This is a genomic window from Streptomyces sp. Root1304 (genome assembly GCF_001426405.1).
Taxonomy (GTDB): domain Bacteria; phylum Actinomycetota; class Actinomycetes; order Streptomycetales; family Streptomycetaceae; genus Streptomyces.
In genome coordinates, this window is sequence record NZ_LMEP01000003.1 from 110,305 (window position 1) to 222,125 (window position 111,821).

The 111,821-nt window shown below is 73.0% G+C and carries 108 protein-coding genes, 1 pseudogene and 1 riboswitch (2 of these 110 only partly in view); of the genes and pseudogenes, 51 read left to right on the plus strand and 58 right to left on the minus strand.

Annotated features, from left to right (window positions below):
- On the plus strand, positions 1–1,669 hold the 3' portion of the coding sequence (locus ASD33_RS07325) for a DUF6493 family protein (protein ID WP_242426856.1). 1,031 nt of this gene lie to the left of the window's left edge; the window shows 1,669 of its 2,700 coding nt (coding positions 1,032–2,700); its start codon lies beyond the left edge, outside the window; the stop codon is at positions 1,667–1,669.
- Positions 1,670–1,757: 88 nt separating this feature from the next.
- On the plus strand, positions 1,758–3,257 hold the full coding sequence (locus tag ASD33_RS07330; RefSeq protein WP_056555285.1) for a GNAT family N-acetyltransferase: 1,500 nt from the start codon (positions 1,758–1,760) through the stop codon (positions 3,255–3,257).
- Here the strand turns inward: ASD33_RS07330 and ASD33_RS07335 are convergent.
- Positions 3,190–4,440 (minus strand): aminotransferase class I/II-fold pyridoxal phosphate-dependent enzyme, encoded by a 1,251-nt coding sequence (locus ASD33_RS07335; RefSeq protein WP_056555288.1) that lies wholly within the window; start codon positions 4,438–4,440, stop codon positions 3,190–3,192. The two genes, ASD33_RS07330 and ASD33_RS07335, sit on opposite strands and share 68 nt — an antisense overlap.
- 59 nt (positions 4,441–4,499) lie before the next feature.
- On the opposite strand from ASD33_RS07335, the gene ASD33_RS07340 reads away from it, so the two are divergent.
- From ASD33_RS07340 to ASD33_RS07350, 3 genes are all read left to right on the plus strand, one after another.
- Positions 4,500–4,997 (plus strand): Lrp/AsnC family transcriptional regulator, encoded by a 498-nt coding sequence (locus ASD33_RS07340; RefSeq protein WP_056555291.1) that lies wholly within the window; start codon positions 4,500–4,502, stop codon positions 4,995–4,997.
- A 49-nt stretch (positions 4,998–5,046) separates the two neighbouring features.
- Positions 5,047–6,750 carry a DUF885 domain-containing protein gene (locus ASD33_RS07345; RefSeq protein WP_199863469.1) on the plus strand — a complete coding sequence of 568 codons (1,704 nt, stop codon included), beginning with the start codon at positions 5,047–5,049 and terminating at the stop codon, positions 6,748–6,750.
- A gap of 70 nt (positions 6,751–6,820) precedes the next feature.
- Entirely contained in the window at positions 6,821–7,270 is a 450-nt protein-coding gene (locus ASD33_RS07350; protein ID WP_056555298.1) for an Lrp/AsnC family transcriptional regulator, read from the plus strand.
- A 32-nt stretch (positions 7,271–7,302) separates the two neighbouring features.
- Here ASD33_RS07350 and ASD33_RS07355 read toward each other — a convergent pair whose 3' ends face one another.
- From ASD33_RS07355 to ASD33_RS07370, 4 genes are all read right to left on the minus strand, one after another.
- Positions 7,303–10,350 (minus strand): SMC family ATPase, encoded by a 3,048-nt coding sequence (locus ASD33_RS07355; RefSeq protein ID WP_056555301.1) that lies wholly within the window; start codon positions 10,348–10,350, stop codon positions 7,303–7,305.
- Positions 10,347–11,567, minus strand: a complete 1,221-nt coding sequence (locus ASD33_RS07360; RefSeq protein ID WP_056555304.1) for an exonuclease SbcCD subunit D — start codon at positions 11,565–11,567, stop codon at positions 10,347–10,349. Before ASD33_RS07360 ends, ASD33_RS07355 begins: the two co-directional genes overlap by 4 nt.
- 201 nt (positions 11,568–11,768) lie before the next feature.
- Positions 11,769–12,395, minus strand: a complete 627-nt coding sequence (locus ASD33_RS07365; RefSeq protein ID WP_056555307.1) for a YigZ family protein — start codon at positions 12,393–12,395, stop codon at positions 11,769–11,771.
- A 113-nt stretch (positions 12,396–12,508) separates the two neighbouring features.
- Positions 12,509–14,044, minus strand: a complete 1,536-nt coding sequence (locus tag ASD33_RS07370) for a PucR family transcriptional regulator (RefSeq protein ID WP_242426857.1) — start codon at positions 14,042–14,044, stop codon at positions 12,509–12,511.
- A 198-nt stretch (positions 14,045–14,242) separates the two neighbouring features.
- Between ASD33_RS07370 and ASD33_RS07375 the strand changes: the two genes are divergently transcribed.
- The 3 genes from ASD33_RS07375 (at position 14,243) to ASD33_RS07385 (ending at position 17,942) form a co-directional block, all read left to right on the plus strand.
- On the plus strand, positions 14,243–15,730 hold the full coding sequence (locus tag ASD33_RS07375; protein ID WP_056555310.1) for a long-chain fatty acid--CoA ligase: 1,488 nt from the start codon (positions 14,243–14,245) through the stop codon (positions 15,728–15,730).
- A 103-nt stretch (positions 15,731–15,833) separates the two neighbouring features.
- Positions 15,834–17,396 carry a carboxylesterase family protein gene (locus ASD33_RS07380; protein ID WP_056555313.1) on the plus strand — a complete coding sequence of 521 codons (1,563 nt, stop codon included), beginning with the start codon at positions 15,834–15,836 and terminating at the stop codon, positions 17,394–17,396.
- 78 nt (positions 17,397–17,474) lie between these two features.
- Positions 17,475–17,942 (plus strand): CoA-binding protein, encoded by a 468-nt coding sequence (locus ASD33_RS07385; protein WP_056555316.1) that lies wholly within the window; start codon positions 17,475–17,477, stop codon positions 17,940–17,942.
- Between the two features lie 48 nt (positions 17,943–17,990).
- Here the strand turns inward: ASD33_RS07385 and ASD33_RS07390 are convergent, their stop codons facing one another.
- Together ASD33_RS07390 and ASD33_RS07395 are read right to left on the minus strand one after the other, a co-directional pair.
- Positions 17,991–18,554: a YbaK/EbsC family protein gene (locus ASD33_RS07390; protein WP_056555319.1), complete on the minus strand. Its 564-nt coding sequence runs from the start codon at positions 18,552–18,554 to the stop codon at positions 17,991–17,993.
- Between the two features lie 49 nt (positions 18,555–18,603).
- Positions 18,604–19,176, minus strand: a complete 573-nt coding sequence (locus ASD33_RS07395; RefSeq protein WP_056555322.1) for an XRE family transcriptional regulator — start codon at positions 19,174–19,176, stop codon at positions 18,604–18,606.
- A gap of 104 nt (positions 19,177–19,280) precedes the next feature.
- On the opposite strand from ASD33_RS07395, the gene ASD33_RS07400 reads away from it, so the two are divergent.
- Entirely contained in the window at positions 19,281–20,144 is an 864-nt protein-coding gene (locus ASD33_RS07400; RefSeq protein ID WP_056555325.1) for a DMT family transporter, read from the plus strand.
- Between the two features lie 121 nt (positions 20,145–20,265).
- Here the strand turns inward: ASD33_RS07400 and ASD33_RS36740 are convergent, their stop codons facing one another.
- On the minus strand, positions 20,266–21,021 hold the full coding sequence (locus ASD33_RS36740; protein WP_056555328.1) for an acyltransferase: 756 nt from the start codon (positions 21,019–21,021) through the stop codon (positions 20,266–20,268).
- 131 nt (positions 21,022–21,152) lie between these two features.
- On the opposite strand from ASD33_RS36740, the gene ASD33_RS07410 reads away from it, so the two are divergent.
- Positions 21,153–21,680, plus strand: coding sequence for a gamma carbonic anhydrase family protein (locus ASD33_RS07410; protein ID WP_056555331.1), 528 nt, complete (start codon positions 21,153–21,155; stop codon positions 21,678–21,680).
- Positions 21,681–21,773: 93 nt separating this feature from the next.
- On the opposite strand, the gene ASD33_RS07415 is transcribed toward ASD33_RS07410, so the two are convergent.
- Both ASD33_RS07415 and ASD33_RS07420 read right to left on the minus strand, forming a co-directional pair.
- A complete protein-coding gene (locus ASD33_RS07415) occupies positions 21,774–22,421 on the minus strand; it encodes a DedA family protein (RefSeq protein WP_056555334.1) in 648 nt (215 codons plus the stop codon).
- A 181-nt stretch (positions 22,422–22,602) separates the two neighbouring features.
- On the minus strand, positions 22,603–23,040 hold the full coding sequence (locus tag ASD33_RS07420; protein WP_056555337.1) for a DUF4442 domain-containing protein: 438 nt from the start codon (positions 23,038–23,040) through the stop codon (positions 22,603–22,605).
- A 133-nt stretch (positions 23,041–23,173) separates the two neighbouring features.
- Here ASD33_RS07420 and ASD33_RS07425 point away from each other — a divergent pair, with 133 nt between their 5' ends.
- Together ASD33_RS07425 and ASD33_RS07430 are read left to right on the plus strand one after the other, a co-directional pair.
- Positions 23,174–24,295, plus strand: coding sequence for a hypothetical protein (locus ASD33_RS07425; protein ID WP_056555340.1), 1,122 nt, complete (start codon positions 23,174–23,176; stop codon positions 24,293–24,295).
- 182 nt (positions 24,296–24,477) lie between these two features.
- Positions 24,478–25,806, plus strand: a complete 1,329-nt coding sequence (locus ASD33_RS07430) for an MFS transporter (protein WP_056555343.1) — start codon at positions 24,478–24,480, stop codon at positions 25,804–25,806.
- Here the strand turns inward: ASD33_RS07430 and ASD33_RS07435 are convergent.
- Both ASD33_RS07435 and ASD33_RS07440 read right to left on the minus strand, forming a co-directional pair.
- Complete coding sequence (locus ASD33_RS07435; RefSeq protein ID WP_056555346.1) at positions 25,768–26,613, minus strand: fused MFS/spermidine synthase; 846 nt, start codon at positions 26,611–26,613, stop codon at positions 25,768–25,770. The two genes, ASD33_RS07430 and ASD33_RS07435, sit on opposite strands and share 39 nt — an antisense overlap.
- A gap of 87 nt (positions 26,614–26,700) precedes the next feature.
- A complete protein-coding gene (locus tag ASD33_RS07440) occupies positions 26,701–27,357 on the minus strand; it encodes a DNA alkylation repair protein (protein ID WP_056555605.1) in 657 nt (218 codons plus the stop codon).
- Positions 27,358–27,647: 290 nt separating this feature from the next.
- On the opposite strand from ASD33_RS07440, the gene ASD33_RS07445 reads away from it, so the two are divergent.
- Complete coding sequence (locus ASD33_RS07445; protein ID WP_079044626.1) at positions 27,648–28,469, plus strand: TVP38/TMEM64 family protein; 822 nt, start codon at positions 27,648–27,650, stop codon at positions 28,467–28,469.
- Between the two features lie 36 nt (positions 28,470–28,505).
- On the opposite strand, the gene ASD33_RS07450 is transcribed toward ASD33_RS07445, so the two are convergent.
- Positions 28,506–29,675, minus strand: a complete 1,170-nt coding sequence (locus ASD33_RS07450) for a thiolase family protein (RefSeq protein ID WP_056555350.1) — start codon at positions 29,673–29,675, stop codon at positions 28,506–28,508.
- A gap of 157 nt (positions 29,676–29,832) precedes the next feature.
- On the opposite strand from ASD33_RS07450, the gene ASD33_RS07455 reads away from it, so the two are divergent.
- The 3 genes from ASD33_RS07455 (at position 29,833) to ASD33_RS35415 (ending at position 31,472) form a co-directional block, all read left to right on the plus strand.
- Complete coding sequence (locus tag ASD33_RS07455) at positions 29,833–30,303, plus strand: helix-turn-helix domain-containing protein (protein ID WP_056555353.1); 471 nt, start codon at positions 29,833–29,835, stop codon at positions 30,301–30,303.
- An 81-nt stretch (positions 30,304–30,384) separates the two neighbouring features.
- Positions 30,385–31,257, plus strand: coding sequence for an undecaprenyl-diphosphate phosphatase (locus tag ASD33_RS07460; RefSeq protein WP_056555357.1), 873 nt, complete (start codon positions 30,385–30,387; stop codon positions 31,255–31,257).
- Between the two features lie 50 nt (positions 31,258–31,307).
- Complete coding sequence (locus ASD33_RS35415) at positions 31,308–31,472, plus strand: hypothetical protein (protein WP_157870004.1); 165 nt, start codon at positions 31,308–31,310, stop codon at positions 31,470–31,472.
- A gap of 22 nt (positions 31,473–31,494) precedes the next feature.
- On the opposite strand, the gene ASD33_RS07465 is transcribed toward ASD33_RS35415, so the two are convergent.
- Complete coding sequence (locus ASD33_RS07465; RefSeq protein ID WP_056555608.1) at positions 31,495–31,791, minus strand: hypothetical protein; 297 nt, start codon at positions 31,789–31,791, stop codon at positions 31,495–31,497.
- A gap of 10 nt (positions 31,792–31,801) precedes the next feature.
- On the minus strand, positions 31,802–33,508 hold the full coding sequence (locus ASD33_RS07470; protein ID WP_056555360.1) for an ATP-binding cassette domain-containing protein: 1,707 nt from the start codon (positions 33,506–33,508) through the stop codon (positions 31,802–31,804).
- Between the two features lie 209 nt (positions 33,509–33,717).
- Between ASD33_RS07470 and ASD33_RS35710 the strand changes: the two genes are divergently transcribed.
- The 10 genes from ASD33_RS35710 to ASD33_RS07520 all read left to right on the plus strand — a co-directional run bounded on the left by ASD33_RS35710 (position 33,718) and on the right by ASD33_RS07520 (position 45,152).
- The gene (locus ASD33_RS35710; RefSeq protein WP_199863470.1) at positions 33,718–33,867 is read left to right on the plus strand and encodes a hypothetical protein; all 150 of its coding nucleotides are present in this window, start codon (positions 33,718–33,720) and stop codon (positions 33,865–33,867) included.
- A 43-nt stretch (positions 33,868–33,910) separates the two neighbouring features.
- Positions 33,911–35,410 (plus strand): ABC transporter substrate-binding protein, encoded by a 1,500-nt coding sequence (locus tag ASD33_RS07475; protein WP_199863471.1) that lies wholly within the window; start codon positions 33,911–33,913, stop codon positions 35,408–35,410.
- A 13-nt stretch (positions 35,411–35,423) separates the two neighbouring features.
- A complete protein-coding gene (locus ASD33_RS07480; protein ID WP_056555366.1) occupies positions 35,424–36,317 on the plus strand; it encodes a 2OG-Fe(II) oxygenase family protein in 894 nt (297 codons plus the stop codon).
- Between the two features lies 1 nt (position 36,318).
- Entirely contained in the window at positions 36,319–38,403 is a 2,085-nt protein-coding gene (locus tag ASD33_RS07485) for a radical SAM protein (protein ID WP_056555369.1), read from the plus strand.
- A gap of 53 nt (positions 38,404–38,456) precedes the next feature.
- Positions 38,457–39,215 carry a 2OG-Fe(II) oxygenase gene (locus tag ASD33_RS07490; protein WP_056555372.1) on the plus strand — a complete coding sequence of 253 codons (759 nt, stop codon included), beginning with the start codon at positions 38,457–38,459 and terminating at the stop codon, positions 39,213–39,215.
- A gap of 293 nt (positions 39,216–39,508) precedes the next feature.
- Complete coding sequence (locus ASD33_RS35420) at positions 39,509–40,243, plus strand: ThiF family adenylyltransferase (RefSeq protein ID WP_277922080.1); 735 nt, start codon at positions 39,509–39,511, stop codon at positions 40,241–40,243.
- Positions 40,225–41,745: an MFS transporter gene (locus ASD33_RS07505; protein WP_157870005.1), complete on the plus strand. Its 1,521-nt coding sequence runs from the start codon at positions 40,225–40,227 to the stop codon at positions 41,743–41,745. Before ASD33_RS35420 ends, ASD33_RS07505 begins: the two co-directional genes overlap by 19 nt.
- Positions 41,746–41,752: 7 nt before the next feature.
- Positions 41,753–43,051 (plus strand): pitrilysin family protein, encoded by a 1,299-nt coding sequence (locus ASD33_RS07510; protein ID WP_056555383.1) that lies wholly within the window; start codon positions 41,753–41,755, stop codon positions 43,049–43,051.
- Between the two features lie 139 nt (positions 43,052–43,190).
- Complete coding sequence (locus tag ASD33_RS07515; RefSeq protein ID WP_056555386.1) at positions 43,191–44,585, plus strand: pitrilysin family protein; 1,395 nt, start codon at positions 43,191–43,193, stop codon at positions 44,583–44,585.
- Positions 44,586–44,708: 123 nt separating this feature from the next.
- Positions 44,709–45,152: a nuclear transport factor 2 family protein gene (locus tag ASD33_RS07520; protein WP_056555389.1), complete on the plus strand. Its 444-nt coding sequence runs from the start codon at positions 44,709–44,711 to the stop codon at positions 45,150–45,152.
- Between the two features lie 21 nt (positions 45,153–45,173).
- Here ASD33_RS07520 and ASD33_RS07525 read toward each other — a convergent pair whose 3' ends face one another.
- Both ASD33_RS07525 and ASD33_RS07530 read right to left on the minus strand, forming a co-directional pair.
- Positions 45,174–46,079, minus strand: coding sequence for a Gfo/Idh/MocA family oxidoreductase (locus ASD33_RS07525; RefSeq protein ID WP_056555392.1), 906 nt, complete (start codon positions 46,077–46,079; stop codon positions 45,174–45,176).
- Positions 46,080–46,138: 59 nt separating this feature from the next.
- Entirely contained in the window at positions 46,139–47,326 is a 1,188-nt protein-coding gene (locus ASD33_RS07530) for an FAD-dependent monooxygenase (protein WP_056555395.1), read from the minus strand.
- Between the two features lie 92 nt (positions 47,327–47,418).
- Here ASD33_RS07530 and ASD33_RS07535 point away from each other — a divergent pair, with 92 nt between their 5' ends.
- From ASD33_RS07535 to ASD33_RS07545, 3 genes are all read left to right on the plus strand, one after another.
- Positions 47,419–48,168, plus strand: coding sequence for a TetR/AcrR family transcriptional regulator (locus tag ASD33_RS07535; protein ID WP_056555398.1), 750 nt, complete (start codon positions 47,419–47,421; stop codon positions 48,166–48,168).
- A 42-nt stretch (positions 48,169–48,210) separates the two neighbouring features.
- On the plus strand, positions 48,211–48,738 hold the full coding sequence (locus tag ASD33_RS07540) for a DinB family protein (RefSeq protein WP_056555401.1): 528 nt from the start codon (positions 48,211–48,213) through the stop codon (positions 48,736–48,738).
- Between the two features lie 95 nt (positions 48,739–48,833).
- Positions 48,834–49,316, plus strand: coding sequence for a hypothetical protein (locus tag ASD33_RS07545; RefSeq protein ID WP_242426858.1), 483 nt, complete (start codon positions 48,834–48,836; stop codon positions 49,314–49,316).
- Positions 49,317–49,397: 81 nt separating this feature from the next.
- Here ASD33_RS07545 and ASD33_RS07550 read toward each other — a convergent pair whose 3' ends face one another.
- The 7 genes from ASD33_RS07550 to ASD33_RS07580 form a co-directional block, all read right to left on the minus strand.
- Positions 49,398–49,871: a hypothetical protein gene (locus ASD33_RS07550; RefSeq protein ID WP_056555611.1), complete on the minus strand. Its 474-nt coding sequence runs from the start codon at positions 49,869–49,871 to the stop codon at positions 49,398–49,400.
- A 70-nt stretch (positions 49,872–49,941) separates the two neighbouring features.
- Positions 49,942–50,625 (minus strand): uracil-DNA glycosylase, encoded by a 684-nt coding sequence (gene ung / locus ASD33_RS07555; protein WP_056555613.1) that lies wholly within the window; start codon positions 50,623–50,625, stop codon positions 49,942–49,944.
- Between the two features lie 80 nt (positions 50,626–50,705).
- Positions 50,706–52,283, minus strand: a complete 1,578-nt coding sequence (locus ASD33_RS07560) for an ABC transporter substrate-binding protein (protein WP_056555407.1) — start codon at positions 52,281–52,283, stop codon at positions 50,706–50,708.
- A gap of 148 nt (positions 52,284–52,431) precedes the next feature.
- Positions 52,432–53,199 carry an SDR family oxidoreductase gene (locus tag ASD33_RS07565; protein WP_056555410.1) on the minus strand — a complete coding sequence of 256 codons (768 nt, stop codon included), beginning with the start codon at positions 53,197–53,199 and terminating at the stop codon, positions 52,432–52,434.
- 29 nt (positions 53,200–53,228) lie between these two features.
- The gene (gene fabG, locus ASD33_RS07570) at positions 53,229–53,990 is read right to left on the minus strand and encodes a 3-oxoacyl-ACP reductase FabG (protein WP_056555413.1); all 762 of its coding nucleotides are present in this window, start codon (positions 53,988–53,990) and stop codon (positions 53,229–53,231) included.
- Positions 53,991–54,203: 213 nt separating this feature from the next.
- Positions 54,204–54,587, minus strand: coding sequence for a DUF3037 domain-containing protein (locus ASD33_RS07575; protein ID WP_056555416.1), 384 nt, complete (start codon positions 54,585–54,587; stop codon positions 54,204–54,206).
- Positions 54,584–55,429: a HipA family kinase gene (locus tag ASD33_RS07580; protein ID WP_056555419.1), complete on the minus strand. Its 846-nt coding sequence runs from the start codon at positions 55,427–55,429 to the stop codon at positions 54,584–54,586. Before ASD33_RS07580 ends, ASD33_RS07575 begins: the two co-directional genes overlap by 4 nt.
- A gap of 555 nt (positions 55,430–55,984) precedes the next feature.
- Between ASD33_RS07580 and ASD33_RS36120 the strand changes: the two are divergent.
- Both ASD33_RS36120 and ASD33_RS35715 read left to right on the plus strand, forming a co-directional pair.
- Positions 55,985–56,320 (plus strand): annotated as a pseudogene (locus ASD33_RS36120) (GNAT family N-acetyltransferase); the annotation flags it as partial.
- Positions 56,307–56,720 (plus strand): hypothetical protein, encoded by a 414-nt coding sequence (locus ASD33_RS35715; protein ID WP_056555422.1) that lies wholly within the window; start codon positions 56,307–56,309, stop codon positions 56,718–56,720. The pseudogene ASD33_RS36120 and the gene ASD33_RS35715, both read left to right, overlap by 14 nt.
- A gap of 415 nt (positions 56,721–57,135) precedes the next feature.
- Here ASD33_RS35715 and ASD33_RS07590 read toward each other — a convergent pair whose 3' ends face one another.
- From ASD33_RS07590 to kdpF (ASD33_RS07625), 8 genes are all read right to left on the minus strand, one after another.
- On the minus strand, positions 57,136–59,679 hold the full coding sequence (locus ASD33_RS07590; RefSeq protein WP_056555424.1) for a sensor histidine kinase KdpD: 2,544 nt from the start codon (positions 59,677–59,679) through the stop codon (positions 57,136–57,138).
- A gap of 44 nt (positions 59,680–59,723) precedes the next feature.
- A complete protein-coding gene (locus tag ASD33_RS07595) occupies positions 59,724–60,410 on the minus strand; it encodes a response regulator (RefSeq protein ID WP_056555427.1) in 687 nt (228 codons plus the stop codon).
- Positions 60,411–60,510: 100 nt separating this feature from the next.
- Positions 60,511–61,182, minus strand: a complete 672-nt coding sequence (locus tag ASD33_RS07600) for a potassium-transporting ATPase subunit C (protein WP_056555430.1) — start codon at positions 61,180–61,182, stop codon at positions 60,511–60,513.
- Between the two features lie 6 nt (positions 61,183–61,188).
- Complete coding sequence (gene kdpB, locus ASD33_RS07605) at positions 61,189–63,300, minus strand: potassium-transporting ATPase subunit KdpB (protein WP_199863474.1); 2,112 nt, start codon at positions 63,298–63,300, stop codon at positions 61,189–61,191.
- 29 nt (positions 63,301–63,329) lie between these two features.
- Entirely contained in the window at positions 63,330–64,994 is a 1,665-nt protein-coding gene (gene kdpA, locus ASD33_RS07610) for a potassium-transporting ATPase subunit KdpA (protein ID WP_056555436.1), read from the minus strand.
- Positions 64,995–65,002: 8 nt separating this feature from the next.
- Positions 65,003–65,092, minus strand: a complete 90-nt coding sequence (kdpF, locus tag ASD33_RS07615; protein WP_033204243.1) for a K(+)-transporting ATPase subunit F — start codon at positions 65,090–65,092, stop codon at positions 65,003–65,005.
- A 272-nt stretch (positions 65,093–65,364) separates the two neighbouring features.
- Positions 65,365–67,929 (minus strand): ATP-binding protein, encoded by a 2,565-nt coding sequence (locus ASD33_RS07620; protein WP_079044638.1) that lies wholly within the window; start codon positions 67,927–67,929, stop codon positions 65,365–65,367.
- Positions 67,926–68,015: a K(+)-transporting ATPase subunit F gene (gene kdpF / locus ASD33_RS07625; protein ID WP_037878462.1), complete on the minus strand. Its 90-nt coding sequence runs from the start codon at positions 68,013–68,015 to the stop codon at positions 67,926–67,928. The genes ASD33_RS07620 and kdpF (ASD33_RS07625) overlap by 4 nt, the downstream gene beginning before the upstream one ends.
- Positions 68,016–69,089: 1,074 nt before the next feature.
- On the opposite strand from kdpF (ASD33_RS07625), the gene kdpB (ASD33_RS07630) reads away from it, so the two are divergent.
- From kdpB (ASD33_RS07630) to ASD33_RS07645, 4 genes are all read left to right on the plus strand, one after another.
- Positions 69,090–71,129 (plus strand): potassium-transporting ATPase subunit KdpB, encoded by a 2,040-nt coding sequence (gene kdpB, locus ASD33_RS07630; protein ID WP_242426859.1) that lies wholly within the window; start codon positions 69,090–69,092, stop codon positions 71,127–71,129.
- Positions 71,130–71,392: 263 nt separating this feature from the next.
- Complete coding sequence (locus ASD33_RS07635) at positions 71,393–72,202, plus strand: SDR family NAD(P)-dependent oxidoreductase (protein WP_056555443.1); 810 nt, start codon at positions 71,393–71,395, stop codon at positions 72,200–72,202.
- 159 nt (positions 72,203–72,361) lie between these two features.
- Complete coding sequence (locus tag ASD33_RS07640) at positions 72,362–73,150, plus strand: GNAT family N-acetyltransferase (protein WP_347232260.1); 789 nt, start codon at positions 72,362–72,364, stop codon at positions 73,148–73,150.
- A gap of 54 nt (positions 73,151–73,204) precedes the next feature.
- Complete coding sequence (locus ASD33_RS07645; RefSeq protein WP_056555446.1) at positions 73,205–73,735, plus strand: hypothetical protein; 531 nt, start codon at positions 73,205–73,207, stop codon at positions 73,733–73,735.
- Here ASD33_RS07645 and ASD33_RS07650 read toward each other — a convergent pair.
- Positions 73,682–74,482, minus strand: a complete 801-nt coding sequence (locus tag ASD33_RS07650) for a DUF4118 domain-containing protein (protein ID WP_079044631.1) — start codon at positions 74,480–74,482, stop codon at positions 73,682–73,684. The two genes, ASD33_RS07645 and ASD33_RS07650, sit on opposite strands and share 54 nt — an antisense overlap.
- A 205-nt stretch (positions 74,483–74,687) precedes the next feature.
- Here ASD33_RS07650 and ASD33_RS07655 point away from each other — a divergent pair, with 205 nt between their 5' ends.
- Entirely contained in the window at positions 74,688–76,643 is a 1,956-nt protein-coding gene (locus ASD33_RS07655) for an APC family permease (protein WP_056555449.1), read from the plus strand.
- A gap of 115 nt (positions 76,644–76,758) precedes the next feature.
- On the opposite strand, the gene ASD33_RS07660 is transcribed toward ASD33_RS07655, so the two are convergent.
- Entirely contained in the window at positions 76,759–78,597 is a 1,839-nt protein-coding gene (locus ASD33_RS07660) for an APC family permease (RefSeq protein WP_056555452.1), read from the minus strand.
- 208 nt (positions 78,598–78,805) lie between these two features.
- Here ASD33_RS07660 and ASD33_RS34890 point away from each other — a divergent pair, with 208 nt between their 5' ends.
- Positions 78,806–78,988, plus strand: a complete 183-nt coding sequence (locus tag ASD33_RS34890; RefSeq protein ID WP_107049206.1) for a hypothetical protein — start codon at positions 78,806–78,808, stop codon at positions 78,986–78,988.
- Positions 78,989–79,332: 344 nt separating this feature from the next.
- Here ASD33_RS34890 and ASD33_RS36745 read toward each other — a convergent pair whose 3' ends face one another.
- The 4 genes from ASD33_RS36745 to ASD33_RS07675 form a co-directional block, all read right to left on the minus strand.
- On the minus strand, positions 79,333–79,458 hold the full coding sequence (locus ASD33_RS36745; protein ID WP_277922081.1) for a hypothetical protein: 126 nt from the start codon (positions 79,456–79,458) through the stop codon (positions 79,333–79,335).
- A gap of 227 nt (positions 79,459–79,685) precedes the next feature.
- Positions 79,686–80,597 carry a hypothetical protein gene (locus ASD33_RS07665; protein WP_056555455.1) on the minus strand — a complete coding sequence of 304 codons (912 nt, stop codon included), beginning with the start codon at positions 80,595–80,597 and terminating at the stop codon, positions 79,686–79,688.
- 4 nt (positions 80,598–80,601) lie between these two features.
- Positions 80,602–81,183, minus strand: coding sequence for an RNA polymerase sigma factor (locus ASD33_RS07670; protein WP_056555457.1), 582 nt, complete (start codon positions 81,181–81,183; stop codon positions 80,602–80,604).
- Between the two features lie 80 nt (positions 81,184–81,263).
- Positions 81,264–81,740 (minus strand): hypothetical protein, encoded by a 477-nt coding sequence (locus ASD33_RS07675; RefSeq protein ID WP_056555460.1) that lies wholly within the window; start codon positions 81,738–81,740, stop codon positions 81,264–81,266.
- 144 nt (positions 81,741–81,884) lie between these two features.
- Here ASD33_RS07675 and ASD33_RS07680 point away from each other — a divergent pair, with 144 nt between their 5' ends.
- Positions 81,885–82,568 (plus strand): adenosylcobinamide amidohydrolase, encoded by a 684-nt coding sequence (locus tag ASD33_RS07680; RefSeq protein WP_056555463.1) that lies wholly within the window; start codon positions 81,885–81,887, stop codon positions 82,566–82,568.
- A 100-nt stretch (positions 82,569–82,668) separates the two neighbouring features.
- On the opposite strand, the gene ASD33_RS07685 is transcribed toward ASD33_RS07680, so the two are convergent.
- The 7 genes from ASD33_RS07685 to ASD33_RS07715 form a co-directional block, all read right to left on the minus strand.
- Positions 82,669–83,376: an alpha/beta fold hydrolase gene (locus tag ASD33_RS07685; protein ID WP_347232261.1), complete on the minus strand. Its 708-nt coding sequence runs from the start codon at positions 83,374–83,376 to the stop codon at positions 82,669–82,671.
- 226 nt (positions 83,377–83,602) lie between these two features.
- Positions 83,603–84,304, minus strand: a complete 702-nt coding sequence (locus ASD33_RS07690) for a DUF6230 family protein (protein ID WP_056555469.1) — start codon at positions 84,302–84,304, stop codon at positions 83,603–83,605.
- Positions 84,301–85,032 (minus strand): hypothetical protein, encoded by a 732-nt coding sequence (locus ASD33_RS07695; RefSeq protein ID WP_242426860.1) that lies wholly within the window; start codon positions 85,030–85,032, stop codon positions 84,301–84,303. The genes ASD33_RS07690 and ASD33_RS07695 overlap by 4 nt, the downstream gene beginning before the upstream one ends.
- The gene (locus ASD33_RS07700; RefSeq protein ID WP_056555473.1) at positions 85,029–85,427 is read right to left on the minus strand and encodes a DUF6114 domain-containing protein; all 399 of its coding nucleotides are present in this window, start codon (positions 85,425–85,427) and stop codon (positions 85,029–85,031) included. Before ASD33_RS07700 ends, ASD33_RS07695 begins: the two co-directional genes overlap by 4 nt.
- Complete coding sequence (locus tag ASD33_RS07705; RefSeq protein WP_056555476.1) at positions 85,421–86,206, minus strand: DUF6230 family protein; 786 nt, start codon at positions 86,204–86,206, stop codon at positions 85,421–85,423. Before ASD33_RS07705 ends, ASD33_RS07700 begins: the two co-directional genes overlap by 7 nt.
- The gene (locus ASD33_RS35720; RefSeq protein WP_056555479.1) at positions 86,203–86,757 is read right to left on the minus strand and encodes a DUF6114 domain-containing protein; all 555 of its coding nucleotides are present in this window, start codon (positions 86,755–86,757) and stop codon (positions 86,203–86,205) included. The genes ASD33_RS07705 and ASD33_RS35720 overlap by 4 nt, the downstream gene beginning before the upstream one ends.
- Positions 86,758–86,921: 164 nt before the next feature.
- Positions 86,922–87,602: a DUF6230 family protein gene (locus ASD33_RS07715; RefSeq protein ID WP_056555482.1), complete on the minus strand. Its 681-nt coding sequence runs from the start codon at positions 87,600–87,602 to the stop codon at positions 86,922–86,924.
- Between the two features lie 190 nt (positions 87,603–87,792).
- Between ASD33_RS07715 and ASD33_RS07720 the strand changes: the two genes are divergently transcribed.
- Positions 87,793–88,392 (plus strand): TetR family transcriptional regulator, encoded by a 600-nt coding sequence (locus tag ASD33_RS07720; protein WP_056555485.1) that lies wholly within the window; start codon positions 87,793–87,795, stop codon positions 88,390–88,392.
- A gap of 34 nt (positions 88,393–88,426) precedes the next feature.
- Here the strand turns inward: ASD33_RS07720 and lepB are convergent, their stop codons facing one another.
- Both lepB and ASD33_RS07730 read right to left on the minus strand, forming a co-directional pair.
- Entirely contained in the window at positions 88,427–89,035 is a 609-nt protein-coding gene (gene lepB / locus ASD33_RS07725) for a signal peptidase I (protein ID WP_056555489.1), read from the minus strand.
- A gap of 106 nt (positions 89,036–89,141) precedes the next feature.
- Positions 89,142–90,314 carry an AraC family transcriptional regulator gene (locus tag ASD33_RS07730; RefSeq protein ID WP_199863472.1) on the minus strand — a complete coding sequence of 391 codons (1,173 nt, stop codon included), beginning with the start codon at positions 90,312–90,314 and terminating at the stop codon, positions 89,142–89,144.
- A gap of 220 nt (positions 90,315–90,534) precedes the next feature.
- Between ASD33_RS07730 and ASD33_RS07735 the strand changes: the two genes are divergently transcribed.
- On the plus strand, positions 90,535–90,936 hold the full coding sequence (locus ASD33_RS07735) for a Rieske (2Fe-2S) protein (RefSeq protein WP_056555496.1): 402 nt from the start codon (positions 90,535–90,537) through the stop codon (positions 90,934–90,936).
- On the opposite strand, the gene ASD33_RS07740 is transcribed toward ASD33_RS07735, so the two are convergent.
- Positions 90,923–91,657: a cysteine hydrolase gene (locus ASD33_RS07740; RefSeq protein WP_056555500.1), complete on the minus strand. Its 735-nt coding sequence runs from the start codon at positions 91,655–91,657 to the stop codon at positions 90,923–90,925. The two genes, ASD33_RS07735 and ASD33_RS07740, sit on opposite strands and share 14 nt — an antisense overlap.
- A 77-nt stretch (positions 91,658–91,734) precedes the next feature.
- Between ASD33_RS07740 and ASD33_RS07745 the strand changes: the two genes are divergently transcribed.
- Positions 91,735–92,196 (plus strand): pyridoxamine 5'-phosphate oxidase family protein, encoded by a 462-nt coding sequence (locus ASD33_RS07745; RefSeq protein ID WP_056555504.1) that lies wholly within the window; start codon positions 91,735–91,737, stop codon positions 92,194–92,196.
- 67 nt (positions 92,197–92,263) lie between these two features.
- On the opposite strand, the gene ASD33_RS07750 is transcribed toward ASD33_RS07745, so the two are convergent.
- Positions 92,264–93,166 carry a LysR substrate-binding domain-containing protein gene (locus ASD33_RS07750; protein WP_056555507.1) on the minus strand — a complete coding sequence of 301 codons (903 nt, stop codon included), beginning with the start codon at positions 93,164–93,166 and terminating at the stop codon, positions 92,264–92,266.
- Positions 93,167–93,240: 74 nt separating this feature from the next.
- Here ASD33_RS07750 and ASD33_RS07755 point away from each other — a divergent pair, with 74 nt between their 5' ends.
- Positions 93,241–94,296, plus strand: coding sequence for a DMT family transporter (locus ASD33_RS07755; RefSeq protein WP_056555626.1), 1,056 nt, complete (start codon positions 93,241–93,243; stop codon positions 94,294–94,296).
- A 15-nt stretch (positions 94,297–94,311) separates the two neighbouring features.
- On the opposite strand, the gene ASD33_RS07760 is transcribed toward ASD33_RS07755, so the two are convergent.
- Positions 94,312–95,646, minus strand: a complete 1,335-nt coding sequence (locus ASD33_RS07760) for an aminotransferase class I/II-fold pyridoxal phosphate-dependent enzyme (RefSeq protein WP_079044633.1) — start codon at positions 95,644–95,646, stop codon at positions 94,312–94,314.
- 35 nt (positions 95,647–95,681) lie between these two features.
- Between ASD33_RS07760 and ASD33_RS07765 the strand changes: the two genes are divergently transcribed.
- Together ASD33_RS07765 and ASD33_RS07770 are read left to right on the plus strand one after the other, a co-directional pair.
- A complete protein-coding gene (locus ASD33_RS07765) occupies positions 95,682–96,353 on the plus strand; it encodes a pyridoxamine 5'-phosphate oxidase family protein (RefSeq protein ID WP_056555508.1) in 672 nt (223 codons plus the stop codon).
- A 50-nt stretch (positions 96,354–96,403) separates the two neighbouring features.
- Complete coding sequence (locus tag ASD33_RS07770; RefSeq protein WP_056555511.1) at positions 96,404–97,048, plus strand: FMN-binding negative transcriptional regulator; 645 nt, start codon at positions 96,404–96,406, stop codon at positions 97,046–97,048.
- 84 nt (positions 97,049–97,132) lie between these two features.
- Here ASD33_RS07770 and ASD33_RS07775 read toward each other — a convergent pair whose 3' ends face one another.
- From ASD33_RS07775 to ASD33_RS07785, 3 genes are all read right to left on the minus strand, one after another.
- Positions 97,133–98,101 carry a DMT family transporter gene (locus tag ASD33_RS07775; protein ID WP_056555514.1) on the minus strand — a complete coding sequence of 323 codons (969 nt, stop codon included), beginning with the start codon at positions 98,099–98,101 and terminating at the stop codon, positions 97,133–97,135.
- Between the two features lie 175 nt (positions 98,102–98,276).
- The gene (locus ASD33_RS07780) at positions 98,277–99,305 is read right to left on the minus strand and encodes an EamA family transporter (RefSeq protein WP_056555516.1); all 1,029 of its coding nucleotides are present in this window, start codon (positions 99,303–99,305) and stop codon (positions 98,277–98,279) included.
- Positions 99,306–99,371: 66 nt separating this feature from the next.
- Positions 99,372–99,896: a Clp protease N-terminal domain-containing protein gene (locus ASD33_RS07785; protein WP_242426867.1), complete on the minus strand. Its 525-nt coding sequence runs from the start codon at positions 99,894–99,896 to the stop codon at positions 99,372–99,374.
- Between the two features lie 268 nt (positions 99,897–100,164).
- On the opposite strand from ASD33_RS07785, the gene ASD33_RS07790 reads away from it, so the two are divergent.
- Both ASD33_RS07790 and ASD33_RS07795 read left to right on the plus strand, forming a co-directional pair.
- On the plus strand, positions 100,165–100,389 hold the full coding sequence (locus ASD33_RS07790; protein ID WP_056555522.1) for a hypothetical protein: 225 nt from the start codon (positions 100,165–100,167) through the stop codon (positions 100,387–100,389).
- 69 nt (positions 100,390–100,458) lie between these two features.
- On the plus strand, positions 100,459–100,887 hold the full coding sequence (locus tag ASD33_RS07795; protein ID WP_056555526.1) for an SRPBCC family protein: 429 nt from the start codon (positions 100,459–100,461) through the stop codon (positions 100,885–100,887).
- Between the two features lie 85 nt (positions 100,888–100,972).
- Here the strand turns inward: ASD33_RS07795 and ASD33_RS36125 are convergent, their stop codons facing one another.
- Entirely contained in the window at positions 100,973–101,356 is a 384-nt protein-coding gene (locus ASD33_RS36125; RefSeq protein ID WP_242426861.1) for a PadR family transcriptional regulator, read from the minus strand.
- A gap of 373 nt (positions 101,357–101,729) precedes the next feature.
- On the opposite strand from ASD33_RS36125, the gene ASD33_RS07805 reads away from it, so the two are divergent.
- Together ASD33_RS07805 and ASD33_RS07810 are read left to right on the plus strand one after the other, a co-directional pair.
- Entirely contained in the window at positions 101,730–102,401 is a 672-nt protein-coding gene (locus ASD33_RS07805; protein ID WP_157870006.1) for a DUF1963 domain-containing protein, read from the plus strand.
- A gap of 194 nt (positions 102,402–102,595) precedes the next feature.
- On the plus strand, positions 102,596–103,414 hold the full coding sequence (locus tag ASD33_RS07810) for a PhzF family phenazine biosynthesis protein (RefSeq protein WP_056555535.1): 819 nt from the start codon (positions 102,596–102,598) through the stop codon (positions 103,412–103,414).
- Here the strand turns inward: ASD33_RS07810 and ASD33_RS07815 are convergent.
- Together ASD33_RS07815 and ASD33_RS07820 are read right to left on the minus strand one after the other, a co-directional pair.
- On the minus strand, positions 103,389–104,249 hold the full coding sequence (locus ASD33_RS07815) for a CPBP family intramembrane glutamic endopeptidase (protein WP_242427002.1): 861 nt from the start codon (positions 104,247–104,249) through the stop codon (positions 103,389–103,391). The genes ASD33_RS07810 and ASD33_RS07815 overlap by 26 nt on opposite strands.
- Before the next feature lie 257 nt (positions 104,250–104,506).
- Positions 104,507–106,006: a hypothetical protein gene (locus ASD33_RS07820; RefSeq protein ID WP_056555539.1), complete on the minus strand. Its 1,500-nt coding sequence runs from the start codon at positions 106,004–106,006 to the stop codon at positions 104,507–104,509.
- Between the two features lie 481 nt (positions 106,007–106,487).
- On the opposite strand from ASD33_RS07820, the gene ASD33_RS07825 reads away from it, so the two are divergent.
- Both ASD33_RS07825 and ASD33_RS07830 read left to right on the plus strand, forming a co-directional pair.
- Complete coding sequence (locus tag ASD33_RS07825) at positions 106,488–107,078, plus strand: hypothetical protein (protein ID WP_056555542.1); 591 nt, start codon at positions 106,488–106,490, stop codon at positions 107,076–107,078.
- Positions 107,079–107,413: 335 nt separating this feature from the next.
- Positions 107,414–107,620 carry a DUF5999 family protein gene (locus ASD33_RS07830; protein WP_056555545.1) on the plus strand — a complete coding sequence of 69 codons (207 nt, stop codon included), beginning with the start codon at positions 107,414–107,416 and terminating at the stop codon, positions 107,618–107,620.
- Between the two features lie 110 nt (positions 107,621–107,730).
- On the opposite strand, the gene gcvP is transcribed toward ASD33_RS07830, so the two are convergent.
- Complete coding sequence (gene gcvP / locus ASD33_RS07835) at positions 107,731–110,616, minus strand: aminomethyl-transferring glycine dehydrogenase (protein WP_056555548.1); 2,886 nt, start codon at positions 110,614–110,616, stop codon at positions 107,731–107,733.
- 176 nt (positions 110,617–110,792) lie between these two features.
- Positions 110,793–110,892, minus strand: a riboswitch (glycine riboswitch).
- A gap of 113 nt (positions 110,893–111,005) precedes the next feature.
- On the opposite strand from gcvP, the gene ASD33_RS07840 reads away from it, so the two are divergent.
- A complete protein-coding gene (locus ASD33_RS07840) occupies positions 111,006–111,380 on the plus strand; it encodes a PRC-barrel domain-containing protein (RefSeq protein WP_056555551.1) in 375 nt (124 codons plus the stop codon).
- A 69-nt stretch (positions 111,381–111,449) separates the two neighbouring features.
- Here the strand turns inward: ASD33_RS07840 and ASD33_RS07845 are convergent, their stop codons facing one another.
- Positions 111,450–111,821, minus strand: partial view of a DNA polymerase IV gene (locus tag ASD33_RS07845; protein ID WP_056555554.1) — the final stretch only. 1,032 nt of this gene lie beyond the right edge of the window; 372 of the gene's 1,404 nt are visible here — the last part of the coding sequence; the start codon falls outside the window, past its right edge — the gene reads right to left on this strand; its stop codon occupies positions 111,450–111,452.

A 111,821-nucleotide genomic window follows, 5' to 3' on the forward strand; every position in this document is an offset into this window, starting at 1 on the left:
TTCGGCGGACGCGCTGCTGCCCGCCGTGGCGGAGGCCTTCGGGCAGGAGGACACCGATCTCCAGGGGCGGGCGCTGAAGCTGGTGGACCGCCACCTGCCGGCCGTCGGCGCCTCCGTACGACGTGAGCTGGCCGAGCGGGCCGGTGAGCTGAGCCCCACGCACCGGGGGTCGGCAGCGGAGCTGTTCGGCGCGGCCCTGGGGTCCCAGGACGTGGAGCCGTACGAGGAGATCCTGCCGCCCCTGCCCGAGCCGCAGCCGCTCGCGCCCCCGGCGACGACGGTCGAGGAGCTGGTGGCCGAGCTGGTGGTGAAGCGGCTCTCCGACGATCCCGTGGCCTTCGAGCGGGCGCTCGACGGGCTGGTGCGGCACGCGCACCGGGACCGGACGGCCGTGGCGGAGGCGGTACGGGAGGCCTTCCCGCAGCCGCCGTGGCAGCACCAGACCCACTACTTCACCTACGCGACCCATGGGATCCATGTCGTCATCGCCGGGTTGCTCCGTCACCTGAACCCGGCTCTGGTCGACCTCCGCCGGACCGAGGGACACGGCTCGGACGCCTGTTTCCACCAGACCCTGTCCGGGGTGCTCGACGCCCGGCTGTGGGAGGCCGCCGACCTCGTCGGCACGGACGCCCTGCCGTTCCTCCTCGCCACGCCCACCGGACATACCGGAGTGATCGACCCGCTGGTGCTGGTGGAGCGGCTGCGGGAGTACCGGGACGCGGGCGTCGAGCCCGCTCCGGCCGATCTCGCGCAGGCCCTGGTCCGGGTCCTGCGTACCGCCCCGACGGTGGTCCGGGCCGCCGAGGAGGCGGCGGCGCTCGGCACCCCGGCCGGCACGCGGCTCGCCGCCTGGCTGTGCCAGGAGCCCGTCGGGGCGACCGTACGGTTCCTGCCCCGGGACGAGGACAAGGCCCTGCACAGGTTCTGGCTGATGCAGCGGATCGTGGTGGACCTCGGCGAGAACCCCGTGGTGCGGGCGGAGTTCCCGCCCGCCTTCCAGTGGCTGGGCGGCGCTCTGGAGGCGACGCCCCGCCCCTGCTACCACTGGGTGGAGGGCCGCGCCCAGTGGCCCCCGGTGCTGCCGGCCGACCGCGAGCTTCTCGCGGCCTGCCTCCTGCAGACCCTCACGCACTCCGTGGAGGGGGACGCCCGGGGTGCGACCGCACCCCTGACGGCGCTGGCCGAGGCCGACGGTCCGGTGGGCCGCGCGGTCCATCTGGCCCTGGCGTTCGGCCTCGGCTGCGGGGACGCGGACGACCGGCTGCGCGCGGTGGACGCGGTGCTCGTCCTCGCGGCGCGGGGCGATCTCGACGCGCGGCGGCTCGGCACGGAGCTGGCCCCGTTGGTCGCGGAGGGGTCGGTCAAGCCGAACCGGCTGGCGGACGCGGCCCGGACGGCGGCCGCGACCGGGGCGTACGGGACGGTCTGGTCGGTGTTCGCTGCGATGCTTCCGGAGGTGCTCGCCGCGCCGAAGCCGGTACGCGGGCTGGGTGAGGTCCTCGCGGTCGCGGCCGACTGCGTGGAGCGGTGCGGGGCGGGCGACGGGGTCGCCGGGCTCGACGCGCTCGCCTCGGGACGGGGTTCGACACAGCTCCTGGTGCAGGCCAGACGGCTGCTGACCGCACTCCGTCAGGGGGCCGATCACCCTCTGACAGAAACGGTCTGAATCGTTCTTTAAGCCGCTAGATGGGCGCTTAACCCGTCAGTCACAAAGCGTTCGTGATCACGCAACACCACTGGGTCACAGTGAGGTCATGACCGATGTGACGTCTTCGAAGAGCACCCGACGCCCCCACCACTGGCGGCACGACCTGATCGAGCTCGCCGCCCTGTTCACCGCCGTGGTGGTGGCCGACACGATCGCCAAGACCATCGTCAAGGGCCCCGACGGCCCCTACCTCCTGGTCTTCTCGGCGGTCGCGCTGGCCGCCACCGCGGCCTTCCACACCTGGTGGGCACGGAGGCGGGGGCATGCCGACCATGCCCCGCCCGCCGCTCACACCGGCGGGCACCCCCTCACGTCGCCCATGAACCCGTCCACCTCGAAGCCCTCCCCCGCGCACCCGTCCGCCGCCGCCCCGTCCGCCATGACCCCGTCCGCCGGATCCGGTCCCGCCGAGGAGGAGCCCGCGGAGGCCCCCGGTTCCGGGCGGCCCGTCGAGACCACGCTGTGGCGGATGCGGACCACCGTCGCGGACACACCGGGCAGCCTGGCCGCGCTGTGCACGACCCTCGCCGGACTGCGGGTGGACATCCTCACCCTCCAGACGCATCCGCTCGCCGACGGCACGGTCGACGAGTTCCTGCTGCGCGCCCCCGCCGGCCTCTCCGCCCAGGACCTGGCCCGCGAGACGGCGGCGGCCGGCGGCCGGAACACCTGGACCGAACGGGCCGACACCCACGACCTGGTGGACACCCCCACCCGGGTCCTCGGCCTGGCCACGCGCACCGCCCTCGACGCGGCCGAACTGCCGCTCGCGCTGCGCCAGCTCCTCGGCCGCTGCACGCTCCACTCGGTGCCCGCCGTCTCGCTCACCGGCCGCCCCACCGGCGAGCCCGCCCCGGTCGAGGGGGTCCTCGAAGAGACCGTGATGCGGCTGCGCGACCCCAACGGCGGCACGCTCATCGTCGAGCGGCCGTACCTTCCCTTCACCCCGACCGAGTTCGCCCGCGCCCGCGCCCTCGTGGAGCTCGACGCGCGGCTCGGCCCGCGCGTCCCGCGCAGCCAGGACGTGCTGACGCTGCCCGAGGGCAACGAGATCACCGTCCGCCGCGCCGACCAGCGCGATCTGCGGGCCGCGCGCGCCATGCACGACCGCTGCTCGGCCCGCACCCTCGGCCTGCGCTACCACGGCCCGGTCGGCGACGCGGACCGCTACCTCGACCATCTGCTCAGCCCCCGCTTCGGCCGTACCCTCGCCGTCCAGACGACCTCCGGCCGTCTCGTCGCCCTCGGCCACCTGCTGTGGGACGGCGACGAGACGGAGGTCGCGCTGATGGTGGAGGACGACTGGCAGCGGCGCGGCATCGGCTCCGAACTCCTCGGCCGGCTCGTGGCCATGGCCGAGGAGGCCGGATGCGCGAGCGTGTACGCCGTCACCCAGTCGTCCAACACCGGGATGGTGGCCGCGATGCGCGCCCTCGGCCTGCCCCTCGACTACCAGATCGAGGAGGGCACGCTGGTGATCACCGCCCGGCTGACCCCGGCACCTCGGCCGGCCGGCCGGCCCCGGCAGGAACAGCGGAAGGCGTAGGAACGACGGAGACCGCCGGGAGCGGCTCCGCGGGCTCGGCGCTGAGCGCCTGGGTGAGGTCCCGCCACAGGTCCTCGACGTCCTCCAGGCCGACCGACATCCGCAGCAGCCGGTCACTGACGCCCGCCGAACGCCGGTCCCCCTCGGCCACGATGCGGTGGCTGATGGAGGCCGGGTGCTGGATCAGGGTGTCGACGCTGCCGAGACTGACCGCCGGGGTGATCAGCCGGACGCCGGCGATGACGTCGTGCGGGTCGCCGTACACCTCGAAGGCGATCATCGCGCCACCGATCCGGGGGTAGTGGACGCGCGCGATCCGGGGGTCGGTGGCGAGCCGCCGTACGAGCTCCGCCGCCGTGGCGGACGCCGCCCTGACCCGTACCGGCAGGGTCGAGAGACCCCGCAGCAGCAGATAGCCGGCGAGCGGGTGCAGCACCCCGCCGGTGGCGAAGCGGACCTGGCGGAGGGTGCGGGCGAACTCCTCGTCGCAGGCGACGATCCCGCCCATGACGTCGCCGTGCCCGCCCAGGTACTTGGTCGCGCTGTGCAGCACGATGCGGGCGCCCTGCTCGACCGGCCGCTGGAGCACCGGGGTGGCGAAGGTGTTGTCGACCAGCAGCGGCACGGAGCCGCAGGAGTGCGCGAGGGCGCGGATGTCCGCCTCGGCGAGGGTCGGGTTGGCGGGCGACTCGACCATCACCAGGCCGGTGTCGGGGCGGATCGCGTCCGCGATGCCCGCCGGGTCGGTCCAGGTCACCTCCGTGCCGAGCAGCCCGCCGTCGAGCAGGTGGTCGCTGCACCCGTACAGGGGGCGGACCGCGACGACATGGCGCAGGCCCTGGCTCGCCCGGGCGAGCAGGACGGCGGTGAAGGCGGCCATGCCGCTGGCGAAGGCGACGGCGGCCTCGGCGCCTTCGAGGCGGGCGAGGGCCTCCTCGAAGCGGGCGACGGTGGGGTTGTCGAGCCGGGCGTAGACGGGCGGCCCGTCGAGCCGGGCGCCGGTGGTGGCGAACTCGTCGATCCGGGCGGCCTCGGCCCGGGCGTCGTACGAGGGGTAGGTGGTGGACAGGTCGAGCGGCGGGGCGTGCAGCCCGAGCGAGGCGAGGTCTTCGCGGCCGGCGTGCACGGCTTCGGTGGCGAGGGCCCTCGGGGCGGCCGAGGGGCCGTAGTCCATGGCGTCCATGGCGGCACTGTGAACGGATACCGGGAAGTAGGGGAGAAGGCCCGTGTTACGTTCGCCGGATGGCTGATTCTGTCGTACTGGACGCGGTCGATCTGCACATTCTTCGCCTCTTGCAGAACGACGCCCGGACCACCTACCGGGAACTCGCCGCCGAGGTCGGGGTGGCCCCCTCCACCTGCCTGGACCGGGTCGCACGACTGCGGCGCACCGGGGTGATCCTCGGACACCAGCTACGGCTGGATCCGGCCAAACTCGGCCGTGGGCTGGAGGCGCTGCTGCTCGTCCAGGTCCGCCCGCACCGGCGGGAACTGATCGGTCCGTTCGTCGACCGGATCCGCGCCCTCCCGGAGTCCCGGGCGCTGTTCCATCTGACGGGGCCCGATGACTACTTGGTGCACGTGGCGGTCGCGGACCCCTCCGACCTGCAACGACTCGTCCTCGACGAGTTCACCTCCCGCCGCGAGGTGGCCCGTGTGGAGACCCGGCTGATCTTCCAGCAGTGGGAGTGCGGGCCGCTTCTGCCGCCCTCGTCGGGCCCCTCCTTGTCAGCCGACTGAGGCCGGACGAGGGTGACGCGGGCCCTTCGGAGGCGCCAGGATGACCCCCATGCCAGAGACTTCCAGCAGCCCGCTGCCCCGCCAGGTCGCCGACGACCACGTCGACGCACTCATCGCCCTCGACCCGATCACCGGTACGTACCTGGGAGTCAAGGAGAGCGCCGGACTGCTGCCCGACTTCTCGCCCGCCGGCCAGCGGGCGCTGGCCGGCCTCGCCCGCCGTACGCTCGCCCGGCTCGCCGAGGCGGAGCGCTCCCCGGGCGCGGACGACCCGGCCGAGCGCCGCTGCGCCCGGCTGCTGCGGGAGCGCCTGACGGCCGAACTCGCCGTGCACGAGGCCGAGGAGTCCCTCCGCGCGGTCAGCAACATGCGCTCGCCCGCGCACAGCGTCCGCATCGTCTTCACCGTCATGCCGACGGAGACGGAGGAGGACTGGACGGCGGTGGCGTCCCGGCTCCGGGCGGTCCCGGCCGCCCTCGAGGGCTACCGCGCCTCGCTCGCGCTGGGACTGGAACGCGAGCTGTTCGGCGGGCCGCGTCCGACCGCCACCTTCGTCGGCCAGCTCACCGAGTGGGCGGGCGCCGGGGACGGTGAGCCGGGCTGGTTCGAGGAGTTCGCGGCCTCCGGCCCCGCGGACCTGCCGGAGGACCTGCGCGCCGGGCTGGCGAAGGCAGGCCGGGGGGCGACCGAGGCGGTCGCGGCGCTGCGCGACTGGATGCGGGACGTGTACGCCCCCGCCGTCGCGGACGCCCCGGACACGGTGGGCCGTGAGCGGTACCAGCGGTGGACCCGCTACTTCAACGGCACCGACCTGGACCTCGACCAGGCGTACGCGTACGGCTGGGCCGAGTACCACCGGCTGCTCGGCGAGATGCGGACCGAGGCCGAGCGGATCCTGCCCGGCGCCGGTCCCTGGGAGGCACTGGCCCACCTCGACGAGCACGGCGCGCACATCGAGGGCGTGGAGGAGGTGCGGGTCTGGCTCCAGGGGCTGATGGACGAGGCCGTCGAGGCGCTGGACGGCACCCACTTCGAACTGGCCGAGCGGGTACGGCGGGTGGAGTCGCGGATCGCCCCGGCCGGGGGCGCCGCCGCCCCGTACTACACCGGCCCGTCCGAGGACTTCTCGCGGCCCGGCCGCACCTGGCTGCCGGTGGACGGCACCACCCGCTTCCCCGAGTACGACCTGGTGTCGACCTGGTACCACGAGGGCGTTCCCGGCCATCACCTCCAGATCGCGCAGTGGGTGCACGTCGCCGACCGGCTCTCCCGCTACCAGGCGACGATCGGCAAGGTCAGCGCCAACATGGAGGGCTGGGCGCTCTACGCCGAGCGTCTGATGGACGAACTGGGCTTCCTGCCGGACGCCGAGCGACGCCTCGGCTACCTCGACGGCCAGATGATGCGCGCGTGCCGGGTGATCGTGGACATCGGCATGCACCTGGGCCTGGAGATCCCGGCGGACTCGCCGTTCCACCCGGGCGAGCGGTGGACCCCGGAGCTGGCGCAGGAGTTCTTCCAGCGGCACAGCAGCCGTCCGCCGTCGTTCGTGGAGAGCGAGATGACCCGCTACCTGTCGGTGCCGGGGCAGGCGATCGGCTACAAGCTGGGCGAGCGCGCCTGGCTGCTCGGCCGCGCCAACGCGCGGGCGGCGCACGGCGAGGCGTTCGACGCGAAGGCCTGGCACATGGCGGCGCTCTCGCTCGGCCCGCTGGGCCTCGACGACCTGGTCGAGGAGCTCTCCCGGCTCTGAGGCCCCGCGTCCGGTGGGATTCCCGGCCGATCATTTGATCGGCCGGGGATTCCCCTGCTATTCCTGCTGCATGACCAGCGAGTACCTCCCCGACGCCACCGACTGGCGCATCCTCGAAGCCCTCCAGTCCGAGGGCCGCGCCAGCTTCGCCGAGCTGGCCCGCACCGTGTCGATGTCCCCGTCCGCGGTGACCGAGCGGGTGCGGCGCCTCGAAGAGGCCGGGGTGATCGCCGGATACACGGCGATCGTCGACCAGGACCGGCTGGGGCTCCCCATCCTCGCCTTCGTACGGCTCCGCTACCCGCACGGCAACTACAAGCCGTTCCACGACCTGATCGACACCACGCCGGAGGTCCTGGAGGCGCACCACGTCACCGGCGACGACTGCTTCGTGCTGAAGGTCGCGGCGCGCTCGATGAAGCACCTGGAGGAGATCACGGGGAAGATCTCCACCCTGGGCGCGGTGACGACCAGCGTGGTCTACTCGTCGCCGCTGCCCCGGCGGTCACTGAGCCGCTGAGCGGCCGGGCCCGGCATGCACCCGGCGGGCGCTCAGCCCCCGAGCCCCGCGCCGCCGGCGCGCAGTCGTACCGCCGAGCCCTGCCGCCCCTTGACGACCTCCAGCTGGGCCGGGATGCGACGGCGGAGGTCTCCCACGTGGCTGACGATGCCGACGCTGCGGTCGCGCTCGCGCAGCGAGTCGAGGACGTCGAGGACCTCGTCGAGGGTCTGCTCGTCGAGGCTCCCGAAGCCCTCGTCGATGAAGAGGGTGTCGAGCCGTACGCCTCCGGCCTCCTCGGTGACCACGTCGGCCAGGCCGAGGGCGAGGGCGAGCGAGGCGAAGAAGGTCTCGCCGCCGGAGAGGGTCGCGGTGTCGCGTTCGTTGCCGGTCCAGGCGTCGACGACGTGCAGGCCGAGTCCGGCCCGCTTGCCTCCGGCGCGCGCGTCGGAGTGGACCAGGGTGTAGCGGCCGGCGGACATCAGCTGGAGGCGGGCGGTCGCGGCGGCCGCGACCTGTTCGAGCCGGGCCGCCAGGACGTACGACTCCAGGCGCATGCGCCGCTCGTTCTCGGCGGAGGTGCCCGCGGTGAGGGCGGCGAGGCGGGCGACGCGGTCGTACTCCTCGCGCAGCGGTCCCAGGCGGCGGACCTCGGTCGCGGCCTGCCGGGAGAGCCCGCCGAGGCCGGTGACGCGTTCGCGGGCCGCGGCCAGCGCCGAGTCGGCCTCGCGGAGCGCGCGTTCGGCCGCGGTGTGGGTGACGGCCGCGGCCTCGGGGTCGGCGGGCGGCAGACCCGCGGCGGCCGCGGTGCCGGGCTCGGCGAGCCGGTCGGCGACGGCCGCCGCCTCGGCCTGCCAGGCGTCCACGCGCCGCTGGTGGTCCCGGCGCTCGGTCTCGCGCAGGAGGGCCGCTGCGGCCTCGGCGGGGGTGGTGAACCCGGCGCGGTAGGCGGCGTCGGCCAGCCGGTCGTCGGCCTCCTTGAGGCGCTGGGCGGCGAGTTCGGCGTCGCGTACGGCCCCGGTGGCGTCGATCAAAAGGGCGATCCGCCGCTCCAGCCGGGTGGCGTGCTCGTCGACCCCGGCGAAGGCACCGCGTCCCCGGGCGAGTTCCTCCTCCAGGGCGGCCGTCTCGGCGTCGAGGGCTTCGCGGCGAGAGGTCCGGGCGGCGACCCGGCGTTCGGCCTCCCGCTGGGCGCCGACGCGTCCCTCGTACTCGCGTTCGGCGCGGGCGAGCGCCTCCCGCGCGTGGTGGGTCTGGGCGGCGAGGGCGTGCGCCTCGGCGTGACGGCGGCTCAGTTCCTCCGCCTCGCGGGCGAGTTCGTCGACGGCGGGTTCGGCCGCGCCGTCCTGCTCGGCCGGGCCGCCCGCCTGGACCTCGGCGCGCGCCGAGGTCCAGGACTCGCGGACGGCGGCGAGTTCGCTCTCGGCCGCGGTGCGGGTCTCGTCGGCGCGGGCGTAGGCCGCGTAGGCGGCGTCCTCGGCGGCGCGGTCGACGTGGTCGGCGGTGGTGCGGGCGGGAGCGGGATGGGCGGTGGAGCCGCAGACCTGGCAGGGGTCGCCCGGGGCGAGGGTGACCGCGAGTTCGGCGGCGATGCCTTCCAGGCGGCGGGATTTGACGTCGAGCCAGCTCTCGTGGGCGGCGTTCCGCTGCTCGCGGGCCTCCGCGAGGCGTGCCTCGGCGGCCCGGGTGTCCCGCGCGAGGGCGTCCCTGCGGCGGGCGGCGGCGAGCCTGCGGCGGGCGGGGTCCAGGCGTCCGGCGAGGTGCTCGGCGCGGGCGGCGGCGTCCCGCGCGGCCTCGACGCGCTCGGCGAGCGCGGTCCGGCGCGGCTCCCAGCCCGCGAGCCAGTCGGCCGCGTCCTGGAGGACGGCGTCGTCGGCGCGCGCCTCGCGCGCGAGGTGGGCGCGCTCCTCGGTGATCACGGCGGCCCGGCGTTCGGCGCGGCGGGCCCCTTCGAGTCCGCCGAGTTCCTCGCGCAGCCGGTGTTCGAGGGCGGTGAGCTGCTCGGCCCCGGCCTCGGCCAGCTCGGGGTGCAGCAGGGCGCGGGCGCGGTCCCGGGCGGAGTGCGCGGCGGCGTGCGCGCGTTCGGCGTCGCGGCGGAGTCCCAGGGCGGGGGCCACCCGGTCCGCCCTGAGGCCGCGGTCGAGGGCGGCCTGGAGGTGGTCGCGTTCGGGGGCGTGCGCGGTGAGCCGTTCCTGACGGCGGACGGCGTCGGCGTGCCGTTCCTGGCGGGCGGCGAGGTCGTTCTCGGCGTCGAGCGCGGCACGCGCGGCGCCGTGGCGGACCTCGGCCGCGTCGAGCCGTACGCGCGCGATGTCCAGGGCCTCGCGGGCCTCCGTACGGGCGACGGCGGCCCAGGTGAGGACCGTGTCGGCGAGCCCGGGGTCACCGGGCCGTCCCTCCACGGACGTACGGGCGACGCCGAGGCCGCCGGCCGCCTGGCCCATGCGGTGGGCGAGGGCGAGCAGCCGCTCGTCCCCGTCCTCGACCTGCTGCTGGGCGGAGCGCCGCAGTTCGGCGAGGCGCTCCTCGACGGCGGCGAAGCGCCGGGTGTCGAAGAGGCGGCCCAGGAGGCGGCCGCGGGCCTCGGCGTCGGCGCGCAGGAAGCGCGCGAAGTCGCCCTGCGGGAGGAGGACGACCTGACAGAACTGGTCGCGGCTCATGCCGACGAGTTGGGTGATCTCCTCCCCCACCTCCTGGTGGGAGCGGCTGAGGCCGGTCCACGCGCGCGTGGCGGGGTCGTACGCGCGCAGCCAGGTCTGGGCCTTCTCCGTGGTGAAGCCGCCGCCGCGCTTCTTGGGGCGCTGCTGGGCGGGGCGCCGGGTGATCTCCAGGCGCCGGTCCCCCACGGTCAGTTCGAGGACGACCTCGGTGGTCGTGCCGACGGGCGCGTGGTCGCTGCGCAGGGACGCGCCGGGGGTCTGGCGGACGCCGGGGACGCTGCCGTAGAGGGCGAAGCAGACGGCGTCGAGGACGGAGGTCTTGCCCGCGCCGGTCGGTCCGTGGAGGAGGAAGAGTCCCGCGGAGGACAGGGCGTCGAAGTCCACGCTCTGCGTGCCGCCGAAGGGGCCGAACGCGGTGATCTCCAGGCGGTGCAGTCTCACCGGTCCACCTCGCGCTCGGCCGCGTCGACCCGTACGTCGTCGAAGGCTCCGTACAGCACCGCCCGTTCGGGCCCGTCGAGGCTCGCGCCGCCGCGCACATGGGCCACGAAGTCCTCCGCGATCTGCTGGTCGGTGCGGTCCCGGAGCCGGGAGGCGTAGGAGGCGCCGGGGGCGTCGTCGGCGCGCTCGGGGTCGAAGACCAGGTGGAGGGTGTGCGGGAAGCGCTCGGCGAGCCGGGCCATCGGCTCGGCGGGGCGCAGGGGGTCGGTGAGGGTGGCCTCGACCCAGGACTCCTCGTGGGGGGTGAGCTCCGGGTCGGCGAGGAGGTCGTCGAGGTGGCCCCTGATCCGGGCGAGGGGGCGCGGGACGGGGCAGTCGAGGCGTTCGGCGCGGGTGATCGCGCCGGTGGCCCCGCCCTCGGGGCCGCCGTCGGCTCCGGGGGCGTCGGGGCCGTCGGCGGGGCCGAGGTCGATGAGCCACATGGTCTTGCGGTGGTCGGTCTCGGAGAAGGAGTACGCGAGCGGGGAGCCGGAGTAGCGCACGCGCGGGGTGAGGGTCTGGCTGCCGTGCAGATGGCCGAGGGCGACGTAGTCGACGCCGTCGAAGACGCCGGTGGGGACGGCGGCGACACCACCGACGGTGATGTCCCGCTCGCTGTCGCTGGGAGCGCCGCCGGCCACGAAGGCATGGGCGAGGACGACGGAGCGGGTGCCCGGCGGCCGGGCGGCGAGGTCGGCGCGGACCCGGTCCATGGCGGCGGCGAGCACGGCCTCGTGCCCGGCCTTCGGTGCGCCGAGCTGTTCGCGGACCAGGGCGGGTTCGAGGTACGGCAGGCCGTAGACGGCGACGTCGCCGTGCGCGTCGGTGAGGACGACGGGGGTGCCGATGCCGGCGGGGTCGGTACGGAGGTGGATCCCGGCCCGCCCGATGAGTCCGGCGCCGACGCCGAGGCGGCGGGCGGAGTCGTGGTTGCCGGAGATCATGACGGTGGGCACACCGGCCTCGGCGAGGCGGTGCAGCGCGGTGTCGAAGAGTTCGACGGCGGTCAGCGGGGGCACGGCCCGGTCGTACACGTCGCCGGCGACGAGCACGGCGTCGACCTCGTGCGCGTGGACGGTGGCCACGAGGTGGTCGAGGAAGGCGGCCTGGGCGTCGAGGAGGCCGACGCGGTGGAAGGACCGGCCGAGGTGCCAGTCCGAGGTGTGCAGGAGCCTCACGATGCCGTCCCACCCCGCATGTGCGTCGCTCCTCGCCGCCGGTTCCCGTCGTGTGCGCCCTCCACGCTATCCCGCCGGGGCGGGTGGTCGGGGCCGCTCGGGGAGAGGAGCGCCGGGGGTACGGGGCGGGCGGCGGCGGACGGTGTCGAGGGTCACGCCGCCGTGGCGCGGCCGGGCGCGGTGACCGGCGCTCCGTACCCGTCAGGCGTCCCCGTACGCCTCTCCGCCGAGTGCGAACGACGCCGCTCCCGCCGTGGCGTCGGCGAGCCAGGCCCGGAAGGCGGTGACGTCCGCGTCCGGGAGGCCGATCTCGATCGTGACGGCCTCGGCGTACCGCACCTCGCGGACGGCCCGCCCCGTCGCCCTCAGGTCGTTCTCCAGCTTGCCCGCGCGCTGGTGGTCGACGGTGACGGTGGCGAGCCGGAAGCGCTGCCGGGTCACCGTGCCGAGGGCGTCGATGGCTTCACCGACGACACCGCCGTACGCGCGGATGAGGCCGCCCGCGCCGAGCTTCACACCGCCGTAGTACCGGGTGACGACGGCCACCACGTACCGCATCTCGCGGCGCAGGAGCATCTGGAGCATGGGGACGCCCGCCGTGCCGCCGGGCTCCCCGTCGTCGCTCGCCTTCTGGACGGAGGCGTCGGCGCCGAGGACGTACGCGAAGCAGTTGTGGGTGGCGGTCGGGTGCTCCTTGCGGACGCGCGCGACGAACTCCTGCGCCTCCCGCTCGTCGGCGACGGGCGCGAGCGCGCAGAGGAAGCGCGAACGGTTGATCTCGGTCTCGTGCACGCCCTCGCGGGCCGGTGTCCGGTACTGCTCCTGCATCCGACCAGCCTACGTTCCGCAGGAGGCGGTGATCTCCGGCGGGCGCCGGAGGCCCGCGTACGTGGCGCCGGCCCCGGTGATCCCCGCCGGAACCGGTGATGCCTCCCCGGGCCCTATGTGCCGTCCGCCTCGTCCTCCCCCGCCGCCGGTTCGGGCGCGGTGCCGAGACCGGCGTACGGCAGGGCGCGCAGGGCCAGCGCCCAGCCGAGGCGGGCCTCGCCGGACTCGCTGGAGCGGCCGGTGAGCTCGGCGACGCGGCCGATGCGGTTGAGCACGGTGTTGCGGTGGCAGTACAGCTGCTCGGCGGCGCGGGAGGCCGAGCAGCCGTGGTCGAGCCAAGCCCGGAGGGTGGTGAGGAGGGCGGCCCGTTCGCCGCCGGTCGCGAGCACCGGCCCGAGGTGGACGGTGACGATCCGCTCGGCGATGTCGGTGCGGGCGCTCAGCAGCACCTGGGCGAGCCGGTCGTCGAAGACCGCGACCTCGCCGCTGCCGGCCGGGAGGGTACGGAGGGTCTGCTCGGCGAGCCGCAGGGCGCGGCCGGCCTCGGAGAGGCGCTCGAACTCCGGGGAGACCCCGGCGGTGGCCCCGGTCCGTTCGCGCAGGGCGGCGAGCAGCGCGCGCGTGGCCGGGTCCGCCGGGTCGGGGGCACCGCCGGGGCCGGCCGCCGACGACCGGCCGGCGGGCGCGTCGCGGCGGGGCAGCCGCACGATGCCGGCGTACCGGCCGGAGCGCGGGCGCCAGAAGGACCACATGCCCTGTGCTTCGAGGACCGGCGCGGGGTGCGGCGGTGCGGCGGGGTCCTGGGCGGCGACCACGACGACGTAGCGGTCGCACGCGGGGACGCCGAGCGCCGCCGCGGCGGCCGAGGCGACGGCCGGGTCGTCGGCGCGGCCGTCGAGCAGCGCCTCGAAGAGGGCGACCCGACGGGTGTCCTGACGGCTCTGGAGTTCCAGCTGGGCGAGCCGGTACGCGTCGGCCATCGCGACCGAGTAGCGGTCGATGGTCTCCCAGACGCCGCCGGCCATGTCCAGCTCGATGTCACGGCTGTCGGACTCGCGCCCCGCGCGGACCCGCAGGTGCTCGGCCATGACCTGCCAGAGGATCCGGCCGCCGCGCCGGTAGGCCTGGAGGACGGTGTCCAGGGGTACGCCCTGCTCGGCACGGCGGCGGCCGGTCTCGCGGGCCGCCCACTCGAAGTCGCCGCCGGTCGCTTCGAGGCCGCCGAAGTCCTCCAGGGCGCGCAGGAGGTTGTCGCGGCAGATCGCCCACAGGTCCTCGCGGGTGACGGGGGCGCCGGAGGCGTACGTACCGGAGTGGGCGTGGATGTCGGCGACGGCGCGGTCGGTGAGCCGGTCGATGTCGGCGAGGATCGCGGTGGCGAGGGAGCGCCGGAGCGCGCCGGAGCCACCGACGCCGCCCAGGGGCGTGTGGCTTCCGCCGGGGCGTACGCCGGTGGGCGGGGGCGAGGACGGGAGCGCACCACCGGAGCGTGCCCCGGCGGGCGGCGGTGTCCGGGCGCCGCCGGAGCGCGCTCCCGCGCGTGGCGTGGGCGCGGGACTTCCACCGGAGCGCGCCGAGGCGCGCGGCGGGGGGCCGTCGCCCGTGGGGGTCGCCGGGGGCTCTCCCGGTGCGGCCGAGCTGTGCGTCATGGCTCGCACCGTAACGTCGGGATTTGGCGAATGCCACGGCTCGGGCGCGACGGCGGGGCCGCTGCCCAGCTCGGCGCGTCACATGGTGGGCAGCTGCACATGGCGTCCGGGCGGTGTCACGGCGGATTCTGTGCCGTGTCAGCCGATCGACACCCCGTCGTCAACAGCGTTGTCGACTCCGCCTTTCTGGAGCGTGCCATGTCACTGAGCGTCGCCGGCGTGCTGGGCGAGTCCGCCCGCCACTTCCCCGACCGGATCGCGGTCGTCGAGGGGGCGACCCGGCTCACCTACGGGGAGCTGTGGACGGAGGCGCTGCGGTGCGCGGCCGGACTGCGCGAGGCGGGGGTGCGTCCGGGCGACCGGCTGGCGGTGCTGCTGCCGAACACGACGGAGTTCCTCCGGGTGTACTACGGGGCGCTCGCCGCCGGTGCGACGGTGGTGCCGGTGCACGCGCTGCTCGTCGCGGACGAGGTGCGGTACGTCCTGGAGCACAGCGGCGCGGTGGGGATCGTGAGCGGCGGCCCGCTGTGGGCGGTGGCCGACGAGGCGGCGCGCGCCGCCGGGGTGCGCGCGTTCCAGGGGGCGCCTTCGGCGGTGGAGCCGCTGGCCGCGCCGGAGCCGGCCGACCCCTCGGATCCGGCGGTGATCCTGTACACGAGCGGCACCACGGGCCGCCCGAAGGGGGCGCTGCTCACCCATCTCAACATCGTCATGAACGCGTCCGTGACCTCGCAGGACCTCCTCGGTCTCGGCGCCGGGGACGTGGTCCTCGGCTGTCTGCCGCTCTTCCACAGCTACGGCCAGACCTGCGCGATGAACGGGACGCTCCGCCAGGGCGCCACGCTGGTCCTCATGCCCCGGTTCAGCGGCCCGGCCGCGCTGCGGGTGCTGGCCGACGAGGGGGTGACGGTCTTCATGGGCGTGCCGACGATGTACCACGCGCTGGTGGAGGCGGCTGCCGGTTCCGAACTGCGTCCGGAGGCCCTGCGCGCCGCCGTGTCGGGCGGTGCGGCGCTGCCGGTCGCCGTCCTGGAGCGCTTCGAGGAGACCTTCCGCACCCAGGTCCTGGAGGGGTACGGCCTGACGGAGACCTCGCCGGTCGCCACGTTCAACCAGCCGCACCTGGGCCGGCGCCCGGGCACCGTCGGGCACCCGGTGTGGGGCGTCGAGGTGGGCGTCGCGGACGCCGCCGTCGACCGGGAGGTCGTCCTGCTCGCGGACGGCGCGATCGGGGAGGTCGTGGTGCGCGGACACAACGTCTTCGCCGGGTACCTGAACGACCCGGAGGCGACGGCGGCGGCGGTCGTGGACGGCTGGTTCCGTACGGGCGACCTGGGCGTACGCGACGAGGACGGGTTCCTGCGGATCGTCGACCGGAAGAAGGACCTGGTCATCCGGGGCGGCTTCAACATCTACCCGCGCGAGGTCGAGGAGGTGCTCGTACGCCATCCTTCGGTCGCGGAGGTCGCCGTGATCGGCGTCCGCGACGAGGCGAAGGGCGAGGAGGTGTGCGCGGTGGTGGTGCGCCGGGACGGCGCGGCCCCGCTCTCCGAGGAGGAGCTCGTGGACTGGTCGCGGGAGCGTCTCGGGCGCCACAAGTACCCCCGGATCGTGCGCTTCGTCGAGGAACTGCCGCTGGGTCCGACGGGCAAGGTCCTGAAGCGGGCACTGGCGGGGAACGCGTAACCACGGAGGAATCGGGGCACGCGCGCGTGGCCCGGGACGCCGGCCGGGAGAAGCCGGTCGGTGAGGAGCGGTCGGCGGGCCGGCCGGAGAAGGGGTTGGGGCGATGTCGGAGAGCGGTGGGCTCGGTCCTGAGGTCCGGACGCGGAGCGGAGTGCTGCGGGGCTCCCTGAAGGACGGGGTGGCCGCCTTCCTCGGCGTGCCGTACGCGCGGGCGCCGGTCGGCGCGCTGCGGTTCCGGGCGCCGGAACCGGCCGAGCCGTGGGACGGGGTCCTGGAGGCCACGGCCTTCGGTCCGACGGCGCCGAAACGCCCGTACGCCCCGCCGCTCGACGCCCTCCTGCCCGACCCGGAGGTCGCGGGAGAGGCCTGTCTCAACCTGAACGTCTGGGCGCCGTGGCCACCGGCCGGGGACGCGCGGGAGGGCGGCGACGGGCGCCCCGGTGACGGCGGGGAGCGGAGGCCCGGCGACGGTGGCGGCCGGGGGCGGGCCGGCGGCGCGGGCCCCGCCGGCCGGCCGGTCATGGTCTGGATCCACGGCGGTTCGCTCGTCCACGGTTCCTCGGCGGTCCCCGTCTACGACGGCACCGCCTTCGCCCGGGACGGCGTGGTGCTCGTCTCGGTCAACTACCGGCTCGGCGTGGAGGGTTTCGGGGTCTTCCCGGACGCACCCGGCAATCTCGGTCTGCGTGACCAGATCGCCGCGCTCGGCTGGGTCCGGGACACCATCGGGGCCTTCGGCGGGGATCCGGAGCGGGTGACGGTGTTCGGCGAGTCGGCGGGCGCGATCTCGATCGCGGCGCTGCTGACCTCGCCGCTCGCGAAGGGCCTGTTCCGGCGTGCGGTGGTGCAGAGCGGGGCGCCGATGGCCCTGCCGCTCGCCGAGGCCCGCCGGACCACCGAGGCGGTGGCCGCGCGGCTCAAGGTGCCGGCGACGGCGAAGGCCTTCGCGCGCGTGGACCGGGACCGGCTGCTGGCCGCGCAGACGGAGGTGACCGGCAAGGGCTCGCCGCTGTCCGGCGGGAAGTCCTTCCAGATCGCCGTCGACGGCGAGGTCGTCCCGCGCGACCCGGCGGAGGCGCTCGCGGAGGGGGCCTCGGCGGACGTGGACCTGCTGATGGGCACGACCGCGGAGGAGTACCGGCTGTGGTTCGTGCCGGGCGGGGTCACGGACCGGGTGGGTCCCTGGGTGCAGCGGCTGCTGCTGTGGAAGGCGAAGGTGCCGTCGGCCACGGCCCGGGTGTACCGGGCGGGGCGTCCGCTGGAGAAGCCGGGCGAGGTGCTGGGGGCGCTGGCCACGGACAAACTGCTGCGGATCCCGCTGAACAGGCTCGCGGACGCCCGGCTCCGTACCGGCGCCCCCGGCGGTACGTATCTCTACGAGTTCGGCTGGCGCTCTCCCGTCCTGGACCTCGGCGCCTGTCACGCGCTCGAACTCGGCTTCGTCTTCGACACGCTCGGCCTGCCGGAGACGCGCGCCCTGACGGGCCCGGACGCGCCCCGGGACCTGGCGTCGGCGATGCACGCGGCCTGGGTGGCGTTCGCGGCGACCGGCGACCCCGGCTGGCGCGGATGGGACCCGGCACGGCCGGTGATGACCTTCGGTCCGGGTCTTCCGTCCCTCGTGGAGGGGCCCCGGGAGGCCGAAAGGCTTGCCTGGGAGGTCTGAGGCGGGGGTGGGGAATCACGGCACGGGGCGGCTCGTTGAGCGGGTGGACGGGCCGCGCCGAGGAAAGGCAGCACAACGATGAGCGTCGACACCACGACCACCGACACCGCCGGCACGACGGAGGGCGCCGGGACCGCCGGGTACTCCGCGTCGGAGGCGGTACGGAGGATCCTCACGTCCACGGGCGACACCTGGGCGGTGGTGGGCCTCTCGTCGAACACGGCGCGTGCCGCGTACGGCGTGGCGGCCGTGCTCCAGCGCTTCGGGAAGCGGATCGTTCCGGTCCACCCGAAGGCGGAGACGGTCCACGGCGAGCGGGGTTACGCCTCCCTCGCCGACATCCCGTTCCCGGTGGACGTCGTCGACGTGTTCGTGAACGCCGAGCTGGCCGGGGCGGTGGCCGACGAGGCCGTCGCGATCGGGGCCAAAGCAGTCTGGTTCCAGCTCGACGTCGTCGACGAGGCCGCGTTCGAGCGCACCCGTGCGGCGGGCCTGGACATGGTCATGGACCGGTGCCCCGCCATCGAGATCCCGCGCCTGGGCTGAGCCGCGTCCGGCTTCCGGGCGCCGCGCCGGGTCCCCGGTCGGCGGTGTTCAGCCGACCGGGACGCCGAGGCCCTCCAGGACGACCCCGCCCGGCAGTTGGGCGAAGGCCTTGCCCGGGACGATGAGCTTGCCGCGGCGTCGGCCGCTGCCGATCAGGACCCAGTCGGTGTCGACGACGGCGGCGTCCACGAGGAGCGGCCAGCCGTCCGGGAGGCCGATCGGGGTGATGCCGCCGTACTCCATGCCGGTCTCGCCGGTCGCGGTGTCCATCGGGGCGAACGAGACCTTGCGTGCGCCGAGATGCTTGCGCACGACCCCGTTGACGTCGACCCGTGTCGCCGACTTCACGACGCAGGCGGCCAGGGTGGTGGTCTCGCCGCGCCTGCCCGCGACGACCACGCAGTTCGCCGACGCGTCGAGCAGCTCGGAGCCGTGGTGCTCGACGAACGCGGCGGTGTCGGCGATGTCCGGGTCGGTGTCCACGTACAGCAGCTGATCGGCCGGTACGGGGCCGGTCCAGGCGCGGACGGCGGCGGCGACGGGCCCGGTCAGCAGGTCGAGGCGGTCGGGGGCGGGCCGGGCGTCGTCGAAGGTTCCGATGGGTGCGCGCATGCGCCTCACGCTAGGGCCTGTCACCGCCGCCCCGTGCGGGCGGGGTGTCTCAGCGTACGGGCGGGATGGAGACGGCCATCGTCATCTCGACGGGGTCGGCACCGTCGTTGCGGTAGGCGTGCGTCGTGTTGGCCTCGAAGACGGCGGACGTACCGGCGGGCAGGGTGTGTTCCTCGCCGTCCACGACGAGGGTGAGGACGCCGGCGGTCACGTTCAGGAGCTCGACCGTGCCGTCGGGATGCGGGTCGGAGGCGCTGCCGTCGCCCGGCATGAGCGCCCAGGACCACAGCTCCAGGGGGCCGCGGGCCTCGGTGCCGACGAGCAGGGTGGTGTGGCTGCCGGTGGAGGTGGACCACATGCGGACGGCCTGGTCCGGCGGGACGAGACGGACCTGGGGGCCCTGCTCGTAGTCGAGGAGGGTCGTGATGGAGACGCCCAGGGCGTCGGCCAGCTTCACCGTGGTGCCGACGCTGGGGTTCGTGCGGGCCTGTTCGATCTGGATGATCATGCCGCGGCTGACGCCCGACCGTGCGGCGAGGGCGTCCAGGGTGAGTCCCCGCTCCTTGCGCCAGCGCTTCAGGTTCCGGGCGAGCGACTGCGTGAGCTGATCGAGGTCCGACACATTCCGTCCAATATTCTGGATGACAGAGTTCAATGCAGTGAACTACGGTGAGGTGTACCCCATGGTTCACTGCACTGTACTGCCGTCTGTCACTGCGAGGCCTCATGACCGCCCTGTTCGCCCTGGCCACCAGCCTTCTCTGGGGCCTCGCCGACTTCGGCGGCGGTCTGCTGACCCGCCGGATCCCCGCGCTCACCGTCGTGGTGGTCTCGCAGGCCCTCGCCGTCCTCGTCCTCGGCACCGTCGTCCTCGCGACCGGCGCGTGGACCGAGGCCGGCCCCCAGCTCTGGTACGCGGTCGGGGCGGGCGTCGTGGGCCCGGCGGCCATGCTCGCCTTCTACAAGGCGCTGGCGCTCGGCCCGATGGGAGTGGTCTCCCCGCTCGGCTCGCTCGGCGTGGTCGTCCCGGTCTCGGTCGGGCTGCTCGTCGGCGACCGGCCGGGGCTCGCGCAGTTCGCGGGGATCGCGGTGGCGATCCTGGGCGTGGTCCTCGCCGGCGGACCGGAGCTGCGCGGCGCGCCGGTCCAGCGCCAGGCGGTCCTGCTCACCCTCGTCGCGGCCTTCGGCTTCGGTTCGGTGATGGCGCTGATCGCCGAGGCCTCCACGACCGTCACCGGCCTCTTCCTCGCCCTGTTCGTCCAGCGGGTCACCAACGTCCTGGTGGGCGGCGGCGCCCTGTACGCCTCGGTACGGCGCGGCGGCCGGGCGGTCCCGGAGGCCGGCCCCGGGGTCATCCGCGCGGCGCTCCCGGCCCTCGCCTTCGTCGGCCTCGCGGACGTCGCCGCCAACGGCACGTACGCCGTCGCCGCCCAGCAGGGGCCGGTCACCGTCGCGGCCGTGCTCGCCAGCCTCTACCCGGTGGTGACGGCCCTCGCGGCCTTCGGCGTCCTCAAGGAACGTCTCCGCGCGATCCAGGCGGCGGGCGCGGGGCTCGCGCTCGTCGGCACGGTGCTGCTGGCCACGGGCTGAGGCCCGTACCACGCTGGTGAAGCTCCCGGCCGGGACGGCGAACGCGCTTCCCCGGCCCGCCGGAACCGGGACCACCGACGTCCTCGCCCACGACGCGCACCGGTCCGCGACAGCCCTGAGGTCAGCGGGCCCCTTCGGCCTCCGGGGCGGCGAGCGCGGCCAGCGCGGCGAGTTGTTCCGGCGTCACATGGTCCGGGATCGGAGTCGGGGCCGGGGTGCGGAGCGGGGGCTGCCAGCCCTTGTCCCGGTCCCAGCTGCGGACGACCTTGGCGGGGGCGCCCGCCACGACCGAGTGGTCCGGCACCTCTCCCCGTACGACCGCGCCCGCCGCGACCACCACGTTCCGGCCGAGCCGGGCTCCGGGGAGGATCACCGCGCCGGTGCCGAGCCAGCAGCCGGGCCCGATGGAGACGGGTTCCGAACGGGGCCACTGACGGCCGACGGGCTCGTCCGGGTCGTCGTAGCTGTGGTTGGTCGAGGTGATGTAGACGTACGGCCCGCAGTACGTGTCCGAGCCGATGGTCACCTTCGCGTCGGCGATGACGTGGCTGCCCCGCCCGAGGACGACGCCGTCACCGAGCGTCAGAACCGTGTCCGTGCCGAGGTCGAGGCCCGGCAGCATGCCCGCCGTGAGCGTGACCTGCTCGGCGACGATGCAGCACTCGCCGATCTCGATCCACTGCTCGCCGAAGACGGTGCCCTGCGGGAAGGCGAGTCTGGTGCCCGCGCCCAGCCTGCGGAACCGCAGCCCGCCGGGGTGCTCGGCGGTCACGGAGCCGGTCTCCTGCACCCAGCGCCAGCCGCTGCGCACGGCGTTGGCGAGGACCCGCCGCCGCCAGGCGGACAGGGAGGAGAACGTGTTTCTGTTCCTGGGCACCCCGACACCGTAGTCGGCGCCGTCGTGCCTGTTCAGTGCGGTGCGCTGTGATGTCGGTCATGAGCACGGCATAGGGTGCGCCCGGGGGCACCCCCGGGCGCGACACCACCGCTGACGAGCAGGAGCGAACCATGACAGAGGCGTTGATCAAGGCTGTGGGCGGCAAGGAGCCGCAGATCGATCCGACCGCCTTCACCGCCCCCACCTCCGTGGTGCTCGGCGAGGTGACCCTCGGTGCCCGCGCCAGCGTCTGGTACCACGCCGTGCTCCGCGCGGACTGCGGCCCCATCGCCATCGGCGAGGACTCCAACATCCAGGACAACTGCACCGTGCACGTCGACCCCGGCTTCCCCGTCTCGATCGGGGCGCGGGTGACCGTCGGGCACAACGCGACCGTGCACGGCTGTGTCATCGAGGACGACGTCCTCGTGGGCATGGGCGCGACCGTCCTCAACGGCGCCCGGATCGGCGCCGGCTCCCTGATCGCCGCCCAGGCGCTCGTCCCGCAGGGCATGGAGGTCCCGCCCGGCTCGCTGGTCGCGGGCGTCCCCGCGAAGGTGCGCCGCCCGCTGACCGAGGAGGAGAAGGCGGGCATCCAGCTGAACGCCGAGATGTACCTGCTGCTCGCGAAGGGCCACGCCGAGGCCTTCGAGGGCTGAGCGGCCGTACGGTCTGCGACGACGCGGAGGAGGGCGGCACCCGTCGACGGGTGCCGCCCTCCTGCTTCTGCCCGTACGTTCCGGGGCTCGCGCTCAGTCCGCGACCGGGACCGGTTCCGCCGCCGTCTCCGAACGTGCCGCCGCCTTCTTCGCGCGGTTCTTGACAATCAGCATCGAGGCCAGGCCGATGAGGACGGCGAGCACCAGGCCGAGCCAGGAGAAGCGCTTGAGCCAGGCCTCCGCGACGACGCCCACCGAGTAGATGACGGCCGTCGTGCCGCCGGCCCACAGGATGCCGCCGAGGACGTTGGCGACGAGGAACTTCCAGTACGGCATCTGGAGCACGCCCGCGAGGGGTCCCGCGAAGATGCGCAGCAGGGCGATGAAGCGGCCGAAGAAGACCGCCCACATGCCCCACTTCTGGAAGGAGCTCTCGGCGAGCCCGATGTTGGCCTCGCTGAAGTGCTTGGGGAACCTCTTCCCCAGCCGGGCGAGCAGCGGCCGTCCACCCTTGCGGCCGATCGCGTAGCCGATCGAGTCGCCGATGATCGCGCCGGCGGTGGCGCAGGCGCCGAGGACGTACGGGTTGATGTCGCCGTGCTGCGACGCGAGCAGCGCCGAGCTCACGAGCACGATCTCGCCCGGCAGCGGGATGCCCAGGCTCTCCAGCCCGATCACCACCCCCACCAGGACGTAGACGGCGACCGCGGGGATCGTCTCCAGCCACTCCTGGACGTGCAACGCGGTTCCTCCCGTATCGGCAGCTCAGCTGCTCGTTCGCCCGGCGCGCACCGCGGCGGGCGCGCCGCTGAAGCCTACCGGGTCGGGACGGACGGACCTCGACGCCGAGGCGGCCCGGGAAGCACGGCCGCCCCCGCGCCCGGTGGACGCGGGGGTGCGAGGGCGGTACGTGGTGTCCGGCTCAGGCGTTCGGGCGGAGGGTCCAGACGACGGTCATCTCGCCGGTGACGGCGCCGTCCTCGCGGGTGATGTCGATCCGCACCGGGAACTCCGGCCGCTGCCCGGCGTCGAGTTCGGCGACGACCTCGGCGACCGGGCGGCCCAGGGTGGCGGTGGCCGTGACGACGCCCATGGCGAGCTTCTTGTAGCCGATCTCCGCCTTGACGGCGAGCGGCACGGCGCGGCTCAGCTGGTCGCCGAAGGCGGCGATGACGATGGCGCCGCTGGCGGACTCGGCCAGGGTGAACATCGCGCCGGCGTGCGGGCCGCCGACGTGGTTGTGGTAGGCGGACTGGTCCGGCAGGCGCACGACGGCCCGCTCGGCGGTGGTCTCCAGGAACTCCAGGTTGAGGGTTCCTGCCATGGGCACCGTGGCGGCGAGCATCTCGCCGACGGTCATCTGGTCTGCGCTCATGAACCCAGAGGTTACCGACCAGTAGAAGCCTTGGCCATCCCCCGCGGACACCTTCACGCGCGCCCGCTCAGGGGGCGGGCGTGGTCGAGCGGTCCCCGCACCTCTATGGTTACTGGCCATGTGGCCAGGACAGCAGCCGCCCGGGGGCGAGCAGAACCCGCAGGACCAGAATCAGAACCCCTACCAGCAGTCGGGGTACCAGCAGCCGAACCCGTATCAGCAGCCGCCGACCCAGCCCGGGTACCCGCAGCCGCCGACGCAGCCCGGCTACCCGCAGCAGCCGCCCGCGGGTCCGGGCTACCCGCAGCAGGGGTACGGCCAGCAGCCGGGTTACGGGCAGCCGAACCCGTACCAGCAGCCGACCGCGCCCGCGCAGTACGCGGTGCCGGGACCGGGCGGGCCCGGCGGCCCCGACGGCGGGAAGAAGAAGCAGACCACCCTGATCGCGATCGTCGCCGCGACGGCCGTGGTCGTCGCCGCCGGTGTCACCGGGTTCCTGGTGCTCGGTGACGACGACGACAAGAAGCCCGAGGCCGACGGCAAGAAGCCGTCCGTGACGGCCTCGGTGGACCCGTCCGCCGACCCGTCGACGGATCCGAGCAGCTCGCCGACCATCGCCAACCCGCGCGACGGCGCCGCCCAGCAGCCGACGATCCCGGGCTGGAAGGTCGTCTACAACCCGAAGTACGGCACCCTCTTCGACGTACCGCCGGAGTGGGAGGTGCTCAAGCCCGGGACGATCACCTTCTTCGAGGACGAGAAGAAGAACGACGGCAGCCCGCTCGTCACGATGTCGAGCCCCACCCGCCTCAAGAGCGAGTGGTGCACCTTCGACACCGACAAGAACGGCACCAACGAGACCTGGGGCCTCAGCACCGCCGGCACCAAGGGCGGCCAGGGCGCCAAGAACACCTCGGACGCCGCGTACAGCGAGGCCGGTACCTGGGTGTGGGGCGGCTACGCGCAGCACATGCCGCAGAGCACCATCAAGATCACCAAGGCCGTGCCGTACAAGACCAAGTCCGGTCTCACCGGCAGCATGGCGACGGCCAAGGCGCCGAACGTCAAGAAGCGCAACAAGTGCGAGACCGACGGCAAGTCGCTCGCCTTCACCTTCAAGAACGCCAAGGGCGACTTCTCGACCTTCGTGCTCTACGCGGCCGACGGCGTCGCGGACGAGCTGCCGGACGCGACGATCATGCAGATCCTCTCCACGGTCCGGCTCTCCTCGGGCTCCTGAGACGACGGGTCCCCGGCACGCGGCAAGCCCGCGCGCCGGGGCCCGACTTGCCGTACCGGGACACGCGGCACCCGCGCGCGCCGGGGCCCGGGGGCCGTCCCGGGAACGCATTTCACGGTCCGAGGGCGGGCTGTCCGGATATCCGGTTGGCGTCACGCGCCGTCGGCAGGGATAGTCCCCGGGTGAACAGACCCGAGGCCACCGAGCGCCGCACCCCGTTCCGTACCCGCCGGCCCGGGTGGGCCGGTCGGAACTACGTCCTCCTCACCGCTGCCACGGTCGTGACCAACCTCGGCACGCACGGCGCGCTGATCGCCACGACCTGGGCGGTCTTCGAGACGGGGGGCGACGCGGGCGACGTCGGTCTCGTGGCGATGGCCCGGTTCCTGCCGCTCGTCCTCTTCCTGCTGGTCGGCGGCGCCGTCGCCGACCGGCTTCCCCGGCACCGGGTGATGGTCGCGGCCAACGCCCTCAACTGCGTCTCGCAGGCGGCCTTCGCGGCCCTCGTCCTCACCGGCGAGGCGCAGATCTGGCAGATGATGGTGCTCACCGGGCTGTGCGGCACCGGGCAGGCCTTCTTCAACCCGGCGGCCGAGGCCATGCTGATGTCCAGCGTCACCGGGGAGCAGGCGAGCCGGGCCTTCGCCGTCTACCGGATGGCCATGCACGGCGCGGCCATCGGCGGCGCCGCGCTCGGCGGCGCGCTCGTCGCCTTCGTCGGGCCCGGCTGGGTCCTCGTGATCGACGCGATCGGGTTCGCGGTCGCGGGCGGGCTGCGCGCCTTCCTCGACGTGAGCGGCACCCCGGAGCGCGCTCCGGGCGGGGGGCTCTTCGCCGATCTGCGGGAGGGCTGGCAGGAGTTCGTCGGCCGGCCGTGGCTGTGGTCGATCGTCGCCCAGTTCTCGGTGGTCGTGGGACTGATCGGGGCGGTCGAGTCGGTGTTCGGGCCGCTGGTGGCCAGGGACCAGCTGGGCGGATCGCGCCCCTGGGGCATCGCGCTCGCGGCGTACGGAGCGGGGACGGTCGCCGGTGCCGTCCTGATGACCCGCTGGAAGCCGCGCCGGATGCTGTTCGTCGGGACGCTGTGCGTCTTCCCGATCGCGCTGCCCTCGGCGGCGCTGGCCGTACCGCTCGGCGCGGCGGGGCTCACCGCCGCGATGTTCGTCAGCGGTGTCGCGATCGAGGTGTTCGGTGTGTCGTGGATGACGACGATGCACCAGGAGATCCCGGAGGAGAAGCTGTCCCGGGTCTCGGCGTACGACTGGTTCGGCTCGACGGCGCTGCTGCCGCTGACGACGGCCTTGGCCGGCCCCGCGGAGAGCGCCTTCGGCCGGAGCGAGGCGCTGTGGGGCGCGGCGGCGCTGATGACGGTCGTCACGGCGCTGGTGCTGCTGGTGCCCGACGTACGGAATCTGACCCGCCGTCCGCACACGAAGGAGGTCGGCGGCGCCGTCCCGCCGCCGGCGGCCCCGTCAGCCGATCCCGAAGGCGCCCTCCGGGGGAACGGGTGAGGGTACGGCCCCGGCGTCGAGGACCGGTTCCGCGCCCCTGGTGAACCGGTCGAGCGTCTCCCCGTGCTCCACGCGCGCGGGGAACGCGTCCGAGGCGGCCCGCCGCGCAAGGTGGGCGGTGTCGATCGCGCGGCCGGAGGCGACGAGGACGGCATTCCCGAAGCGGCGGCCGCGCAGCACGGCGGGCTCGGCGACGAGCGCCAGCTCGGGGAAGACGGTGGCGAAGGTGGCGAGCTGGGAGCGGAGGAAGGCGAAGGGCGCGCCGTCGGCGAGGTTGGCGGCGTAGACCCCCTCGGCCCGCAGGACGCGCCGCACTTCGCGCGCGTACTCGACGGAGGTCAGATGGGCGGGCACGCGCGAGCCGCCGAAGACATCGCCGACGATGAGGTCGGCGGAGGCCGCCGGCGCGGCCTCCAGCCAGCTCCGGGCGTCCGCGCCGTGCACGGCGATGCCGGACCCCTCGGGCAGCGGCAGGTGCTCCGCGACGAGGTCGAGCAGCCCGCGGTCGGCCTCGACGACGTCCTGCCGCGACCCCGGCCGGGTGACGGCGACGTACCGGGGCAGGGAGAGCGCCCCGCCGCCCAGGTGCAGGACGTCGAGCGGCTCACCGTCGTCCGCGACCCCGTCGGCGACGTGCGCGAGCCGACGCGCGTACTCGAACTCCAGGTACGCGGGATCGTCGAGATCGACGTACGACTGCGGCGCACCGTCGACGGTCAACAGCCACGCCCGCTCCCGGTCTACGTCGGGCATGAGGCGCGCGGTGCCGTGGTCGACCTCGCGAAGGACGGGAATGTGCTCGTTCACGGTCTCATTGTGCCGGGAGGGTTCGACGACGGATACGCCCGCCCACGCGCGTGCGTGGTCCGGCCGCTCCGCACCCCCGGGATGGCGTCACAGGTGCTTGAGGGCCTCGCGGACCGAGAGGGGGGAGAGGCGGTCCGTGTGGGTGGTGACGAAGGCGCGGACCTCGCCGGGGGCGGTCTTCGCGTATTCGCGCAGGCTCCAGCCGATCGCCTTGCGGAGGAAGAAGTCCGTGTCCGCGGCGCGGCGCAGGCAGTGGGCGAAGAGCCGGTCTGCGTCGGTGTCCTCCTTGAAGCGGAGCTGGTGGAGGAGCGCCGTACGGGCCACCCACAGGTCCTCGTCCTCGATCCACTCGTCCATCCGCGCCCCGAGGGCCGGATCGGCGGCGACGAGGCCGCCGACGACGTGCGCGGCGAGGTGGTCGACCGTGTCCCACCAGGACGTGGTGGTGACCAGACGGCGGGCGACGGGCAGGAACCCGGAGGAGCAGCGCTTCACGTGGCGGCGCAGGTAGTCGACGGCGAAGTAGTGGTACTCGCGCTCGGGCAGCGCGAAGCAGCGCAGGGCGACGGCGGCGCAGTCGCGTTCGTCGGGGCGGGGCGTGCCGTCGAGGACGGTACGGGACAGGGCGCGGCGCTCGGGAGTGCGCAGCCCGAGGAAGGGGGCCACGCCCTTCATGTACGCGACCATCTCCTGCGCCCGGAAGGGGTTCCCGGCGGCGGGGTAGAGGGCGGTGAGCCGCTCCATGACCGTGTCGGCCAGCTCGCTGGGCGGGATGGCGGGGGTACCGGGGGTGTCTGGGGCGTCTGGAGTTTCGGAGATCCCCGGGATGCCGCCCGTGTCAGGGGTGTCCGTGGTCGACTTCGCGTCGTTGGCCACGGCCGCGTCGTTGGCCCCGGCGCCTGCCGTTTCGGCGTCGGATGCTTCGGCGGTCTCCGTCACGGTGCCTCCCCGTCCTTGAGTGCTCCGGGGGCCGGCCCGGACGGACATGACGCACATTACGGCGATCATACGGACGCGTCCGTTACTCTCCCCGAATGCTCGCTCCCGTGCCCCGGCCGCCGGGCTCCTTCGCCGTCCGCTGCTCCCGGGCCCTGCTCTCGCCGCGCTCGCGGCTCTCGCTGCTCGCCCTGATGCTGCTCTCGGCGGCGGCCCTCGTCCTTCTCTACGAACCGCAGCGACTGCTCGCCTCGGGCTGGCCCCCGCACACGAGCGGCGCGGGGGCGGTGCTGCTGTTCGGCCTCGCGTACGGCGCGTGCACGGCGGCTTTCGTGCCGCGCCCGGTGCTCAATCTGGCGGCGGGCGCGCTCTTCGGTTCGGCCTTCGGTCTGACGGCCGCGCTCGCCGGGACGGTGCTGGGCGCAGGGATCTCCTTCACCCTCGGTCGGTTCCTGGGTCAGGACGCGTTGCGGCCGCTGCTGCGGGGGCGCTGGCTGACGGCGGCGGACGGGCAGCTGAGCAGGCACGGTTTCCGTTCGATGCTGGCGATCCGGCTGTTCCCGGGCGTGCCCTTCGCGGCGGCGAACTACTGCGCCGCGGTCTCCCGCATGGGGTACGTGCCGTTCCTCCTGGCGACGGGTCTGGGTTCGGTGCCGAACACGGCGGCGTACGTCGTGGCCGGTTCCCAGGCGGGGTCGCCGGGCTCGCCCGCCTTCCTCTTCTCGGCGGGGTTCATCGTCCTGTCCGGCCTCGCCGCGGCGGTCGTGGCCTGGCGCAAGCGGCACGCCCTGCGGGCGCCGGCACGGACCCCGGCTCCGACGACGGCTCCGGCCGCGGCTCCGATGCCGGACGCGGGGCCGGCGTCGGAACCCATGCCGGAACCCGTATCGGCGCCGGAGCCGGTGGGCGGGCCGCACTGAGGCACGCCGCCGGGCGGGCCCCACGGAAGGACCCCGTCAGAGCGCCTCGACGATCATCGCGTTGGCCAGGCCTCCCGCCTCGCACATCGCCTGGAGCCCGTAGCGCGCGCCCCGGGCCCGCAGCGCGTGCACCAGGGTCGTGGTGAGGCGGGTGCCGCTGGCGCCCAGCGGGTGGCCGAGGGCGATGGCGCCTCCGTGGACGTTGACCTTGGCGGGGTCGGCGCCGGTCTCCTGCTGCCAGGCGAGGACGACGCTCGCGAAGGCCTCGTTGATCTCGAAGAGGTCGATGTCGGAGAGGGAGAGGCCGGAGCGGCGCAGGACCTTCTCGGTGGCGGGGATGACGCCGGTGAGCATGAGCAGCGGGTCGGAGCCCGTGACGGCGAAGCTGTGCAGCCGGGCGAGCGGGCGCAGCCCGAGGCTCCGGGCGGTGTCGGCGGCCATGACGAGCACGGCGGAGGCGCCGTCGTTGACGGGGCTGCTGTTGCCGGCGGTGACGGACCAGTCGATCTGCGGGAAGCGCTCGGCGAATCCGGGGTCCTCGAAGGACGGCCGGAGCCCGGCGAGGATCTCGGGGGTGGTGGCGGGACGCACGGACTCGTCACGGCGGACGGTGCCGTACGGGGCGACCTCGGCGTCGAAGAGTCCGGCGGCCCAGGCGCGGGCCGCCTTGGTGTGCGACGCGGTGGCGAACGCGTCCATGGCCTCGCGGTCGATCGACCACTTGGCCGCGATGAGTTCGGCGCTGACGCCCTGCGGGACGAGGCCCTCGGGGTAGCGCTCGGCGACGCCGGGGCCGAAGGGATCGGCGCCGGGCGGCACGTTCGACCACATGGGGACGCGGCTCATGGACTCGACTCCGCAGGCGACGGCGATGTCGTACGCCCCGGACAGGACGCCCTGGGCGGCGAAGTGGACGGCCTGCTGGGAGGAACCGCACTGCCGGTCGACGGTGGTGGCGGGCACCGACTCGGGGAACCCGGCGCCGAGCCAGGCGTAGCGGGTGGTGTTCATGGCCTGCTCGCCGACCTGGTCGACGGTGCCGCCGATGACGTCGTCGACGAGGGCGGGGTCGATGCCGCTGCGTTCGATCAGGGCGCGCAGGGTGTGGGAGAGGAGGGCGACGGGGTGGACGTGGGAGAGGGTTCCGCCCTCCTTGCCCTTGCCTATGGGGGTCCGGACGGCTTCGACGATGACGGCGTCGCGCATGACTGGCTCCTGAGTTGGAGAAGTGGACCAACACTCGTCGGTAACATAACCCAGTGAGTTGGTTTTTCAAACCCACCTCGGAACCTACTCCCCCGCCACCCTCCCAGTGGATTGGTTTTTCAAACCGACCTGGCCGCCGCTGCCCTACGCTGGACCCATGAAGGCCGCCCCCCGCCCCTGCTCGATCGCGGACACCCTCGCGCTCGTCGGTGAGAAGTACTCCCTGCTGGTGCTCCGCGAGGTCTCCCTCGGTGTGCGCCGCTTCGACCGAATCGCACGCAACACCGGCGCCCCCCGCGACATCCTCACCGCCCGCCTCAAGCGGCTCGTCGAGGCCGGGGTCCTGGAGAAGGTGCCGTACAGCGAACGCCCGCAGCGCTTCGAGTACCGGGCCACGCCCGCCGGCGAGGAACTCCAGCCGGTGCTCGTGACCCTGATGGCCTGGGGCGACCGCCACCTCAACGCGGACGCCCGGCCGGTCGTCCTGGAGCACCGGTGCGGCGAGGTCCTCAGCCCCCGGGTCGTGTGCGCCCACTGCGGCGGAGAGGCCGACACGGAGTCCCTCAGCCACCACGTCCGGAGCCCCGGCTGGACCACGGCCGGTCCGACGGCCCCTCAGGAGGCCTGAGCACGGGCCCGTCATCTGGGGACGGTACGCTGCGCACGACCTTCTGACCGCACACGTACATAACGGGACGGCCCTAGCCCCATGAGTTGGTTCGAATCGTTCATCCTCGGACTCGTCCAGGGGCTGACGGAGTTCCTTCCCATCTCCTCCAGCGCGCACCTCCGCCTCACGGCGGCGTTCGCCGGCTGGGAAGACCCGGGTGCGGCGTTCACCGCGATCACCCAGATCGGGACGGAGGCCGCGGTACTGATCTACTTCCGCAAGGACATCGCCCGGATCGTCACGGCCTGGTTCCGTTCCCTCACCGACAAGTCGATGCGCTCCGACCACGACGCCCAGATGGGCTGGCTGGTGATCGTCGGCTCGATCCCGATCGGTGTCCTCGGCGTCACGTTCAAGGACCAGATCGAGGGCCCCTTCCGGGACCTGCGGCTCATCGCCACCACGCTCATCGTGATGGGCATCGTCCTCGGCGTCGCGGACCGGCTGGCCGCCAGGGACGAGATCGGCGGCCGCCACCGGGTGGTCCGCGAACGCAAGACGCTCCGTGACCTCGGCGTCAAGGACGGTCTGATCTTCGGCTTCTGCCAGGCGATGGCCCTGGTCCCGGGCGTCTCCCGCTCGGGCGCGACCATCTCCGGCGGCCTGCTCATGGGCTACACCCGTGAGGCGGCCGCGCGGTACTCCTTCCTCCTCGCGGTCCCGGCGGTCCTGGCCTCGGGCGTGTTCGAGCTGAAGGACGCGGGCGAGGGCCACGTCTCCTGGGGCCCGACGATCTTCGCCACCCTCATCGCCTTCGGCGTCGGCTACGCGGTGATCGCCTGGTTCATGAAGTTCATCACCACGAAGTCCTTCATGCCGTTCGTGATCTACCGGATCGTGCTGGGCATCCTGCTGCTGATCCTGGTGGGCACGGACGTCCTGAGCCCCCACGCGGGCGAGTCGGCGGGCTGACGGCGGTACGGACGTACTCCCAGCCCTCGCGGCGCGTCGCCTCGGTAGCGGTGTCGGCCGCCGTGATCGCGCTGCCGACCTCGGGCTCGGTCACCGACAGCGCCACCGGCCGATGGTGCCGCAGCGCCCGCGAGGACGGTGCCGTCGTGGTGACCCGCCCGACCGGTGAGCGGCGTACGCACCCGGTCCGGGACGGCTCCTGGATCTGCCGCTGACCGTCCGCCGGGCGCGGGACCCTCAGGGCGTGGGGCGGCGGCGTGTGCGGAGCAGGTGGATGCCCTTCGCCGCGTAACCGCCCGCCATGAGCGCCAGGCCGGCGAGGGCGAGCCAGGCCCAGACCGGGGTCACCCAGAGGCTCAGCATCAGGCCGACGAACATGAGCAGGCTGCCGACGGTCTCCAGCAGGTCGAACCGTGCCTTGACACGCAGCTCGGGGTCGGTTCCGCGCAGCCGGCGGGTCACCGGGACGAGGCCGATGACCTGAAGGGCCGTCAGGCCGAGGGCGATCCAGACGAACCAGTCGGGTATGTCCACGGCGCGCACCCTACCGCCCCGCCCTCCGCTCCGCCTCGCCCTTTTCGCCCTCCTCCCGGCCGGTTCGGACCGGGATGCCCGGGCCCCAGTACGGGCCGTCGTGTTCGCGGACCTTCCCGTCGTCGTCGAGGACGACGAAGCGGTCGAAGGTGCGGGCGAACCAGCGGTCGTGGGTGACCGCGAGGACCGTGCCCTCGAAGCGTTCGAGAGCGGTCTCCAGCGCCTCGGCGCTGTGCAGGTCCAGGTTGTCCGTGGGCTCGTCCAGCAACAGCAGCGTGGCGCCCTGCAGTTCGAGCAGCAGGATCTGGAAGCGGGCCTGCTGGCCGCCGGAGAGCGACTCGAAGGTCTGGTCCGCCTGGCTCTGGAGTTCGTAGCGCCGCAGCGCGGACACCGCCCCGCCGCGTTCCCGGCCGTCCCGATCACCGTCGCCCCGGCCCAGGATCTCCACCAGCGTGCGCCCGATCAGGTCCGGCCGCTGCTGGGTCTGCGCGAACCAGCCGGGCCTGACCCGACCGCCGAGGCGGGCGGTGCCCGTGTGGGCGACCGGATCGCCGTGCCGGTCGGGCTCGTGGAGCTCCAGGTCGCTGCCGCCGGCCGCGAGCAGCCGCAGCAGATGGGACTTGCCGGTGCCGTTGGCGCCCAGCACCGCGACCCGCTCCCCGAAGAACACCTCCAGGTCGAACGGCCGCGTCAGCCCCTTCAGTTCGAGGCCCTCGCAGCGCACCGCGCGAAGAGCCGTGCGGTCGCCGCGCAGCCTCATCCGGACGTTCTGCTCGACCGGGCGCTCCGGCGGCGGACCGGCCTCCTCGAAGCGGGCCAGCCGGGTCTGCGTCGCCCGGTACTTGCCCGCCACCGACGCCGAGATCTTCGCCTGCTGCTGGAGGGTGCGGACCAGGTCCTTGAGCCGCTGGTGCTCCTCGGACCAGCGGCGGTGCAGCTCGTCGAGGCGTTCCAGCCGCGCCGAGCGGGCCTCGTGGTAGTCGCGGAAACCACCGCCGTGCACCCACACGCCCCCGGCCTCCAGGGTCAGCACCCGGGTGGCGGTCGCGGCGAGCAGCTCGCGGTCGTGGCTGACGTACAGCACCGTCTTCGAGGAGGCCGCCATGGTCTCCTCCAGCTGCCGCTTGCCGGGTACGTCGAGGTAGTTGTCCGGCTCGTCCAGAAGCAGCACCTCGGCGCTGCCCCGGAACAGCGCCTCCAGGGCGAGCCGCTTCTGCTCTCCGCCGGAGAGAGTGCGCAGCTCACGGAACCGGGCCAGGTCGAAGGGCAGCCGCAGCGCGGCCTGGGTGACGAGATCCCATTCGACCTCGGCGTCGTAGCCGCCGGCATCGCCCCACACGGACAGCGCTTCGGCATATCGGATCTGGACGGCCTCGCTGTCCGATTCCATCATGGCGAGTTCCGCTCGTTCCATGTCTGAAAATGCACGCCGCAATTCCGGTCGTGCGAGGGACACCAGGAATTCGTGCACCGTGGTCGAATCCCGTACCGAACCGATGAACTGGGGCATCACTCCCAGCCCGCCGACCACCCGTACGGTTCCGGATTCCGGCTTCAACTCGCCTGTGATCAGGCGCAACAGGGTTGTCTTCCCCAGTCCGTTCGCGCCGATCAGGGCTACCTTGTCACCGTCCCCGACCCTGAAGGACGCATCGTGAAAAAGCATCCGACCGTCGGCCAACCAGTATTCAAGTCCGGAAACCTCCAGAAACCCCATCGATCTCCCGCCCCTCGCCGACCGGTGTGCCGCGTCTGAATCGGTTCAATCTCTCACGGCGGTCTTGAGCGAGAGAAATTGCCGTGACACCGTCACCACCGACCGCCCGTTCGGGGCACCTCCCGTCCGGTCGGCGACCACTGGGTGGTCGGAGGCGGGCAACACACGTGCTCCCGGCCGCCCGTCCACTCGAAGAGAGGGGAAACACCATGGAGTCCAACGCACAGCGTCCGGAGACCCAGGAGACCGCCGAGCTGCAGCAGGCGGACACGGCCGGCACGCCGGAGCTCGAGACCGACGGTCTCGTCTTCAAGCGTGAGCTGCTCAACGAGTTCCTCGGCAACCGCGTCCGCAGCTGATCACCACCGCCGGCAGCCGACCGACAGACCGACGGGGGGAATCGTGACCGCAGTGGGCACCCGGTACGCCCGAGCCGAGGGACGCGACACCGCTCTCGTCGTGGACCTCGACGCCTGGCCGCTCAGCCTGGATCCGTTCCACGTCGTGGATTTCAACCAGGCCCTCGTCCTGGACGCCCTGGTCGACCCGCTCACCCGCGACCTCGCCGAGGGCCCCGGCACGGCGCCGTCCGCGCTCGCCGCGCTCACCCCGCTCGACGGGGATCGGACCTGGCTGCTCCGGCCGGCCCCCGGCCAGTGCTGGGACGACGGCAGCCCGGTGCGGCCCGAGGAGATCGCCGCCGGAGTCCACCGGGCCTGGGGACCCACCGGCCTGCCGCTGCCCGCCGCCCACGATCCCGGGGGCACCGGTTCCCCGGTGACCACCCGGATCGTCCGCGACGAGGCCGACGGCGCCGCGGTCGTCGAAATGCGCTCCCCGCTGCCGCTGCCCCATCTGCCGCAGCTCCTCGCCTTCCCGGGCGCCGCGCCCGTCCGCGAGACGCCCGACGGCGGCTGGACCGCGAGCGGCCCCTTCCGGCCGGTCCTGGCCGACCGCACCCGCGGCCGCATCGAACTGCGCCGCAAGCCGTCCCGCCGCACCGGTCCCGGCACCCCGGAACGGCTCGCCTTCCAGGTGTACGCCGACCGCGCCGAGGCCTTCGCCGCCCTGGCCGACGGCCGGCTCGACCTCTCGGTCAACACCGGCCTCACCCCGTACGAGTTCACGGCGGCGGCCGCCCGTCCGGGCGCGACCGTACGCGCCCTGTCCATGGCCTGCCAGCTCTGGGTGCGCCCCGGCCTCGACAGCCCCCTCGCCACCCCGGCCGGGCGCCGCGCCTTCTCGGCCGGCTTCGACCGGCGGGCGGCGAGCGTCCTCCTCCGGCGGGCGGCCCTCCCGCTCCCGCGCTACACGGACCTGTGGGAGCCGCGCGGGACGAGCCGGGACGGCGAGAGCGGGGCCGCGGTGCCGCCGCCCCCCGGCCGTATCCCCCCGCCGGGACGCCGGGCCGAACTGACCCTGAGCTACGCCGACTTCGCCCCGAACGGGGAGGCCGCGGCGCTCGTCGCGGCGGACCTCCGCGCGCGCTTCGGCCATCCCGTACGGCTGCGCCCGCTGGCGTACGAGGACTTCGCGCGGGCCGCCGCCACGCTCGACTACGAGCTGCTGTACGGCATCAACCCGGCCCCGCTGGCCCATGTGGCGGGCTTCCTCACCGGCTTCCACAGCACCTCGGGGCAGGCCCGCGCGTTCGGGTTCGCCGAGCCGGCCGTGGACGCGGCGCTCGACCGGGCGCTGCGCACGGCCGGAGGGCCGGAGGCGGCGCGGGCCTGGCGGGAGGCGGAGGCGGTGGTGCTCGACCACGCGCCGGTGGTGCCGCTGTTCCAGGTCAACAGCGTCACCCTGACCGGCCCCGGGTGTCCCGCGCCCGTCGTGGCCGCCACCGGCACCGCGCAGCTGGACGACCTGACCCGTACCGCCGTGCCCGACCGCGACCACTGAAGGGCCGTACCGCATGACGCACAGCCCGGCCACCACCGCACCCGGCGCCGACGCCTCCGCCGCACCAGACGCCTCCCCCACCACCGCCGGACCCATCGGGCCCACCGCACCGGCCGCGCCCGACGCACCCCACGCACCCCACGCACCCGACGGCCGCAACGCCCCGGCGGCGGCGGCCGCCCTCGGCCCCTTCCGCCCGGTCGACCGCTCCCCCGCCGAACGGGCCGCGCTCGCCGCGCTGCTGCGCGCCGACCCCGCCCGCCCCGTCCATCTCGACGGCTTCCTGCCGGACGAGCAGGCGCGGGCGCTCGGCGAGACGGTGCGGGCCCTGCCCGTCTGGGAGACCTCGGCCGTCCTGTGGAACCCGGACCGGGCCGCCACCCGGCCGGCGAGCCCGGAGGAGTGGCGGGCCGCGCCTCCCGAGGAACGGGCCGCCGTCCGTGACGTGGCACGGGACATCCCGGCCCTGTTCGACGAGGGCTCGCGCTACGCGGCCGAGCACCGCGCGCGGCTCTCCGACTTCTTCGTCTTCGCCGGAATGGGCACGGTCCTGCGCGATCTGCTCGACCGGTGGACGGACCCCGGCGGGCCGCTCACCACCAACATCGAGTTCGCTCGCTACCGGTCCGGCGACACGCTCGGGGAGCACTCCGACGCCGAGTCGGACACCCTGTTCGTCCTCAACCTGTACCTGGACCCCGCTTATCGGGCGGGCGACGGGGGCGTCCTCGGGTTCCGCGACGAGGAGGGCCGCGAGCATCTGATGCCGCCCCGCTTCAACAGCCTGTCCGTGATGCCGATCCGGCCCGGCTGCGTGCACTGGGTCACCCCCTGGCGCGCCGACCGCGTCGGACGCCACACGGTCAGCATCGCCGCCGTTCCCGCGACTCCCGGTGAGGTGAAGTGACATGACATCCGGCATCGACATCGGCCCCGCCGTGCCCGAGGAGGCCGGGCCCGGCACCGCGGGCCCCAGTGGCGGCGGCTCCGTCGTCCTGGCCTTCCCTCCGCTGGTCGAGTCCAGCTTCGGCCGCTACTTCCCGTCGAGCGCCGTCCTCGCCGGGTTCCTGCAGAGCCGCAAGGTCCGCACCCATCAGTGGGACCTCAACGAGGAGTTCGCCCTCCATCTGCTCGACCCCGGCCATCTGGCCGAGGCGGGGGCGGGCCGGCTCGTCGGTCTCGAAGGCTGCTACCCCGAGGAGATGTGCGCGGTCGCGGGCCGCTGGCTCGGCAGCCACCGCGACGCCCTCTTCGACGAGCTCGGGCGGCACACCTTCGCCGCCGAGACCGGCCCGGCGTTCCTGCTCTCCGCGCTGGCGCAGCCGTATCTGATCGACCCCGAGGCCGAGTGGCTGAGCGACCCGGCGCTGCTGCGCTCGGACCGGACGCTGGTCTTCCGTGCGTACTACGCCTCGCTCGGTCTGGCCGACCGGCTGCCCGCGGACGCCCGGCTCCTCGGCGTGTCCGTCCCCATGGGCCCCCAGCTCGTCCCCGCGCTGCTGCTCGCCGAGGCCGTCAAGCGGATCCGGCCCGACGTGCGGATCGTGCTCGGCGGCCCGACGCTCTCCCTCATGAACGAGGACGACCTCGCCCGCCTCCTGGAGGTCCACCGTCAGGTCGACGCGGTCGTCCGCTTCGACGGCGAGGCCCCGCTGCTCGCCCTGTACCGGCAGGCCGACAGCGGCGACTGGCGGCCGACCGAGGTCGCGGGGGTCTCCGCCCTCACCGCCGAGACCACGGTCACCGCCGACACCGACGGGACCGACAGCACCGACAAGGCCGCCGGGCCCGAGGGAGGCGCCGCGACCGACGGTGCCGTGAGGACCGCCGTCCACACCCCGCCCGCTCCGGGCCTGCACCCCAACGCGCTCCCGCCCGCCGCGTACGACCCCGCCCTGATGGCCCGGCTCGTCGGCCACGAGATGGGCATCGTCCAGGCGCGCGGCTGCTACTGGGGCAAGTGCGACTACTGCGACTTCGTCGAGCTGTACGACGGCTCCCCGCCCTACCGGGGGCGCTCCGTGCAGAGCTTCATGGCCGAGCTGGAGCACCAGGTCAGCACGCACGGGGTGCGCCGCTTCGAGCTGATCACGGAGTCCATCCCGCCCGCGTTCGCCCGACGCTTCTCCCAGGCGGTCCTCGACCGCGGCCTCGACATCACCTGGAACTCCTTCGCCATGGTGGACCGGCGCTTCGACGCCGAGCTCCTCCAGCTGATGGTCCGGGCCGGCTGCGAGTACCTCGTCATCGGCATGGAGACCACGAACACCCGCGTCCTGAAGCTGGTCCACAAGTCCGCGGACCGCGAGGAGAACCTCCGCTTCATCCGCGAGGCCCACCAGGCCGGCATGAAGCTGCGGATCAACCTGATCCCCGATCTGCCCTCCACCACCCTGGAGGAGGCCATGGAGTCGCTGCGGGACGTGGCCGAACTCGCCGACTGCGTCGAGTCCTTCACCGTCTTCCCGTTCGAGGCGACCCGCTCCTCCGAGGTCGGCCGCCGTCCCGAGCGCTTCGGTCTGGTCGTCGGGGACGAGGACTCCGGGCTCGCGAACCAGGCGCAGTACGCGCTCAACCACCTCGGCAACATCGACCCGGCCATGACCCGCGAGGAGCGCACCGGGGTCCACCGCGCCTTCCAGGACTTCGCGATCGGCCACGGCTCCGCCCACATGCGCCGCACCGGGGACGAGTTCCTCGACCGGCTACCCGGCGACGAGGAGACGTTCCGGCTGGGTGTCTCCTCCCTGGACGTCCTGCCCCGCGGCGACGAGCTGGTCGTCACCCACGTCCTGCGCCGTGAGCGCACCGTCCTGCCCGCCGCCGTGGCCAGGGGGCTCGCCCCCTGGCTGGACGGGACGCCGCTGACCCGCCGCGACCTGACGGACGCGTACGGAACGGCCGGCGGCACCGCGGTCCTGCGACAGCTCGTCGAGGCGCGGATGCTGACCGCCGCGGCCGCCACCGGACATCCGGAGCCGGTCCTGACCTGAGCCCGTGCCCCGCCCGGGAACCCGCCCACCCCACCCCGTCCGTGAGGAGAACCATGTCCAGCACCACGACACGGCCGTCGTCGCCGGTTCCGCCGGCCCTCGCCGGCGCCGCACCCTACGTCGCACCGGAGTACCTGACCGCCTCGACGGTCGACCGGCTGCGCGACTGGTACCACGGGGAGGCGGTCCACCCCCTGCACCTGCGGAACTTCCTGCGTCCCGAGTTCGCCGCGGACCTCGCCGCCGCGATGCGCGCCATCCCGACCTGGTCGCGGCACGCCGCCAAGTACGAAGGGCGCCTGGGAAAGACCGAGTTCTGGGACGAGGACGTCGACGAGCAGGACGAGGTGACCATCGCCCAGTTCGTCGTCAAGGACATCCACGCCCTGCTCGACGAGGGCGCCATGGACCCGGCGCACCAGCGCACCCTCCAGGAGTTCTTCGTCTTCTCGGTGCTCTCCGACGCGCTGCGCGACTGGATCGGCTCCGGCACCGGTCTCGTCCTGCGCAAGCGGACCACCATGGAGCTGGCCGCGTACCGCCGTTCCGACGCCCTCGGCGCCCACCAGGACCTGGTGCCGGGGCGGGTCCTCGCCGTCAACTTCTACCTCGACGAGGAATACACCCCCGACTCCGGCGGGCGGCTCGCCTTCCGCCGCGGCGAGGACGAGGAGTTCTTCGTCGAGCCCGTCTTCAACAGCGTCTCCCTGATGCCCATCCGGGAGGACTGCTGGCACCGGGTCGAGCCCTTCACCCGGGACACCGTCGGCCGCTACACCATCGCCATGGGCCAGCACCTGGAGGGGAGCTGAACACCGTACGCCTGCTGCCCGCCGTCGCCGTCCACGAGACCCCGGACGAGACGCTGCTGACCCTCGGCCCCCGGCTGCTCCGCATCGGCGGGGCCCGGCCGGGTCTGGGCGAGGCGCTGCGGCGGCTGCGGGAAGGGACCACGCGGGAGGCGCTCGGCGCGGACTGGCGTCCCGAAGCGGCCTCCGCGCTCCTGTCCGAGCTCCGCGAGCTGGGCTGGGTCACGGGCGAACCGGCCGCGAACGGTACGGAGTTCACCGGCGAGCCGTTCGAGCGGCAGGTCGACTACCTCGGCCTGTTCACTCCGGACACCGGCGCGGCGCAGCACCGGCTGCTCACCGCCCGGATCGGGGTGATCGGCCTGGGCGGCATCGGCGGCATCGTCGCCCAGCACCTGGCGGCGGCCGGCGTGGGGCGGTTCTGGCTCGTCGACGACGACCGGGTGGCCCTGCACAACCTCAACCGGCAGTTCACGTACGCCCGTTCCGACCTGGGGCGACCCAAGACCGTGGCGCTGGCCGCGTACCTGGGCGGGATCCGGGAGGGCGCCGAGATCGTCGGCGTACGGAGGAGGATCGCCGCGGCCGGTGATCTCGCGGCGTCGCTGCCCGGGGACCTGGACCTGGTGGTCGTGGCCGCCGACACCCCGCCCGAGCTGCCCGCCGTGGTCGCGGAGTGGGCGGCCGGCACCGGCACGCCGACCGCGATCGGCGCGGTCGCCGTCGGCGTCGGTCTCTGGGGTCCGGTGGTCGACCCGGCCCGGGGTGGCTGCTGGACCTGTTTCGAACGGGCCCGGCGCGCCGGTCTCAGCGCCCGCGACCGGGAGTTCGAGGACCGGTCCACCGAACCCGCCCCCTTCTCCTTCGGCCCCGCCAATACAGTGGTCGCCGCCATGCTCGCGCATGACATCGTCGAGTTCCTGTGCAGCGGAACATGCCCCACTCTGGGGCGCCGGGCGGCCCTGGACTTCACGCGTCAGCAGATCACCCACAGCGAAGAGAGCACGTGCACGTGTCCGACGACCTCATGACCGATCAGCAGCACCTGCCGGAACCGCGGGCGGGCGAGAAGCCGCCCCCGGGGGACGGGTCCACCGGCGAGAGGGCCACCGGCGAACGGCCCGGGGGGAAGCCGAAGAAGACGCCGTTCCGGGGCACCGGGTTCCTCCGGCTGTGGACCGGCGAGACCCTGTCCCTCGCCGGCACCGAGATCACCTTCATGGCGATCGGCATCACCGCCGCGACCACCCTCGCCGCCACCCCGTGGCAGATGGGCGTCCTTGAGGCCGCGGAATCCGCCGCTGTCCTGCTGCTCGGGCTGTCGGCGGGCGTCTGGGCGGACCGGTACGAGCGGCGCGCGCTGATGCTCGTCGCCAACGTCGCCCGGGGACTGCTGCTCTTCGCGATCCCGCTGCTCTTCTGGTTCGACGCGCTCACCATGCCGGTCCTGTACGGGGTCGTCTTCCTGGTCGGCGCCTTCACGCTGCTCTTCGACAGCGCCATGTCGGCCTATCTGCCCCGGCTGCTGCCGCGAGGGCAGCTGGAGCGCGCCAACTCGTGGATGGAGGCGAGCACCTCCGTCGGCACCGTCGCGGGGCCGGGTCTCGCCGGTCTGCTCATCCAGGTCGTGAGCGCGCCGGTCGCCCTGGTCGTGGACTGCTTCTCGTATCTGATCAGCTGCTTCACGCTGGCCGGCCTGCCCAAGGCGGCGCCGGCGCCCGCCGACCCGCAGGACGGCAAGGGTGAAGGCGACGGAGCGGTGGCAGGCGCGGGGGCGTCGGCCGGGGAGCCGGAGCCGCGGGAATCGCACCGCAAGGCCGTGCTCAAGGGGCTGCTCGTCCTCCGGGACGACCGCATCCAGCGGCCGATGATCCTCGCCGCCACCCACTTCAACATCTTCCACGCGATGTTCTTCGCGGTGCACACCCTCTTCGTGCTCCGCGTCCTCGGCTTCAGCCCGGGTCTGCTCGGCGCCACCAGCATGGCGGGCGGTGTCGCCGGTCTGCTCGGCGCGTCCTCCACCCCCTTCCTCACCCGGCTGTTCGGCCAGGGCCGCGCCCTCGTCCTGGCGTACGCCGCCCCCGGCGTCTCTGCGGTCCTGGTCCCGCTCGCCGAGCAGTGGGACAACCGCGCGCTCTCCATCGTCCTGGTGTCGGCCTCCACCTTCACCTGGACCTTCGCGGTCGTGGTCAACCTGGTCATCAGCGAGACGGTGAAGCAGAGCCTGGTCCCCGACCACCTGCTCGGCCGGGTCACCGCCACCACCCGCTTCGTCAGCTGGGGCTGCCAGCCGGTGGGCGCGCTGCTCGGCGGCTGGCTCGGCGGACGGTTCGGCCTCGCCGAGGTCATGTACGTGTCGGCGGCCGGCCTCCTCACCTCGGCGCTCTGGCCCCTGCTCAGCCCGGTCCGCGCCCTCCGGGGCACCGAGGGCGGGGAGAGCGAAGCGGACGACGCGCCGGCCGGAACGACGGCCGCGTCCGCCGGCACCGACGACGACCCCCGCCCGAAGACCGCGCCTCCCACCGAGCCGTAGGAGCACCGTGCCCGTCCTCAGCCCCGCCCGCCACACCCTCTCAAACGGTCTGCGGGTGGTCGTCTCCAAGGATCCGACCGTGCCGGTGGCCGCGGTCTGCCTCTGGTACGAGGTGGGTTCCCGCGACGAGCCGCGCGGCCGGACCGGGCTCGCGCACCTCTTCGAGCACCTGATGTTCCAGGGCTCGACGCAGGTGCCCGCCGGCGGGCACACCGCGGCCGTCGAGGACGCCGGCGGGCACACCAACGCCGCCACCGGCTTCGAGCGCACGGTCTTCCACAGCCTCGTCCCGGTGGGCCAGCTGGAGCTGGTGCTCTGGCTGGAGGCCGACCGCATGGGCGGGCTGCCCGACGCGCTGACCGCCGAGAGCCTGGCCACCCAGCGGGACGTGGTCCTGAACGAGCGCCGCGAGCGGTACGACAACGTCCCCTACGGGACCGGCTGGGAACAGCTGGTCGCCATGTCCTTCCCGCCCGGGCACCCCTTCCGCGCCCTGCCGGCCGGCAGCCCGGAGGACCTGCGGGCGGTCACCCTCGACGACTGCCGTGCGTTCTTCGGCCGCCACTACACCCCGGACCGGGCGATCCTCTCCGTGGTCGGCGACGTCTCCCCCGAGGCGGTCGTCGACCTGGCCGAGCGCCACTTCGGGCACATCCCGCCGTCCGGTACGGGACCCGGCGCCGCCGGCCCCCTGACGCGCACCGTCGTACCGGGCGCGCCCGAGAAGCCGGTCGAGGCGCGGCGCCACGTCGTGGAGCCGGTGCCGGGGCCCGCGTTCATGGCCGCGTACCAGCTTCCCGCGTACGGCGAACCCGGGTACGCGGCCGCCGACCTGGCCCTGACCCTCCTCGGCGGGATGAGCAGCCGGGGCCTGCACGACCGTCTGGTGCGGCGCGAACAGATCGCCCACACGGCGCGCGCGTCGCTGATGCCGCTGCGGTGGGCCCCGTCCCTCGGTCAGCTCAACGTACGGGCCCCGGCCGGGTCCGCACTCGCGGACGTGGAGCGCGCGGTGGACGCGGAGATCGAGCGGCTGGCCGACGGCGGGGTCACGGAGGACGCGCTGGAGGGGGCGCGGGCCCAGATCCGCCGGGACTGGCACGACCGGCTCGCCCACCCGGCCGGCCGGGCCGACGAACTCTGCGCCCAGGAGGCGTACTTCGGCGACGCCACCCGCTGCGACCGGCACCTGGCGAGCGTCCTCGACATCGGTGCGGCGGAGGTCGGCGCGGCGGCCGCGGAGCTGCTCGCCCCGGCGCGGCGCGCGGTCCTCACGTACGAGCCCGCGGGGGATGCGGGACCGTGAGCCGCACCTGGCACGACCCTCTGCCCGCGCCTCCGGCGACGACGCCGTCACTGCCACCGGCACCTGCACCGGCACTCGCCACTCGCCACCGAGACTTCCCGGCCGCCCGTCCCGCCGGTCCTTCGCGAAGGGTCCCCGTATGAACGCGCCCGTCTCCCTCTCCCCGGCCGTCACCGGCCGTCGGGCCGCCGCGCCGCGGCCGAAACGGCCCTTGCCGGCGCCGGCCGAGACCTGGCTCTTCCCCGCGCTGCACGAGGACGTCCTCGCCAACGGCGTGACGCTGCTGACGTGCGACCGCCCGGGCCAGGAGGTGCTGAGCGTCGAGATCGTCGTGGCCGCGCCCCTCGCCCTCGAACCCCGTGAGCTGGAGGGCGTCCTCGGCATCACCACCAGCGCCCTCGTCGAGGGCGTCCCCGGCCTGAGTTCGCTCGACTTCATCCGGGAACTGGAGAACTGCGGCGCGACCCTCGGGGTCGGCGCCGAGCACGCGGGGCTGCGGATCACCCTCGACGTCCCCGTCCCGCACCTCGCCCGCGCCCTGTCCCTGCTGGTCCTGGCCATGCGCGAACCGCTGCTCCCGGCCGCCTCGGTGGACCGGCTGGCCCGCTCGCGCGTCCACGCCCTGGTCCGTCACCGGGCGGACCCCGAGCGCCGGGCCGCCGTGGAACTGCACGCGGCCGTCTTCGATCCCGCGGACCGGCGCAGCCGTCCCGCGCGCGGCACGGAGGAGACGGTCCGCCGGGTCGACCGGGACGCGGTCGTGGCCTGTCACCGCCGGTTCCTGCGCCCCGCCGTCACCACCGTGGTCGTCGCGGGCGACCTCTCCGGCAACGGCACCGAGGAGGTGCTGCGCCGGGTCCTGTCCACCTGGGAGGGCGAGCAGGGGAAGCTGTCGGCGCCGCCCGCCCCTCCGCTGCGGGAGGACCCGGCGGTGATCGTGGTCGACCGGCCCGGGGCCGTCCAGACCCGGCTGGTCCTCGGCCGCGCCGCGTCCGCGCGCACGGATCCGGGCTGGGACCCGCTGCTGATCGGGAACCACAGTCTCGGCGGCTCCGTCAACGCGCGCCTCGACCGGGAACTCCGGGAGACCAAGGGGTACACGTACGGCTTCCACAGCCGGCTGCTCGCGGTCGTGCAGCACTCGCTCGCCGTGGTCACCGGCGCGGTGGAGACCTCCGTGACGGGCGAGGCGCTCGGTGACGTCCGGCGCATCCTGCGGGAGGTGACCGAGCACGGGATCAGCGAGCGGGAGCGGTCGGCGGCGGTCGCGCAGATCGTGGACGCCGCGCCGCTGCGCTACCTCACGGCCTCCGCCGTCGCGGACGAGATCGCCCTTCTGGTGCTCGACGGGCGTGCGCCGGGCACGCTGCCGGGCGCGTTCCGGCGGGCCGCGGCCGTCTCCGCGGAGGAGGCGTCGGCGGCCCTGCGCGAGGCGTTCGCACCGGACCGTCTGGTGACGGTGGCGGTCGGCGACGCCGCGCGGATCGGTGACGCCGTCCGGGAGGTGGCGGGTCGGCCGCCGCGTACCGGCTGAGCGACGTCCGGGGAGACGTCCGTCGCCGGGCGGCCGGTCACCGTGGCGGGAATCGGTCCACCCGAACCGGCGGGGTCGTGCACGCCCCTTGGCCCCGGGCGTGCCCTGCCGGACACTGAGGCGATGACGCAGCGCGTGGACCTCGCGACCGTGATGGACCGGCTCGCTCTCGACGATCTCCTCACCGGCTACGCGACCGCCGTGGACGACGGCGACTGGCCCGCCTACCGGGCCCTGTTCACCCCCGACGGCCGGGCCGACTACCGGGGCTCGGGCGGGATCGAGGGGACCGCCGCCGCTGTCGCGGAGTGGCTGGCCGAGACGATGCCGCTCTTTCCCGTACGCCAGCACCTCATCGTGAACCGGCGGGTCCGATTCCGTGACCCCCTCGGCTATCCGCAGACCGGCGATCTGGCCGACATCGGCGCCGACTACGTCAATCCGATGCGCTTCGCCTCCGGCGAGGACTTCGTGTGCGGCGGCCGCTACGCCTTCGCCGCGCGCCGCACCGCCGACGGCTGGCGGCTCCGCTCGGTCGTCGTCGACGAGCGGTGGCGCCGCACCTGAGGCCCCCGGGGCCCGGCCGGCTCAGGAAGCCTGGGTCAGCGCCTCGCGGACCACGCGCTCGCACAGTTCGTGGGTCAGCAGGGCGTCGCGCGCGCTGAGGACCCGGCCCTCGCGGACCGCGTCGAGGAAGGCCAGTACGGCCTGCTCGATGCCGCGCTGACGGGCCACCGGCACCCAGTCGCCGCGCCGCCGCAGGGTCGGCTGGCCCTTGTGGTCGACGACGTCGGAGAGGTTGAGGACCTGGCGCTTGGTGTCCTGCCCGGAGACCTCCAGGATCTCCTCGGTGGAGCCGTTCATCCGGTTCATCATGCCGATGGCGGTGAACCCGTCGCCGGAGAGCTGCAGCACGACGTGGTGCATGAGCCCCTCGCGGATCCTGGCCCGCACGTCGATGTGCTCGACCTCGCCGGGGAGGAGGAACCGCAGGGTGTCGACGACGTGGATGAAGTCGTCGAGCACGAGCGTGCGCGGGTCCTCGGGGAGGCCGACCCGGTTCTTCTGGAGGACGATCAGTTCGCGCGGGTGCTCGACGCACTGGGCGTACGACGGGGCGAGACGCCGGTTGAAGCCGACGGCGAGACCGACCGAACGCTTCTCCGCGAGCTCCACGATCCGCTCGGAGTCGGCGTACTCGTACGCGAGGGGCTTGTCGACGTACGTGGGGACGCCGGCTTCGATGAGCCGCTCGGCGATCTCCGCGTGGGCGGAGGTCGGCGCGTGGACGAACGCGGCGTCGAGTCCGGCCGCGAGCAGTGAGTCGAGGTCGCGGTGGCGCTGCGCGGCGGGCAGGTGGAGGGTGCCGGCGACCCGGTCGAGGGTCGCGGCGGTACGGGTCTGGAGGTGGAGTTCGACCCCGGGGAGGGTGGCGAGGACGGGGAGGTAGGCCTTCTGCGCGATGTCGCCGAGTCCGATGCAGCCAACCTTCACGGGGTCTCCCTTGTCGTGTCCACAGGCCCCGCTCGTGGGGGCCGTTCGCGCCGGTCAGCTTACGCGGGCCGGGCCGGGGCGACCGGCGGGCGCCAGTCCGCGATGCCGTCGAAGCCCCGCAGGACGAGCCCGGGACCGAAGGCGGAGACGGCGCGGACCAGGGTGGAGCGGAGGGCGACGGCGGGGCGGGCCGAGAGCAGGGTGACGGCTCCCGTCCGGGCGGCCTTGCGGACGATGGCGGTGGTACGGGGCAGGCGGTCGGCCGTGTAGGCGGCGAGCGCGGGTCCCGGGACGAACTCGGCCGCGGAGCCTGCGTGATGGGCGAGGACGACGGCGTCCTCGATGGCCTGGTTCCCGCCCTGGCCGAGGCTCGGCATCATCGCGTGCGCGGCGTCCCCGAGGAGCGCGACCCGGCCCCGGTGGAAGGCCGGCAGCGGGTCGGGCAGGTGGTGGACGTCGTGGCGCAGGACCTGGCCGGGCTCGACGGCGGCGAGGATCTCGGGGACGGGGTGGTGCCAGTCCCCGAAGAGGCGCAGGAGTTCGGCCCGCTCGTCGTCGGGCGCGTGGGCCCCGGCGGGGGCGGTGGCCATGGCGTACGCGTAGATCCGGCCGTCCTTGAGGGGCTGGGTGCCCCACAGGCGTCCGGCGCCCCAGGTCTCGTGCGGGGCGAAGGGCCGCTCGGGGGCCGGGACGACGACCCGCCAGGTGGTGCAGCCGGCGTACCGGGGGCCGGGGTGCCCGGGGAAGAGGGTGTGCCTCGTCGCGGAGCGGATGCCGTCGGCGGCGACGACGAGTTCGGCTTCGAGTTCGCCCTGCGGGGTGGCGAGGCGGGCGGGGCGCCGGTCGTCGCCGGGGTCGAGCACGGTGGCGGCCGCTCCGGTACGTACGGCTCCGGCGGGGAGCGCCGAGGTGAGGATGTCGACGAGGGTGGCGCGGTGGAGGAGGACCAGCGGCCCGCCGAAGCGCGCGGCGGCCGCCTTGGCGTCGGTGCGGGCGAGCCAGCGGCCGTCGGGGGCGCGCATGCCGCCGTCGCCCTGCCAGGCGGCGAGCTCGCGGACGCGGTCGCCGAGGCCGATGACGTCCAGCGCGCGCTGGGAGTTGGGGGCGAGGCCGATGCCGGCGCCGACGGGGGCGAGGTCGGCGGCGCGTTCGAGGACGGTGACCCGCCAGCCCTTGCGGTGGAGGGCGACGGCGGCGGTGAGACCGCCGACTCCGGCTCCGACGACGACGGCACGGCGCTGTTCCATGACTGCTCCTCCGACGGGAAACTACAGGTGTAGTACGACCGACGGGAGTGACGCTACTACAGGTGTAGTCAGCCCGGTAGTAGGTTGTCCCCATGACCGCATCGGCCGCCTCCTCCGCGTCGGAACCCACCGCCCCCTCCGAAGCCACCGCCCCTCCGGAACCCCTCGGCTCCCGCGCCGAGCGGATCGGTGACGCCGCCCTCGACCTGCTCGTCGAGCGCGGCATGCGCGGGCTGACACACCGCGCCGTGGACGAGCGGGCCGGACTGCCGCAGGGCTCGACGTCCAATCACGCCCGGACGCGCCAGGCCCTCCTGGAAGCGGCCGTGCGACGCCAGGTCCAGCTGGAGGCCCGGGTCCTGACCCCGGAGGAGATGCCGGGCGCGGCCGGGGGCAGGGTCCGCCCGGGTGCCGACGGCCGCCCGGGTGCCGACAACCGTCCCGAGGCCCACGACCGCCCGGACCCCGACGGCCACCCCGCCCCCGACGCGCTCGTCGACGCCCTGGCCCTCGCCCTGCACCGCTATCTCACCGACCACCGCGCGCTGCTCGTCTCCCGCTACGAGCTGGCCCTCGAAGCCACCCGCCGCCCCGAGCTGCGCGCCTTCTTCGACGACGCGGGCTCCGTCTTCCACGGCCCGCTGGTCGCGATGATGACGGCGGCGGGCTCACCGGCGCCGGAGCGGCACGCCCTCTCCCTCATCGCCTGGTGCGAGGGCCTGATGTTCTCCTGCGCGGCCGGCTCCTTCCACTCCGCCGTACCGAGCCGCACCGAACTCCGCACCGGCTTCGACGAACTGCTCCGCGGCATGCTCGGGAACCGGTCCCCGCGCCCGGCGTGAAAGCGGTGGCGCCGCCGGGGGCCATGGGGCACGATGCCGCGCATGACCACCGAACGCACCGAATCCGTCCCCCGCGTCGACCCGTCCACCACCTCGGGCGAGCGCGAGGCGCTGGAGCAGTGGCTCGACTTCCATCGCGCGACCCTCGCGTCGAAGTGCGAGGGGCTCGACGACGCCCAGCTGCGCACCCCCTCCGCCCCGCCCTCGGACCTCAACCTGCTCGGCCTCGTGCGCCACATGGCGGAGGTCGAGCGCGGCTGGTTCCGCAACGTCCTGGCCGGCGAGAAGGCGGAGTGGATCTACTCGACGCAGGAGGACCGCGACGGGGACATCCACGCCACGGAGGGGGACACCTACGAGGAGGCCTTCGCCACCTGGCAGGCGGAGATCGCCCACGCGCGCGCCCTGGCCGCCCCGCACGGTCTCGACGACCTGGGCGTGGGCGAGCACCGCAGCGGGGAGTCCTTCAACCTGCGCTGGATCTACCTCCACATGATCGAGGAGTACGCCCGCCACAACGGCCACGCGGACCTCATCAGGGAGCGCATCGACGGCGCGACCGGCGACTGACCGGTCAAGGCGGGTCCCACGGGGCCTCACCCGTGCGGGGCATTCCCCGCCGGTAGGGGCGCGAAGATCGTCGTGGGACCAGCAGAGTGGCGCGGGTGCATGGAACCCGAACCACAGCGAAGATCCTGGTCGGGGCGGCCGTCGCCGCCCTCGCGGGCTGCGTGTCGGTGGACGCCCCGCCGAAGGCTCCCGTCCCCGCGCCCGCCGCGGAGACCGTACGCCCCGCCCAGGACGTGGCACCGCAGATCGTCGAGGGCCCGGCCCGCGAGGCCCTTGAGGCGGCGCTCCCCGCTCCCCCGCCGTCCGCCGCGCCCCGCGCGTCGCCGACGGCCGAGCCGCACCGGCGGGCGGGGGCCCCGCACAGGACCGAGGCGCCGCGCCCGGACCTCGTACCCCGGCAGCGGGAGCGTCCGCGCCCGGCGGCCCGGCCGCCGCTGCCCGAACTGCCGCGGCTGAGCGACCTGCGGAAGAAGCCACCGGTCTCGCGGGCGGACGTCTGCGATCTGGGCGAGCGGTACGGGGGCTGGGGACCCGGCAGCGACCCGTCCCGCATCTGCCACGGCACCTACGGCCATTGACCGGCCGGGCCGTCCGCGCCCGGGTCCGCAAGCCCGGCCCGGAACGGGCTCGCGCCCGGAGCGGCCCCTCGCCGGGACCCCTCACTCTCCCCCGAGCCGCAGCTCCAGCCGTTCGATCGCCGCCCTGACCCCGTTGCCGTAGCCGTCGTCGTCCAGATGGTCCGAGGCCGCGCGGGCCCGGTCGAGGTGGGTCCGCGCGGCGTCGGGTCGCTGGAGCTTCAGATAGTCGGCGGCGAGGTTGAGGTGGAGCGAGGGGTACAGCGCCCGGAGCGCCGCCGTCGAGTCATGGGCGGCGAGCCGCTCCTCCGCGAGGCCCTCGGCGGCGCTCAGTGCCCGCAGGTCCCAGGCCAGCTCCGTGTCGGGGTCGTCCTGCGCGTCCGCCATGTAGTGGGCGAGGGTGCAGCGGTGGAGGGGGTCCCCGTCCGGGCCGATCTGCTGCCACAGGAGCCCGAAGCGGTTGCGGGCCTCCTCACGGTCGCCGCCGTGGAGCAGCATCATGGCCTGCCCGATCCTGGTCATGACCCCGTCGTCCGACACCTGCTGCTGCTCGGTCACCGCGACCTCCACCGCCTCACCCACTGGGAGTGCCGACGCTAGCCGCACCTGCCCCCGATCGGGCCGAGGCTCAGCCGAGGTCCGGGACGCGCCAGTCGATCGGCTCGTGCCCCTGGGCCGCGACGGCCGCGTCGATCCGGGTGAACGGCTGCGATCCGAAGAACTTCTTCGCGGAGAGCGGCGAGGGGTGCGCGCCCTTCACGACCACGTGCCGCTCCTCGTCGATGAGCGGCAGCTTCTTCTGGGCGTAGTTGCCCCAGAGGACGAAGACGGCGGGGTCGGGCCGCGAGGCGACGGCGGTGATCACCGCGTCGGTGAACTTCTCCCAGCCCTTGCCCTTGTGCGAGTTCGCCTCGCCGGAGCGGACCGTCAGCACGGCGTTGAGCAGGAGGACGCCCTGCTCGGCCCAGGGCATCAGATAGCCGTTGTCCGGGATCGGGTGGCCGAGCTCGGCCTGCATCTCCTTGTAGATGTTCCGCAGGGAGGGCGGGGTCCTGACCCCGGGCCGGACGGAGAAGCAGAGGCCGTGCCCCTGGCCCTCTCCGTGGTACGGGTCCTGACCGAGGATCAGGACCTTGACCTTGTCGTACGGGGTGGCGTCGAGGGCGGCGAAGACCTCGTCCTTCGGAGGGAAGACCGGACCCCTGGCGCGCTCCTCCTCGACGAACTCGGTGAGCTGCGCGAAGTAGGGCTTGCGCAGTTCCTCGCCGAGAACGCCCCGCCAGGACTCGGGCAGCATGCTGGTGTCGGTCACGGTCAACAACCTCCGGTGGACGTTCCTGTCTACGCCCCAGAACCTACCGGGGGCCACTGACAGTGGCCCCCGCAGGCCTCCTACCAGCTGGCCCGGCGCTCCAGCTCCCAGAGCTGCATGACCGTCTGCGGGTCGAGGGCGCGCTCGCCGCCGCCGATGTCCTCACGGGCCGCGATGTACAGCTTGCCCTGCCACAGCGGCAGCAGCCGGACGTCCTGGACCATGATCTCCTGGGCCTCCACGAACTCGTTCGTGACGGTTCCCCGGTCGCTCTCGCGGCGGGACTTCGGGATCAGGACATCGGTGATCCTGGGGCTCACGTACGGGGTGCCGAGGACGTTCTCCTTGCCCATGAACGGCGCGACGAAGTTGTCCGGGTCCGGGAAGTCGGGGAACCAGCCGCGGCCGAAGACCGGGTACTCGCCCTTCTGGTAGCCCGCCGCGAACTCCTTCCAGGGCTTGCCGTGCAGGGTGATCTTGAAGAGGCCGGACTCCTCGAGCTGCCGCTTGAGCTCGGCGAACTCGGCGGCCGTGGAGGAGCCGTACCGGTCCGTCGTGTACCAGAAGGTCAGCTCGACGGGATCGGTGATGTCGGCGTCGCGGAGGATCTTCTTGGCCTTGGCGGCGTCGGGCGAACCGTAGCGGTCGAAGAACTTGGTGGTGTGGGCGGCGATGCCCTTGGGCACCATCGAGTACAGGGGCTCGGCGGTGCCCTGGTAGACCTTGTTGACCAGTTCGTCGCGGTCGACGAGCTGGGCGATGGCCTTGCGGACGGCCGGCTCGGCGACCGAAGGGTCCTGGGTGTTGAAGACCAGGTAGCGGATGTCCGCGCCCGTCGACTCGACGAGCTGGAGGCCCTTGTTCTCGGGCTTGTCGTCCTGGAGCGACACGACCTCCTCGGCGGTGAGGCCGCGGTAGGTGGCGTCGATCTCGTTCTTCTTGAGCGCGGCGACCATCGCGTCGGACTCGTCGTAGTACCGGATGGTCACGCCGCCGTTCTTGCGGTCGGCGAAACCCTTGTACATCGCGTTCTTCGTCAGCTCCGCCGTCTTGCGCTCGGAGTACGAGTCGAGGACGTACGGCCCCGAGCCGGTGATCTTGCCGTCCTTGCGGAGCGCGTCGGCCGGGTAGTCGGCCGGGTCCACGAGGGACATCGCCGGCGTGGCCAGGATGAACGGGAAGGTGGCGTCCGACTTGTTGAGCCGGAAGACGACGGTGCGGTCGCCGACGGTCTCGATCTTGTCGAGCGAGCCGAGCATCCCGTTGGGGCCGCCCTTGAAGTTGATCGTGCGGATGCGCTCGATCGAGTACTGCACGGCCTTGGCGTCCAGCTTGTGCCCGTTGGAGAACACGAGGCCCTCCAGGAGCTTGCATTCGAAGACCCGGCTCGACGTGTCGGTGAACTTGCAGTCGGCGGCGTCCGACTGCGGAGTCGTGCTTCCCGTCGGGAAACTGACCAGGGTCTGGAAGACATTCCGGAAGAGCTCCCAGGAATTGTCCCAGGCGGCGGCCGGATCAAGCGTGGTGGGAGAACTCGTCGTACCGATGACGATTCTCTGATCCCCGGCGGAATCACTGTCCGAGAAGACACTGCATCCGGTTACCAGGGATATGGACACAAGGGCTGCAGCGGCCTGCAGACTGGTCCGGTTGAACACGTGCACGCTCCTCGTTCGGCCGGGGGTCGGCCGACGATACCGCAGCACCCCGTCAGGTCAATCGTCGAGCCCGACGGGGCACTTGAGTCATTCGACGTATAACCGGGCCCAATCCGGACACTGCTTCCGGAGAGTGTCCGGATATCGGTCACCCGACTCCGGCGTTCAGGAAAATCCCGCCGTCGACGACGAGCGTCTGACCTGTGATCCACTCCGACTGCGAGGAGGTCAGGAACGCCGCCGCGCCACCGATGTCCTCGGGCTCGCCGAGCCGGCCGAGCGGATAGGAGGCGGCCGCCTCCGCCTCCCGGCCCTCGTAGAGCGCCTGCGCGAATTTCGTCTTCACGACGGCCGGGGCGATGGCATTGACGCGTACGAGCGGTGCGAATTCATGCGCCAGCTGCAGGGTCAGATTGACCATCGCGGCCTTGCTCATTCCGTACGCGCCGATGAACGGCGAGGCGGAGACGCCGGCGATCGAGGCGATGTTCACGATCGCGCCGCCGTTCTCCTTCTGCCAGGCGTGCCAGCTGCGCTGGGCGAAACCGAGCGCCGAGACCACGTTCGTCTCGAAGACCTTGCGGGCCACCCCGAGGTCCAGGTCCGCGATGGGGCCGAAGACCGGATTCGTCCCGGCGTTGTTGACCAGGAAGTCGAGACGGCCGAAGCCGTCCATCGCCGCCTCGACGGCGGCGGCCTGGTGGACCTCGTCGTGGGCCTTGCCGGGGACGCCGACGGCCCGGTCGGCCCCGAGGCGCTCGACGGCCTCCTTGAGGGCCTCCTCGCCGCGTCCGGTGATGACGACCCGGTCGCCGCGCGCGACGAGCGCCTCGGCGATGCCGTAGCCGATGCCCCGGCTCGCGCCGGTGACGAGGGCGACCTTGCCGGACAGCTCCGGCCGTGCCTGTGCGGTCATGTCTGCCGTGCTCCTCTCGCTGCCGGGCGTCAGTTGAGCGGGCCGCCGGCCACGTACATGACCTGGCCGGAGACGAAGCCGGCGTCGTCGCCCGCGAAGAAGGCGATGGCGTTGGCGACGTCCTCGGGACGGCCGACCCGCTGCACCGGGATCATGGAGGCGGCGGCGGCCTGGAACTCCTCGAAGCCCATGCCGACCCGCTCGGCGGTCTGCGCGGTCATCTCGGTGACGATGAAGCCCGGGGCGACGGCGTTGGCGGTGATGCCGAACTTTCCGAGCTCCTTGGCGAGGGTCTTGGTCAGCCCCTGCAGACCGGCCTTCACGGCCGAGTAGTTCGCCTGGCCGCGGTTGCCGAGGGCCGAGGACGAGGAGAGCGAGACGATCCGGCCGAAGCCCGCGTCCACCATGTGCTTCTGGCAGGCCTTCGCCATCAGGAAGGCGCCCTTGAGGTGCACGTTCATGACGAGGTCCCAGTCGGACTCGGACATCTTGAAGAGCAGGTTGTCGCGGAGCACGCCCGCGTTGTTGACGAGGATCGTCGGCGCGCCGAGCTCGGCGGCGACGCGCGCGACGGCGGCCTCCACCTGGGCGCTGTCGGAGACGTCGCAGCCGACCGCGAGGGCGGTGCCGCCCGCCGCGGTGATCTTCTCGACGGTGTCCTTGCAGGCCGCCTCGTCGAGGTCGAGTACGGCGACGGCGCGGCCCTCGGCCGCGAGGCGCAGCGCGGTGGCGGCGCCGATTCCCCGTGCGGCACCCGTGACGACGGCTACGCGCTGCTCGGTGGTGGACATGCTTGGTTCTCCTCGCCCTTGGATCGTCCCTGGTAGCGGCCGAACCGTTCACCCGCTCCTGCGTCCCACACATGAGCGACCGCTTAGTATCGTCCGCAGAACGAGACGCTAGAAGCACGGACACCCGGTGTCAACGGCCCACCGGGTGCACCTGGTCACTCCCCGTCCCCGGGCGCGTGCGCTCGGCGCACCGTCCCGTCCGCGCGCCCGCCCTCAGCGCACCAGCAGGTCGAGGAGCCGCTCCACCTCGGCCTCGGGATCGAGCGTGAGGCCCGTGTGCACGGGGCCGGGCTGGACGACCGTGGAGCGCGGGGCGATGAGCCAGCGGAAGCGGCGCCCGGCGTCGTCGCCGGCGGCCTGGCCGGCGGCGTCGCCCCCGAGGCAGACCCCCTCGACGGCCCGCAGCGCGGCCCGGACGCCGGTCACGTCGGCGGCCGGATCCAGCACCGAGAGCTTCGCCTCGTCCAGATGGGTGCGGGCGGCCACGTAGGACCGGGCGCGGCAGTAGACGACCACGCCCGCGTTGAAGCACTCGCCGCGCTCGACCCGGGGCACCACGCGCAGCAGCGCGTACTCGAAGACGTCGCGGTCGGTCACGGGGTGCTGTCCTTCTCGGTGGTGTGCGGCCGGGGCGCGAGGCGCTCGGCGAGCCAGCCGGGCGGCTGCTGGGGCCTGGTCTCGGTGCGCGGTCCGAGCGTGATCCGCTCGTGGATGGTGGCGGCGCGCGGCAGCAGCGCCTCGACGTAGGCGGCGCGCACCTCGTCGGTGCTCGCGAAACCGGGCTCGTCGACGAGCCACTCGTCGGGCACGTCGGCGGCGACCTCGTCGAGGAGTTCCCGGGTGACGAGCGGGGCGAGTTCGGCGGCGGCCGCGGCGACGTCCGGCGCGAAGCGGGCGAGGACGTGGTCGGAGGCGTCGTAGGGCTTGGCGGCGGAGGCCTGGGCGCCGGGCCAGTTGTGGTGCCAGATCATGGTGGCGCCGTGGTCGATGAGCCACAGGTCGCCGTGCCAGACGAGCATGTTCGGGTTCCGCCAGGACCGGTCGACGTTGTTGATGACCGCGTCGAACCAGACGATCCGGCCGGCCTCGACCGGGTCCACCTCGTACGCCAGCGGGTCGAAGCCCAGCGAACCGGGCAGGAAGTCCATGCCCAGGTTGAGCCCGCCGCTCGCCTTGAGCAGCTCCTGCACCTCCTGGTCGGGTTCGGAGAGCCCGATGACCGGGTCGAGCTGGATGGTCACCAGCTCCGGCACCCGCAGGCCGAGCCTCCGGCCGAGCTGCCCGCAGATGACCTCGGCGACCAGCGTCTTGCGCCCCTGTCCGGCGCCGGTGAACTTCATGACGTACGTGCCGAAGTCGTCGGCCTCGACGATCCCGGGGAGCGAGCCGCCCTCACGCAAGGGCGTGGCATAGCGGGTCGCTGTCACCTCTGTAAGCATTTCCTCAGGCTATACGCCTCAGTCCCCTGGCAATCAACGGAAGGACTCTGCGGTCTACGACCGGGCGGACCACACCCTGGGGAGAATCTGGGGAGTTTGGACGACAAAGTGCCGAGGTCGGCGACCTCGACGATCCCTGACAGCGGACCAACCTCACACATGGACGCTACATAACAGGTCGCCACGACCTCTTCCAGCACTTTCCCAGGCCACTCGCCTATTCAGCCTTGCAATCCATGGGCTACTTCTTCGGGGTGTAGAGGCAGGAATCGCCGGCCAACGACGCTGGGGAGAATCTGGGGAGTTTCGACTGCGAGCCAGTCTCCCGGCTCCTCAAGCAGACCGTCGATGGTGCCGTGCCCCTAACTGCCGGCCTCCGGCATGAAGAGAGCGCAGTAACCGAGGGTGATCGCTGGCGAGGGTGTCCGAGCCGGCGGGCCAGGGTTACAAAGGACGCCCACTGCCGGTTTTGTGACGCTTCAGTTCCTCGGCCACCGAGGGGACAGCCACCGTGCGGATCTTCTTCCCCTTCGGGAGAGCGAAGTACAGCCTTCCGTGAACGGCGGAGACGTCCTCGCCCACATCGGCGCGCTGCGCTCGTTCTACGCCGACGCCTTCTGCGCACCGCCCTGGAACGAGGACGAGTTCACCAAGCGGCTCGCCCGTGACGCCCGGCGTCCGGGTTTCACCGCCGCGGTGGCCGTGGCAGGCGGATACGTGGTCGGCTTCGCCTGCGGGTGGACCACCCTCCCGCCCTTCCCCACGAGCCGCTGCTATCCGCAGGCCGCCGCGGGCCTCGGCGCGCGACGGACACACAGCTGGCTGTGCGGCGCCTTCGAGGTGGACGAACTCGCCGTCCGGCCCGGCGCGCACGGCAGTGGGCTCGCCGCAGGTTCACGCCCGGACGGCGGCGAACAAGCTGTGCACCGGCACATGGGCGCACGCAGCATCGACCGTCACCTTCCAGCGCGCGCCGGGCGGCACCCTCGCCGGGGGATTCAAGCCGTCCAACACAGCCCGCGCGAACCTCGGTTCTCCGGTCACGGTGACGATGCCTTACGCATATGTCAACGGCAGGGCTGTCAACCCGCCGTACAGTCCGCACACCGCGGTCAGCACATGCGACTTCCACGGCAGCATGAACAAGTACCGTTACGTCGGAGGCGGTTCCGGCACGATCGTCACCGGCAACAAGCTGACCTTCTCCTGGTTCCTGAAGGGCTCCAAGCCCAGCTCGGCCGCCGATCGTTACGTTTTCACCTCTCAGGTTCCCCAGCCCGGAAGCGCGTGATCCCCCATGAACAGCCGAACCCCCCGCCCCGCCTCCCTCGTCCTCGGCGGCAGCCACGAGCTCGTCGTCGACAGTCTGTCGCTGGATGAGGACTCGTTCACCGTCCGTTACACGGTCAGGCCGCCACTCCCCGAGGGGCAGGAAGGCGGGTCGCCCGTCCTGCTGGCGCTGGAGGCACGTGACGACGTCGGCAACGAGTACACCGACTGGGGGCGGTGCGTACGGCTCGAGCGAGGACGGCGGTCACACGGACGGCGCGGATCACCGGGCGGCCGGCCGTCGCCCCGTCCGCGCGCGTCCTCACGGTCCGCCTCACGTTCCTGCGGGAAGGGCGGGAGTACCCCTGCGACCTGCCGCTTGAGGTGCCGGGCGCCCGCCCGGACTCCTACTGACACGGTCAGGTCCGCCACCGGCCTCAGGTCGTCTTCTCCCGGGAGACTCCTGTGCTCGACGGAGGGAGGCCGTCCGCCGTAGGCAGGCCGAGCACCATGGTCAGTCCGCCCCCTGGGGTGTCCTCCGCCGTCACCGTGCCGCCCATCGCCTCCAGGAAGCCGCGCGCCACGGCGAGGCCGAGGCCGACGCCCTCGCCGCGCGGAGCGTCCCCGTACCGCTGGAAGGCCCCGAAGATGCGGTCCTTGGCCTCGTCGGGGACGCCGGGACCGCGGTCGACGACACGGAGTTCGACACGATCGGCGAGGGCGCTCGCCGCGACGAGGACCGGTTCTTCGGGCGGGCTGTACTTGACGGCGTTCTCGACGATGTTGGCGACGGCCCGCTCCAGCAGTCCGCGGTCGACCGCGACCATCGGAAGCGTCTCGGGGATGTCCAGTTCGACGCTGTCCTCGGGAACGCCGAGGAGCGCCATCGGGACGACCTCGTCGAGGTCGGTCTCCCTGATCACGGCCGTGACGGTGCCGGTCTCCAGGCGGGACACGTCGAGGAGATTGCCGACGAGGTGGTCCAGCCGGTCGGCGCCGTCCTCGATGGTCCCGAGGAGTTCCGCCCGGTCCTCGTCCGACCACTCCACGTCGTCCGCCCGCAGGGAGGAGACCGACGCCTTGATGCCGGCGAGCGGAGTACGCAGATCGTGGCTGACCGCGGCGAGGAGTGAGGTGCGGATCTTGTTGCCCTCGGCGAGCCTGCGGGCTTCCTCCGCCTGGTCCACGAGGCGTTGGCGGTCGAGGACGACGGCGGCCTGGGCGGCGAAGGCGCCGAGGACGCGCCGGTCCTCGGCCGGCAGCACGCGGCCGGCCAGGGCGAGGGTCAAGTGGTCGCCGACGGGCATGTCCACGTCGGCGTCTTCGGGGCGTCCGATGGTGGGGTGGCCGACGGCGGTGACGCACGACCACGGTTCGGTGTCCTCGCCGCGTTCCAGGAGCGCCACCGATTCCATGGAGAAGGTCTCCCGGAGCCGTTCGAGCAGGGCATCAAGACTGGTCTCGCCGCGCAGGACGCTGCCCGCGAGGAAGGATAGCGTCTCCGCCTCCGCCCGCAGCCGGGCCGCCTGATGGGTACGGCGGGCGGCGACGTCCACGACCGAGGCGACCGAGATCGCGACTCCGACGAAGATCACCAAGGCGACGATGTTGCGCGGGTCGGCGATCGTGAGCTGGTGGAGCGGCGGGGTGAAGTACCAGTTGAGCAGGAGCGATCCGACGGCCGCGGACGCCAGGGCGGGTCTGAGGCCGCCGAGGAGGGCCGCGGCCACGGTCAGGGTCAGGAAGAGCAGGACGTCGTTGGCCAGGCCGACGTCGGGCAGGGCGCTGCTCAGCAGGAGGGTGAGCAGGACGGGCCCGGCGAGGCCGACGGCCCAGCCCCACAGGGTGCGGGACCGGCCGAGCCGCGTCCGGCCGGCGGTGGGGAGGCCGCGGCCCTTGGCGGCTTCGTCGTGGGTGACGATGTGGACGTCGAGGTCGGGGCCGGAGTCGCGGGCGACGGTGGCGCTGACGCCGGGCCCGAAGGCGTACTGCCAGGTCCGGCGGCGGCTGACGCCGAGGACGATCTGGGTGGCGTTGACGCCTCGGGCGAATTCGAGCAGCCCGGTGGGGACGTCGTCGCCGACGACGTGGTGGAAGGTGCCGCCGAGGTCTTCGACAAGCGTGCGCTGGACCGCCAGTTCCTTCGGTGAGGCGGCGGTGAGGCCGTCGCTGCGGGAAATGTAGACGGCGAGGACCTCGCCGCCTGCGCCCTTCTCCGCGAGGCGGACGGCTCGCCGGATGAGGGTGCGTCCCTCGGGGCCTCCGGTGAGGCCGACGACGATCCGCTCACGGGAGCCCCAGATCTTCGAGACCCGGTGCTCGGTCCGGTACTCCTGAAGGTACTCGTCGACCCGGTCCGCGGTCCACAGGAGGGCGAGTTCCCGCAGGGCGGTGAGGTTTCCGGGGCGGAAGTAGTTGGACAGGGCGGCGTCGACCTTGTCCGGCTTGTAGACGTTGCCGTGGGCCATCCGCCGCCGCAGGGCCTGCGGGGACATGTCGACGAGCTCGATCTGGTCGGCCCGGCGGACAACCTCGTCGGGGACGGTCTCCTTCTGCCGTACGCCGGTGATCGACTCGACGACGTCCCCGAGGGACTCCAGGTGCTGGATGTTGACCGCGGATATGACGTCGATGCCCGCCGCGAGGAGCTCCTCGACGTCCTGCCAGCGCTTGGCGTTGCGGGAGCCGGGAACGTTGGTGTGCGCGAGCTCGTCGACGAGCGCGACGGCCGGACGGCGGGCGAGGACCGCGTCGACGTCCATCTCGGTGAAGACGGTGTCCCGGTACGCGATCTCCTTGCGCGGCACTGTCTCCAGGCCGTGCAGCATGACCTCCGTACGCGGTCGGTGGTGGTGTTCGACGAAGGCGACGACGCAGTCGGTGCCGCGTTCGACCCGGCGGTGGGCCTCCGAGAGCATCGCGTACGTCTTGCCGACGCCGGGTGCCGCGCCGAGGTAGATGCGGAACTTTCCACGTCCCATGGTGATGTGCGCTGCCGTTCTCGTGCGGTGGTGTCCGGAGGGGGTCAGGGTTCGAAGCGGTAGCCCATGCCGGGCTCGGTGACGAGGTGACGGGGGTGCGCCGGGTCCGATTCCAGCTTGCGCCGGAGCTGGGCCATGTACACCCGGAGGTAGTTGGTCTTGGTGCCGGAGCTGGGCCCCCAGACCTCGGTAAGAAGGCGCCTCTGGCTGATGAGAACGCCCGGGTTGCAGACGAGGATCTCCAGGAGGTGCCACTCGGTCGGCGTCAGCCGTACGTCACGGTCCTGCCGTCGGACCTTCTTGGCCACGAGGTCGACCGTGAACGACTCGGCCGTGACCAGACTCGTCGTGAGCGGTCGGGTGGACGCCTCTTCGGTACGCCGGGTCGCCGCCCGCACGCGGGCGAGCAGCTCGTCCATGCTGAACGGTTTCGTCATGTAGTCGTCGGCGCCGGAGTCGAGCGCTCGGACCTTGTCCTCGGAACCGCTGCGCGCGGAGAGCACGAGCACCGGGGCCCTGCTCCATCCCCGGAGTGCCTTGATGACGTCGACCCCGTCCATGTCGGGCAGGCCGAGGTCGAGCAGGATCATGTCCGGACGCTCCGAGGCCACCAGGCGCAGCGCCGTGGCGCCGTCGGGTGCGGCGTCCACGGAGTACTTCCGCGCCTGCAGGTTGATCACCAGTGCGCGTGCGAGCTGCGCGTCGTCCTCGACGACCAGCACCCGGGTCATCGGTGCTGCCCCTCCTGTCGTGGTTCGGTGTGCGGCGGAAGCCGGCGGGCCGTGGATCGTCCATGGCCGCGCCGGCTCCGCTGTCGTTCGGTTAAGCCCATCAGCCCTTGGCCACCAGGTCCTTGAGTGCGATGTTGAGCTTCAGGACATTGACGCGGGGTTCGCCGATGAAGCCGAGGATCCGGTCGTCGGTGTGGTCGGCGACCAGCTTCTCGACCGTCGCGACGTCGAGTTTGTTGCGTTCGGCGACGCGGTGGACCTGAAGCTTCGCGTACTCCGGGGAGATGTGCGGGTCCAGTCCGGAGCCCGAGGAGGTGACGGCCTCGGCGGGCACGTCGGAGGGCTTCACCTTGTAGCTGTCCGTGGAGTTGTCCTTGACCACGGCGGCCTTGGCGTCCTTGACCCACTGGATCAGGTCGGCGTTGTCGCCGGAGCGGTTCGTGGCGCCGGAGAGGATGATCGAGTACTGGGTGTTGACGCTGTTGGTGCCGAGGCCGTTGGACGGGCGGGGCTGGAACCAGCGCAGGTCGGGGGCCGGGGTCTCCTCTCCGTCCTTCAGGGGCAGGGTGTAGGTCTGGCCGATGAGTTCGGAGCCGACGACCTTCCCGCTCGCGTCCTCGATCTCGGAGCCGTTGGCCTTGCCGGGCATGGCGAGTTGGGCGATGCCGGTGACGGCGAGCGGGTAGAGGACGCCACAGAGGACGGTGAGGACGAGGAGGGCGCGCAGGCCCGCCCACAGCACTCGGCCGGTGTTCGCTGCTGAGTTGTTCATCGTGGGTCAGCCGATTCCGGGGATGAGGGAGATGAGCAGGTCGATGATCTTGATGCCGATGAACGGGGCGATCAGGCCGCCGAGTCCGTACAGGCCGAGGTTGCGCCGGAGCATCGAGTCGGCACTGGACGGCCGGTAGCGCACGCCCTTCAACGCCAGCGGGACGAGGGCGACGATGATCAGCGCGTTGAAGATCACGGCGGAGAGGATCGCGGACTCCGGCGAGGCCAGGCCCATGATGTTGAGCTTGTCCAGCGACGGGTAGGCGACGGCGAACATCGCGGGGATGATCGCGAAGTACTTCGCGACATCGTTGGCGATGGAGAAGGTGGTCAGGGCTCCCCGGGTGATGAGGAGTTGCTTGCCGATCTCGACGATCTCGATGAGCTTGGTCGGGTTGGAGTCGAGGTCGACCATGTTGCCGGCCTCCTTCGCGGCCGACGTGCCCGTGTTCATCGCCACGCCGACGTCCGCCTGCGCGAGCGCGGGAGCGTCGTTCGTGCCGTCACCGGTCATCGCCACGAGCTTGCCGCCGGCCTGCTCGCGCTTGATGAGGGCCATCTTGTCCTCGGGCGTGGCCTCGGCGAGGAAGTCGTCGACGCCCGCCTCCTCGGCGATGGCCTTCGCGGTGAGCGGGTTGTCACCGGTGATCATGATGGTCTTGATGCCCATGCGGCGCAGTTCGTCGAACCGCTCCCGCATGCCCTCCTTGACGACGTCCTTGAGGTGGATGACGCCGAGAACCCTGGCACCCTTGTCGTCGTGCACAGCCACGAGCAGCGGCGTGCCGCCGGCCTGCGAGATCCGGTCCGTGAGCGCCTGCGCGTCCTCGGCGACCGTACCGCCCTGCTCCTGCACCCACGCGACGACCGAACCGGTCGCTCCCTTGCGCACCTTGCGTCCGTCCACGTCCACGCCCGACATGCGGGTCTGGGCGGTGAACTCGATCCACTCGGCGCCGGGCAGTTCGCCCTGGTGGCGTTCGCGCAGGCCGTACTTCTCCTTGGCAAGGACGACGATCGAGCGGCCTTCGGGCGTCTCGTCCGCGAGGGAGGAGAGCTGGGCGGCGTCGGCCACCCCGGCCTCGGTGGTTCCGCGCACGGGGACGAACTCCGACGCCTGGCGGTTGCCGAGGGTGATGGTGCCGGTCTTGTCGAGCAGCAGCGTCGAGACGTCGCCGGCGGCTTCGACCGCGCGGCCGGACATGGCGAGGACGTTGCGCTGGACCAGCCGGTCCATGCCGGCGATGCCGATCGCGGAGAGCAGCGCGCCGATCGTCGTCGGGATCAGGCAGACCAGGAGCGCGGTGAGGACGATGAGGGAGGTCTGCTCGTCGGCCCCGGCGTAGATCGCGAACGGCTTCAGTGTCACGACCGCAAGCAGGAAGACGATGGTGAGGGACGCCAGCAAGATGTTGAGGGCGATCTCGTTGGGGGTCTTCTGCCGGGCGGCGCCCTCGACCAGGTTGATCATCCTGTCGATGAAGGTCTCGCCGGGCTTCGTCGTGATCTTGATGACGATGCGGTCGGAGAGCACCTTCGTGCCGCCCGTGACCGCGCACCGGTCGCCGCCGGACTCGCGGATCACGGGCGCCGACTCGCCGGTGATGGCCGACTCGTCAACGCTCGCGACGCCCTCGACGACGTCACCGTCGCCGGGGATGACGTCACCGGCCTCGCAGACCACCAGGTCTCCGACGCGCAGATCGGTACCGGCGACCTCTTCCTCACCCTGGCCTTCCGTGGTCAGACGGCGGGCGACGGTGTCGGTCTTGGCCTTGCGCAGGGTGTCGGCCTGCGCCTTGCCCCGGCCCTCCGCGACCGCCTCGGCGAGGTTGGCGAAGACCGTGGTCAGCCACAGCCAGACGGTGATCGCCCAGCCGAACCAGTCCCCCGGGGTCCTCACCGCGAGGACGGTGGTGACGACGGAGCCGACCAGCACCACGAACATGACCGGCGACTTGATCATCACCCGCGGGTCGAGCTTGCGGAGCGCGTCCGGGAAAGACGCGATCAACTGCTTCGGATCGAAGAGGCCGCCGCCGACCCGGCCGGCCGACGGGTGCCCGCCGGACAGGTCGCCGTGTGGTGCTTTCGTCGAGGGGACGGAGGTGGACATGTCGTCCTCGTGCTTCTTGACGTCGATGGTCATGCCGCGAGCCCTTCGGCGAGCGGTCCAAGGGCGAGGGCCGGGAAGTAGGTGAGACCAGTGATGATCATGATCGTGCCGACCAGGAGGCCGGTGAACAGCGGCTTCTCGGTACGGAGGGTGCCCGCGGTCTCGGGGACGGGCTTTTGCTCGGCCAGCGAGCCGGCGAGGGCGAGGACGAACACCATCGGAAGGAACCGGCCGAGCAGCATCGCGATGCCGATGGTCGAGTTGAACCACTGGGTGTCCGCGTTCAGTCCGGCGAAGGCGGAGCCGTTGTTGTTGGCGCCGGAGGTGTAGGCGTAGAGGATCTCGGAGAAGCCGTGCGCGCCGGAGTTGGTCATGGAGTTCGCCGGGGTGTCCAGCACGAACGAGGCGGCGGTGAAGCAGAGGACGAGGGCCGGGGTGACCAGGATGTAGCAGGCCGCGAACTTGATCTCGCGGGTGCCGATCTTCTTGCCCAGGTACTCCGGGGTGCGGCCGACCATCAGGCCCGCGATGAACACCGCGATGATCGCCATGATCAGCATGCCGTAGAGGCCGGAGCCGACGCCGCCGGGCGCGATCTCGCCGAGCTGCATGCCCAGCAGATTGATTCCACCGCCGAAGCCGGTGTTCGACGAGTGGAAGGAGTTCACCGCGCCGGTCGAGGTCAGCGTGGTGGCAACCGAGAAGATCGCGGACGCGCCGATGCCGAACCGGGTCTCCTTGCCCTCCATCGCCCCGCTGGCCAGCTCGAACGCCGGGCCGTTGCCCGCGAACTCGGTCCACATCATCAGCGCGGTGAACCCGATCCAGATCACCGCCATCGTGCCGAGGATCGCGTACCCCTGCCGGAGTGAGCCGACCATCCGGCCGAAGGTCCGCGTCAGCGCGAAGGGGATGACGAGGATCAGATAGATCTCGAAGAGGTTCGACAGCCCGTTGGGGTTCTCGAAGGGGTGGGCGGAGTTGGCGTTGAAGTAGCCGCCGCCGTTCGTGCCCAGCTCCTTGATGACCTCCTGGGAGGCCACCGCGCCGCCGTTCCACTGCTGGGTGCCGCCGCCGAACTGGCCGACCTCGTGGATGCCGGAGAAGTTCTGGATCGCGCCGCACGCGACGAGGACGAGGGCGCCGATCACGGAGATCGGGAGCAGGATGCGGACGACTCCTCGGACCAGGTCGGCCCAGAAGTTGCCCAGCTCACCGGAGCGCGAGCGGGCGAAGCCGCGGACGAGGGCGACCGCGACGGCCATGCCGACCGCCGCCGACACGAAGTTCTGCACCGCCAGGCCGCCGGTCTGCACGACGTGCCCCATGGCCTGCTCGCCGTAGTACGACTGCCAGTTGGTGTTCGCCACGAACGACGCGGCCGTGTTGAACGCCTGGTCCGGGTCGATCGACACGAAGCCGAGCGAGCCGGGCAGGGAACCCTGCACCCGCTGGAGCAGGTACAGGAAGAGGACGCTCACGGCGGAGAAGGCGAGGACCCCGCGCAGGTAGGCGGGCCAGCGCATCTCGACCGACGGGTTCGCGCCGATCGCCTTGTAGATCCACTTCTCGGGCCGGAGGTGCTTCTCCGAGGAGTAGACGCGCGCCATGTGGTCGCCCAGCGGCCGGTACGACAGGCCGAGCGCGGCGACGAGCGCCAGGAGCTGGAGGACTCCAGCCAGGACAGGACTCATCTCGGGGCTCAGAACCTCTCCGGCTTGACCAGCGCGAGGACGAGGTATCCCAGCAGGGCGGCGGCGACGAGCAGACCGACGATGTTCTCGGCACTCACAGCTTCGCCACCCCCTTGGCGATGAACGCCACCAGCGCGAAGACCGCGATCGTGGTGACGACGAAGGCCACGTCGGCCATCGTGAACTCCCGGAAGAAGGAAGAGCGGATTCTCTGACGAGATGAGGAAACAGCCTTTTCGGCCGCTCTCCGTCGTCGTTGACGCCGCTCTAACGTCCTTGACGCCGCTCTTGACGCGTCCCCTACGCGACGGGCCCGCGACCGGCTCCCGTGCCCGGCTGGAGGGCATCGTTCGCTCGGCCCAGGCCGCTGTCAGGGCTCCGTAGGGACGGGGACACCCTGCGTCCGGGAGTACGCGCAGGGCAGCGTGACAACCATGGTCAGTCCTCCTCCGGGAGTGTCCTCCGGGGTGAGCGTGCCGCCCATCGCCTCGGTGAGCCCTCGGGCCAGGGCCAGGCCGAGGCCGACACCGGTGGTGTTGTCGGTGTCGCCGAGGCGTTGGAAGGGCTCGAACACGCGCTCACGGTCCGCCGGCGGCAGACCGGGGCCCCGGTCGACCACGCGCAGTTCGACGCGGCCGGCGAGCGTACTGGCTCCGAGGAGGACGGGGTGCTGGGGCGGGGAGTGGCGTACGGCGTTGGCGACGAGGTTGGCGACGACCCGTTCGAGGAGCGGAGGGTCGGCGAGGACGAGCGGTGCCTCTTCCAGTCCGCGGAGGGCCACCCGGCGTCCCGCGTCGTCCGGGAGGCCGTCCAAGGCCGCTGGGACGACCTCTTCCCAGGCCGTGGGGCGGAGGTCCAGGGTGAGGGCGCCCGCCTGGAGGCGGCTCATGTCGAGGAGGTTGTCGACGAGTCTGCTGAGCCGGGCCATGGACTCGTCCGCCGTGGCCAGCAGCTCCTCCTGTTCCTCCGGTGTGAAGTCCACGTCGGGGCTCCGCAGGGAGGCCACGGCTGCCCAGCCCGCGGCGAGCGGGGTCCGCAGGTCGTGGCTGACGGCGGCGAGGAGGGCGGTGCGCATCCGGTCCGCGGACTTCGCGGTCTCCGCCTCGGCCGCCGCCTCGGCGAGCCGGGCCCGTTCGACGGCGGCCATGAGATGGGCGGCGAACGCGTTGAGAACGCGGCGGTCGGTGGCCGGCAGGGTGCGGCCACGCAGGACGAGGTGGCTGCCGTCGCCCATCGTGACCTGGCTCGCGGTGGGGTCGTCCACGGGGTGGTCGGTCAGTTCGGCGGCATGGGCGGCGAAGGTCTCCCGGGTACGGGCGAGCAGGTCGGGCACAGTGTGTTCGCCCCTGACGACGGAGCCGGCGAGCGCCGAGAGGGTCTCGGCCTCGGCCGTGGCGCTCGCGGCTCTGCGCGACAGCCGCAGCGACCGGTCCACGACCGCGGCGACGGCACCCGCGACCACGACGAACACGCCGAGGGCGAGGACGCTGTCGGGGTCTTCGAAGGAGAACGCCCCTGTGGGCGGCACGAACCAATAGTTGAGCAGCAGGGAGGCCGTCACGGCCGCGACGAGCGCGGATCCGACGCCGCCGATGCAGGCCACACCGACCACGACCAGCAGGAAGAGCAGGGCCTCGCTGGTCAGGTCGACGCTGCCCCTGACCCGGTCGAGCAGCAGGGTGAGGAGGACAGGGAGGACGACACCTGCGAGGGGTCCGGCAATGCGCCGGGACAGCGGCAGGGTGCGTCGGCGCGAGGGGAGCAGGCGTCCCCGGCCCGCCCGCTCGTGGGTGACCATGTGCACGTCGATCCCGCCGGAGAGCGAGACGGTGGTCTCACCGATGCCGCGCCCGGTGAGGAAGCGTTCGAGACGGCAGCGTCTGCTCGTGCCGAGGATCAGCTGGGTGGCGTTCCCGGCCCGGGCGAAGTCCAGCAGCGCGGTCGGCACGTCCTCGCCGACGACCGTGTGGTAGCTGCCGCCAAGGCTCTCGACCAGGCACCGCTGCCGTGCGAGTGCCGTGGACGAGGCGCCCGCCGTGAGACCGTCGCCCCGCGCGACGTGCACGGCCGACAGCTCGCCGCGGGCCGAGCGGGCGGCGATCCGGGCGGCGCGCCGTATGAGGGTGTCGCCCTCCGGGCCGCCCGTCAGCCCGACGACCACGCGCTCCCGGGCTTCCCAGATCCCGCCGATGCCGTGGTCGGTGCGGTATTTACGCAGGGCGTCGTCGACCTGGTCGGCGACCCAGAGCAGGGCGAGTTCTCGCAGGGCGGTGAGGTTGCCGGGGCGGAACCAGCTGGCCAGGGCCGCGTTCACCATCTCCGGGGGGTGGATGTTCCCGTGTGCCATCCGCCGGCGCAGGTCCTCGGGATCCACGTCGACGAGGACGATCTGGTCGGCGCCGCGGACGAAGCCGTCCGGGACGCCGTCGCCAGGCGGTACCTCGGTGATCGTCTCGACGACGTCGCTCAGGGACTCCAGGTGCTGGACGTCGATGGTCGTCAGGACGTCGACGCCGGCCGAGAGGAGTTCCTCGACGTCCTGCCAGCGGCGGGCGTTGCGGTGACCGGGCGGGTTGGTGTGGGCCAGGTCGTCGACGAGGAGCAGGCCGGGGCGGCGGCGCAGTGCGGCGTCCAGGTCGAAGCCGCCATGACCGTCCGCGGGACGGCCGACGGCCGCGTCATCCTTGCGGTCCAGGAGTTCCAGGCCGTCGAGGAGTGCCTTGGTGTGCGGTCGGCCGCGGCAGTCGGCGGCGCCGACGACCACGTCCTTCCCCCGTGCCGCCCTGCGGTGGCCCTCGTCGAGCATCCGGTACGTCTTGCCGACGCCGGGCGCGGCACCGACGAGCACCTTGAGCCGCCCCCGGCGTCCGACGGGTGGGCCCGCCTGCGGGCGTCCGGCGAGCGACTCCGTCGCCGGACGCCCGGCACGGTTCAGAACTTCTCCGGGCGGATCAGCGCGGCCACCAGGTAACCGACGAGACTCAGGGCGACGACGAGACCGACAACGTTCTCGACACTCACGAAAGATCAACTCCCCATGGGGTACGGCCGAGGCCGGCACACGAAGGGCACCGGAACACGGTCGCCCACTGCCATCGAAGCCCGCACCGGGCGGCAGCCCGCCCACCTTGACGTCGTCCTGTCGACCACGCCCCGGAAGCTGACGGGGCCTTGACGCTTCCTGTACGGGCGGTTCACACGGCCGGGCGTGCATGCCCGCCGATCCGGGGTCTCGACGTCTCGGCATGGGAGGGGGAGGCTGTCGTACAGGAGAGCTCGTCCGGCCCGCGGCCACCCCCTGGCGCCGCGGGCCGGAACGTCCCTCTCGCCGGACGGTCCCGCTCGCTCGTACCGAGGTGTCGGTCCGGGCCGTCGGTCACGGACCATGCGCGCCGCCTCAGCGACGCGCCCCCTCACACCTCACACGCTCGAACGGTCGTCCGATCCCCCGTGAGGAGATCATCCTGTGCCACGACCTGACGGAGATCCGGCCCTCTTGACGCCGTTCTGACGCCAGGTCACCTCGCCTTGACGGGGCCTTGACGAACGCGTCCAACGGCTCGTAAGAGGCTCGTCAAAGCCTGCGTCGAGCGGGCTTCCCCCGGACGTCGAGCGTCTAGATTCATCCTCGGTCGCTCACCGGCCCAGGGACGTCAGTGGCCTGATCGTCCCGGCCGCGGGGGCACGGTACGCCCTCCCATCCGGCGTTCCGTGCCCCCGCGTCGCGACCGCGCTGCCCGTCCACAGCCGCACCACGGGTGCCGGATCCACACGGCCCGGCACCCGCAGGCGCGGGCCGGACAGTCCACTCCTCCGGGACTTCTTCCCGGGAGGGGCCCAGCCGTTTCTCCTCGGCCTCCGCCGCACGGCCGGCCGGGATCTTCCCGAAGGTCTTCCGCGATGCATTCCGCCGCGCCCCGACCGGCGCACCCTCCCGCCGGCCCGCCCTCTTCCGCCGGCCCGCATGTCCCTGCCGGTTCACCGTCTTCCGACGGACCGCCCTTCCCCGGCCCCTCGCCGGCCCCGCACCGCGATCCCGCCCCCCGCTTCCGTCCCGGGCGCCGGCGCGCAGGGCACGGCGGGCTCCTCGACCCCGTGCAGCTCGTGAAGTCGTTCCCCGAAGCCCTGCGCAAGCTGCACCCGCGCACCCTCGTCCGGAAGCCCGTGCTCTTCGTGGTGGCCGTCGGCTCGGCGCTGACCACGCTCTCGGCGCTGTTCGACCCCTCCGTGTTCACCTGGACGGTCAGCGTCTGGCTCTGGCTGACCGTGGTCTTCGCGAACCTGGCGGAGGCCGTCGCCGAGGGCCGGGGCCGCGCGCAGGCCGAGTCGCTGCGCAGAGCCCGAACGGACACGGTCGCGCTGCGGCTCACGCACTGGCGATACGGCACGGACGTCGACCGCGCGGCGACGGAGGCGGTGGCCGCGACCGACCTCAAGCAGTTCGACTTCGTCCTCGTCGAGGCGGGCGAGCTGATCCCGGCGGACGGGGACGTCGTCGCCGGGATCGCCTCGGTCGACGAGTCCGCCGTCACGGGCGAGTCCGCGCCCGTGATCCGGGAGGCGGGCGGCGACCGCTCCGGGGTCACCGGCGGGACGACGGTGCTCTCGGACCGGGTCGTCGTACGGGTCACCGCCCGGCCCGGCCACTCCTTCATGGACCGGATGATCGCCCTCATCGAGGGCGCGGAACGGCAGAAGACCCCGAACGAGATCGCCCTCAACATTCTCCTCTTCGCGCTGACCGTCGTCTTCGTCCTGGTGGTCGTCGCGCTGAAGCCGATGGCGGGGTACGCGGACGCCGCCCCGTCCACGACCGTGCTCGTCGCCCTCCTGGTGACCCTCATCCCCACGACGATCGGCGCGCTGCTCTCGGCGATCGGCATCGCGGGCATGGACCGGTTGGTGCAGCGCAACGTCCTCGCCATGTCCGGACGGGCGGTGGAGGCGGCCGGCGACGTGAACACCCTGCTGCTCGACAAGACCGGCACCATCACCCTCGGCAACCGCGAGGCCGCCGCCTTCATCCCGCTCCCCGGTGTCGAGCCCGCGCTCCTCGCCGACGCCGCCCAGCTCTCCTCCCTCGCCGACGAGACCCCCGAGGGCCGGTCCGTCGCCGCGCTCGCCCGGCGCCAGTACGGCCTGGAGGCGCCCGCCGAGCGCGAGTTGGCGAACCCCCGGTTCGTCGAGTTCAGCGCGCAGACGCGGATGAGCGGGCTCGACCTGCGCTGGGACGGCGGCGCCTGCCACATCCGCAAGGGGGCCGCGGCCCAGGTCGTGGCCTGGGTGGAGATGTACGGGGGCACGGTGCCGCCCGAGGCCCGCACGTGGTCCGACGCGATCGCTGACGCCGGCGGGACTCCCCTCCTGGTGGCGGTCCACGACGCCGACGGGCCCCGGGTCCTGGGGATCGTCCACCTCAAGGACGTCGTGAAGGACGGCATCAGGGAACGGTTCGCCGAGCTGCGCCGCATGGGGATCCGTACCGTCATGGTCACCGGCGACAACCCGCTCACGGCCCGGGCCATCGCCCACGAGGCCGGGGTCGACGACTTCCTCGCCGAGGCCACCCCCGAGGACAAGATGGCCCTCATCAAACGCGAGCAGGCCGGCGGCAAACTCGTCGCGATGACCGGCGACGGCACCAACGACGCCCCCGCGCTCGCCCAGGCCGACGTCGGCGTGGCGATGAACACCGGCACGTCGGCCGCCAAGGAGGCCGGCAACATGGTCGACCTCGACTCCAACCCGACCAAGCTCATCGAGATCGTCGAGATCGGCAAACAACTCCTCATCACCCGCGGAGCCCTGACCACCTTCTCCATCACGAACGACGTCGCGAAGTACTTCGCGATCATCCCCGCGATGTTCGCGGGCGCCCATCCCGGCCTCGAAGCCCTGAACATCATGGGACTGCACAGCCCGACCTCGGCGATCACCTCGGCGATCGTCTTCAACGCCCTGATCATCGTGGCCCTGATCCCGCTCGCCCTGCGCGGCGTCCGCTACACCCCGGCGTCCGCGCACGACCTGCTGCGCCGCAACCTGCTGGTGTACGGACTCGGCGGCCTCGCCCTCCCCTTCGTCGGCATCAAGGTCATCGACCTTCTCGTCTCGGCGATCCCCGGTCTCGGGTGAATTCCCGTCAGAAGGCCGTCAGGGAAAGCCCGTCCGGCTTGAGGACGGCCGGCCGCTCCGCTTCGATGGAACGCATGGACAGCACGTGGCTCCTGCTCGACCGGCCGCCCCATCGGGCGCCCCGTCGTGAGCCCCGCTGCCCGGAGACCGCAGCACTGCGCTGATCCTCTCCGGCTCGTCCCCGGGGCGTCGTGACCTCTTTCCGTCCGGCGCCCCTTCTTCGTACCCGTACACACACGACACCCGTAAGGGACTGACCAGTCATGTCCGTTTCCGACCTTTCCTCCCGCACCGTTCTGGTGACCGGCGCCACCTCCGGCATCGGCCACCAGACGGCCCGGCTCCTAGCCGAGCGCGGCGCCACCGTCCTCGTCCACGGCCGCACCACCGAGGAGGCGCACGCCGCCACCGACCGGCTGATCACCCTGGCCGACATCGACGAAACCCGCCTGCGCCCGCTCGGCGCGGACTTCACCCGCCTGGAGGAGGTCGAGCGCCTCGCGCACCGCGTCCTGGCCGAGCACCCGCGCCTCGACGTGCTCGTCAACAACGCCGGCATGGCCGCACCCGAACGCCACACCGTCACCGCCGACGGCAACGAGATCGCCTTCCAGGTCAACTTCCTCGCCCACTACCTCCTCACCCACCTCCTCGAACCCGCCCTCACCAGCGAGCCCGGCGGCCGTGTCGTCAACGTCTCCTCCGTGCTCCACCGCACCGGCTCGATCCAGTGGAACGACCCCAACCGCGTCCGCCGCTACTCCCGCCTCGCCGCCTACGCCCAGTCGCAGCTGGCCCTCACCGTCTTCGCCGCCGACCCGCGCGTCACCGCCGTCTCCGTCCACCCCGGCATCTGCGCCACCAGCCTCCTGCCCCTGTACGCGCACGAGGGCACCGCCCCGGCCGAGGGCGCCGCCCACGTCGTACGCCTCTGCGACCCGGCCACCGAGATCGTCAACGGCGCCTACTACGACCGCGACCAGTGCGTGACCCCGGCACCGGTCGCGACCGAGCCCCGCACGGTCAAGCGGCTCACGAAGCTCGCCGACCTCCTCGTCGGCCAGAGCGCCTGAAGAGGGGCCGGAACATGTCGAAGCGCGCCCGCAAGAAGAAGGCCCGCCGCAAGAAGAAGGCGAACCACGGCCGCAAGGCCGGCCAGAGCTGACCCAGCCGCCCGGGGCGGTCCACCAAGACGGCGGGCCGCCCCACACTCGTACCCGCGGAGGTTCCCCGTGCTGATCCCCCACCCCGCCCACCAGCCCCCGGCCTGCGCACGCTCCTTCCCCGTCGGCGCGCCCGGCACGGCGACGCTGGCCGAGCACGTCCTCACCACCGGTCACGGCACCTGGTGGACCGACCGGCCCGTCCGGCCCCGTGCCGTCGCCGTCACCAGCGGACGCCACGCCCTCCTGGCCGGCGACCCGACCGCCCTCGCCCCGGCCGACCTGTCCCCGCTGGCCGGTCACCGCATCGAGGCGGCCGCCCGTTTCCTGCCCGTCCTCACAGCCGCCTTCGACCTCCTCCAGCCGTGGGACCGCATGCTCTACCTCCACCAGACCGATCCGGCCACCCCCCGCCTCCCCCGCGGCACGGTCGTCCGCCGCCTGCGTACGGAAGACGGTCCGGCGCTCGCCGCCGCCGGTCTCGCCCTCGGCTGGACTTTCGCGACATGGGGCGGCGCCGAGGGACTCGCCCGGTCCGGACACGGCTGGGCCGCCTTCCGCAAGGGCCGCGTCCTGGCCGTGGCCTGCGCGCGGTTCACAGGCAGCCGGTACGAGGACGTGGCCTGCGCAACCGACCCCGGCGCGCGGCGACAGCACCTCGCCCTCGCCTGCGTCACGGGTCTGACCGCCGACATCGCCGCCCGCGGCCGGACCGCCACCTGGAGCTGTTCCCGCGAGAACCGGGCCAGCCGCCTGCTCGCGTGGACGGCCGGCTTCCGACTCCACCGCGAGTACGTCCACCACACCACCGGACCGGCCACCGTCAGCGGCACGTCAAATCTGCGGGCCGCCGCGTAAACAGCGCGTAGCCTCAGCCGGACGCGTACCGCCCGTGGTCCTAGCGTCAGCGGCATGCAGCCCCCGTTCCCCTCCCCCCGCCCCTCCTCCGACGTGCTGCACGACGCCGGATGGCCCGGTGAGGCCCGGGCCGCCCTCATCTGCTCGGGCCTCCTGCTCGGCGTCGCGCTGATCGTCGACGCCGGTGTCCACGGCCCGACCCTGCTCGGGAGTCTGGGCTGCATCGCCCTGTCCGCGCTCCTGCTGGTGGTCCTGCTGCCCGCCCGGGTGAGCGCGGCCCCGGGCCTGCTGACGGTCCAGGGGCTGTGGGCCACCAGGACCGTGCGCACCGACCGGCTCGCGGCGGCCGTCTGGCCGGCGGACACAGCAGGGCGCCTCTCCCTGCGGGACGAGGACGGAGGACGGGCCGAGATCGATCTCCGCGTCCTGCTCGTCAACCCCGCCCTGTGGCTGCGGCTCGAAGCCGACGCCCGCGCCTCCCGCGAGCGCGGCACCCTGGACCACGGCTCGGCCGACCTCGCGCGGCTCGCCCTACACGTCCACGCCGAGACGGCCCGGTCCGTCCTCAAGATCTCCGGTCTGTGACGGCCGCTCGTCGCCTTCGAGCACGAGCGCGGCGAGGCCCGCCAGGTCGACGGCGACGAGCCGCGCCTCCGCCGAGGCCGGTACGGCCCCGTGCTCCGGCGTCAGGAGAAAGCGCCCCAGGACTCGGCCGCCCGCCACCGCCGGCAGCTCCATTTCACCTTCCGGCCACCCCTGCCGGTCCAGGTCCCAGATCCAGCCCTCCACGCGTACCGAACCGTCCGCCCTGAGGCGAGGCGGCGGGGTCCCGTCGGGCTCCACGGCGGTGGTGAACCGGCATTCCCGCAGCTCCAGGACCTCCACGAGGTCCCGCCTGATCCGGTCGACCAGCTCGGACGCCGTACCGCCGCCCGACAGCACCCGCCGGAACGTACGGTGCAGTCGCTCCAGTCGCTCCGCGTCGGTCACGGCGACCGACCCCATCACGCGAGCGCGGGCGGCGAGCTGGGAGACGACGAGGCCGACGAGGAGCAGCAGGACCGCCGTCTCGACGTCGGCCCGATCCTCGATGTGGAAGCTCTGGTAGGGCTCCGTATGGAAGAAGTCGAACCAGGCCGCCGCCGACAGTGCGGCCAGCGCTCCCGCCCACCGGTTGCCCAGGGCGGCGACGGCGACGACCACCACGACCAGCAGGAGCGCGAGGTTGGTCGGCGTGACGCTCGTACGCGACGGTACCAAGGCGAGAGCCGCCAGGAAGGGTGCGAGAACCGCAGCCGCCAGAGCGGCCGCGTCCCGGAACGGCATACGCATCGTCGGCCTCCGCAGTGGCCCCTCGCACGCACCTGGTACGTATCAAGGCTGCGGCCGATGTGAGGAAGGTGACGCCCTACCGGCGGATCTTGACGGTTCCCTGACGCGCCCGCCGGGTGTGCCTCCGCACATGCTGCTTACGCTGGCTCGGCCGCGCGACCAGCGGCCGAGAACCGATCATCGAGCAGACTTCAGGAGTACCCCCATGGCCACCACGGACGAGACGCGCGGCGGCAGGCTGCGCGCGTGGATGCTGGAGGGGCTGTCCGACATGGGCAAGGGCAAACCCTCGCGTCCGAAGGAAACGGATCCGGACGCCGGGCACAAGGGTCAGCCCTGGTGGCGGGTGATGTGCCTGACCGGCGTCGACTACTTCTCCACCCTCGGCTACCAGCCCGGCATCGCCGCCCTCGCCGCCGGCCTGCTCTCCCCCGTCGCGACGATCGTGCTCGTGATCGTCACGCTGGCCGGCGCGCTGCCGGTCTACCGGCGCGTGGCGGAGGAGTCCCCGCACGGGGAGGGCTCGATCGCGATGCTGTCGCGGCTGCTGTCGTTCTGGAAGGGCAAGCTGTTCGTCCTCACCCTGCTGGGCTTCGCGGCGACCGACTTCCTCATCACGATCACGCTGTCGGCGGCCGACGCCTCCACCCACCTGGTGGAGAACCCCCACTTGGAATCGGCGCTGCACGACAAGCAGGTGCTGATCACGATGATCCTGATCGCGCTGCTCGGCGCGGTCTTCCTCAAGGGGTTCCTGGAGGCGATCGGCGTCGCCGTGGCCCTGGTGGGCATCTACCTGGCGCTGAACGTGGTCGTCGTGGTCATGGGTCTGTGGCAGGTGATCACCGAGGGCCATGTCATCACCGACTGGACGGCGGCCCTCACCCAGGAACACGGCAACGTCTTTGTGATGATCGGCGTCGCGCTGATCGTCTTCCCCAAGCTCGCCCTCGGCCTGTCCGGCTTCGAGACCGGCGTCGCCGTCATGCCGCATGTGAAGGGCGACCCCGGCGACACAGAGGCGAGGCCCACCGGCCGCATCCGGGACACCAAGAAGCTCCTCACCACCGCCGCGCTGATCATGAGCGTCTTCCTGATCTGCACCAGTTTCATCACCACCGTCCTCATCCCCCACGAGGAGTTTGAGTCCGGTGGCAAAGCCAATGGTCGCGCGCTGGCCTACCTCGCCCATGAGTACCTGGGCAACGCCTTCGGCACCGTCTACGACGTCTCCACGATCCTCATCCTCTGGTTCGCGGGCGCCTCCGCCATGGCCGGCCTGCTCAACCTGATGCCGCGCTACCTGCCCAAGTACGGCATGGCCCCGCACTGGGCCCGGGCCGTGCGCCCCATGGTCATCGTCTTCACCCTCGTCGCCTTCCTGGTGACCTGGATCTTCGACGCCGACGTCGACGCCCAGGGCGGCGCCTACGCCACCGGCGTCCTCGTCCTGATCTGCTCGGCCGCCATCGCCGTCACCATCGCGGCCCGCAAGGCAGGGCAGCGCGGCTGGACGATCGGGTTCGGGATCATCTCCGTTGTCTTCCTCTACACGACGGTCGTCAACGTCATCGAGCGCCCGGACGGCGTGAAGATCGGCGCCTGCTTCATCGCCGGCATCATCCTCATCTCCCTCCTCTCCCGGCTCGGCCGCGCCTTCGAGCTGCGCGTCACCCACGTCGAACTCGACGACATGGCCGAGCGCTTCATCCGCGACATCGCCAGCCGAACCCCGCGGTTCATCGCCAACGAGCCGGACAACCGCGACGCGGAAGAGTACCGGGCGAAGAAGGACCAGATCCGCGCCGACAACGACCTGCCCGGCACCGAGGACTTCGTCTTCATCGAGGTGAAGATCACCGACCCGTCCGAGTTCGAGGCCGGCCTCACCGTCCGCGGCGAGGTCATGCACAACCGCTACCGCGTGCTCACCGTCGAGTCCTCCTCCGTCCCCAACGCCCTCGCGGCCCTCCTGCTCCACGCCCGGGACATGACCGGCGTCCGCCCGCACGTCTACTTCGAGTGGACCGAGGGCAACCCGTTCGCCAACTTCCTGCGATTCTTCCTCTTCGGTCAGGGCGAGATCGCCCCCGTCACCCGCGAGATCCTCCGCGAGGCCGAGTCCGACCGCGACCGCCGCCCCCGCGTCCACGTCGGCTGACCAGGCGGCCGCCCATTGGCCCTGGTGACGCGGCCCGTCCTGAACTCCCGTGGCGACGGGGGCCATATCCGGCGGCATGTCCGCGTCGGAGGCACGGCGGACACGATCAAGCCCGCTAACGATCCCGGAGCCGGAACCTCAGTCGGCAGATCACGGCGTCGGTGTCCCGGCGTACGGCGTGGGCGACGACGGCGCCGCGCTGGTTCTGGAGCAGTCGCTGCCACAGGCTCTCGGGTTCGGCCTCGGGAATCAGGACGGTGATACGGGTTCCTGGATCGGCGTCGCGCAGTGCGCGGACGTAGGCGCTGATGGGCCGGCCGAGCGAGCGGCGTTCGAACGGGAGCCGGACGAGCTGGACGCCCGGGTTCCACAGTGCCCAGTCACGCTCCAGGGCCTCGGTGGCCGCGAGGTCCTCGGGGTCCGGATGGCAGACGGTCACCGCGCGGACCTCGTCGCCGAGGGAGACCGCGGTGGTGAGGGCCTCGCTGGTGAGCCGGGTGAGCGAGGAGACGGGGACCAGGACCAGGGAGCGCTCACGATGCGGCGGCTCCGGGATCCTGCCCACGCCGAGGCGCTCGCCGATCCGCCCGTACGCGCGGTGGACGGTCTCGAAGGCGAGGACGAGCGCAGGCAGGGCGATCACGATCAGCCAGGCCCCGTCGTGGAACTTGGTGGCGGTGACGACGACCGCCGAGACACCGGTCAGAACGGCGCCGAGCCCGTTGAGGAGCGCTTTGCCCCACTGCCGGGTGGCCCGCCAGTGCAGGACCATGCCGGTCTGGGCGATCGTGAAGCCGACGAACACACCGATCGCGAAGAGCGGCACCAATGTGTTGGTGTCACCTCCGGAGAAGACCAGCAGCGCCGCCGACACCACCGCCAGCCACACCACGCCGTGCCGGTGCACCTGCCGGTCCGCCTTCAGGCCGAACACGTGCGGCGCGTAGTTGTCACGGGCCAGCAGCTTCAGTAGGACGGGCAGACCGCCGAAGGACGTGTTGGCCGAGAGCGCCAACAGCACCATGGTCGCGAACTGGACGACGTAGAAGGCCCCGTTGTGGCCGAGCGAGGCGTCGGTGAGCTGGGCGAGGACGGTGACGCCCTCCACCGGCTGGAGCCCGAAACGGGAGATCAGCACCGCAAGGCCGATCAGCATCACACCCAGCAGCCCGCCGAGCGCCACCTCCGCGCGCATCGCCCGGCGGGCGGCCGGTGCCCGGAAGGACGGCACCGCGTTGGCTATCGCCTCCACACCGGTCAGCGCGGAGCAGCCGGAGGCGAACGCCTTGAGGAGGAGCAGGGCGCCGACGGTGGTGGCGTTGTCGGCAAGGACGGAGGCGTGTCCGTCGGAGGCCGCGGTGGAGGCGGGAGCGTCGCGGAACAGGCCGACGGCGATCACGACGAGGATCGCTCCGACGAAGACGGCGGTGGGGACGATGAAGGCGCGGGCCGAGTCGACGATCCCGCGCAGGTTCACCGCCGTGATGAGCACCAGGACACCGAGGCAGATCACCAGCCGGTCGCCGTACAGGCCCGGGAAGGCGGACGTCAGCGCGGCCACGCCGGCGGTGACGGCCACGGCCACGTTCAGGACGTAGTCGAGGACCAGCGAACCGGCCGCAACCAGGCTCGTACGCCGCCCCAGGTGCGCCTTCGCCACGGCGTAGGAACCACCGCCGTCCGGGAACGCGGCGATGACCTGCCGGTACGAGAAGACCAGCACCGCGAGCAGCCCCGCGATGGCGAGCGTCACCGGCAGCGTGAACCCCAGCCCGTGCCCGCCGGCGGCCGCGAGGACCAGCACGATGGCCTCGGGCCCGTACGCCACCGACGCCATCGCGTCCAGGGACAGGGCCGCGAGCCCGGTGACAGCGGTCAGCTTGTGGCGCGCGCCGGTATCGGGCGGTTCCTCGGCGCCGGGTACGGCGCCCTTCTCAGCGGTCACGGTGATCATGCGGACGGACTCCTTCGGATCGGGCTCCGCTCAGCTTCCGCCCGCCTCCCGGCCCTGTCCGCCCTTCCTGGCGCGTTCTTGGCACCACCCCTCCTTCCCCTGACAACTCCTTGACGCCCGCCTCCACCCAGCACGGGGGCATCAGGGTGGTGTGAAGACTTCCCGGGCATCGGCAGTCCTGCCCGACCGCAGACCTACAGTGCGCCCCATGAGCCCACATGACGGACGCCTGCCCTCCGACCACCGCGTGCGCCGCCTCTCCCGCACGCTCTTCGTCGGCGCATCCCTCACGAGCGCCGTCGGGCTGGCCCTCGACAGCATGTGGCTGCTCGCCGTCGGCGCGTGGCAACTCATCGCAGCCGTCATCCTGGAACTGGTCTACCGCCCGTGACCACCAACATCACGGGGCTTCTTGGGGCGTCGGAAAAGCGTCGACGACAAGCCCGCGGGCCGGGCAGGAGCACTCCGGCCAACGCCTTGCGCTCACCCTCCCGGCGCTTCGGCGCTGCCCTACAGACGGTGACTCAGCATGCCTTTGACGGCGCCTCCGACGGGTCGACCTCGCCGTGCCACCACAGCCCGCCGCAACGGCACTCCTTGGGGAGAATCTGGGGAGTATCGACGGGCCTGGGGAGCGCGTGGGGAGGATCGGCCGCGTAACGCAGCACGATCCCGAAAGACGCTGAAAGATCTATCCGCGCAGGTCAGGGGTGGGCACAGCCGCATCGATGCAGGTCAGCGCCACCAGGTAGACAACTTCATGACGTATGTCCCGTAGTCGTCGGCCTCGACGATCCCGGGGAGCGAGCCGCCCTCACGCAGGGGCGTGACGTAGCGGGTCGCGACTACCTCTGTGAGCACTTTCCCAGGCCACCCATCTCTTCCTTGGAAGGTGCATCGTAACCGGGGGTGATCACGGACGAGGGATACGCGGGCCGGGGCCGGCCTCAGCCCCTGCGGACCTCGCGCGGTGCGTGGCTGCAGTGGGAGTGGCCGGGGCGGGCCCGGACCCGCGGCGCGTGGCCCTCGTTCGTCCTGGAACCGGACCGATCCCGCGGATATGAGGGCGAATCGTCATCCAATTCGCCTTAGGTGAAGGGGATGTGTTGCGCATGTGTCTCGACGTGCGCCCGGTTCAGGGCCTGCTGGGGGCCACGGGCGGCCTTCTCCGCGATGTGCCCGGGTACGGGGCGGAGTTCGGCGCCCGGCACGGCCTTCGGCACTGCCTTCCGCGCGCCTCCCGGTGCGGAACCCGGGGCTCCTGTCGGCCCCTTGCCCGGTCCGTCGCCCTGGCCCGGGTACGCGGGAACGTGCCCGCGCCCCTGCTCGTGGCAGGGCGCGGTCTTCGGCGGCCCGCCCTTCGCCTCGGCCTCGGTCCTGCCCTTCGCCGCCTTCTCCGCCGCCCGTCCGTGACACGGGTCCCGTCCTTCGACGGCCGGAAGGGGCGCGGGCCGACCCGCCGAACTCGCGGGTGCGGGCGTCGCGTCGGACGGAGTCGTACCGCCGGAGGGCTTGACGGTCCCCCCGTCGTACGCGGGAACGGGCGTCGACGGTACGGAAGCGGGCTCGTCGTCGAAGCGACGGGGCAGGTCCACGGCGGCGATGGCCACCCCGCCGAGCGTCACGCTCGCGAGGAGCGCGGCGAGGGTCGTCCGCAGGGAGCGCCGGCGGATCCGCCGTACGCCACCGGGGGCCCAGTCGTCGCGGCGGCGCGTCGGCCGGGTCCCGTGCAGACCGGCGTCGCGCGCGGCACGGAAGGCGGCGAGCGCGGCCGCCTCACCCCCGAGGGCGCCGGGGGCACCGGAGGCGCTGGGCGCGCCGAGGCCCTCGGGGCCGACGACGGCCCCGGCGCCCGTGATGTCACCGGCCCCGCCCGGCCGTTCGGCCCGAACGGCCGGATCGGGTCGAACTCCCGGATCGGGCCGCGCGGTGCTCTCGCTCCGCAGCGCGGCCCGCAGGGCCTCCTCCAGACCGTCGTGTCCGCGCTCGTCGGACGTCATCGCGTCACCTCCCTCTTCCCCCGAGTTCCCGGGCCAGCCGCTTGAGTCCCCGGTGCGCGGCGGAACGTACCGCACCGGGGCGCTTGCCCAGAACCCGGGCGGCGGTCGGCCCGTCGAGGCCGACGACGACCCGGAGCAGCACGGCCTCGGCCTGCTCGGGCGGCAGGCCCATGACCAGCGCGACCGCCCGCTCGGTCGAGAGGACCTCCAACGCCTCCCCCGCCGTGTCGGCGGAGGAGGGCAGTTCGAGCGCGTCCTGTACGAGCAGGGCCGGGCGGGGCCGGGACCGCGCCCGGCGCAGATGGTCGAGGGCCCGGTGCCTGGCGATGGTCGCGGTCCAGCCCCGGAACCCCGCGGCGTCGCCCCGGAAGCGGCCGAGGTCGCGGGCTATCTCGAGCCACGCCTCGGAGGCGACGTCCTCGGCGTCCTCCCCGACGATGCCCCGGAGGTAGCCGAGCAGTCCCGGGTAGACGGCGCGGTAGGCGTACGCGAACGCCTCCTCGTCGCCCCGCTGGGCGCGCGCGACGGCCGAGGCGAGTTCCGCGTCGCGTGCGGTGGTGGGCGTGTGCCCCGTCCCCTCGTCCACGCGATCCTCTTCACAGCCCGTGCGTTCGTCGGCCTCCGGCCGCCGCCTTCGGACCGGAACACGGCCATCCTGTCAGACCGTCAGCATCGGCCCGCGACACGGCCGTCGGGCGCGCAGACCCGCCGCCTGCGGGTGTGCGGCGGACGCCGCCCGTGGAGGGTGAGGAAGTACGTCTGCAGGGACTCCCCCGGTCCGATCTCGAAGCGGTTCACCGTCCGGCCCAGCGGGTTCCACACCCGGCCGTCCGGCATGCGCGAGCCGACGGGGTGGGCGAAGACGGTACGGAGCAGGTGGTCCGGCGGAAGGTCCACCCAGACCGCCCCGGCCTCGCGGACCAGTACCTCGCCGACGTACGCCCCGATCGCCAGCAGCGGTCCCGCGACCTCCTCCCGGCCGGCGCCGCCGCGTCTCAGTCCGTCGACGAGCCGGTCGACGACGCGGAGACTGTCCGCGCTGTAGTCCAGCGGAAGCCGTGCCCTCGCGGTGGCGCGTTCCACGAACGCGGCCGCGTGACCCTCCATGTCGGCCGCGGACACCGTCAGGTTCTCGCACTCCATGCGTGATCACCCTTCCCCTTCGTAGCGGCGTCGTTCGCCGGATGATCAAGCGGATGCGGGGGCCGGGACATCACGGCGGGGACGCGTGACGCTGGTCACAGAGCCGGTCGCGGCCCCTCCTCCACCACCCCCTAGGGTGGGCGAGTGCCTTCGCGATCCCTTCTGACCAGCACTTCCCTCGCCGACGCGGCTCTCCTCACGCACACCGAGGGGGGCCGTGACTGGCCGCTCCTGGTGTGGGTGCCCGGGCCCGGCGTCCGCATGGTGTCGAGCGCGGTGCTCGGCGGGGGCATCGGTACGCGCGCGTGGGTCCTCAACGCCCAGGTCCCGCCCGGCTACGACCGCCTCGACCCGGTGGCCCATCTGCGCGAACTGGCCGCCGGAGCAGGGCTCGAAGGGGCGGGCGTGGGTCTGATGACGGCGGCCTCCGTCGCGGACCACCGTCACGCGGCGGACGGCGGGGTGCGGGCCGTGGTGACCGCGGGGATCGGGGTACGGGGCTGGGCGGCGGCGCCCGGGACCGGCGGTGTCGCGGTGCCTCGGCCCGGGACGATCAACATCATCGTGTCGCTGCCCGTGCCCCTCACCGACGCGGCCCTCGTCAACGCGGTCGCCACCGCCACCGAGGCGAAGGTGCAGGCCCTCGTCGAGCTGGGCGCCGACGCCTCCGGTACGCCCACGGACGCGGTGTGCGTGGCGGCGCCCACGGCCGCCCCCGGCAGCGCCGCCGAGCCCTTCGCCGGCCCCCGCTCGCTGTGGGGCGCCCGGCTCGCCCGCGCGGTCCACGCGGCGACCCGGGAGGCCTGCGCGGGGCTGCTCGCGGCCTGAGGCGGGCGCCGCCTCACCCGGCACGCGGTCGCCCGACCCTCAGAGCCGCTCACGGGCGGCCGCTCGACCCGCCGCCCCCGCCCGACTCCCCCGCGCCGCCTCAGCCGTGAGACAGCAGCGCCGCCGTGAGTTCGGCGGCGCGGCGGTGCCAGAGGTGGGCGCCGCGCAGCATCGCGTGGCCTCCCGTCGGCATCGGGATGCCCGCGGCGTCCGCGCCCGCCGCCCGCGCCCTGCGGACGAAGTCCCAGGAGGCGCGGGCCGAGGTGACGCGGTCGGCCTCGTCGTGGAGCAGATAGAGACGCCGGCCGCCGAGGTGGTCCACGGGCTCGTCGGTCGGGCACCAGGGCGCGAGGGCGACGACGCCCCGGACGGCGGGGGCGCCCGCGGCGCGGAGGGCGGCGCGACCGCCCATCGAGTGGCCGAGGAGGACGACGGGCACGGGCCCGGCCAGTTCGCGCAGCCGCAGGAGCGCGGCCTCGGCGTCCCGGGCGGCGTCGGCTCTCGCGCCGTTCCAGCCCCGGTGGCGGTAGCGGACCTCGGCGATCAGCACGTCCCGGCCCCGGACCGCGCGGGAGACGGCGGCGGCGAAGGGCCGCATGCGCAGCGCGGGGAGGTTGACGGCGGGCGGCGGCTCGGGGCCGTCGGCGCGGCCGCCGTGCAGCAGCAGGACGGCGGCGGCCGGCGCGGCGGCTCCGGCGGGCGCGCTGCGGACGAGGAACGCGTCGGGGTCGGCACGACGGGTGCGGCACAGCGTCATCGGGCGCCCGTCCCGCTCCGGCACCGCCGGGGTGGTCGTGGGCGGGGGCACCCGCTCGGGTGGGCCGCGTGTCCGGGCCGCTGCGCCATGGAGGCCTCCAGGAGTCGCTTGCCGCTCCCCCGGTCGAGCGGTCGGCTCACGCGTGGGGGGAGGCGGCCGTGAGGCCCGCAGTCTGCCAGGTCCGGGTGACGGTGCGGTACGGGCCCCGCCCGCCGGGGAGTTCGCGCCGCGGACGCGCCGGTCGCGGTGCTCGGCGCGGACCCGGCGGTCACGGCGCTCACGGCGTTCCGGGTGTCCCCGTGGGTGCCGCCGGGGCCGGGCAGGCGACCGTGCCCGGACGTACCGAGAGGCTGAGCTTCGGGGTGGTGAGGAGGCCGGGGATCTGGAAGTCCTGGGCGGTTCCGACGATCCGGTCGAACTTGGCGTACCGCGCCTGGATGCCGAAGCGGTGCTGCGGACTGTTCAGCGGGTTGGTGACGTACGCCCCGGTGGTGTCCTTGACGGTCTTCACGTCGGCGCCGTTGGTGTTGAGGTCGACGACCCCGTCCATGTCGAGGACGCCGGTGGCGTTCTTGAGGTCGAGGACGGTGTTCTTCGTCCGGATCTCCCAGGAGCCCGGGTTGTCGTCGCCGAGGGTGAGGAGCAGCGTGTACGTGGCTCCCGCGATCTGCTGCCGCTGGCTGAGGCACAGTCCGTTGATCATGCCGTCCGCGAACCCCATGCGGAGCACCCGTACCGTGCCGGTGGAGCCGTCGGGCCGTACGACCGTCTGGTCGACGACGGCGGCGCCGTACTGGGTCCCGTACAGGCTGCTGGTGGTGAAGTCGACGGGCCGGTCCTGGATCCGGAGGCCGACGGCGAGGGCGCCGCTCGCCATCGCGGAGCCGAGCCCGCCGGCCGCCAGGAGGGCGGGGAGGGCGACGAGGAGGGAGCGGCGCCAGTGGGTGCGTCCCTCCGGGGGACGGCGGTCGGGGCTCATGGCGTGGTCACCGTGATGGTTCCGGGGAGGTGGACGGGGTTGTCGGTGGAGTCGAGGGCCGCGTGGTCGTCGACCGTTCGGATCGCGTAGATGTCGCCGGCGAAGTCCTCGGCTCCGGCGGTGAGCGGGATGAGGGAGCCGAAGAAGTCCAGCAGGCCCTGTACGCCGCAGATCTTGACGAGCACGCGGACGCAGACGTTGGAGATGCTGCCCCACATCGTGGTCGTCTCGGCCCTGCCGGCGCTGTCGTACCCGCCGAGCGAACCCTCGTCGGGGACGTCGATGGTGACGGTGTGTCCGTTCGCCCGCTGGGTCACGTTCATGTGCGAGCGGATCTTGAGCTTGGTGAAGGTGTACTGGGTGGTCACCCGTGTGGTGCCGTCGGAAAGCCGTATGGTGACGTTCTTCTGGACGCTCATGGAGACGGCGACCATGCTCGCGATGGTGACGTGCAGCGGGTCCGGGGAGGGCAGGAAGGGCGCGCCCAGCGGTGTCGGCGCCTCGGCCGCCCTGCCGGAGGCGCTGCTCGGCTGCCCCGACCAGACGGCCGTGCCGACCGCGAGGACGAGGGCGGTGGCCACGGCGACCGCCTTGTGCCGGGCCCCGCGCACCGGGACGGCCGTACGGGGGTGCCGGGCGTTCCGGGTCCGGACCGCCGTACGAGGGCGCCGGCCGGCGGCGTTCCGGAGCCGGGCCGCCGTCCCCCGCGGCCGTGTCGCCGCGCTCATACCTCCACCTCGACCGTCGCCGGGCGGCCCCGCGGCCGTCTGGCGCCCCAGCCCACCATCATGGAGCCGCCGAGGATGCCGAGCGCCATGCCGAGGAGGAAGCCGCCGAGGTTGGAGACGACGAGCGAGACGACGGCGAGGACGACGCCGATGAGCCCGAAGGTGTAGCGCTGGGCGGGGAGCGCGAGCGGGATGAGGCCGCAGAGGATCATGCCGCCGCCCACGAGATATCCGGCCACTCCCCCGAATCCGGTGCTCACGATCAGCTGGAGCGAGCTGAGCGAGAACTTCAGGACGGTCCACCCTCCGGCGACGAGCCACACCCCGCCCCAGAACGGCCGCGTGCGCCGGAACGCCCGGAACCACACGTACCCGGTCCTCAGCCGGCTCAGCACGTGGTGGCCTGTCCGGGCACGACCCTGATCTTCAGGTCGGGCAGGACCAGCGCTCCGGCCATCTCGGCGTCGTAGGCGGTGGCATTGAGTCCGTGCAGCCGGATGGAGCTGCCGCCCTCGCCGCCGGCCGAGCCGAGTCCGAACCCGCCGGGCAGCGCGCCGGTGAGGGGCTTTCCGGCCACGGTGACCTGGTCGGCGGACTGGCCGAGCACCGCGTTCTGGAGCGTGGTGGGTCCGTACGCCTGGAGTTCGGTGGCCTGGATGTAGAGGTTCGACGCGTCGATGTCGGTGGTGAAGTCCGTCGGCGGGGCCGCCGTCACCTTCTGGCCGCCGGTCAGGAGCAGCGAGTACGGCACTCCGGCGATCGTCTGGTGGACGATCCCGCACAGTCCGGCGAGTCCGGCACTCGCGAACCCGACGCGCGCCATGGCCGTGTCGGTGCTCGTGGTGCCGTCCGGGCGGCCCACGGAGGGCGTGTTGACGATGGCGCCGAAGCCCGTGCCCTCGACGCCGTTGGACGTCAGGGTGAACGGCTGTCCGGCGACGCTGAAGTTGGCGGCCAGGGCGCCCTGCGCGAGCGCGGTGCCGAGGGCCCCGACGGCGAGGACCGAGGGGACGAAGGCGAAGGCGCCGCGCCCCCAACGGGTGCCGCGCCGGGTGCCGTCGGCCGCCTCGGCGAGCATCCGGGAGTTCCAGTCGGCGGCGGCCCGGGCGCCCGTGCTCCGCATCCGGGCGAGGGACGGGCCGAGGCGCCGGATCCGGGAAGGGTTCGTGGTCATACGGTTCCACTCCCCAGGGAGGCGGCGGGAGCGGCGGTCCCGGTGGCGGGCCGGGTGCGGCGCAGGAGGCCGCCGCGCCGCTTGCCGGGCTTCTCGGGCAGCCAGGCGAAGGCCATGGACCCTCCGAGGACGGAGAGGATCATCCCCACGAAGAGGCCGCCGAGGTTCGACAGCGGGAACGAGGCGACGCCCGCGATCACCGCGATGACCCCTGCGGTGTGCCGCTGGCTCGGCATCAGCAGGACGAGCAGGGCCATCGCCATCAGGACGACACCGCCGGCCATGCCCGCGATCCCTCCCACGCCCACCTGGAGGATCTTGCCGAGGGGGGCCATCGGCAGGAAGAAGATGACGAAACCGCCGAGCCCGGTCCAGACGGCGGCCCAGAACGGCCGGGTGCGCCGCCACTGCCGGAAGGCGGCGCGCGCGCCTCGCGGACGCCCGGGAGGGCCGGCGACCGGCGCGGCCGGGTCGGTGGGCTCGGAGGAAGCGGCCGGGGCGGCCCCGGGCGCGGGCTCGGGTGTCGGCTCGGGCGGCGGATCGGTGGTCATGGAGGCCTCGCAGCTGAGGTCGGTCGGGGAGGGAGCCGGGGCCCCGCGCCCATCCCAAGGCGCGGGGCCCCGGCCCGTGGTGGGGCCGGTGGCGCGTTTCGAGCGGTGGTGCCTGTCGCGCGGTGCTCCGTTTCGGGCGGTCGCGCGCGTGCGATGGGGGCTGCTCAGCAGCCCTTGTCGCCGTGGGCCATGCCGATGGTGAGGTCCGGCAGGGTGATGGCGCCGGAGATCGTGGCGCCGTTGGCGTCGGCGTTGAGGTTCGCGATGTCGGTACGGCCGCCGGTGGCGTCCAGGCCGAACTGGCCCGGGGTGCCGTCGTTGATGCCGGTGCCCTTGATCCCGGCGCCGTCGGCGGCGGCGCCGATGACGTTCGGGGTGGTGTCGCTCGCGTTGAGCGTGGCCGTGGCGGCCTTGAGCGACTGGGCGTCCAGGACGAGCTTGTTGGCCTGGAGTCCGGCACCGGCGACCAGCTGGTCGCTGGTGAGCGGGGTGGCGGCCGCGGGCGAGGAGATGTTGAGCGACCAGGTGCCGAGGCTGCCGATCACCGGGAGGTTGACGGACTGGACGGCGTGGACGCAGATGCCGTCCAGGCCGGCCTTGGCGATGCCGACCTCGGCGGCGCCCTTGGCCCCGCCCGCGTCGATGGTGTGCATGACGGCGCCGATGCCCTGCGGCGCGGCCACCGTCTTCGAGCTGAGGGTGAACGGCACGCTGGTCAGCGAGAGGTTGGCGGCGAGCGCCCCCTGCACCATGGCCGTGGCCATGGCCGCGACGGCCAGCGTGGCGGGTACGGCGAGGAACGCCGATCTGCGCCAGCGGGTCACGCCTCTGGTCTCGTGCTGCATGTGATCTCCAACCGTCGACCCGCGCGGACCGCGCGGGTGGGGAGGTGTGCACAGCCGTGCGTCCCGCGGCCGGATGGTCGGAGACGGATGACACTTTGCGGCTGCCTGTACGAGAATTGGACACTCTCACCTGAAGTGTCAACACTTTGAGCAATCCCGGGAGGAATTCCCGCTGGACTAGGCTTGGCCGATGCCACGGTTCAGGGAGACGGTCCGGACACTGCTGCGCGAGCGCCTGCTCGACGCCGCGTACGAGGCGGTCGCGGACCGCGGCTTCGACAAGCTGCGGATGGCGCACCTGGCAGGAGCGGTCGGCGTCAGCCGGCAGACGCTGTACTCGGAGTTCCCCTCCAAGGAGGCCGTCGGCGAGGCCCTGTTCCAGCGCGAGCTGGAGCGCTGCCTCGTCGGCATCCAGCAGGGCCTGGACGCGCACCGGGACGACCTGGCGGCGGCCGTCGAGGCCGCCGTCGGCTTCACGCTCACGCTGGCGGGCCGGAACCCGCTGATCAGGGCCATGCTGACGAGCACCGGCGAGGACGGTCTCCTCTCCTACCTCACGACCCGGTCGGCGGCGGCCTTCGACCTGGCGACGGCGATGGCCGACGCGTATGTGGCGGAGGCCTGGCCGACCGTCGATCCGGTGGCGCGCGAGCTGGCGGTCGACGCGGCCGTACGGCTGACGGCGAGCCACATCGTCCAGGCCTCCGCGTCGCCCGAGGAATCGGCCCGGCGCATCACGGACACCGCGGTCCGGATCGCACTGAGCACGGGACACGAGCAGCTCCCGTAGGGCCGCCCGCACAGGGGCACCGCCCCCGCTGTCGTTACGGCCCCGGCCCCCGGTACTCCTCCAGGACCGGCCGGTTGCCGAGCTCCCGCGCCGAGGAGACGGGGAAGGCCCGCACGCCGACCCGGCCCTCGACGCGCGCGATCTCGCCCCAGCCGTACGCCCGTGAGTCGTCCGACAGATCGGGGTTGTCCCCCAGATAGAAGAACGCCCCCTCGGGTACGGTCCGCAGCGCGGGCCGGGCCGTCCGGGTGCCCTCCGGGCCGCAGCAGGCCCCCGTGCGCCGCGACTGCGCCGCCCACTGGGGCGCCACCACCCGGAACACGGGCCCCCGGCCGCCCTCCTGAAGGAGGACCTCGAAGGGCTCCCGCGGCGTGGAGACGATCGCGACCCGGTCGCCGGGCAGTCCGATCACCCGCTTCACCAGCAGGCTGTCCTTCCCGGTGGCCCGCAGCAGCACGACGTCGAAGCGGTGCGCCTCGCCCGCCGATCCCGGGGCGACGAGGATCCGGTCGCCCTGGTGGAGGGTGGGCGCCATGCTGGTGCCGTCCACCCGGACGGCGAGGGCGGTCACGGCCACACCGGCGACGAGGCCGAGCAGGACGACGGCCCCGAGGACGGCGCCGGCCGCACGGCGCGCGTTCATCGGCGCCGCAGGGGGTCCGGGGCCCGTCGCGCGGCACCGGACCGGTCTTTTTCGGTCATGGCGGGACGGTAGGACGAGTGGCGGGCGGGCGCTGTGACCGTACCGCTCAGGGTTGTTGACCGTGCCCGTGGCGACCGCTCCCGGGACCGTCGGCCGGGCCGGCCGGATCCGCCGCTCCTCGGGGACGTCCCTGGTACGCCCGGGGTGTCTCGCCCGTCCAGCGCCGGAACGCCCGGTGGAACGCGCTGGGTTCGGAGAACCCGAGCCGGCGCGAGAGCCACTCGATCGACACCCGGCCCGCACGGAGTTCGGCGATGGCGTGATCCCGCCGTACCTGGTCGCGCAGTCGCTGGTACGTCGTCCCCTCGGCGGCCAGTTGCCGGCGCAGGGTCTGCGGGCTGACGGACAGCCGGGCGGCGAGCTGTTCGGGCGTCGGCACGGGGCCGTCGGGCAGGGCCCGCCCCATCAGATGGCGGACGCGGCCGGTCACCGTACTGCCGTAGTCGGCGCACACCAGGACGTCGACAGGAGCGCGGCGGAGGAAGACCTTGAGCGCCGCCGCGTCCCGCAGGACGGGTTCGTCGAGGTCCGCCCGGTCGAAGACGGCCGCCGTGCGGGGAGCGCCGAAGACACAGGGCGCCCCGAACAGCGGGGCGTACTCGTGGGCGTGCCGGGGCTCGGGGTGGACGAACTCGACCCGGCGCAGGCCGATCCGGCGCCGGACGAGCCAGCCCGCGAAGCGGTGCGCGACGAGGACGGTGGACTCGGCGCCGAAGTGGAGGGGGTCGTCGTACCCGGAGAGGTCGAACTCGATCACGGCCTCGTCGAGCCCGCCGACGCCGCCCGCGCTTCCCCCGCCCGCGCCGGGCCCTCCGGAGCCGGCCCCCACCGCGCCGGCCCCGCCCGCGCCGCTCCGCCCCGCGCCGGGCTCGACCAGCCGGAAGCGCGGCCCCGCGGGGAAGAGGGAGTAGAAGGTCTGGGCGCGCCGGACCGCCTCGCGCAGATCGCGGCTGCCGTGGACCACGGCATGGGCCATCATCGCGAAGGTCCCGACCTTGCTGGGCGCACCGCCGAAGCCGATCAACTCGTCGTCCAGGGTGGCCCACAGCATCCTGACGAGCTGTCCGAACTGCTCCGCCGGAACCCTGCCCCGGGGCTCCCGCACGAGCGCGGCGGGCAGTCCGGCGCGGGCGAGGAGCGGCCCCGCCGCGACGCCGCGCCGCTCGGCGCCGAGCAGTACGGCGCGTACGTGGTGGCTGCTGACCGATCGTGTCGGCACCCGAGTCGTCTCCGCCGGCATCCGCGTCGCCCCCGTTCCGGCCGCGTCCAGCCCCGTTTCCTCCCCCGAGGCTGGACACTTCCATCGAAGGATGTCCAGGTTCCGACACTCTACTCAGAACTGTAAGGCTCTCGAAGCGCGCATCCTGTGAACGGGACACAGCTCACAGCCGTACCGTCAGGTGCCGACACACAGCGCATCGAGGGAAGAGGGGCAGTACATGAGCGGAGCGGCACGCCGGACGGTGGTCGCGGCGGCGGGAGGCGCGGGCCTGGCAGCGGCGCTCACCGCGTGCGGGGCCGGCGGCACCGACGACAAGGACGCGGCGCAGCAGGGCGGCACGCTCGCGCGCACCGGGGACATCCCGGTGGGCGGCGGCAAGGTCCTCGCCGACAAGGGCCTGGTGATCACCCAGCCGAAGGCGGGCGAGTTCAAGGCCTTCTCCTCGAAGTGCACGCATCAGGGCTGCGCCGTGAGCGGCGTCAAGGACGGCGTCATCGTCTGCCCGTGCCACCAGAGCCACTTCGACATGTCGGACGGCAGCGTGAAGGCCGGCCCGGCGACCGCACCGCTGCCGCCGGAGCCGATCCAGGTGGTGGGCGAGGAGATCAGCCTCGGGTGACCGAGCCCCCGGCGCTCCCCGCACCTCCGGCTCCTCCGGCACTCCCCGTACCTCCGGCGCCCCCCGTACCCCCGGCGCGCCGGGGCGCCTTCCAGCAGGCGAGGACCTCGTCCGTCGTGGTGATCGTGGCGACGAGCGCGAGGGTGTGACGGATCATCGCGGGGGTGTAGTCGGCCGGCACCCCCGCGATGGCGTCCGCGGGCACGACGACCGTGTAGCCCAGGTTCACCGCGTCGAAGACGGCGTTGGGCACGGCCACGTTGGCCGAGACACCGGTGACGATCAGGGTCCGGCAGCCCAGGTTGCGGAGCAGCGCGTCGACGTCGGTCCCGGCGAGCGGCGAGAGCCCGTGCAGACGCCGGACGACGAGGTCCTCGTCCGCGACCTGGATCGGTTCGGCGATCCGTACCGCCGTGCTGCCGCTGTGCTGCTGCACGGGGAGCCGGGCGGCGGCCCGGAACAGCCGGGCGTTGCTGTTGGCACCGCGCCCGTCGGGGCGCCGTTCCGCGACGGCGTGGATCACCTGGACGTCGGCCTCGTGCGCCGCTGCCACCAGCCGTGCGACGTTCCCCAGGGCTCCCGACGCGCGGGCGACGGCGGCCAGTTCGGGCAGCGCGCTGTCCGGTCCGACGACTCCCTGCTGGCATTCGACGGTGAGCAGCGCGACTCCGCCGTCCGGCCGTATCCACTCCCCGAGCCGTTCTCTCGCACTCTGTCCCATGGCTCTCCCCTTGCACGCGCGCGGATGGCCCCCCATGCTTTCTGACGTCTCATCAGAAATCCAGAAGGGTGCGGACGATGACCGTCGCACAGCGCCGTGGACGCCGGATCATGATGACCCCGGCCGAGCTCGACTCCTTCCTCGCCGAACAGCGCACCTGCCGGGTCGCGACCGTCTCCGCCGACGGCCGCCCGCATGTGAGCGCGTTGTGGTTCGCCTGGGACGGCTCCTCCCTGTGGCTGTACTCCCTGACCCGCAGCCGCCGTTGGGCGGAGCTGCGCGCCGACCCGAGGATCGCCGTCGTGGTGGACGACGGCGAGGAGTACGGCGAGCTGCGCGGGGCGGAGCTCTCGGGCGCGGTCGACTTCGTCGGCGAGGCACCCCGTACGGGCGAGCCGTGTCCCGAACTCGACGTGGTCGAGCGGCTCTTCGCCGCCAAGAACTTCGGCCTCGACGCGATGCCGCACGACGGCCGGCACGCCTGGATGCGCCTCACGCCGGACGCGGTCGCGTCCTGGGACTTCCGCAAGCTGGGGTGACCGCGGCGGGCGGAGCCCACCGGACCCCGGGCGCACCAGCCCCCCGGACTCCCGATCCTCGCGCCCCTCAGCTCGCCAGTGGCTCCGCCGCCGCCCGCAGCGCCCCGACGACGGCCCGTACGGAGGGGCGGCGCCCGGCGTCGGCGCGCCAGGTGGCGTAGATGTGGCGCCGCACCTGCTGTCGTACGGGCACGAACACCACACCCTCCGGCACCGGCCGGCCGAGCCGGGGCGTCACGCAGACGCCGAGTCCGGCGGCGACGAGCGCCAGCTGGGTGTGGTGCTCGCCCGCCAGGTGCCCGATGCGCGGCTCGATGCCCTGGGAGCGCAGGGTGAACATCAGCCAGTCGTGGCAGAACTCGCCCTCGGGCCAGGACACCCACTCCTCGTCGGCGAAGTCCACCAGGTCCACCGCGTCCCGCCCCGCGAGCCGGTGCCCGGCGGGCAGGGCGACATCGGCGGAGTCGTCGAGGAGGTGGGCGCGCTCCAGGCCGCCCGGCACCGGCGCGCGCTTGTTGCTCCAGTCCAGGACGACCGCGAGGTCCGCGTCGCCGCGCAGCACCGCCCGCACGCCCTGCTCCGGCTCCAGTTCCGTCGTACGGACCCGGAGATCGGGGTGTCCCGCGCGGAGGGCGGCGAGCGCGGCCGGGAAGAGCCCCCGGGCCGCCGTCGGGAAGGCCGCGGCCCGCACCTCGCCCACCACCTGGCCGCGCTGGGCCTCGATGTCGGCCTGGGCCAGCTGGACCTGGGAGAGGATGCGGGCGGCGTGCTCGGCGAGCAGCAGTCCCGCGTCCGTGAGCCGGACGCCCCGCCCGTTCTTGGCGAGCAGCTGCTGCCCCACCTCGCGCTCCAGCTTGGACAGCTGCTGGGAGACGGCCGAGGTGGTGACGTGCAGCCCGTCGGCCGCTCCGCTGACCGAACCGTGCCGGGCGAAGGCGTCGAGGGTGCGCAGGCGCTCCAGATTCAACATGTAAGCGATGCTAAGGGAAGGGGTCGAGGAATTCTCGCTTGTTCTAAGACGTCGTGGCCGTCACCCTGAGTGTCATGAGCCCCGCAGCCCCACCCCTCCCGTCCCCCGCCCGCGCCTCCCGCCTGCTCGACTGGCGCGTCCGGTTCGGCGTCCTGGCCCTCATCTGGGGCTTCAGCTTCCTCTTCATCAAGGTCGGCACGGAGGGCTTCGCGCCGTTCCAGGTCACCTTCGGACGGCTTCTCTTCGGTACGGCGGTGCTGGCCGTGGCGCTGGCCGTGAAGCGCGACCGGCTGCCGCGCGGCGCGCGCGTCTGGGGTCACCTGACGGTCGCGGCCTTCCTCCTCAACGCCCTGCCGTTCTCCCTCTTCGCGTACGCGGAGCTGACGATCCCCTCGACCCTCGCGGGCATCTGCAACGCGACGACCCCCCTCTGGGGCATGCTGCTCTCCCTCGTCGCCCTCTCCGAGGACCGTCCGACCCGGGTCCGCGCGGCCGGGCTCGGCATCGGCTTCATGGGCGTGCTCACCGTCCTCGGCGCGTGGCAGGGCTTCTCCGGGCTCGACGTGACGGGTACGGCCCTGGCGCTGCTCGCCTCGTTCAGTTACGCGGTCGGCTGGATCTACGTCCGCAGGACCCTGAGCGGCGCCGGGGTCTCGAACCTCTCGCTGGCCACGTCGCAGGTGGGACTCGCGACGCTGCAACTGGCCTTGGTCACACCGCTGTTCACCTCGGTCCCGCGCTCGGTGGAGCTGCTGCCGCTGCTCGCCGTGATCGCACTCGGCGCGCTCGGCACCGGCTACGCGATGCTGCTCCAGTACGGGGTGGTCGCGGAGGTCGGCCCGACGACGGCCTCCATGGTCACGTACTTCATCCCGGTGATCGCCACGGCTGCGGGCGTCGCGCTCCTGGACGAGGGCCTGACCTGGAACACCCCGGTCGGGGCCGTCGTGGTCCTGGCGGGCGCGGCCCTCACCCAGACCCGCACCTCCCGGCGCACTTCCGGGACCACGGCCCCGGAGACCCCGCCCGCAGTCGCCCCCCGGACCCCGGTCGCCGCCACCTCCCAGGCCCGGACGGCCGCCACGTCGCAGGATCCGGCGCTCCGGGAGCGTGGGGCCGCCTCCCTCTGACGGCGGCGCACACCGCTACCCGTAACTTCGCGCCGCCACCGGCCCGGTGGCGCGGGCCACCGCCTCCGCCAGGGGTTCGATGTCCGCGGCGGCGAGGCCGGAGACGGTGAGCCGGACGGCCGGCCCGGTGTCCATCCGGAACCGGGCGCCCGGGGCCACCGCCCACCCGGTGGCGAGCAGCCCCGTCACCGCGCCGGTCTCGTCGGAGACCGGCACCCACACGTTCATGCCGCCCCGGCCGTGCGCCTCGACGCCCCGCCGGGCCAGCGCCCGTACGAGTCCGTCGCGGCGCTTCCCGTACGCGCGGGCGACGGCGGCGGCGTCCACGGCGTCCGTGGTCCAGAGCTGGGCGACCACCCCCTGGAGGAGGCGGCTGACCCAGCCGGGGCCGAGCCGCTGCCGCCCGAGCACCCGGTCGACGGTCTCGGCGTCGCCGGTGAAGGCGGCGATCCGCAGATCGGGCCCGTAGGCCTTGGCGACGGAGCGGATCAGGACCCAGTGGTCGGTGCCGCCGGCCAGTGGGTGCAGCGACTGCGCGACGATGCCGTGCCCGTGGTCGTCCTCGATGAGCAGCACCCCGGGATGCGCGGAAAGGACCCGCCGCAGCTCCCGCGCCCGGCTCTCGGTCACACAGGCCCCGGTCGGGTTCTGCGCCCGGTCGGTCACGATGACCGCCCGGGCCCCGTCCTTGCGGATCGCCCGCTCGATCTCCTCCGGCAGCGGTCCCTCGTCGTCGACGGCGACGGGCACGGGGCGCAGCCCGAGCGCGGGCACGAGGTCGAGGAGGCTGCCCCAGCCCGGGTCCTCGACGGCGACGGCGTCACCGGGCCTGAGGTGGACGGCGAGCACCCGCTCGACGGCGTCGAGGGAGCCCGAGGTGACGCCGACGGGCCCGGCGGGCACTCCGTCCGCGTCGAAGGCGGCGCGCGCCAGGCGCCCGAACTCCTCGTCGACGGGGGCCTCCCCGTACATGCCGGGCCGCTCGGCGTACCTCCGCGCGACCTCGGCGAAGGCCTCCCCGAGCGGGGGCAGCAGGGCGGGGTCGGGGCTGCCGTTGCTCACGTCCCTGACCCCGGCGGGGGCCGCGACGCGGATCGAGCCGCGTGCGGTGGTGGCGGGGCGGGGGCGCACCCGGCTGCCGCGCCGCCCGTCGGTCTCGATGACCCCGCGTTCGCGCAGGGTGCGATAGGCAGCGGCCACGGTATTCGGGTTCACCCCGAGGGTTGCGGCCAACTCCCGCATGGGCGGCAGCAGTTGGTCGGGCTGCAAGGCCCCGGAGCCCACCCCCCGCTCCACGCTCGCGGCGATGTCCGATGCGCGACGACCTTCGATCCGATATTCTCCTAGCACAAACCTAAGTATGCACTAGTGCAATGGAGTACGCAATGAGCGCCGCCGCCGACACGTACGCGCCGACCGACCGGACCGTCCCCACCCGCGCCCGCCAGCGCGCTTCGTACGACAAGGCACTCGTCCACTCGATACTCGACGAGGCCTACGTCTGCCACCTCGGGTTCGTCCGCGACGGCGCGCCCGTCGTCCTGCCGACGCTCTTCGGCCGCGTCGGGAACCGGCTCTACGTGCACGGCTCCACCGGCTCGCGCCCGCTGCGCGCCGCCGGCGACGGCGTGGCCTCGCCCGGCCTGCCCGTCTGCCTGACCGTGACCCACGTCGACGGCCTCGTCCTCGCCCGCTCCGCCTTCCACCACTCCCTCAACTACCGCTCCGTCGTGGTGCACGGCACGGCCCACCAGGTCACCGACCCCGAGGAACTGCGCATCGCCCTCGACGCGCTCGTCGACCACGTCGTCCCCGGCCGCTCCGCCGACTCGCGCCCCGCGAACGCGAAGGAGCTCGCCGCCACGGCCGTGATCCGGCTCGACCTGGACGAGGTCTCGGCGAAGGTCCGCGACGGCGGCCCCAACGACGACGCCGAGGACCTCGGACTGCCCCACTGGTCGGGCGTCGTCCCGGTCCGCGGCGGCTACGGCACCCCGGTCCCGGCCGACGACCTCGACCCGGCCGTGCCCCTGCCCGGCTACCTCGCGGCGCTCTGAGACGCACGGCCGCACCGAAGGACGACCGACGACGGAGGGAAGGACCGACGATGCTGATCCACCCCTGGGACGCCGCCCACGACGACGGCGAGTGGCGCGACTGGCTCTCCCGGCACGACTTCGGGCAGCTCGCCGTCAACGGCCTGCCCGGAGAGCCGCCATGGGTCCAGCCGACGCACTTCCGGTACGAGCCCGAGCCCGGCCCGTACGGCCGCGCCCTGGCCCATCTGGCCCGGCCCAACCCGCTCTGGCGCGCCCTTGAGGCGAACCCGACGGTGCTGCTCAGCGTGGTCGACGACCACGTCTTCGTACCGGGCCCGTGGACGGCGCCCGAAGGCACCCCGTCCACGCACGGCACCCCCACCTCGTACTACGCCGCCGTCCAGCTGCGCTGCACCGCGCACGTGGTCGACGACCCGGCGGAAAAGGCGGAACTCCTCGACCGCCAGGTCGCCCACTTCCAGCCGGAGGGGGGCACCGCCCCCGTGCTCCCGGGCGAGGCCCCGTTCGGCCGCCTCCTGTCGGGGATCAGGGTGCTGCGCCTCGAAGTGACCGAGGTGCGGGCCAAGTTCAAGTACGCGGGCAACAAACCGCAGGAGGTCCAGGACCGCGTCATGGACCGCCTGGCCGAGCGGGCGGGCCCCGGCGATCTGGCCGCACGGGCCCACCAGCTGCGCCGCCGCGCCGGGGACTGACACCCGCGGCGGGGACGGCCCCGCTGAGAGCGAGGGCCGGCACCGAGCCGCGAAGGCCCGGACCCGAGGGCGTCCCTCGACCCCCTACACCGCCACGACCTCCTCCTGCCTGCGCACCGCCGCCGCCGCGCGCGCCTCCGCGAACGCGAGGCCCGTGACGGCGGCGAGCAGCAGCAGCGTGCCCAGCACGATCGCGGTGGTGAGCCGCTCGCCCAGCAGCGACACGGCGATCACCGCCGCGCTCACCGGCTCCAGGAGCATGATCACGGAGACGGTGGCGGCCCGGACGACCGCGGCACCGGCGAAGTACAGCGCGTACGCGAGCGCCGTCGGCACGGCGGCCACGTACACGAGGAGCAGCAGGACGCTCACCGGCTCCTCGGTCGCCGGGACGATTCCCTCGGCGAGCGCGGCGGGCAGCAGCCCGACCGCGCCGATCGCGAAGGCCCAGGTGGTGGTGGACAGGGCGTCCGTACGGCCGCCGTCCCTGCCGAGCCGGCGGGTGAGGAGGGTGATCGCCGCGTATCCGGCCGCCGAGACGACCGCGAGCACGACGCCCAGCGGACGGACCTCCGCCGCGCCGCCTCCCAGGACCAGGACGACGAGCCCGGCGAGCGCTCCGGTGACGGCGGCGACACCGCCGCGGCCGAGGCGTTCGCCCATGGTGAGCCGGGCGCCGACCGCGATGAGGACGGGGCCCGCACCGAGGGTGACGACGGTGCCGACCGCGAGGCCGGTGGCCTGGACGGCCGCGAAGTAGGCGCTCTGGAAGACGGTCAGTCCGATCCCCGTACCGAGGATGCGGGCGGTCCGGCGGCGTCGCGATTCCCCCGCGGTACGGGCGACCGCGCGCCGGGGCCGCAGGGCGAGCGCGCCGAGCAGCAGGGCGAGCCCGCCGACGCAGCGCCAGAAGGAGAGGGCGAGGGGGCCCATGTCGCTGATCCGGAAGATCAGCGAGGCGGCGGCACCGGCGGTGCCCCAGGCGACTCCGGCGACGATCAGATAGAGCAGGCTCCGCCCGACGGACAGGGCGGATTCCGAAGAGTTCGACACGTGACTTCTCCGTGGAAGACAGGAGGGAAAGGTGGTCGCTCGGCTCCGCGCGCGGGCAGCGACGAACCGCTCGGGGGCGAGGAACCGCCCGGCCGAGCCCGGTCTTCGTCGAGGAGGTCTCCGCGCGCGCTAGGCGGCGGGAGGCGGAAGCACGGTCGAATGCATGGGCGGCACCCTACAGGGCCCGGGGCGCGGTTCGCCCGGCGTCCAGGTCTTCCGGAGCGCTGTCCGCCTCGTCCGGGCGAGAACCCGCCCCGGGGCCGCCCCCGGATCCCGCCACCGGCCCCACCACCGGCGCCTTCGGCGTCGAGGACTGGGCGATGAAGGCCCCGACGAGCACCACCGCGCCGCCGATGATCTGCGGCGCGTCGAGGTGTTCGCCGAGCAGGACCCAGGCGAGGACGGTCGCGATGACGGCTTCCAGACAGGCCACGACACCGGCCACCTGCGGGGAGAGCCGGCGCACCGAGATGACGCCGGTGACGTACGCGAGGACGGTGGCGATCAGCACGATCCAGCCGAGCAGCAGCCACGCGGGCACGTCGCTGCCGTCCATGTCGGCGGTGCCGCCGAGCAGGGACCAGTCCATGTTCCAGGGGCGGGCGATCACCGTGAGGACGAGTGCGCCGATGAGCAGTCCGTATGCGATGACGCCGATCGGATCGGCCTGTTCCGCCTCGTCGGCGCCCTGGTCGGAGAGGACGAAGTAGCCGACCTGGCAGCAGGCGGCGGCGAGCGCGAGAAGCAGCCCGACGAGGTCGAAGGTCAGCCCGGACCAGACCTGGACGACGCAGGCGAGCCCGCCGACGGCGAGGACGACGCCGAGGGCGGCGGCGCGGGTGACGGGCCGGCGCTGGACGAAGCGGACCCAGCCGAGGACGAGCGCCGGGGCGAGGTACTCGATGAGCAGCGCGACGCCGACGGGGATGCGGGAGATCGAGGCGAAGTAGAAGGCCTGGACCCCGGCGACGGCGAGCAGGCCGAAGCCGACGAGGAGGGCGGGTTTGCGGCGCAGGAGGGCCCGGTGGCGCCAGGCCACCGGGAGCATGACGAGCGCGGCGCCGGCGACCCGGAGCCACACCACATGGAGCGGGTCGAGTCCCGCCTCGATGAGCGGCTTGGCCGCCACTCCTGACCCACCGAATGCGAAGGCCGAGGCCAGGGCGAGTCCCAGGCCGGCGCTTCTCCCCTGAGACGCGTGCATCGGGCCATGATGACAGGACGCGGTCAGGCGCGTAACCCCCGTTACACCTGTTGAGACGACTCCCCGTCACACACCCGGAAGCGGTGCCTCCTCCAGGGCCTCGGGACCGGCTTCCCGCCCGCCCGCGATCCGTGTGACCAGCGCGTCCGTGTCGACCCCCGCGCGGCGCAGCACCTCGGCGGCGCGGCTCCCGGGGTCGGCCGCGATGACGGCGAGCACGTCGACGGCGCGGGGCTGGGGATCGCCCCGGCCGGCGGCCCGGCGGAAGGCCTCCTCGAGGGCGGCCTGCGCGGCCGGCGACCAGCCGGAGGGCCGCGAGCCCGAGGGCTCGGCGCCGCGCACGGCGGGCAGCAGCCGCCCGGCGGCCGAGTCCTCGACCGAGCGCTGCCAGCGCAGCCCGTAGCCGATGGAGCGCTGGACGAGGTAGCCGAGGACGCGGGCGACCTCGTGCGCACCCCCGAAGGCGGCGCCGACCTCGGGGTCGGACTCGATGAGCGAGTGCAGCAGGTGCGCGGTGTCGATCTGCCGGTCGCCGTCCCTGAGGGCTCTTCGGCGCGCGCCCGTCGCGACCGTCGCGAGGGACGGCGTCAGGAAGGGCGCGAGCTCCGCGCGCGGGGCGACGGGCTGCCGGAGTGACTGGGGAAGCGGGACGGGACTGTGCACCCTCCCACCTCATCAGGCCGGGGCGGCCCGAACATCACCGAGGAGAAGCATGTCCGCATCCCACCGGAGTTGGGCACGCACGCACGGTTCCTCCTCCTTACGGATGAGATCGCGCGCGTTGCCCTCAGGGGGCGCGCGCCGCCTTGCCACACGCCCCCGACGCAACCACGGAGCCGTCTCCGTACGTCTTCCGATCGTGTTCTGGATGGTGGCTCTGCTCGCGCTCGACGGGCGGCAGTACGTCTACCGGGTGTACGCACCCCGGGAGGCGCTGCCGGCCGATCTGTTCTGGGCGGCTTTCCACTGCCACGAGGAGGACGGCGCGCCGCGCGCCTCCGACAGCTTCGACGCGGCGGAGATCTGGTGGATCGGCGACGGGACCGGCCCGACCACCGCAGAACTGACGGTTCATCAGTATTGAATGTTCACGCCCGCCCGGCTACGTTCCGCGACACCGGAACCCAGTTGGCACGCGTGAAGGGGTGGTCTCATGGCCGAAGTCAGCGCCGAGGCACGGATCGAGGCACCGGCCGGAAAGGTCTGGGCCCAGCTCGTGGACTTCCCCTCGCACGGCGAGTGGAACGCCACCCACACCAACTTCCCGAACGGCGGCCCGGAGACCCTGGCGACGGGCGCCACCTTCACCGAGAACATGAAGCTGATGGGCTTCCCCGCCGAGGTGCTCTGGACGATCGAGGAACTGGAGTCGGAGCGCGCCCTGGCGATCAAGGGCAAGGGGCCGATGGGCGTACTCGTCACCACCCGCTACTCGCTCACCCCGGACGGGGACGCGACGAGCGTACGGATCGACGGCGCGTTCACGGGAGCGGCGGTCTCGCTGATGGCGGGCAAGCTCAAGGACTCGGCGACGGCGGCCCTGACGGAGTCGCTGCGCAAGCTCGCGGGCCTGGTCGCCTGACGGCCCGGCCCGACGACACACCGAAGGGCCCCGTGGCACACGCCACGGGGCCCTTCGGCCGACCTCGGGCCCGAGCGGGCTCCGCTCAGTCCTCGTCGGCCAGGATCAGGTACAGCCTCTTGCGGGCCTCGTTGATCACGCCGACGGCCTTCTGGCGCTGCTCGGTACTGCCGGTCTTCCAGACCTGCCCGAACGCCTCCATCAGACCGAAGCCGGCCTGACGGACCTCGTTCATGGCCTCCCAGTCGACCCCGCGCCCGACCTCTTCCCACGGCGCCTCGGGGCCGCCCTCGGCCTCGGCACGCCCGGTGTCGGTGAGCGTGAACAGCTTCTTGCCGCCCTCGCTCGCGCTGGTGATCAGCCCCTCGTCCTCCAGCATCTGGAGGGTCGGGTAGACGGAGCCGGGGCTGGGCTTCCAGGCCCCGTCGCTGCGCTCGCCGATCTCGCGGATCATCTCGTAGCCGTGCATGGGACGGTCCTTGAGGAGAGCCAGGATCGAGGCCCGCACGTCACCGCGCCTGGCCCGCCCCCGGCCGCCTCCGTGACCGCGCCCGAAGGGCCCGCCACCGAACCCGGGCCCGAAGGGCCCGAACGCGGCCCGCCGCCCTTCGAAGTCCCCCCGAGGCCCGGGGCCGCAGCCTCCACGACCGGCTCCGTGTCCGTTTCCGTACTCGTGTCCATGTGAACGCATCGCAACGCTCCTTCCATCGGGATCACATCGTCGAACTGTCGCGATGCCTCAACGATATATCGGAACCGTTCACCGAGCAAGACTCCCGACTGCTCGGCGCTGTCACCTCTCAGCGAGAGGACTCCGCCGCCCGACTGGCACGATGCCGGGCATGGCGAGAACACTCCGCATCGAGGGCTTTTCCGCGACCGACCGGCCGGTCTCCACGCCGACCACCAAGTTCGGCGGCCAACCTGTATGGCTGAGGGGCCCGCAGTGGCCGATCAGCGCGGCATGGAACCGGCCGATGCGGTTCGTCGCCCAGATCGAGTTGGAGCAGGTGCTCGGAGCGGCCGGCCACGGGAAGGTGGCCTACGTCTTCGTGACCCACGGCGATCATGAGGAGGAGTTCTTCGACCCCGACATCATCGACCCCGACGGCGGCGAGAACGCGGTGATCGTGCAGCCGGGCGGCGACCACCCCGGCCAGGTACGGCCGTTGGCGACCGGACCGGGGCTCTACACCCGCGACGGGTCGGCCGTGGAGTTCACCGCGGACCTCCGCCCCGTCGACGAGCCCGGCCCCCTGACGGATGGGGACCTCGGAGCGCTGCCCTCCGCCGACCGGGACCACGGCGCCCAACCGATCGACGGCCACAAGATCGGCGGCACGCCGTCGTTCTTCCAGGGCGACGAGTGGCCGGACGGCGGCCCCTGGCGGCTGCTCCTGCAACTGGACTCGAACTGGGTGCCGTGCAGCCTCACCCTCGGCGCGGCGCCGAGACTGTTCGCCTTCGTGTCCGAGGACGGCTCCCGGGGCAAGCTGCTCATCCAGGACTCCTGAGCCGAACGGAGCCGCCCGCGGGAGCCGGCACCGCTCGGGCGCCCCGAGCCCCGAGCCCCGAGGCACCGCTCCGCGCCTCCCCCGGCCCCGTCACCACCCCGCCCGGGCCGGGTCCAGGGACGAGTCCGGGTCCGGGTCCAGTTCCCCGCGATTGGCCTTGGCCCGGTCGATCCGGGCCCCGGTACGGTCGCCCCATGCGCATCCGAATCGTCGACGCCTTCACCGACCGGCCCTTCTCCGGCAACCCGGCCGGCGTCCTGCTCCTCGACTCCTTCCCCGACGACGACTGGCTCCAGAAGGTCGCCGCCGAGGTCAACCTCTCCGAGACGGCCTTCGCCCACCCCCTGCCGGCCGGGGAGGCCGACGGCGAGGCGGACTGGGCCCTGCGCTGGTTCACGCCGACCACCGAGGTCGACATGTGCGGCCACGCCACCCTGGCGACGGCCCACGTCCTGCACTCCACCGGCACGGCGACGGGCACCGTCCGCTTCGCCGCGCGCTGCGGCGTCCTCAGCGCCACCGCCGAGGACGACGGCACCCTCACCATGGACTTCCCGACCTCGCCCCTCACTCCCGTCCCGGTCCCCGACGGCCTGGAGAAGGCGCTCGGAGCCGAGGTCGTCGCGGTCCACGACACAGCCGCGCACATCGGGGACCTCCTCGTCGAGCTGCGCGACGAGCCCACCGTGCGCGCGCTCCGCCCGGACTTCGCCGCCCTGCGGAAGCTCTCCTCGCGCGGCGTCATCGCGACCGCCGCCGCCGAGGACCCCGCCGGCGGCCACGACTTCGTCTCCCGCGGCTTCTTCCCCGCCGTCGGCATCGACGAGGACCCGGTGACCGGCAGCGCCCACACCGCGCTCGCCCCCTACTGGTCGGCCCGCTTCGGCCGCGACGACCTCGTCGGTTTCCAGGGCGGCGCCCGCACCGGCATCGTCCGCACCCGCCTGCGCGGCGACCGCACCCTCCTGAACGGCCACGCGGTCACGGTCATCGAGGGCGACCTGCACGTCTAGCGCAGCGGCCACGCGGCACCGGAAACGCGGACCGGGGCGTACGGAGAATCCGTACGCCCCGGTCCAGCCAGTCCACCCGGCCCGCCAGCAGCCCGTACCCGACGAACGCGACGATGTCGAGCAGCGAGTGCGCCACGACCAGCGGTCCGACCCGGCCCCAGCGCCGGTACAGCAGGACGAAGACCGCGCCCATCACGACGTTGCCGACGAAGCCGCCGATCCCCTGGTACAGGTGGTAGGAGCCGCGCAGCACCGAACTCGCCACCAGCGCGGCCATCGGCGTCCACCCCAACTGCCCCAGCCTGCGCAGCAGATAACCGACGACGATGACCTCCTCCAGGACGGAGTTCTGCACCGCCGAGAGGATCAGCACGGGGTACTTCCACCACACGTCCGGCAGCGACTCGGGAACCACCGTCAGGTTGAAGCCGCTCGTCCTGGCCGCCAGGTAGAAGGCGAGGCCCGCGCTCCCGATGCCCGCGGCGACCAGGGTCCCCCGCCCGAGGTCCGGCCACGGCCGGGTCCGGTCGAAGCCGATGGCCCGCAGTCCGGAGCCCTCGCGCATCAGCAGATGGGCGACGAGGAGGACGGGGACCAGGGCCGTGGCGATGCCGAAGAGCTGCCAGGACAGGTCGAGCCACGGCCGTCCGGGCGCGTACGAGCCGTTGAGCGTCGCCGCCTGTTCCTTCAGCGCCCCGGTCCGGGTGAGCGAGCCGATGAAGCTGATGAGGGACGAGACCCCGCTCGCCCCGAGGGAGAGCGCCAGGACGATGAACGTCTCGGAGCGCAGCACCCGGCGCGACAGACCGTCGGGGGGCAGGGAAGCGTCACTCACTCGTTGCTCCGACACCACGCCTGTCTCCACTTCCCGGTCACGAACGGCCGCCCGTCCGGCGGCCCCGACCACTTTGTCATGATCGGCCGCGCCGTCGGGCGCGGGGAAGCACGCCGGGAGGGGCCGCCGGCGAGCACCACCGGGCAGACCGCCGGTACGACGCCGGTACGGCCCTTCGGGCAGCCCGCCGAGCCCCAGCAGCCGGCCCGCCGAGCCCCACCGGGCAGACCCCCCGGAAGGCCCCGGGAGCCCAGGCCTCAGCCGAGCCCCACCGGCCACGTGTGCACGGGCGCCCCCGCCCGCATCAAAGTCCGGTAGCGGCGCGTGGTCGCCGCGAGCGCCGCCTCCCGGTCGAGGCCCGATTCCAGGGCCCGGTGGAAGGTGTCGGCCTGCCAGGAGGCCCCGTTCACCCGCCGCAGACACCGCTGCTCGATCACCCCGAGGTAGAAGTCCCGGTCGGCGGGCTCGATGTGCCAGGCGTCGAGCCCCGCCGCGGCGAGCGGCAGCAGCTCGTCGAGGACCAGCCGTACCGCCGGCACGGTCGCGACGCCCCCGGCCCTGCCGGCCCGGGGCCACCGCAGCTCCGCCTCGATGCCGTGGCGGCAGGCCGCGTCGAAGTTGGCCTCGGCGTCCTCGAAGGGCAGCCGCTTCCAGACCGGCCGGGGGTCGTCGGCCAGGGAGCGCACCAGCCCGTAGTAGAAGGCCGCGTTGGCGATGACGTCGGTGACGGTCGGCCCCGCGGGCAGCACCCGGTTCTCGACGCGCAGGTGCGGGACCCCGTCGACCCAGCCGTACACGGGCCGGTTCCAGCGGTAGACCGTGCCGTTGTGCAGGACGAGTTCCTGGAGGCGCGGCACCTCGCCCCGGTCCAGGACGAGCAGCGGGTCCTCCTCGTCGCAGAGGGGCAGCAGGGCGGGGAAGTACCGCACGTTCTCCTCGAAGAGGTCGTACACCGAGTCCACCCACCGCTCCCCGAACCAGGTGCGCGGCCGGACGCCCTGGGACTGCAGCTCGGGCGAACGGGTGTCGGTGGCCTGCTGGAACAGCGGCGGCCGGGACTCCCGCCACAGCTCGCGGCCGAAGACGAAGGGCGCGTTGGCGCCGAGCGCGATCTGCACCCCCGAGACGGCCTGCGCCGCGTTCCACACCGAGGCGAACCGGGCGGGCGTCACCTGGAGATGGAGCTGCACCGACGTGCAGGCCGCCTCGGGAACGATCGACTCCGAGGTGCAGAGCAGCCGTTCGACGCCGTGGATGTCGAGTGTGAAGTTCTCGCCCCGGGCCGCCAGGATCTGGTCGTTGAGGAGCGCGTAGCGGTCGGCCGCCGACAGGTTCTCCAGGACCAGATCGTCCTGGGTGAGCGTGGGCAGTATGCCGATCATGACGACGCTCGCGTCGAGTTCGGCCGCCTTGCGGTCCGCGTATCCGATTCCGGTTCCGATCTCCTCGGCGAGCCGGTCGAAAACGCGCCCGCCGAGCTGGTGGGGCGCGATGTTCACTTCGAGGTTGAACAAACCGAGTTCCGTCTGGAAATCGGGGCTCGCGATCTTTTCCAGAACCGGCCCGTTCAGCATGCGGGGCAGTCCGTCCGCGCCCGCGAGATTGAGTTCGATCTCCACGCCCATGAGATTGCGGGGCCGGTCGAACCTCTTCTCCGCGAGGAGCCTCGCGAGTCCCGCGAGGCACTGCTGGAGCTTTCTCCGGTAGTGCTGCCGGTCGGACGGGCCGAACCCGTCGGCCACGACCTTCTCCCCCATCGAAGCGTCCCTCCCCGAGTGGACGGCCGCCCACGGCGGCCGCGCGTCACGGACGATGATGCCCGGCCGACTGATCCACAACGCCTGCGGAGGAGACCTCGCGGAGGATAGGCTGGATGCAGCGCCCCACGGGCACATTCCAAGGGCAAGGAACAAGCGACATATACCGATGTCCTATTGCCCGCTGAGCGGGGGTCGGAATTCAGCCCTCCACCTCTGCGCGGAATACGCAGGTGAGGACGCCGCCGACAGGCGATTCCGCTTCGACTGCCGTTGTTTTACGGCTCGATGACGCCTTGTCAGGAATACCGGCGCGGTCTAGCGGAAACACTATGTGAACACGTGTCGTATAAACTCCGCGGACGAGGCAGAGTGTTGGCGCCCGGCCGCGGCCGTACGGCCCATCTCCGGCCCCGCCGCCGACAGCGCCGTCGTTCCTGCCCACGTTTCACCGTGTCTCCTGAGTGAGAGGCGACCCACCATGCTCCGACCCTCCCCGGCCCCTGCGCCGGCCCTCCGCAGCGTCCTCGCGGCCCTCGGTTCGCCGACCGCCGTCCGCGAGGCCCGAACGCCCGCCCTGCGGGCCGCGCAGGGAACGCTGAGCCCCGAACACCCGCTGCCCGTGCACATCCTCGGAGTCTCCGGAGCGCCGGGCCACCCGCCCCGTGCCCGGCTCGCCGGCTGGCGCTTCCTGATCAGCGACGGGGACCGGGCCATCGCCGCCGCGGACACCATGCTCACCCCCGACGGCTGGTCCTTCTCGCACTTCTTCGAGGGGCCGTACGTCGCCGCCACCGAGCGCGCGCTGCTCCAGGCCGAGGCCCTGCCCGGCGCGTACCAGCCGAGGCTGCTGTCCGTGCCGCAGCTCTACATGCTGACCCTGTGGCTGCACGCGGAGCCGGAGGAGGACGGCGCGACCCCCGCCCCGGCCGCCGCGGACCTGATGGTGCCGCTGGCCCCCGCCCCGCCGGGGATCGCCGCCCACCGCGCCTACCAGGTCGCCGACCTCCTGCCCGTCCTCCGTACCCGCCTCGCGCCGCCGCCCCTCCTGGGCTCGGCGGCGCCCGCCTGATCCACCGCACGCGCGTCGCCACCGCCCCGTGACCCGGCCGGGTCACGGGGCGCACTGCTGTCCGAGGAACCCGTCCGAACGCGCCGCCCGAACACCCCTCCCGGACGGACTAGCCCGCTCGGACCACCCCGAACCACCCGAAGAGACGGTGCAGTTGGGCTGAACCGCCCCTGCGGGTGATGCGTCTTCCCCGGAGAGGACGAGCTGCCGCGAAATCCCTGCGGAAGACCGTCCATGGGGCAACACTGGGACCGGAACCGAACCGACCGACGGGGGCGGCCATGAGCGCCAAGAGCCGCAGGACATCCACCACGACGCAGCGAGAGAACCCACCCATGTGCCAGCACCAGCCCGCCTGTCCCACCGCCGACTCCGCCGACCGGGAGGCGGCCCGACTGACGGCACACCACCCGGAACAGGGCTGGAGCCTGCTGTGCAACGGCGTCCTGCTCTTCGAGGACACCGGTGAGCTGCTGCCGGACGGGCAGATCATCGCCCCTCACCGGCCGCTGACGACGGGCCGGGTGACGACGGCCGCCTGAAGGCGCCGGCGAGGACACCGTACGAGGGAAACGCCGAGGGCCGGCCCGGAGGAACATCCTCCGAACCGGCCCTCGTCCGATGCCCGGGGCCGCTCACGGCCCCTCCTGGCTCAGTTGTCGTACTCGTCCAGCGGCGGGCAGGAGCAGACCAGGTTCCGGTCGCCGAAGGCACCGTCGATGCGGCGCACCGGCGGCCAGTACTTGTCGGCCGCCGAGACGCCGGCCGGGAAGACGGCCTCGTCGCGGGTGTAGGCGTGGTTCCACTCGCCGCCCAGCGCCGCCGCGGTGTGCGGGGCGTTGTGCAGCGGGTTGTCGTCGGCGGGCCACTGGCCCGAGGCGACCTTCTCGATCTCGGCGCGGATCGCGATCATCGTGTCGCAGAACCGGTCGAGCTCCGTGAGGTCCTCGGACTCGGTCGGCTCGATCATCAGCGTGCCGGCCACCGGGAACGACATCGTCGGCGCGTGGAAGCCGTAGTCGATGAGGCGCTTGGCGATGTCGTCGACCGTGACGCCCGTCGCCTTGGACAGCGGACGCAGGTCCACGATGCACTCGTGGGCGACCAGACCGGCCGGGCCGGTGTAGAGCACCGGGAAGTGCGGCTCCAGGCGCTTGGCGATGTAGTTCGCCGCGAGCACGGCGACCTGGGTGGCGCGCTTGAGGCCCTCGCCGCCCATCAGGCGCACGTACGACCACGAGATCGGCAGGATGCCCGCGGAGCCCCACGGGGCGGCCGAGATCGGGCCCACACCGGTCTCCGGGCCCGCGGTGGGCTGGAGCGGGTGGTTCGGGAGGTACGGGGCCAGGTGCGCGCGGACGCCGACCGGACCGACGCCCGGACCGCCGCCGCCGTGCGGGATGCAGAAGGTCTTGTGGAGGTTCAGGTGCGAGACGTCGCCGCCGAAGTGGCCGGGCTTGGCCAGACCGACCAGCGCGTTGAGGTTGGCGCCGTCGACGTACACCTGACCGCCGGCCTCGTGGACCTCGGCGCAGATGTCGGCGACGTGCTCCTCGAAGACGCCGTGCGTCGAGGGGTACGTGATCATCAGCACGGACAGCTCGTCGCGGTACTGGGCGATCTTGGCGCGCAGGTCCTCGACGTCGACCTCGCCGTCGTCGGCGGTCTTCACCACGACGACCTTCATGCCGGCCATCACCGCGGAGGCCGCGTTGGTGCCGTGCGCGGAGGACGGGATCAGGCAGACGGTGCGCTGCTCGTCGCCGTTGGCACGGTGGTAGGCGCGGACGGCCAGCAGACCGGCCAGCTCGCCCTGCGAACCGGCGTTGGGCTGGATCGACACCTTGTCGTAGCCGGTGACCTCGGCGAGGCGCTCCTCCAGCTCGGTGATGAGCGTGACGTAGCCCTGCGCCTGCTCGACCGGGGCGAAGGGGTGCATCTGGCCGAACTCGGGCCAGGTCACCGCCTCCATCTCGGTCGTCGCGTTCAGCTTCATCGTGCAGGAGCCGAGCGGGATCATGCCGCGGTCGAGCGCGTAGTCGCGGTCCGCGAGCTTGCGCAGGTAGCGCAGCATCGAGGTCTCGGAGCGGTGCGCGTGGAAGACCGGGTGGGTCATGAACGCGTCGGAGCGCAGCAGCCCGGCGGGCAGCGTCTCCTCGGCGGTGGCGTCCAGGGCCTCGACATCGGCGGTGACGCCGAAGGCGCCCCAGACGGCGGCGAGCTGGGCGCGGCCGGTGGTCTCGTCGCAGGACATCGACACGTGGTCGGCGTCGACGCGGTAGAGGTTCACGCCGGCCTCGCGGGCGGCGGCGACGACCTCGTCGGCCTTGCCGGGCACGCGGGCGGTGAGGGTGTCGAAGAAGGCGCCCTGGGTGAGCTCCACGCCACCGGCGGTCAGACCGGCGGCGAGGATCGCGGCGTAGCGGTGGGTGCGGCGCGCGATGCCCTGGAGGCCCTCGGGGCCGTGGTAGACGGCGTACATGCCGGCCATGACGGCGAGCAGCACCTGAGCGGTACAGATGTTGCTGGTGGCCTTCTCGCGGCGGATGTGCTGCTCGCGGGTCTGGAGGGCCAGGCGGTACGCGCGGTTCCCGTCGGCGTCGACGGAGACGCCCACGAGACGGCCGGGCAGGGAGCGGGCGTGCTTGTCCTGGACGGCCATGTAGCCGGCGTGGGGACCGCCGAAGCCCATCGGGACGCCGAAGCGCTGCGTCGTACCGACGGCGATGTCCGCGCCCAGCTCGCCCGGCGAGGTGAGCAGGGTCAGCGCGAGCAGGTCGGCGGCGACGGTGACGATCGCGCCGAGCTCGTGGGCGGCGTCGATCAGCGGCTTGATGTCGCGGACGGCACCGGAGGCGCCCGGGTACTGGAGGAGCACACCGAACACACCGCGCTCGGCGATCTCGGCCGGGATACCCGCCGAGAGGTCCGCGACGACGACCTCGACACCGGTCGGCTCGGCGCGGGTCTCGATGACGGCGATCGTCTGGGGCAGGGCGTCGGCGTCGACGAGGAAGACGCCGTTCTTGACCTTGCCGACGCGCCGGGCGAGGGACATGGCCTCGGCGGCGGCGGTGCCCTCGTCGAGCAGCGAGGCGCCGGAGGTGGGCAGCCCGGTCAGGTCGGCGACGACGGTCTGGAAGTTCAGCAGGGCCTCCAGGCGGCCCTGGGAGATCTCCGGCTGGTACGGCGTGTACGCGGTGTACCAGGCGGGGTTCTCCATCACGTTCCGCAGGATCACCGGCGGCGTGAAGGTGCCGTAGTAGCCGAGGCCGATCATCGGCGCGAGGACCTGGTTGCGGTCGGCGAGGTCGCGCAGCTCGGCGAGGACCTCGGCCTCGGTGCGCGCGGACGGCAGCCCGAGCGCCTCGGTGTTCTTGATCACGTCCGGCACGGCGGCGGCCGTGAGCTCGTCGAGGGAGCCGTAACCGACCTGGGCGAGCATCTTGGCGCGCGCCTCGGCGTCGGGCCCGATGTGCCGCTGCTCGAACGGGATGCCCTGTTCGAGCTCGGAGAGCGGAGTGCGGTTGGCGGTCATGTACGGAGGCCTCCTGGTCGTCACGACCTGCGAGGGGCACCACGGCGCGGGTACCCGGACGGCCTCCCCCTCTGTCATCTCAACCTGAGAGTTTCACCGGCACGCCTCACGGCACGCCGGCTTTCACCGTCGGTGAGAGCGCATGCCGTGGACACCGCTCTGCTTTCCAGAGTGACCTCGTCCGCGCGGTACAGGGGCCTGAGAGATTCCGGGGAGGATTTGCTCCTTCGGCGTCCACCGGAAGGTTTCTCCGGAGGACTCTCCCGCACGGGGTCGACAGCCACAGCCAGCCTACCAGCGCGGTTGCGGCTGCCATCGCTCAAGTGGCCGACATCCCAGTTGTGCACTTTCGTAGGGGTGTAGAGCAGTTGCGACCAGTTGGAGGGACCGTGCAGACCGACATCGATCCGCGCAGCCTGATCGGCCGCAAGGCGTTCGACCGGAACGGACACAAGATCGGAACCGTGGACGAGGTGTACCTGGACGACGCGACCGGCATCCCGGAATGGGCCGCGGTCCGCACCGGACTGTTCAGCCGGGACGCCTTCGTCCCGCTGGAGCCGAGCGAACTGGCCGGCGACGGCCTCCACGTCCCCTACGAACGCGCCCTGATCAAGGACGCACCCGACTTCGGCGTGGGCCGCCACCTCTCCCCGGAACAGGAACTCCAGCTCTACCGCCACTACAGCATGGCCCTCCCGCCGCCCCCCACGGACGCCCCGGACACCGACTTCGGCCGCCTGGCGGGCCAGGACGGCACCTGACGCACGGACGGGACGACGCACCCGGTCCCAGGCCCCGTACGGCCTCGGGGCCGGGCTCACCCGTACCCGTCACTCCCCCTCGTCCCCCCGCACCAGCGGCAACGGCTCCGACGGCTCCAGTTCCGGATCGTCCACGGAGAACGTCCGCACCCGCCCGGGTCCGGACCACGGTTCCTCGAACCGCACCGTGACCCGACCGACCCCGCTCCCCTGGACCCACCCGGCCCCGTGCACCGCGTGCCGTACGTCGTGGCCGGGCGACCAGTGCCGCTCCACGGCCTCCTCGGCCCCACCGGGCGCGACAGCGCCGCCCGCCGCGGTCTCCGTACCGTCGGCCGCGCGCACGGCGTCCCCGGCGCCCCCCTCGCCCGCACGCTCGGAGTCCTCCGCCTCCCCCCGCGCCTCCGCCTGAGCGAACAGGTCCTCCTGGGTGTAGTCCGC

Bases quoted from the DNA above. Each gene is read 5' to 3' on its own strand.
- ASD33_RS07330 (WP_056555285.1), top strand. From the start codon at position 1,758: ATGACCGATGTGACGTCTTCGAAGAGCACCCGACGCCCCCACCACTGG.
- ASD33_RS07335 (WP_056555288.1), bottom strand. From the start codon at position 4,440: ATGGACGCCATGGACTACGGCCCCTCGGCCGCCCCGAGGGCCCTCGCC.
- ASD33_RS07340 (WP_056555291.1), top strand. From the start codon at position 4,500: ATGGCTGATTCTGTCGTACTGGACGCGGTCGATCTGCACATTCTTCGC.
- ASD33_RS07345 (WP_199863469.1), top strand. From the start codon at position 5,047: ATGCCAGAGACTTCCAGCAGCCCGCTGCCCCGCCAGGTCGCCGACGAC.
- ASD33_RS07350 (WP_056555298.1), top strand. From the start codon at position 6,821: ATGACCAGCGAGTACCTCCCCGACGCCACCGACTGGCGCATCCTCGAA.
- ASD33_RS07365 (WP_056555307.1), bottom strand. From the start codon at position 12,395: ATGCAGGAGCAGTACCGGACACCGGCCCGCGAGGGCGTGCACGAGACC.
- ASD33_RS07370 (WP_242426857.1), bottom strand. From the start codon at position 14,044: ATGACGCACAGCTCGGCCGCACCGGGAGAGCCCCCGGCGACCCCCACG.
- ASD33_RS07375 (WP_056555310.1), top strand. From the start codon at position 14,243: ATGTCACTGAGCGTCGCCGGCGTGCTGGGCGAGTCCGCCCGCCACTTC.
- ASD33_RS07380 (WP_056555313.1), top strand. From the start codon at position 15,834: ATGTCGGAGAGCGGTGGGCTCGGTCCTGAGGTCCGGACGCGGAGCGGA.
- ASD33_RS07385 (WP_056555316.1), top strand. From the start codon at position 17,475: ATGAGCGTCGACACCACGACCACCGACACCGCCGGCACGACGGAGGGC.
- ASD33_RS07390 (WP_056555319.1), bottom strand. From the start codon at position 18,554: ATGCGCGCACCCATCGGAACCTTCGACGACGCCCGGCCCGCCCCCGAC.
- ASD33_RS07400 (WP_056555325.1), top strand. From the start codon at position 19,281: ATGACCGCCCTGTTCGCCCTGGCCACCAGCCTTCTCTGGGGCCTCGCC.
- ASD33_RS07410 (WP_056555331.1), top strand. From the start codon at position 21,153: ATGACAGAGGCGTTGATCAAGGCTGTGGGCGGCAAGGAGCCGCAGATC.
- ASD33_RS07420 (WP_056555337.1), bottom strand. From the start codon at position 23,040: ATGACCGTCGGCGAGATGCTCGCCGCCACGGTGCCCATGGCAGGAACC.
- ASD33_RS07425 (WP_056555340.1), top strand. From the start codon at position 23,174: ATGTGGCCAGGACAGCAGCCGCCCGGGGGCGAGCAGAACCCGCAGGAC.
- ASD33_RS07440 (WP_056555605.1), bottom strand. From the start codon at position 27,357: ATGGAGCGGCTCACCGCCCTCTACCCCGCCGCCGGGAACCCCTTCCGG.
- ASD33_RS07445 (WP_079044626.1), top strand. From the start codon at position 27,648: ATGCTCGCTCCCGTGCCCCGGCCGCCGGGCTCCTTCGCCGTCCGCTGC.
- ASD33_RS07450 (WP_056555350.1), bottom strand. From the start codon at position 29,675: ATGCGCGACGCCGTCATCGTCGAAGCCGTCCGGACCCCCATAGGCAAG.
- ASD33_RS07455 (WP_056555353.1), top strand. From the start codon at position 29,833: ATGAAGGCCGCCCCCCGCCCCTGCTCGATCGCGGACACCCTCGCGCTC.
- ASD33_RS07460 (WP_056555357.1), top strand. From the start codon at position 30,385: ATGAGTTGGTTCGAATCGTTCATCCTCGGACTCGTCCAGGGGCTGACG.
- ASD33_RS07470 (WP_056555360.1), bottom strand. From the start codon at position 33,508: ATGGGGTTTCTGGAGGTTTCCGGACTTGAATACTGGTTGGCCGACGGT.
- ASD33_RS35710 (WP_199863470.1), top strand. From the start codon at position 33,718: ATGGAGTCCAACGCACAGCGTCCGGAGACCCAGGAGACCGCCGAGCTG.
- ASD33_RS07480 (WP_056555366.1), top strand. From the start codon at position 35,424: ATGACGCACAGCCCGGCCACCACCGCACCCGGCGCCGACGCCTCCGCC.
- ASD33_RS07485 (WP_056555369.1), top strand. From the start codon at position 36,319: ATGACATCCGGCATCGACATCGGCCCCGCCGTGCCCGAGGAGGCCGGG.
- ASD33_RS07490 (WP_056555372.1), top strand. From the start codon at position 38,457: ATGTCCAGCACCACGACACGGCCGTCGTCGCCGGTTCCGCCGGCCCTC.
- ASD33_RS07515 (WP_056555386.1), top strand. From the start codon at position 43,191: ATGAACGCGCCCGTCTCCCTCTCCCCGGCCGTCACCGGCCGTCGGGCC.
- ASD33_RS07520 (WP_056555389.1), top strand. From the start codon at position 44,709: ATGACGCAGCGCGTGGACCTCGCGACCGTGATGGACCGGCTCGCTCTC.
- ASD33_RS07530 (WP_056555395.1), bottom strand. From the start codon at position 47,326: ATGGAACAGCGCCGTGCCGTCGTCGTCGGAGCCGGAGTCGGCGGTCTC.
- ASD33_RS07535 (WP_056555398.1), top strand. From the start codon at position 47,419: ATGACCGCATCGGCCGCCTCCTCCGCGTCGGAACCCACCGCCCCCTCC.
- ASD33_RS07540 (WP_056555401.1), top strand. From the start codon at position 48,211: ATGACCACCGAACGCACCGAATCCGTCCCCCGCGTCGACCCGTCCACC.
- ASD33_RS07565 (WP_056555410.1), bottom strand. From the start codon at position 53,199: ATGACCGCACAGGCACGGCCGGAGCTGTCCGGCAAGGTCGCCCTCGTC.
- fabG (WP_056555413.1), bottom strand. From the start codon at position 53,990: ATGTCCACCACCGAGCAGCGCGTAGCCGTCGTCACGGGTGCCGCACGG.
- ASD33_RS07580 (WP_056555419.1), bottom strand. From the start codon at position 55,429: ATGCTTACAGAGGTGACAGCGACCCGCTATGCCACGCCCTTGCGTGAG.
- ASD33_RS07590 (WP_056555424.1), bottom strand. From the start codon at position 59,679: ATGGGACGTGGAAAGTTCCGCATCTACCTCGGCGCGGCACCCGGCGTC.
- ASD33_RS07595 (WP_056555427.1), bottom strand. From the start codon at position 60,410: ATGACCCGGGTGCTGGTCGTCGAGGACGACGCGCAGCTCGCACGCGCA.
- ASD33_RS07600 (WP_056555430.1), bottom strand. From the start codon at position 61,182: ATGAACAACTCAGCAGCGAACACCGGCCGAGTGCTGTGGGCGGGCCTG.
- kdpB (WP_199863474.1), bottom strand. From the start codon at position 63,300: ATGTCCACCTCCGTCCCCTCGACGAAAGCACCACACGGCGACCTGTCC.
- kdpA (WP_056555436.1), bottom strand. From the start codon at position 64,994: ATGAGTCCTGTCCTGGCTGGAGTCCTCCAGCTCCTGGCGCTCGTCGCC.
- ASD33_RS07635 (WP_056555443.1), top strand. From the start codon at position 71,393: ATGTCCGTTTCCGACCTTTCCTCCCGCACCGTTCTGGTGACCGGCGCC.
- ASD33_RS07645 (WP_056555446.1), top strand. From the start codon at position 73,205: ATGCAGCCCCCGTTCCCCTCCCCCCGCCCCTCCTCCGACGTGCTGCAC.
- ASD33_RS07650 (WP_079044631.1), bottom strand. From the start codon at position 74,482: ATGCGTATGCCGTTCCGGGACGCGGCCGCTCTGGCGGCTGCGGTTCTC.
- ASD33_RS07655 (WP_056555449.1), top strand. From the start codon at position 74,688: ATGGCCACCACGGACGAGACGCGCGGCGGCAGGCTGCGCGCGTGGATG.
- ASD33_RS07660 (WP_056555452.1), bottom strand. From the start codon at position 78,597: ATGATCACCGTGACCGCTGAGAAGGGCGCCGTACCCGGCGCCGAGGAA.
- ASD33_RS34890 (WP_107049206.1), top strand. From the start codon at position 78,806: ATGAGCCCACATGACGGACGCCTGCCCTCCGACCACCGCGTGCGCCGC.
- ASD33_RS07665 (WP_056555455.1), bottom strand. From the start codon at position 80,597: ATGACGTCCGACGAGCGCGGACACGACGGTCTGGAGGAGGCCCTGCGG.
- ASD33_RS07675 (WP_056555460.1), bottom strand. From the start codon at position 81,740: ATGGAGTGCGAGAACCTGACGGTGTCCGCGGCCGACATGGAGGGTCAC.
- ASD33_RS07690 (WP_056555469.1), bottom strand. From the start codon at position 84,304: ATGAGCCCCGACCGCCGTCCCCCGGAGGGACGCACCCACTGGCGCCGC.
- ASD33_RS07695 (WP_242426860.1), bottom strand. From the start codon at position 85,032: ATGAGCGCGGCGACACGGCCGCGGGGGACGGCGGCCCGGCTCCGGAAC.
- ASD33_RS07705 (WP_056555476.1), bottom strand. From the start codon at position 86,206: ATGACCACGAACCCTTCCCGGATCCGGCGCCTCGGCCCGTCCCTCGCC.
- ASD33_RS35720 (WP_056555479.1), bottom strand. From the start codon at position 86,757: ATGACCACCGATCCGCCGCCCGAGCCGACACCCGAGCCCGCGCCCGGG.
- ASD33_RS07715 (WP_056555482.1), bottom strand. From the start codon at position 87,602: ATGCAGCACGAGACCAGAGGCGTGACCCGCTGGCGCAGATCGGCGTTC.
- ASD33_RS07720 (WP_056555485.1), top strand. From the start codon at position 87,793: ATGCCACGGTTCAGGGAGACGGTCCGGACACTGCTGCGCGAGCGCCTG.
- lepB (WP_056555489.1), bottom strand. From the start codon at position 89,035: ATGAACGCGCGCCGTGCGGCCGGCGCCGTCCTCGGGGCCGTCGTCCTG.
- ASD33_RS07735 (WP_056555496.1), top strand. From the start codon at position 90,535: ATGAGCGGAGCGGCACGCCGGACGGTGGTCGCGGCGGCGGGAGGCGCG.
- ASD33_RS07740 (WP_056555500.1), bottom strand. From the start codon at position 91,657: ATGGGACAGAGTGCGAGAGAACGGCTCGGGGAGTGGATACGGCCGGAC.
- ASD33_RS07745 (WP_056555504.1), top strand. From the start codon at position 91,735: ATGACCGTCGCACAGCGCCGTGGACGCCGGATCATGATGACCCCGGCC.
- ASD33_RS07750 (WP_056555507.1), bottom strand. From the start codon at position 93,166: ATGTTGAATCTGGAGCGCCTGCGCACCCTCGACGCCTTCGCCCGGCAC.
- ASD33_RS07755 (WP_056555626.1), top strand. From the start codon at position 93,241: ATGAGCCCCGCAGCCCCACCCCTCCCGTCCCCCGCCCGCGCCTCCCGC.
- ASD33_RS07765 (WP_056555508.1), top strand. From the start codon at position 95,682: ATGAGCGCCGCCGCCGACACGTACGCGCCGACCGACCGGACCGTCCCC.
- ASD33_RS07770 (WP_056555511.1), top strand. From the start codon at position 96,404: ATGCTGATCCACCCCTGGGACGCCGCCCACGACGACGGCGAGTGGCGC.
- ASD33_RS07780 (WP_056555516.1), bottom strand. From the start codon at position 99,305: ATGCACGCGTCTCAGGGGAGAAGCGCCGGCCTGGGACTCGCCCTGGCC.
- ASD33_RS07795 (WP_056555526.1), top strand. From the start codon at position 100,459: ATGGCCGAAGTCAGCGCCGAGGCACGGATCGAGGCACCGGCCGGAAAG.
- ASD33_RS36125 (WP_242426861.1), bottom strand. From the start codon at position 101,356: ATGCACGGCTACGAGATGATCCGCGAGATCGGCGAGCGCAGCGACGGG.
- ASD33_RS07805 (WP_157870006.1), top strand. From the start codon at position 101,730: ATGGCGAGAACACTCCGCATCGAGGGCTTTTCCGCGACCGACCGGCCG.
- ASD33_RS07810 (WP_056555535.1), top strand. From the start codon at position 102,596: ATGCGCATCCGAATCGTCGACGCCTTCACCGACCGGCCCTTCTCCGGC.
- ASD33_RS07820 (WP_056555539.1), bottom strand. From the start codon at position 106,006: ATGGGGGAGAAGGTCGTGGCCGACGGGTTCGGCCCGTCCGACCGGCAG.
- ASD33_RS07825 (WP_056555542.1), top strand. From the start codon at position 106,488: ATGCTCCGACCCTCCCCGGCCCCTGCGCCGGCCCTCCGCAGCGTCCTC.
- ASD33_RS07830 (WP_056555545.1), top strand. From the start codon at position 107,414: ATGTGCCAGCACCAGCCCGCCTGTCCCACCGCCGACTCCGCCGACCGG.
- gcvP (WP_056555548.1), bottom strand. From the start codon at position 110,616: ATGACCGCCAACCGCACTCCGCTCTCCGAGCTCGAACAGGGCATCCCG.